116 protein-coding genes, 1 pseudogene, 1 riboswitch and 1 other annotated feature (2 of these 119 cut by a window edge) are annotated in these 115,343 nt (G+C 54.8%); of the genes and pseudogenes, 32 read left to right on the top strand and 85 right to left on the bottom strand.

Features of this window, described 5'->3' with window-relative positions:
* The 4 genes from YWK_RS0107110 to speB form a co-directional block, all read right to left on the bottom strand.
* Nucleotides 1-367 carry the beginning of an aldehyde dehydrogenase family protein gene (locus YWK_RS0107110; protein ID WP_035466391.1) on the bottom strand. It extends 1,088 nt beyond the left edge of the window, so only the first 367 of its 1,455 coding nucleotides appear in the window; the start codon lies at nt 365-367; its stop codon lies off the left edge, out of view.
* 73 nt (nt 368-440) lie between these two features.
* Complete coding sequence (locus YWK_RS0107105) at nt 441-1,865, bottom strand: APC family permease (RefSeq protein WP_026964256.1); 1,425 nt, start codon at nt 1,863-1,865, stop codon at nt 441-443.
* An 86-nt stretch (nt 1,866-1,951) separates the two neighbouring features.
* Complete coding sequence (locus YWK_RS18750; RefSeq protein WP_035466305.1) at nt 1,952-3,307, bottom strand: putrescine aminotransferase; 1,356 nt, start codon at nt 3,305-3,307, stop codon at nt 1,952-1,954.
* A 23-nt stretch (nt 3,308-3,330) separates the two neighbouring features.
* Entirely contained in the window at nt 3,331-4,236 is a 906-nt protein-coding gene (gene speB / locus YWK_RS18745; protein WP_245578538.1) for an agmatinase, read from the bottom strand.
* Between the two features lie 160 nt (nt 4,237-4,396).
* Between speB and YWK_RS0107090 the strand changes: the two genes are divergently transcribed.
* The gene (locus tag YWK_RS0107090; RefSeq protein ID WP_051375299.1) at nt 4,397-6,517 is read left to right on the top strand and encodes a sigma 54-interacting transcriptional regulator; all 2,121 of its coding nucleotides are present in this window, start codon (nt 4,397-4,399) and stop codon (nt 6,515-6,517) included.
* 278 nt (nt 6,518-6,795) lie between these two features.
* Here the strand turns inward: YWK_RS0107090 and cysK are convergent, their stop codons facing one another.
* From cysK to YWK_RS0107075, 3 genes are all read right to left on the bottom strand, one after another.
* A complete protein-coding gene (gene cysK, locus YWK_RS0107085) occupies nt 6,796-7,719 on the bottom strand; it encodes a cysteine synthase A (protein ID WP_026964254.1) in 924 nt (307 codons plus the stop codon).
* Nucleotides 7,720-7,750: 31 nt separating this feature from the next.
* The gene (locus YWK_RS0107080) at nt 7,751-8,920 is read right to left on the bottom strand and encodes a M20 metallopeptidase family protein (protein ID WP_051375297.1); all 1,170 of its coding nucleotides are present in this window, start codon (nt 8,918-8,920) and stop codon (nt 7,751-7,753) included.
* A gap of 61 nt (nt 8,921-8,981) precedes the next feature.
* A complete protein-coding gene (locus tag YWK_RS0107075) occupies nt 8,982-9,539 on the bottom strand; it encodes a helix-turn-helix domain-containing protein (protein ID WP_026964252.1) in 558 nt (185 codons plus the stop codon).
* A 76-nt stretch (nt 9,540-9,615) separates the two neighbouring features.
* Here YWK_RS0107075 and YWK_RS18740 point away from each other — a divergent pair, with 76 nt between their 5' ends.
* Together YWK_RS18740 and YWK_RS22115 are read left to right on the top strand one after the other, a co-directional pair.
* On the top strand, nt 9,616-10,371 hold the full coding sequence (locus YWK_RS18740; RefSeq protein ID WP_051375295.1) for an AzlC family ABC transporter permease: 756 nt from the start codon (nt 9,616-9,618) through the stop codon (nt 10,369-10,371).
* A complete protein-coding gene (locus YWK_RS22115) occupies nt 10,368-10,685 on the top strand; it encodes an AzlD domain-containing protein (protein ID WP_026964251.1) in 318 nt (105 codons plus the stop codon). The genes YWK_RS18740 and YWK_RS22115 overlap by 4 nt, the downstream gene beginning before the upstream one ends.
* Before the next feature lie 115 nt (nt 10,686-10,800).
* Here the strand turns inward: YWK_RS22115 and YWK_RS0107060 are convergent, their stop codons facing one another.
* The 6 genes from YWK_RS0107060 to YWK_RS20880 form a co-directional block, all read right to left on the bottom strand.
* Nucleotides 10,801-11,565 (bottom strand): amino acid ABC transporter ATP-binding protein, encoded by a 765-nt coding sequence (locus YWK_RS0107060; RefSeq protein WP_281172236.1) that lies wholly within the window; start codon nt 11,563-11,565, stop codon nt 10,801-10,803.
* Nucleotides 11,565-12,218 (bottom strand): amino acid ABC transporter permease, encoded by a 654-nt coding sequence (locus tag YWK_RS0107055; RefSeq protein WP_035466303.1) that lies wholly within the window; start codon nt 12,216-12,218, stop codon nt 11,565-11,567. The genes YWK_RS0107060 and YWK_RS0107055 overlap by 1 nt, the downstream gene beginning before the upstream one ends.
* Nucleotides 12,219-12,235: 17 nt before the next feature.
* Complete coding sequence (locus tag YWK_RS0107050; RefSeq protein WP_051375293.1) at nt 12,236-13,102, bottom strand: basic amino acid ABC transporter substrate-binding protein; 867 nt, start codon at nt 13,100-13,102, stop codon at nt 12,236-12,238.
* Nucleotides 13,103-13,239: 137 nt separating this feature from the next.
* Nucleotides 13,240-13,686, bottom strand: coding sequence for an arginine repressor (argR, locus tag YWK_RS0107045; RefSeq protein ID WP_026964247.1), 447 nt, complete (start codon nt 13,684-13,686; stop codon nt 13,240-13,242).
* A 14-nt stretch (nt 13,687-13,700) separates the two neighbouring features.
* Entirely contained in the window at nt 13,701-14,240 is a 540-nt protein-coding gene (gene lepB / locus YWK_RS0107040; RefSeq protein ID WP_026964246.1) for a signal peptidase I, read from the bottom strand.
* Nucleotides 14,241-14,284: 44 nt separating this feature from the next.
* Complete coding sequence (locus YWK_RS20880) at nt 14,285-15,373, bottom strand: phosphatase PAP2 family protein (protein ID WP_026964245.1); 1,089 nt, start codon at nt 15,371-15,373, stop codon at nt 14,285-14,287.
* Between the two features lie 175 nt (nt 15,374-15,548).
* Between YWK_RS20880 and YWK_RS0107030 the strand changes: the two genes are divergently transcribed.
* Nucleotides 15,549-16,841, top strand: a complete 1,293-nt coding sequence (locus YWK_RS0107030; protein ID WP_026964244.1) for a DNA polymerase IV — start codon at nt 15,549-15,551, stop codon at nt 16,839-16,841.
* Nucleotides 16,842-17,041: 200 nt separating this feature from the next.
* Here YWK_RS0107030 and YWK_RS18730 read toward each other — a convergent pair whose 3' ends face one another.
* Nucleotides 17,042-17,341, bottom strand: coding sequence for a hypothetical protein (locus tag YWK_RS18730; protein ID WP_245578537.1), 300 nt, complete (start codon nt 17,339-17,341; stop codon nt 17,042-17,044).
* A gap of 161 nt (nt 17,342-17,502) precedes the next feature.
* On the opposite strand from YWK_RS18730, the gene YWK_RS0107015 reads away from it, so the two are divergent.
* Nucleotides 17,503-17,754: a DUF3243 domain-containing protein gene (locus tag YWK_RS0107015; protein ID WP_026964243.1), complete on the top strand. Its 252-nt coding sequence runs from the start codon at nt 17,503-17,505 to the stop codon at nt 17,752-17,754.
* A gap of 102 nt (nt 17,755-17,856) precedes the next feature.
* On the opposite strand, the gene YWK_RS0107010 is transcribed toward YWK_RS0107015, so the two are convergent.
* Nucleotides 17,857-18,543, bottom strand: coding sequence for a metal-dependent hydrolase (locus YWK_RS0107010; protein WP_026964242.1), 687 nt, complete (start codon nt 18,541-18,543; stop codon nt 17,857-17,859).
* Between the two features lie 213 nt (nt 18,544-18,756).
* Here YWK_RS0107010 and YWK_RS18725 point away from each other — a divergent pair, with 213 nt between their 5' ends.
* Nucleotides 18,757-19,230, top strand: a complete 474-nt coding sequence (locus YWK_RS18725) for a globin domain-containing protein (protein ID WP_245578536.1) — start codon at nt 18,757-18,759, stop codon at nt 19,228-19,230.
* Nucleotides 19,217-19,654, top strand: a complete 438-nt coding sequence (locus YWK_RS0107000; RefSeq protein WP_035466300.1) for a helix-turn-helix domain-containing protein — start codon at nt 19,217-19,219, stop codon at nt 19,652-19,654. The genes YWK_RS18725 and YWK_RS0107000 overlap by 14 nt, the downstream gene beginning before the upstream one ends.
* Before the next feature lie 83 nt (nt 19,655-19,737).
* Here the strand turns inward: YWK_RS0107000 and YWK_RS18720 are convergent, their stop codons facing one another.
* The gene (locus tag YWK_RS18720) at nt 19,738-22,299 is read right to left on the bottom strand and encodes a transglycosylase domain-containing protein (RefSeq protein WP_051375290.1); all 2,562 of its coding nucleotides are present in this window, start codon (nt 22,297-22,299) and stop codon (nt 19,738-19,740) included.
* 300 nt (nt 22,300-22,599) lie between these two features.
* Nucleotides 22,600-22,895: a binding site (T-box leader), on the top strand.
* Between the two features lie 171 nt (nt 22,896-23,066).
* Here YWK_RS18720 and ileS point away from each other — a divergent pair.
* On the top strand, nt 23,067-26,186 hold the full coding sequence (gene ileS / locus YWK_RS0106990) for an isoleucine--tRNA ligase (protein WP_026964240.1): 3,120 nt from the start codon (nt 23,067-23,069) through the stop codon (nt 26,184-26,186).
* A 145-nt stretch (nt 26,187-26,331) separates the two neighbouring features.
* On the opposite strand, the gene YWK_RS18715 is transcribed toward ileS, so the two are convergent.
* Nucleotides 26,332-27,960, bottom strand: a complete 1,629-nt coding sequence (locus tag YWK_RS18715; protein WP_415782790.1) for a purine-cytosine permease family protein — start codon at nt 27,958-27,960, stop codon at nt 26,332-26,334.
* A 305-nt stretch (nt 27,961-28,265) separates the two neighbouring features.
* On the opposite strand from YWK_RS18715, the pseudogene YWK_RS22385 reads away from it, so the two are divergent.
* Nucleotides 28,266-28,377 (top strand): annotated as a pseudogene (locus YWK_RS22385) (acetamidase/formamidase family protein); the annotation flags it as partial.
* An 87-nt stretch (nt 28,378-28,464) separates the two neighbouring features.
* Here YWK_RS22385 and YWK_RS22845 read toward each other — a convergent pair.
* The 11 genes from YWK_RS22845 to ribD form a co-directional block, all read right to left on the bottom strand.
* Nucleotides 28,465-29,106: an urease accessory protein UreD gene (locus YWK_RS22845; RefSeq protein WP_415782789.1), complete on the bottom strand. Its 642-nt coding sequence runs from the start codon at nt 29,104-29,106 to the stop codon at nt 28,465-28,467.
* A gap of 163 nt (nt 29,107-29,269) precedes the next feature.
* Nucleotides 29,270-29,875, bottom strand: coding sequence for an urease accessory protein UreG (ureG, locus tag YWK_RS0106975; RefSeq protein ID WP_026964238.1), 606 nt, complete (start codon nt 29,873-29,875; stop codon nt 29,270-29,272).
* A 21-nt stretch (nt 29,876-29,896) separates the two neighbouring features.
* The gene (locus YWK_RS0106970; protein ID WP_084453538.1) at nt 29,897-30,661 is read right to left on the bottom strand and encodes an urease accessory protein UreF; all 765 of its coding nucleotides are present in this window, start codon (nt 30,659-30,661) and stop codon (nt 29,897-29,899) included.
* Nucleotides 30,662-30,673: 12 nt separating this feature from the next.
* Entirely contained in the window at nt 30,674-31,120 is a 447-nt protein-coding gene (locus YWK_RS0106965) for an urease accessory protein UreE (RefSeq protein WP_245578547.1), read from the bottom strand.
* A 19-nt stretch (nt 31,121-31,139) separates the two neighbouring features.
* Complete coding sequence (ureC, locus tag YWK_RS0106960) at nt 31,140-32,819, bottom strand: urease subunit alpha (protein ID WP_245578546.1); 1,680 nt, start codon at nt 32,817-32,819, stop codon at nt 31,140-31,142.
* A 16-nt stretch (nt 32,820-32,835) separates the two neighbouring features.
* The gene (gene ureA / locus YWK_RS18710; RefSeq protein WP_084453537.1) at nt 32,836-33,474 is read right to left on the bottom strand and encodes an urease subunit gamma; all 639 of its coding nucleotides are present in this window, start codon (nt 33,472-33,474) and stop codon (nt 32,836-32,838) included.
* Nucleotides 33,475-33,486: 12 nt separating this feature from the next.
* Entirely contained in the window at nt 33,487-34,230 is a 744-nt protein-coding gene (locus YWK_RS0106950; RefSeq protein ID WP_026964234.1) for a hypothetical protein, read from the bottom strand.
* Nucleotides 34,231-34,700: 470 nt separating this feature from the next.
* Complete coding sequence (ribH, locus tag YWK_RS0106945; protein ID WP_026964233.1) at nt 34,701-35,171, bottom strand: 6,7-dimethyl-8-ribityllumazine synthase; 471 nt, start codon at nt 35,169-35,171, stop codon at nt 34,701-34,703.
* Between the two features lie 59 nt (nt 35,172-35,230).
* Nucleotides 35,231-36,421 (bottom strand): bifunctional 3,4-dihydroxy-2-butanone-4-phosphate synthase/GTP cyclohydrolase II, encoded by a 1,191-nt coding sequence (locus YWK_RS0106940; RefSeq protein ID WP_026964232.1) that lies wholly within the window; start codon nt 36,419-36,421, stop codon nt 35,231-35,233.
* A 48-nt stretch (nt 36,422-36,469) separates the two neighbouring features.
* Nucleotides 36,470-37,120, bottom strand: coding sequence for a riboflavin synthase (locus YWK_RS0106935; RefSeq protein ID WP_026964231.1), 651 nt, complete (start codon nt 37,118-37,120; stop codon nt 36,470-36,472).
* Between the two features lie 4 nt (nt 37,121-37,124).
* Nucleotides 37,125-38,276, bottom strand: coding sequence for a bifunctional diaminohydroxyphosphoribosylaminopyrimidine deaminase/5-amino-6-(5-phosphoribosylamino)uracil reductase RibD (ribD, locus tag YWK_RS0106930; RefSeq protein ID WP_026964230.1), 1,152 nt, complete (start codon nt 38,274-38,276; stop codon nt 37,125-37,127).
* Between the two features lie 156 nt (nt 38,277-38,432).
* A riboswitch (FMN riboswitch) is annotated at nt 38,433-38,578 on the bottom strand.
* Between the two features lie 500 nt (nt 38,579-39,078).
* On the opposite strand from ribD, the gene YWK_RS0106920 reads away from it, so the two are divergent.
* Nucleotides 39,079-40,986 carry an APC family permease gene (locus YWK_RS0106920; protein WP_026964228.1) on the top strand — a complete coding sequence of 636 codons (1,908 nt, stop codon included), beginning with the start codon at nt 39,079-39,081 and terminating at the stop codon, nt 40,984-40,986.
* A 139-nt stretch (nt 40,987-41,125) separates the two neighbouring features.
* Here the strand turns inward: YWK_RS0106920 and epsC are convergent, their stop codons facing one another.
* On the bottom strand, nt 41,126-42,004 hold the full coding sequence (gene epsC, locus YWK_RS0106915; RefSeq protein ID WP_026964227.1) for a serine O-acetyltransferase EpsC: 879 nt from the start codon (nt 42,002-42,004) through the stop codon (nt 41,126-41,128).
* Between the two features lie 122 nt (nt 42,005-42,126).
* Here epsC and YWK_RS0106910 point away from each other — a divergent pair, with 122 nt between their 5' ends.
* A complete protein-coding gene (locus YWK_RS0106910) occupies nt 42,127-42,555 on the top strand; it encodes a Fur family transcriptional regulator (RefSeq protein WP_026964226.1) in 429 nt (142 codons plus the stop codon).
* An 84-nt stretch (nt 42,556-42,639) separates the two neighbouring features.
* Here the strand turns inward: YWK_RS0106910 and YWK_RS0106905 are convergent, their stop codons facing one another.
* The gene (locus tag YWK_RS0106905; RefSeq protein ID WP_026964225.1) at nt 42,640-43,932 is read right to left on the bottom strand and encodes an Nramp family divalent metal transporter; all 1,293 of its coding nucleotides are present in this window, start codon (nt 43,930-43,932) and stop codon (nt 42,640-42,642) included.
* Between the two features lie 237 nt (nt 43,933-44,169).
* Between YWK_RS0106905 and YWK_RS0106900 the strand changes: the two genes are divergently transcribed.
* Together YWK_RS0106900 and YWK_RS0106895 are read left to right on the top strand one after the other, a co-directional pair.
* A complete protein-coding gene (locus YWK_RS0106900; RefSeq protein ID WP_035466297.1) occupies nt 44,170-45,567 on the top strand; it encodes a dipeptidase in 1,398 nt (465 codons plus the stop codon).
* A 32-nt stretch (nt 45,568-45,599) separates the two neighbouring features.
* Nucleotides 45,600-45,908 carry a hypothetical protein gene (locus YWK_RS0106895; protein ID WP_026964223.1) on the top strand — a complete coding sequence of 103 codons (309 nt, stop codon included), beginning with the start codon at nt 45,600-45,602 and terminating at the stop codon, nt 45,906-45,908.
* Nucleotides 45,909-46,076: 168 nt separating this feature from the next.
* On the opposite strand, the gene codY is transcribed toward YWK_RS0106895, so the two are convergent.
* Entirely contained in the window at nt 46,077-46,859 is a 783-nt protein-coding gene (gene codY, locus YWK_RS0106890) for a GTP-sensing pleiotropic transcriptional regulator CodY (RefSeq protein WP_026964222.1), read from the bottom strand.
* A 265-nt stretch (nt 46,860-47,124) separates the two neighbouring features.
* Entirely contained in the window at nt 47,125-47,772 is a 648-nt protein-coding gene (locus YWK_RS20875) for a class I SAM-dependent methyltransferase (protein WP_051375287.1), read from the bottom strand.
* Nucleotides 47,773-47,918: 146 nt separating this feature from the next.
* On the opposite strand from YWK_RS20875, the gene YWK_RS0106880 reads away from it, so the two are divergent.
* Nucleotides 47,919-49,088: a cation:proton antiporter gene (locus tag YWK_RS0106880; protein ID WP_026964221.1), complete on the top strand. Its 1,170-nt coding sequence runs from the start codon at nt 47,919-47,921 to the stop codon at nt 49,086-49,088.
* A gap of 40 nt (nt 49,089-49,128) precedes the next feature.
* Here the strand turns inward: YWK_RS0106880 and YWK_RS0106875 are convergent, their stop codons facing one another.
* From YWK_RS0106875 to YWK_RS0106820, 12 genes are all read right to left on the bottom strand, one after another.
* Entirely contained in the window at nt 49,129-49,419 is a 291-nt protein-coding gene (locus YWK_RS0106875; RefSeq protein WP_026964220.1) for a YerC/YecD family TrpR-related protein, read from the bottom strand.
* A 161-nt stretch (nt 49,420-49,580) separates the two neighbouring features.
* Complete coding sequence (locus tag YWK_RS0106870) at nt 49,581-50,900, bottom strand: dihydrolipoamide acetyltransferase family protein (protein ID WP_026964219.1); 1,320 nt, start codon at nt 50,898-50,900, stop codon at nt 49,581-49,583.
* Between the two features lie 18 nt (nt 50,901-50,918).
* Nucleotides 50,919-51,899 (bottom strand): alpha-ketoacid dehydrogenase subunit beta, encoded by a 981-nt coding sequence (locus tag YWK_RS0106865; protein ID WP_026964218.1) that lies wholly within the window; start codon nt 51,897-51,899, stop codon nt 50,919-50,921.
* On the bottom strand, nt 51,892-52,989 hold the full coding sequence (gene pdhA, locus YWK_RS0106860; protein ID WP_084453535.1) for a pyruvate dehydrogenase (acetyl-transferring) E1 component subunit alpha: 1,098 nt from the start codon (nt 52,987-52,989) through the stop codon (nt 51,892-51,894). Before pdhA ends, YWK_RS0106865 begins: the two co-directional genes overlap by 8 nt.
* Nucleotides 52,990-53,036: 47 nt before the next feature.
* Nucleotides 53,037-54,107 carry a Leu/Phe/Val dehydrogenase gene (locus YWK_RS18700; protein WP_245578535.1) on the bottom strand — a complete coding sequence of 357 codons (1,071 nt, stop codon included), beginning with the start codon at nt 54,105-54,107 and terminating at the stop codon, nt 53,037-53,039.
* Nucleotides 54,086-55,858: a 3-hydroxyacyl-CoA dehydrogenase NAD-binding domain-containing protein gene (locus YWK_RS22755; protein ID WP_051375285.1), complete on the bottom strand. Its 1,773-nt coding sequence runs from the start codon at nt 55,856-55,858 to the stop codon at nt 54,086-54,088. Before YWK_RS22755 ends, YWK_RS18700 begins: the two co-directional genes overlap by 22 nt.
* A gap of 52 nt (nt 55,859-55,910) precedes the next feature.
* Nucleotides 55,911-56,693: an enoyl-CoA hydratase/isomerase family protein gene (locus YWK_RS0106845; protein ID WP_026964216.1), complete on the bottom strand. Its 783-nt coding sequence runs from the start codon at nt 56,691-56,693 to the stop codon at nt 55,911-55,913.
* A 1-nt stretch (nt 56,694) separates the two neighbouring features.
* The gene (locus YWK_RS0106840; protein ID WP_026964215.1) at nt 56,695-57,006 is read right to left on the bottom strand and encodes an EthD family reductase; all 312 of its coding nucleotides are present in this window, start codon (nt 57,004-57,006) and stop codon (nt 56,695-56,697) included.
* A 116-nt stretch (nt 57,007-57,122) separates the two neighbouring features.
* Nucleotides 57,123-58,421 (bottom strand): phenylacetate--CoA ligase family protein, encoded by a 1,299-nt coding sequence (locus YWK_RS0106835; RefSeq protein WP_026964214.1) that lies wholly within the window; start codon nt 58,419-58,421, stop codon nt 57,123-57,125.
* 321 nt (nt 58,422-58,742) lie between these two features.
* Nucleotides 58,743-58,931, bottom strand: a complete 189-nt coding sequence (locus tag YWK_RS0106830; protein ID WP_026964213.1) for a hypothetical protein — start codon at nt 58,929-58,931, stop codon at nt 58,743-58,745.
* Between the two features lie 45 nt (nt 58,932-58,976).
* The gene (locus tag YWK_RS0106825; protein ID WP_156909061.1) at nt 58,977-59,606 is read right to left on the bottom strand and encodes a helix-turn-helix domain-containing protein; all 630 of its coding nucleotides are present in this window, start codon (nt 59,604-59,606) and stop codon (nt 58,977-58,979) included.
* The gene (locus tag YWK_RS0106820; protein ID WP_026964211.1) at nt 59,603-59,812 is read right to left on the bottom strand and encodes a helix-turn-helix domain-containing protein; all 210 of its coding nucleotides are present in this window, start codon (nt 59,810-59,812) and stop codon (nt 59,603-59,605) included. Before YWK_RS0106820 ends, YWK_RS0106825 begins: the two co-directional genes overlap by 4 nt.
* A gap of 152 nt (nt 59,813-59,964) precedes the next feature.
* On the opposite strand from YWK_RS0106820, the gene YWK_RS0106815 reads away from it, so the two are divergent.
* Complete coding sequence (locus YWK_RS0106815; RefSeq protein ID WP_026964210.1) at nt 59,965-60,516, top strand: GNAT family N-acetyltransferase; 552 nt, start codon at nt 59,965-59,967, stop codon at nt 60,514-60,516.
* Here YWK_RS0106815 and YWK_RS0106810 read toward each other — a convergent pair.
* Nucleotides 60,513-61,217: a cytochrome c biogenesis CcdA family protein gene (locus tag YWK_RS0106810; protein ID WP_026964209.1), complete on the bottom strand. Its 705-nt coding sequence runs from the start codon at nt 61,215-61,217 to the stop codon at nt 60,513-60,515. The two genes, YWK_RS0106815 and YWK_RS0106810, sit on opposite strands and share 4 nt — an antisense overlap.
* A 151-nt stretch (nt 61,218-61,368) precedes the next feature.
* Here YWK_RS0106810 and YWK_RS20870 point away from each other — a divergent pair, with 151 nt between their 5' ends.
* Entirely contained in the window at nt 61,369-61,839 is a 471-nt protein-coding gene (locus tag YWK_RS20870; RefSeq protein ID WP_051375283.1) for a helix-turn-helix domain-containing protein, read from the top strand.
* A gap of 52 nt (nt 61,840-61,891) precedes the next feature.
* On the opposite strand, the gene YWK_RS0106800 is transcribed toward YWK_RS20870, so the two are convergent.
* Together YWK_RS0106800 and YWK_RS0106795 are read right to left on the bottom strand one after the other, a co-directional pair.
* Nucleotides 61,892-62,206: a hypothetical protein gene (locus tag YWK_RS0106800; protein WP_026964208.1), complete on the bottom strand. Its 315-nt coding sequence runs from the start codon at nt 62,204-62,206 to the stop codon at nt 61,892-61,894.
* A gap of 93 nt (nt 62,207-62,299) precedes the next feature.
* Nucleotides 62,300-62,821 (bottom strand): transcription repressor NadR, encoded by a 522-nt coding sequence (locus YWK_RS0106795; RefSeq protein ID WP_026964207.1) that lies wholly within the window; start codon nt 62,819-62,821, stop codon nt 62,300-62,302.
* 232 nt (nt 62,822-63,053) lie between these two features.
* On the opposite strand from YWK_RS0106795, the gene proS reads away from it, so the two are divergent.
* Entirely contained in the window at nt 63,054-64,505 is a 1,452-nt protein-coding gene (gene proS / locus YWK_RS0106790) for a proline--tRNA ligase (RefSeq protein WP_026964206.1), read from the top strand.
* 150 nt (nt 64,506-64,655) lie between these two features.
* Here the strand turns inward: proS and YWK_RS0106785 are convergent, their stop codons facing one another.
* On the bottom strand, nt 64,656-65,051 hold the full coding sequence (locus YWK_RS0106785) for an ATP-binding cassette domain-containing protein (RefSeq protein ID WP_026964205.1): 396 nt from the start codon (nt 65,049-65,051) through the stop codon (nt 64,656-64,658).
* 156 nt (nt 65,052-65,207) lie between these two features.
* On the opposite strand from YWK_RS0106785, the gene YWK_RS0106780 reads away from it, so the two are divergent.
* On the top strand, nt 65,208-68,642 hold the full coding sequence (locus tag YWK_RS0106780; protein WP_026964204.1) for a pyruvate carboxylase: 3,435 nt from the start codon (nt 65,208-65,210) through the stop codon (nt 68,640-68,642).
* Nucleotides 68,643-68,738: 96 nt separating this feature from the next.
* Here the strand turns inward: YWK_RS0106780 and YWK_RS0106775 are convergent, their stop codons facing one another.
* Both YWK_RS0106775 and YWK_RS18685 read right to left on the bottom strand, forming a co-directional pair.
* Nucleotides 68,739-69,218: a glutathione peroxidase gene (locus tag YWK_RS0106775; RefSeq protein ID WP_026964203.1), complete on the bottom strand. Its 480-nt coding sequence runs from the start codon at nt 69,216-69,218 to the stop codon at nt 68,739-68,741.
* On the bottom strand, nt 69,205-70,077 hold the full coding sequence (locus YWK_RS18685; protein WP_051375279.1) for an SPL family radical SAM protein: 873 nt from the start codon (nt 70,075-70,077) through the stop codon (nt 69,205-69,207). Before YWK_RS18685 ends, YWK_RS0106775 begins: the two co-directional genes overlap by 14 nt.
* Before the next feature lie 200 nt (nt 70,078-70,277).
* Here YWK_RS18685 and YWK_RS0106765 point away from each other — a divergent pair, with 200 nt between their 5' ends.
* Nucleotides 70,278-70,721 carry an ACT domain-containing protein gene (locus YWK_RS0106765; RefSeq protein ID WP_026964202.1) on the top strand — a complete coding sequence of 148 codons (444 nt, stop codon included), beginning with the start codon at nt 70,278-70,280 and terminating at the stop codon, nt 70,719-70,721.
* 53 nt (nt 70,722-70,774) lie between these two features.
* Nucleotides 70,775-72,058, top strand: coding sequence for a homoserine dehydrogenase (locus YWK_RS0106760; protein WP_035466295.1), 1,284 nt, complete (start codon nt 70,775-70,777; stop codon nt 72,056-72,058).
* 70 nt (nt 72,059-72,128) lie between these two features.
* Here YWK_RS0106760 and YWK_RS0106755 read toward each other — a convergent pair whose 3' ends face one another.
* From YWK_RS0106755 to YWK_RS0106740, 4 genes are all read right to left on the bottom strand, one after another.
* Complete coding sequence (locus tag YWK_RS0106755) at nt 72,129-72,707, bottom strand: hydrolase (protein WP_026964200.1); 579 nt, start codon at nt 72,705-72,707, stop codon at nt 72,129-72,131.
* Between the two features lie 91 nt (nt 72,708-72,798).
* Nucleotides 72,799-73,620: an ABC transporter permease gene (locus YWK_RS0106750; protein ID WP_026964199.1), complete on the bottom strand. Its 822-nt coding sequence runs from the start codon at nt 73,618-73,620 to the stop codon at nt 72,799-72,801.
* Nucleotides 73,580-74,383 (bottom strand): ATP-binding cassette domain-containing protein, encoded by an 804-nt coding sequence (locus YWK_RS0106745; protein WP_026964198.1) that lies wholly within the window; start codon nt 74,381-74,383, stop codon nt 73,580-73,582. Before YWK_RS0106745 ends, YWK_RS0106750 begins: the two co-directional genes overlap by 41 nt.
* A gap of 1 nt (nt 74,384) precedes the next feature.
* Entirely contained in the window at nt 74,385-74,819 is a 435-nt protein-coding gene (locus tag YWK_RS0106740) for a MarR family winged helix-turn-helix transcriptional regulator (protein ID WP_051375278.1), read from the bottom strand.
* Nucleotides 74,820-75,042: 223 nt separating this feature from the next.
* Between YWK_RS0106740 and YWK_RS0106735 the strand changes: the two genes are divergently transcribed.
* From YWK_RS0106735 to YWK_RS18680, 3 genes are all read left to right on the top strand, one after another.
* Nucleotides 75,043-76,227: an LL-diaminopimelate aminotransferase gene (locus YWK_RS0106735; RefSeq protein ID WP_035466292.1), complete on the top strand. Its 1,185-nt coding sequence runs from the start codon at nt 75,043-75,045 to the stop codon at nt 76,225-76,227.
* 154 nt (nt 76,228-76,381) lie between these two features.
* The gene (locus tag YWK_RS0106730; protein ID WP_156909059.1) at nt 76,382-76,831 is read left to right on the top strand and encodes a hypothetical protein; all 450 of its coding nucleotides are present in this window, start codon (nt 76,382-76,384) and stop codon (nt 76,829-76,831) included.
* A gap of 109 nt (nt 76,832-76,940) precedes the next feature.
* The gene (locus YWK_RS18680; protein WP_051375276.1) at nt 76,941-77,264 is read left to right on the top strand and encodes a hypothetical protein; all 324 of its coding nucleotides are present in this window, start codon (nt 76,941-76,943) and stop codon (nt 77,262-77,264) included.
* A 220-nt stretch (nt 77,265-77,484) separates the two neighbouring features.
* On the opposite strand, the gene YWK_RS0106720 is transcribed toward YWK_RS18680, so the two are convergent.
* The gene (locus YWK_RS0106720; RefSeq protein ID WP_026964194.1) at nt 77,485-78,729 is read right to left on the bottom strand and encodes an aminopeptidase; all 1,245 of its coding nucleotides are present in this window, start codon (nt 78,727-78,729) and stop codon (nt 77,485-77,487) included.
* 94 nt (nt 78,730-78,823) lie between these two features.
* Nucleotides 78,824-79,687: a glycosyltransferase gene (locus YWK_RS18675; RefSeq protein WP_051375274.1), complete on the bottom strand. Its 864-nt coding sequence runs from the start codon at nt 79,685-79,687 to the stop codon at nt 78,824-78,826.
* Nucleotides 79,688-79,871: 184 nt separating this feature from the next.
* Between YWK_RS18675 and YWK_RS18670 the strand changes: the two genes are divergently transcribed.
* Nucleotides 79,872-80,666 carry a PIG-L deacetylase family protein gene (locus YWK_RS18670; RefSeq protein WP_051375272.1) on the top strand — a complete coding sequence of 265 codons (795 nt, stop codon included), beginning with the start codon at nt 79,872-79,874 and terminating at the stop codon, nt 80,664-80,666.
* On the opposite strand, the gene YWK_RS18665 is transcribed toward YWK_RS18670, so the two are convergent.
* From YWK_RS18665 to YWK_RS22640, 14 genes are all read right to left on the bottom strand, one after another.
* Nucleotides 80,606-81,361 (bottom strand): glycosyltransferase family 2 protein, encoded by a 756-nt coding sequence (locus tag YWK_RS18665; RefSeq protein WP_084453532.1) that lies wholly within the window; start codon nt 81,359-81,361, stop codon nt 80,606-80,608. The genes YWK_RS18670 and YWK_RS18665 overlap by 61 nt on opposite strands.
* Before the next feature lie 251 nt (nt 81,362-81,612).
* Nucleotides 81,613-81,810: a cold-shock protein gene (locus YWK_RS0106700; protein ID WP_026964193.1), complete on the bottom strand. Its 198-nt coding sequence runs from the start codon at nt 81,808-81,810 to the stop codon at nt 81,613-81,615.
* A gap of 248 nt (nt 81,811-82,058) precedes the next feature.
* A complete protein-coding gene (locus YWK_RS0106695; RefSeq protein ID WP_026964192.1) occupies nt 82,059-83,744 on the bottom strand; it encodes a glycoside hydrolase family 13 protein in 1,686 nt (561 codons plus the stop codon).
* A gap of 65 nt (nt 83,745-83,809) precedes the next feature.
* Nucleotides 83,810-84,640, bottom strand: coding sequence for a carbohydrate ABC transporter permease (locus YWK_RS0106690; protein ID WP_026964191.1), 831 nt, complete (start codon nt 84,638-84,640; stop codon nt 83,810-83,812).
* Nucleotides 84,637-85,575, bottom strand: a complete 939-nt coding sequence (locus YWK_RS0106685; protein WP_245578534.1) for a carbohydrate ABC transporter permease — start codon at nt 85,573-85,575, stop codon at nt 84,637-84,639. Before YWK_RS0106685 ends, YWK_RS0106690 begins: the two co-directional genes overlap by 4 nt.
* A gap of 96 nt (nt 85,576-85,671) precedes the next feature.
* The gene (locus YWK_RS0106680) at nt 85,672-87,030 is read right to left on the bottom strand and encodes an ABC transporter substrate-binding protein (RefSeq protein ID WP_026964189.1); all 1,359 of its coding nucleotides are present in this window, start codon (nt 87,028-87,030) and stop codon (nt 85,672-85,674) included.
* A gap of 33 nt (nt 87,031-87,063) precedes the next feature.
* Nucleotides 87,064-88,104 carry a LacI family DNA-binding transcriptional regulator gene (locus tag YWK_RS0106675; RefSeq protein WP_245578533.1) on the bottom strand — a complete coding sequence of 347 codons (1,041 nt, stop codon included), beginning with the start codon at nt 88,102-88,104 and terminating at the stop codon, nt 87,064-87,066.
* Between the two features lie 229 nt (nt 88,105-88,333).
* A complete protein-coding gene (locus tag YWK_RS0106670; RefSeq protein ID WP_026964187.1) occupies nt 88,334-89,263 on the bottom strand; it encodes an NADP-dependent oxidoreductase in 930 nt (309 codons plus the stop codon).
* Between the two features lie 94 nt (nt 89,264-89,357).
* Nucleotides 89,358-90,089 (bottom strand): peptidylprolyl isomerase, encoded by a 732-nt coding sequence (locus tag YWK_RS0106665; protein ID WP_026964186.1) that lies wholly within the window; start codon nt 90,087-90,089, stop codon nt 89,358-89,360.
* Between the two features lie 304 nt (nt 90,090-90,393).
* Nucleotides 90,394-90,732, bottom strand: coding sequence for a cytochrome o ubiquinol oxidase subunit IV (locus YWK_RS0106660; protein ID WP_035466289.1), 339 nt, complete (start codon nt 90,730-90,732; stop codon nt 90,394-90,396).
* A gap of 1 nt (nt 90,733) precedes the next feature.
* Nucleotides 90,734-91,360 (bottom strand): cytochrome o ubiquinol oxidase subunit III, encoded by a 627-nt coding sequence (gene cyoC / locus YWK_RS0106655; protein ID WP_245578532.1) that lies wholly within the window; start codon nt 91,358-91,360, stop codon nt 90,734-90,736.
* Nucleotides 91,361-91,363: 3 nt separating this feature from the next.
* Nucleotides 91,364-93,337, bottom strand: coding sequence for a cytochrome aa3 quinol oxidase subunit I (gene qoxB / locus YWK_RS0106650; protein WP_035466287.1), 1,974 nt, complete (start codon nt 93,335-93,337; stop codon nt 91,364-91,366).
* A gap of 26 nt (nt 93,338-93,363) precedes the next feature.
* The gene (locus tag YWK_RS18660) at nt 93,364-94,278 is read right to left on the bottom strand and encodes a cytochrome c oxidase subunit II (RefSeq protein WP_084453546.1); all 915 of its coding nucleotides are present in this window, start codon (nt 94,276-94,278) and stop codon (nt 93,364-93,366) included.
* Nucleotides 94,279-94,574: 296 nt separating this feature from the next.
* Nucleotides 94,575-94,697: a hypothetical protein gene (locus YWK_RS22640; RefSeq protein ID WP_281172234.1), complete on the bottom strand. Its 123-nt coding sequence runs from the start codon at nt 94,695-94,697 to the stop codon at nt 94,575-94,577.
* A gap of 238 nt (nt 94,698-94,935) precedes the next feature.
* On the opposite strand from YWK_RS22640, the gene YWK_RS0106630 reads away from it, so the two are divergent.
* Nucleotides 94,936-95,130 (top strand): hypothetical protein, encoded by a 195-nt coding sequence (locus YWK_RS0106630; protein WP_156909058.1) that lies wholly within the window; start codon nt 94,936-94,938, stop codon nt 95,128-95,130.
* A 90-nt stretch (nt 95,131-95,220) separates the two neighbouring features.
* Here YWK_RS0106630 and YWK_RS0106625 read toward each other — a convergent pair whose 3' ends face one another.
* The 5 genes from YWK_RS0106625 to YWK_RS0106605 form a co-directional block, all read right to left on the bottom strand.
* Complete coding sequence (locus YWK_RS0106625) at nt 95,221-96,747, bottom strand: MDR family MFS transporter (RefSeq protein ID WP_026964181.1); 1,527 nt, start codon at nt 96,745-96,747, stop codon at nt 95,221-95,223.
* 51 nt (nt 96,748-96,798) lie between these two features.
* Nucleotides 96,799-97,398, bottom strand: a complete 600-nt coding sequence (locus YWK_RS0106620) for a polymer-forming cytoskeletal protein (protein WP_245578531.1) — start codon at nt 97,396-97,398, stop codon at nt 96,799-96,801.
* Between the two features lie 17 nt (nt 97,399-97,415).
* Nucleotides 97,416-98,021 (bottom strand): polymer-forming cytoskeletal protein, encoded by a 606-nt coding sequence (locus YWK_RS0106615; protein ID WP_026964179.1) that lies wholly within the window; start codon nt 98,019-98,021, stop codon nt 97,416-97,418.
* 13 nt (nt 98,022-98,034) lie between these two features.
* On the bottom strand, nt 98,035-98,658 hold the full coding sequence (locus YWK_RS0106610) for a YhbD family protein (RefSeq protein ID WP_026964178.1): 624 nt from the start codon (nt 98,656-98,658) through the stop codon (nt 98,035-98,037).
* A gap of 221 nt (nt 98,659-98,879) precedes the next feature.
* The gene (locus YWK_RS0106605; protein WP_026964177.1) at nt 98,880-99,230 is read right to left on the bottom strand and encodes a phage holin family protein; all 351 of its coding nucleotides are present in this window, start codon (nt 99,228-99,230) and stop codon (nt 98,880-98,882) included.
* A gap of 150 nt (nt 99,231-99,380) precedes the next feature.
* Between YWK_RS0106605 and purU the strand changes: the two genes are divergently transcribed.
* Nucleotides 99,381-100,289, top strand: coding sequence for a formyltetrahydrofolate deformylase (purU, locus tag YWK_RS0106600; RefSeq protein ID WP_026964176.1), 909 nt, complete (start codon nt 99,381-99,383; stop codon nt 100,287-100,289).
* 120 nt (nt 100,290-100,409) lie between these two features.
* Here purU and YWK_RS18655 read toward each other — a convergent pair whose 3' ends face one another.
* From YWK_RS18655 to YWK_RS0106575, 5 genes are all read right to left on the bottom strand, one after another.
* Nucleotides 100,410-102,050: a phospholipase C gene (locus tag YWK_RS18655; RefSeq protein WP_051375268.1), complete on the bottom strand. Its 1,641-nt coding sequence runs from the start codon at nt 102,048-102,050 to the stop codon at nt 100,410-100,412.
* Nucleotides 102,051-102,180: 130 nt separating this feature from the next.
* Entirely contained in the window at nt 102,181-102,870 is a 690-nt protein-coding gene (locus YWK_RS0106590) for a L,D-transpeptidase family protein (RefSeq protein ID WP_026964175.1), read from the bottom strand.
* Nucleotides 102,871-103,067: 197 nt separating this feature from the next.
* Nucleotides 103,068-103,673: a 30S ribosomal protein S4 gene (gene rpsD, locus YWK_RS0106585; protein ID WP_026964174.1), complete on the bottom strand. Its 606-nt coding sequence runs from the start codon at nt 103,671-103,673 to the stop codon at nt 103,068-103,070.
* A 381-nt stretch (nt 103,674-104,054) separates the two neighbouring features.
* Entirely contained in the window at nt 104,055-105,260 is a 1,206-nt protein-coding gene (locus tag YWK_RS0106580) for a trans-sulfuration enzyme family protein (RefSeq protein ID WP_026964173.1), read from the bottom strand.
* Between the two features lie 202 nt (nt 105,261-105,462).
* On the bottom strand, nt 105,463-106,002 hold the full coding sequence (locus YWK_RS0106575; RefSeq protein WP_026964172.1) for a peroxiredoxin: 540 nt from the start codon (nt 106,000-106,002) through the stop codon (nt 105,463-105,465).
* Between the two features lie 200 nt (nt 106,003-106,202).
* Here YWK_RS0106575 and YWK_RS0106570 point away from each other — a divergent pair, with 200 nt between their 5' ends.
* On the top strand, nt 106,203-106,625 hold the full coding sequence (locus tag YWK_RS0106570; RefSeq protein ID WP_026964171.1) for a DUF1641 domain-containing protein: 423 nt from the start codon (nt 106,203-106,205) through the stop codon (nt 106,623-106,625).
* Nucleotides 106,626-106,703: 78 nt separating this feature from the next.
* Here the strand turns inward: YWK_RS0106570 and YWK_RS0106565 are convergent, their stop codons facing one another.
* Nucleotides 106,704-107,942, bottom strand: coding sequence for an acyl-CoA dehydrogenase family protein (locus tag YWK_RS0106565; RefSeq protein ID WP_051375267.1), 1,239 nt, complete (start codon nt 107,940-107,942; stop codon nt 106,704-106,706).
* Nucleotides 107,943-108,315: 373 nt separating this feature from the next.
* The gene (locus tag YWK_RS0106560; protein WP_026964169.1) at nt 108,316-108,765 is read right to left on the bottom strand and encodes a hypothetical protein; all 450 of its coding nucleotides are present in this window, start codon (nt 108,763-108,765) and stop codon (nt 108,316-108,318) included.
* Nucleotides 108,766-108,980: 215 nt separating this feature from the next.
* On the opposite strand from YWK_RS0106560, the gene YWK_RS0106555 reads away from it, so the two are divergent.
* The 4 genes from YWK_RS0106555 (at nt 108,981) to YWK_RS0106540 (ending at nt 112,484) form a co-directional block, all read left to right on the top strand.
* Entirely contained in the window at nt 108,981-109,826 is an 846-nt protein-coding gene (locus YWK_RS0106555; RefSeq protein ID WP_026964168.1) for a pirin family protein, read from the top strand.
* Nucleotides 109,827-109,865: 39 nt separating this feature from the next.
* Nucleotides 109,866-110,879, top strand: a complete 1,014-nt coding sequence (locus YWK_RS0106550) for an LLM class flavin-dependent oxidoreductase (RefSeq protein WP_026964167.1) — start codon at nt 109,866-109,868, stop codon at nt 110,877-110,879.
* A 48-nt stretch (nt 110,880-110,927) separates the two neighbouring features.
* Nucleotides 110,928-111,365, top strand: coding sequence for a peptide-methionine (R)-S-oxide reductase MsrB (msrB, locus tag YWK_RS0106545; RefSeq protein WP_026964166.1), 438 nt, complete (start codon nt 110,928-110,930; stop codon nt 111,363-111,365).
* A 141-nt stretch (nt 111,366-111,506) separates the two neighbouring features.
* Complete coding sequence (locus YWK_RS0106540) at nt 111,507-112,484, top strand: aldo/keto reductase (RefSeq protein ID WP_026964165.1); 978 nt, start codon at nt 111,507-111,509, stop codon at nt 112,482-112,484.
* Nucleotides 112,485-112,605: 121 nt separating this feature from the next.
* Here the strand turns inward: YWK_RS0106540 and dhaM are convergent, their stop codons facing one another.
* Genes dhaM through dhaK form a run of 3 tightly spaced genes read right to left on the bottom strand, consistent with a single transcriptional unit; the run spans nt 112,606 to nt 114,650 of the window.
* Nucleotides 112,606-113,010, bottom strand: a complete 405-nt coding sequence (gene dhaM / locus YWK_RS0106535) for a dihydroxyacetone kinase phosphoryl donor subunit DhaM (RefSeq protein ID WP_026964296.1) — start codon at nt 113,008-113,010, stop codon at nt 112,606-112,608.
* Nucleotides 112,989-113,648 carry a dihydroxyacetone kinase subunit DhaL gene (dhaL, locus tag YWK_RS18650; protein ID WP_035466282.1) on the bottom strand — a complete coding sequence of 220 codons (660 nt, stop codon included), beginning with the start codon at nt 113,646-113,648 and terminating at the stop codon, nt 112,989-112,991. The genes dhaM and dhaL overlap by 22 nt, the downstream gene beginning before the upstream one ends.
* A gap of 21 nt (nt 113,649-113,669) precedes the next feature.
* Entirely contained in the window at nt 113,670-114,650 is a 981-nt protein-coding gene (dhaK, locus tag YWK_RS0106525; protein WP_026964164.1) for a dihydroxyacetone kinase subunit DhaK, read from the bottom strand.
* 498 nt (nt 114,651-115,148) lie between these two features.
* Here dhaK and YWK_RS0106520 point away from each other — a divergent pair, with 498 nt between their 5' ends.
* Nucleotides 115,149-115,343, top strand: the beginning of a protein-coding gene (locus YWK_RS0106520; RefSeq protein WP_026964163.1) for a glycerol-3-phosphate responsive antiterminator. The gene runs 378 nt beyond the window's last position; 195 of the gene's 573 nt are visible here — the first part of the coding sequence; the start codon lies at nt 115,149-115,151; the stop codon falls past the right edge of the window.

The following is a 115,343-nucleotide window of genomic DNA, read 5'->3' as shown; positions in this document are numbered from 1 at the left end:
CGTCAAAAGCCTGACCAGTGGGTTTGGTGGCCAGTCCCGCGTAATAGCGGAAGCAGTTGGCGGCATCGGTGACATCCGCTTCTGACTCGCGCAGTGGCTTGCCGCAGGACAGGGTGTCCAGTGCTGCGAGTTCTGCCGCGTTGGCTTCGATGGCTTCTGCAGCGCGGAAGAGTATCCTCGCCCGGTCCTGCGCTGTCGTCTCCGCCCAGCCGCCTTCGTCGAACGCGCGGCGAGCGGCACGAATCGCCCTGTCCGCGTCCTGCATCGTACCTTCAGCCACGTACGCCACCACTTCACCGTTGGCTGGATTGACGACGGGGCGCCGTCCTCCGTCCCATGCTGACGTCCACTCTCCATTGATGTACATCAAGCAGGTTCCATCGTTTGCGCGTCTCAAATTCGCGAGATAATTATCCACTTGAATCCCTCCTGCAATGAATTTAAACCGGTGTCGTTGGCGCAGAAACCGTCTCAGCACTGCTGAATTCGAGTCCGGAAGAATAAAACGGGCTTCGGTATTTCAGCCGATAATACACCAATGGAACGAGGCCGATAATCAGCAGGCCAATTCCAATGGTGTCGGTCAAAAGCCCCAACTGCGGGATGTCGTACAACGCAACGCACCACAGGAACACGGAGGCGCCCACTGGCCACAGTCCCCGCATGAAAAAGGTTTTGATGTCACGCGTCAAGAGCCGTCGGTAGTACCAGGCACAGGAAAATCCAGTCAGGCCGTAGTAGAACGCTATCTGCAGTCCAATGGCGTTGATGGCATCGGTCATGAGCGTGTTGACCCCGGAACTGAAACTTGAGAGAACAAACATCATCAACGCAATAATTCCAATCACAATGCCGGCCAACCACGGGGTTTGGAAGCGTGGGTGAAGTTCTCCGAACTTTGCGCTAATCACCCGGTCACGTCCCATTGCAAACAGCGTCCGGCTCGCCTGTAACAACGAAGTTTCCAGCGTGGCAACCGTGCTGATGAGGACCGCCAAGATGGCGATATTTCCCCAAGGGCGCGGAAAAATCATGTCACCGACAACGGGCAACAGGTTTGTGCTCGCGCTGGTAATCTGATCCGCCGATAACCCCATTTGCATGGCCACTTGCATGAGTTCAAACAGCACAAAGATGCCTATCATGCCGAGTACACCGCCTAGCCCGGGAGCGCGAGTCCGGTCTTCTGTTTCTTCCGTTAGATTCGCCGTCACGTCCCAGCCCCAGTAATAAAAGACGGCCACAAGAGAACCCGCCATGAACGTGTTGAAGTTGAAGCCAGTTGGTGCAAACCAGGACCACGAGAAGGGCTGAACAGGGTGGGCGGAAAACCTGACAAAGGCTCCGACCGCAATCACCATCAGCGCGGCGACTTCGACAATCGTCATGACCTTCTGGAATTTTGCCGTGATTTGAATGCCAACCATGATGAGCACGTTCATGGCGAGAAACCATACTGCGCCGACCAAGGTCACGGCCATCACGTTGTCCTTCAGGGATGGCGCCAACAAATCCAGCGTTACGGAGCCAGCGGGGAGCGAACCAGCAATCATGAACAAACACGTCGCAACAATCAGTCCCCATCCGCTCATAAACCCAAGTGAGGGATTCATCGCGCGGCCTACCCACGCATAACTCGCCCCTGCGTCAGAGCGCCAGCGGTTGAGGTACATAAACGCAAAGGCAATGCCGAACATGACAATGGCTGCGTACAGGATGGACCCTGGCCCCATCAAGCCGACTGCACCAATCAGTGCCGCCGTACTCGCTGACAGTGAATAGGCCGGGGCAGTTCCCGCAATCCCCATAATGACTGAATCCGCTTTCGATAGGACGTTGTGCTTCAATTGATTCTTCCCGGACATGTCATGTATCGCCGCCCTTCCGAATCTTCAGAACGAGATGTCGGTGGGAAAGGCCGTAGCCATACCCCGTCCCACCGTCCTGTCACTCATACAGTCACTCGCGTGTTTTCCAATGCGTCAGCCAACACTTCAAACACCCGATCCGCCTGTTCGTGCAAAATGGTGAGCGGCGGCTCCACCCGAATCACCTTCGCGTTCACCAGTGTTCCTGCAACCAGCACGCCGTTTTCGAACATATGCTTCGCCACCTCGAATCCGATGGCATCGTCGACGAACTCCAACGCCATCAACAACCCTTTGCCACGGACATCGAGCACTTTATCTTCGTGCCCTTTGACCGCTTCGCGCAGACCGTCCAACATGTACCTCCCGAGTTCATCCGCGCGCGCGGGAAGGTTTTCTTCAATCAGTACGTGGATGTTCGCAATCGCAGCCGCACATGCCAGCGGGTTGCCCCCGAACGTTGTGGTGTGCAGGAACGGATTGTCAAACAGTCGAGAGAACACTTCCTCCGTCGCGACCGTCGCCCCCGCAGGCATGACACCTCCGCCAAACGACTTGGCGAGGCACAAAATGTCCGGAGCGACGTCGTAATGTTCGCTGCAGAACATCTTGCCCGTGCGCCCCATGCCCGTCTGGACTTCGTCCAGGATCAGCAAGGCGCCGTACTGGTTACACAGTTCCCGGACGGTCGGCAAGTAGTCGTCTTCCGGAATGTTCACGCCGCCTTCTCCCTGTATCGGCTCGAGCAACACGGCACCGACGTCTTCTCCGACCATCTTGCACGCATGCATCGTCTTGTGCAGCATGTCGATGTCGTTGAATGCAATGTGGCGGAAGCCAGGCATCATGGGCATGAAAGGGCGGCGAAACACTCCCTTGGCAGTTCCCGCCAAGGAACCGTAACTCTTCCCGTGGAACGCCTTCGTTGCAGCGAGAATCGTAGGCTTTGACGGATTGTACGCGCGGGCCAGTTTCAGCGCAGCTTCGACGGATTCCGTGCCGCTGTTCGTGAAGAAAGAGTACTTTAAGTCGCCAGGCGTGATGTCGGCGAGGATTTTTGCCAGCATGGCGCGGAGCGGATCGAGCAGATCCTGACTGTGCAAAGCTTGGCGATTCAACTGGTCTACCACGGCTTTGACGACTTTCGGATGGCGGTGCCCAACGTTATAAATTCCGAACCCGCCCAAGCAGTCGATGTATTCCTTGCCGTTGACGTCGCGAAAACCGTTGGGACCAGAGTCCGCCCACTCAACGGCTGCATCGAGCGTACCGAGCGTGACCGACTTCCGATATTCCAAAAACCCGGGGTTCACGTATTCGCGGAACCCATCCAACGTTTCCTTCGTGACCCACTTGGCCGCATCGCTGTCAATTTCGTCTTGCGAGATGAGAGACAACACCTTCTCTGTGTAGTTGCGTACGCTTTCGTAATTCGGCATGTTTGTTCTCCTCCATCTACTGTTTACGCCCGGTGCACGTGACTCGTAGATTCGGGCACGGCCGCGAAGTCCGTGGCCCATTCGAACAACGTGACCAGCATTTCGCGAACAATTTTTGCGCCGAGAACGGAAGTGCATCCTGTCGGATCCAACTGAGGCGCAACTTCCACCAAATCAGCACCGACGACGTTTCTGCCTCGGAGCAACCCGAACGCAGAGAACAGTTCTTGCGGTGTAATCCCCCCGGCTTCCGGCGTCCCCGTACCAGGGGCAAATGCCGGATCCAACACGTCGACATCGACGGACACGTACAACGGCGTTGCCGGATCCAAGTCAGACAGCACCTGTTCCAACGGTTTCACAACCTCCATTGGGAAGTGGCGAAGGTTCGCCGCAAACTCGACTTCAGGCAAATCGGCCGAGCGGATACCAAACTGGGCAAATTGGGAACTCGGCAGGAAGTCGAGGACCCTCCGCATGACCGTCGCATGAGTGACCGATTCCCCAAAGTAAACGTCAGCGAGGTCCGCGTGGGCGTCGAAGTGGAGTACGTGGACATCGGGGAACTGTTCATGCACCGCCCGGATGACGGGCAACGAGATGAGGTGCTCGCCTCCGAGTACAAAGGGAACCTTTCCACCTTTCATCAAAGTACGGACGTACGCTTCTGTACGGGACAGGCTTTCGTTGACGTTTCCGAACGGCAGAACCAAATCTCCGGCATCGTGGTATGAACGGTGCAACAACGTGTCGCCGAACTGAAGGCTGTAGTGCTCCAAACCGTAAGACGCCTGGCGAATCTGAGCCGGACCAAACCTCGCACCCGGTCGAAAACACACCGTATAGTCCATCGGAACCCCGAACAGCACGACCGCAGCAGCGTCGTAGTCCGGATTGCTGTAAAGAAACGTCGAACTGTCCTGCAGCAACTCTATCGCCTCCTCTCTGACCGTGCGTCTATTCGTCCATGCAAAATGTATGCCAATTCAGAATGATTGATAAAATAGGCACCCAGTGATATGTTGACAACAAACGGATACGTCACCGTTGCATAAGTGATGCACGGATGAATAAGGAGTGTTTTCGCGATTGAATTTGTCAACCTATCTTCGAGATCCCGTCGTCATTGACGAATCCACAAACCTCGACGAGGCATGCGAGCGCATTCGCGTGGAGGACCATACGGTTGTGTTCATGGCGCAGCAGGACAAACTCTTCCCTGTGAAGAGCTTCGCGCTATTGCTGGCGATGCAGGGACCGAGAGAAGAGTGGTCGCTGGAACCGCTCATCACCGGTCCGCCTCTGCGCGTTGTGTCCTTGGATGAACTGACCGCTCAGGCGCTCGACGTGTTGGCCGACGAAGTGACGTTGGTCAGCACCGACACCGGCCTGAAGTACATTCTGCGCGAAGATTTTCTCCTGACGATGGTGTCTGCCGAACCAAACAGCGACGTCGCCTGGCTTCGGAAGCTGTTTTCGTCCATCCCCCGCGGGCTTATGATTGTGGACCTGAACTATGCAGTGGTGAATAGCAACAAAGAAGCCCTGCGAATGCTTCGCATGACCGAATCCGATTTGGGCCGCATCCGCATGAACGACCTGCTCGGCTCACGATTCTTCCAGTATGTGCAAAACACACACAACGCGCTGCTCAACCAGGTGATAACGGCGAAAAACGGTCAACCTGCACTCCTGGTGGACTTTGTCCCTCTCGTCAACAACAATTCAATTTCGGGCGTTGCACTGGTTTTACAAGACCTCCCGTCTGTCGAATCCATGGCCCTGGAATTGGATTCCGTTCGTCAACTGAATCAAGACTTGGAGGCCATTTTGTCGACCATATACGACGAAATCATCGTGGTCGACGCCGAAGGTAAGTTGCTGCGGGCAAGCCAACACTACATCGCCGCGCATTGGAAACAACCTCCCCACGAACTGATTGGCGAGGAGATTTTGAAGTACAATGCGTGCGGAGCACTCGTCTGCCAGGTCATCCGCGAAGTGCAGAGCACACGACGGAAGGTCTCCCTCATGCACAACGAAAGCGAGTACCCCATGGTTTGTGCTGGAAATCCCATCTTCACGAAGAAGGGAAAACTGGAACGGATTGTGGTCGCTTCGCGGGATTTGACCGAAGTCTCAAGACTGCAAAGCGAGCTCGAGAGAACGCGCAAACAGAGTGAGGATTACCGCCGCGAACTGGAGGGACTCCGCCAGCGCGTCACGCAACGCACTGGCACGGTCCCCATCTACGTGAGCACCGCAATGCACGAAGTCATGCGAGAAGCTGAGCGAGTTGCACAGTTTTCCACCACGGTTCTACTGACCGGGGAATCGGGCGTGGGGAAAGAGATTATCGCCAACGCGATTCACTCGCTCAGTGAGCGCCGCCATCAGCCATTTGTGAAGATCAACTGTGCCGCCATCCCCGAAGCTTTGCTCGAGAGCGAACTCTTTGGATATGAAAGAGGCGCATTTTCCGGTGCGAAGCAAGATGGAAAAATCGGCCTGTTTGTGAAAGCTCACAAGGGTACCTTGTTCCTGGATGAAATTTCGGATCTCCCATTCGGGATTCAGAGCAAACTCCTACGAGCGATTCAGGAACGGGAAGTGTATCCGGTTGGCGGTACAACGCCCGTAAAATTCGACGTCCAAATCATCGCCGCAGCCAACCGGTCTCTTGTGGAGTTGGTCAACAAGGGAGAATTTCGCGCAGACTTGTATTATCGCATCAACGTATTCCCCATTGAAGTACCGCCCCTGAGAGAGCGCAAGGAAGACATTGCTGTCCTGGCGAACCACTTCCTGCACCAATTCAATCAGAGATATCAGCGAAACCTCCGATTTTCACGTTCCGCCATCGAGTTGCTGGAAGCGTATGAATTTCCGGGAAATGTACGTGAGCTTCAAAACGTGGTTCAGCGAATGGCGATTAAAAACGACGGGGAAGTGATTGACGCTCTGGTCGTCGAGAACGTCCTGATGAACAGCCAGAAGACACAGCGACACTCTAGCCACGGACGTACTCCTTCGCCATCGCGCTTTGAACAGGTCATCCCGCTCAAAGACGCGATTTCACAGGTGGAAGCGGAGCTGATTGCACTGGCTATGGCAAAATACGGTACTACCAGCAGGGCCGCCGAGGCTCTCGGCATCAGCCAGTCGTCGGTAAGCCGAAAGTACAGGAATATCGCGAAACAGAATCGATGACCATAGGGCTGCCCTAAGTGTTTTCGCACTTTTGGGACGGCCCCTTGTATACGTCTCTCCTCCGCACCCGCATCATCAAAAAAATATCCGCCCCTTTCATCGGGCGGTGCGTGAAAAACGCGAATATAGGGGTTATTGGTACAGTGTAGGTCGCTGCTACACACCAACAGTATAAGGCGACCAGCCGCGTCTTTGCATGGGCCTTTTGGCCTATCTTTTTTTAAGTACAACGTAAGCATTCTCTATTTTTAAAATACATATTTTAGCAGACGGAGAAGTCATCTCGGAAACAGGTCTGAAGACAAGTACCGCTCTCCCGTGTCCGGCGCCATGCACAGAACACGCGCTTCTTTCGGCAGTGTTCTCGCAATTTCCACGGCGAAGTGTGCCGAGGCCGCACTTGAGGTACCGACCAGAATGCCTTCTTCTGCCGCCAACCGCCGAGCCATCGTTTCAGCATCCTCGTCCTGAATCAACAAAATGTCGTCGTAAATGTCCCGATTCAGCACCTTGGGAATGAACCCTGGCCCTGTCCCCGGAATCTTGTGAGGCCCTGGTTTACCTCCCGACAACACGGGCGATCCCGCCGGCTCCACCACGAAAATCTTCAGCCCTGGGATTCTCTCCTTCAAGACTTCACCGGTTCCTGTGACCGTTCCGCCCGTTCCTGCTGTCAAGCAGAACACGTCCAGCTGACCATCAAACGCGTCGATGATCTCGAGCGCTGTCGTCCCGCGGTGCGCATCGGGATTCGCCGGATTTTCAAATTGCATCGGAATGAAACTGTCCTCTATCGACTCCGAGATGCGGATGGCCTCGTCGATGGCGCCTTGCATGCGCAGGGCAGCCGGTGTTAAGTACACCTCCGCCCCGTAGGCCTTGAGGATCTTCACCCGCTCTTCTGTTGCGTTGTCCGGCATGGTGATGATGCAGCGATAACCGCGCGCCGCACACACCATGGCGAGACCGATGCCTGTATTGCCAGACGTCGGTTCGATGACAGTGGTTTGTCCCGGCCGCAGCTTCCCCTCTTGTTCCGCTTGTAGAATCATCTGATAGGCTGCTCTGTCCTTTACACTGCCCCCTGGGTTAAACGATTCCAACTTCATATAGACAGAGGCTCCGTTCGGATCTGGAATCCGATTGAGCCTGACAATCGGCGTATTTCCAATCAAATCAAGCACTGACGACGCAATTTTCATGGTCTATCTCTCCACATCAAAAGGAATTCTCTTACGCGTTACGCCGTAACCACTCCAGCGCTGCTTCCACAAACAGCTGACTGGTAGTGGAAATCATGCGTTCATCCACGTCGAAGGAAGGATGGTGCCAACCGTACCGCTTGCCTGTCCCAACCCAGAAGAAACAACCCGGCAGGTGTTGCTGATACTGTGCGAAATCCTCGCCTCCCAGCGTAGGGGTAGCCACCACCACGTTGTCGGCGCCAACTACCTTCACTGCGCTGTCCCAAACCACGGAGGCGACCGCTTCATCGTTGACGACAACGGGGAGCTGACGTTCGTATTCCACCTCCGCCTTGGCCCCGTACGCTTTGGCTGTGTCGTGCACAAACTCCGTAAAGCGCCGTTCAACCAAGTCTTGAACCTCTGGCTGGAGACAACGCACTGTACCTTCCAGAACCGCGTGCGGCGGAATGACGTTGCGGGCGGTTCCCGCATTGAACTGCCCGACGGTGACAACCACCGAATCGAGCGGAGACACGGCTCGACTCACAACGTGTTGGAGGCCGGCGACAATGTTTGCGCCGACGAGAATCGGATCCACCGCCAGATGCGGTATCGCAGCATGTCCGCCAACGCCCTTGATGACAATCCGGAACTCGTCGACACTCCCCATCAACGGGCCCGATTTCACGCCAATTTTCCCGAACTCGAGGTGCGGGTTGTTGTGCTCTCCGATGATGGCGCCCACCTGGAAGTCCTGGAACACACCTGTATCATACACCATGTTCGCACCGACCCCGGCTTCTTCTGCCGGTTGAAAGACAAACAGGATGGAACCGACAAACGATGCGTCACTGTCGGCGACTGTCTTGGCCAGCACAGCAGCCCCCAGCGCACAAGCGGTGTGAAAGTCGTGTCCACACGCATGCATCTTTCCGGCCACTTGGGACGCGTACGGCAGGCCTGTTTCTTCGTGAATCGGGAGTGCGTCGATGTCCGCTCGCACGGCGACACAAGGACCGGGTTGCTTGCCACGCACGACGGCCAGCACGCCAGTCTCCAGCGGATAATCGAGTTGCTCAATGCCGTGCTTGTCCAGGAACGCCCGAATTCGCCGGGTCGTTTCGTACTCCTCCAGGCTGAGTTCTGGATGCTGATGCAACGTCCGTCGAAACAGAGTCAGTTCCTCTGTCAGCGTGCTCGTCAAGGTCACGGCCATCTCTCCTTCTCCTTCCTACCTCTTACACATGTGACAGAACGAACGAGCATTCCAAAGTGGCTCACGGAACCGCGTAAAAAATCGCCATGTTCGCTTCGCAGGTTTCAGTTCCTGCGTTGCGGTAGGAATGGGTGACGTCTGCCTGAAAGTGCAGGGCGTCTCCTTTGTTCAAGCAGTAGTCGACGCCGGAGACGCGAACCAGAAGACAGCCGCGCGTCACCGTTAAACTCTCCGTCACTCCTGTGGGATGCGCCTCTGCATCCCGGGACGCGCCAGGCAGCAACGTCAATCGAAACAGCTCCACTTGTCCATCCGGGGACGCGTACGTGCTAAAGACCTGGAAGCGGCCGTTGTCTTCGTAAAACGCAGTTTGCTCGTGCGCCCGAACCAGTCGCGCGGTCTGATGGTCTGCGACAAATGCAGTAAATGGCACGTTTAAACCGGCCGCTACCTTCCACAATGTCGCGACGGTCGGATTGGATGCCCCTCGTTCGATTTGCGCTAACATCGGCTTGCTTACGCCGGTGAGTTGCGCCAATGCGTCGAGGCTAAGGCTTCGGCGTTGACGCAGTTGTTTCAGGCGTTCGCCAATACGTAAGGAAATTTCATCTCGATCCATCTTGTGCCTCTCTACGTGTTCAATATATGATACAGATAGATGTTATAATATACAGAAAAGAAAGGAAAGTGACCGCATGGAATTCGGCGCGACAGGGTCTCCCACAAGCGTATCACACCAACGGGGATTGCAGAAGGACTTTGTTGCTGCTTTGGCGGATGGGTTTCCCCTGTCTGTCAGCGTCTTCGTCTATGGTGTGGCGTACGGCGCGTTGGCCCACACCACAAACCACCTATCCATCGTGCAGACTCTTTCCTTGTCGGTCTTCTTGTTTGCTGGTGCGTCGCAATTCACGGTGCTTGCCCTGCTCCAGCAAGGCGCTGTTCTCGCAGTCATTGTCAGTAGTGTGTTCCTGTTAAACGCGCGACAAATCCTGTACGGACTGTCACTGGGCCCCTACTTGCGCCACATCTCCTGGCGGCCACTGGTCTTCCTGTCACATGGTTTGACGGACGAGTGCTACAGTATCTCAATTGTTGCCGCCAGAGCGCGGACGATTTCCTCCTGGTATTTCGCTGGCGCTGGATGTGCCGTCTTCATCCCGTGGTTCGTGAGCTCCGCCCTCGGCTACCTGCTCGGTGGATTTATCAACCACCCAGAAACGTTTGGCCTGGACTTCGCGTACATCGGCGCGTTTACCGGCTTGTTCATCGCACAGTGGACCTGCCCACGCCGGGTCTCAGCTGGCGTCGTCGCATTGCTCGGCGCAATCGCCGCCGGCAACTGGTACGGAACTACCGGAGCAGTGCTGGTCGGCGCCATCATCGCGTTTACATTTGGCGTGACGGCGCCCATCACCAGCACGAAATCCGCGGAGGAGGTGAGTGCATGACCCACGGATCGTTTCTGTGGCTGGTCGCTCTCGTCTCGCTCGCTACCTATGCAACGCGGTTTCCGTTCATCGTGCTGGGTCGACGCATCAAGCTCACTCCACGGTTAAAGCAAGGCCTGGATTATATACCGGTTGGCGTGTTTGCCGCCATGATTGGTCCCGCCATCTTCTCGCACGTGAATCCAGCCCACGGCATTGACGTCGCGTTCCTCGTCGCGACAGTGCTGGCCTTTGTGGTGGCATTTTTCACAAAAAATCCCCTGTGGACCATGATTGTGGGTGTCTTGGCGGCTGCCGGTGTCCGCTTGCTGTGATGGAATAGGTAGCTTCCTATCGGGGAGATTTTCGAGATTCCTCCGGAATGGTCCAGCACGACGTGATGTTGTGATGAAACAAACGAGCGGGTTTCGTAGACCCGCTCGGGCATCGTCACACATCTTCTTTTGCATGCAACTCTCTGAGGAAGCGACGCGTTCGGTCAGACTGTGGATGGTCAAACAACTGTTCAGGTGGACCCTGCTCCACGATTTTTCCATCCTCCATGAAGATCACTCTATCTGCCACGCGCTTGGCAAACGCCATTTCGTGCGTGACGAGAACCATCGTCATCCCTTCCTGCGCCAGCTTCTGAATGACTTGCAATACTTCCCCGACCAGCTCCGGATCTAGCGCAGACGTCGGTTCGTCCAGCAACAAGACCTCCGGTTGCATCGCCAGGGCCCGCGCGATGGCCACTCGCTGTTGCTGCCCTCCGGACAGTTTGGAGGGGTACACGTCCGCTTTGTCCCGCAAACCAATTTTATCCAACAACTCGTAGGCCATCTTCAATGCTTCCTGTTTCTTCAATCCTTTCACGTGAATCGGCGCCTCAATGATGTTTTCGAGCGCCGTCAGGTGCGGAAAGAGGTGAAACCGTTGGAACACCATACCGAGCCGTTCACGTTGCTTCGCCAACTCTTTCTTGTTGCGGCTGATTGGCTGCCCGAGTAGTTCAATGGTACCGCCAGTCGCTGTCTCCAGTCCATTGAAGCAACGTAGTAACGTGGATTTCCCAGATCCGCTCGGACCAATCACCGCGAGCACCTCACCGCGGTGCACGTCGACGTCGACGCCCTGCAGCACCTTGAGGGTGCCAAACGCCTTCTCCACGCCAATACCCCGCAACACCAACTCGTTCGTCACGCGTGTTGCCATTAGCTCCGCACCTCCAGTCTCCGCTCAATCCGGCTGGAGATGAAGACAATGATGGATGTCATCATCAAGTAGAACAAACCCACCGTGATGTACGTCTGCATAGGTTTGAATGTCGCAGCAGAAACCTGTTGGCCAACCCGGAGCAGCTCGGTCAGGGCCATCGTGGAAACCAGCGATGAGTCCTTCAGCAAGGCCACAAATTCATTGACCAACGGCGGCAGCAACCGGCGATATGCCTGCGGAAAAATGATGCGTCGCATGGCTAACCCATACCGCATACCGAGCGACTCAGCGGCTTCCATTTGCCCGGGATCAATGGAAAGAATACCTGCACGGACAATCTCGGCGATGTAGGCCCCTGCGTTGATTCCCAGTGCCAATACACCAGACACAAATGCATTCATGTTAATCCCAATTTGGGGAAGTCCAGCGTATATAATCAGGATTTGAACCAGCAATGGCGTACCGCGAATGGCCCACGTATACAGCCGAGCGATCCAGGGCAGTACTGGAAGCTTGGATATGTTCATCAGCGCAGCAACCACGCCGAGCACAAGACCAAGTAACAGTCCACAGATGGTGACCTGTACTGTCACCACAGTCCCCTGGAGAAAGAGCGAGAAAAACTGCATCACAAAGTGAATGTAGCTCATGGAGGCGCTCCCCTAGGCTATTTAGACCCGAACCAGTACGCGTAGATCTTGTTGTACGTACCATCTGCCTTCATTTCATTCAGTGCTTTCTTGATATCTGACTCGAGTTGCGTCTCGTCCTTCCTGAGGCCGATACCGACAGGGAGAGACATGAACGTCTGACCCACGATTTTGTATTTACCAGACTGAATGTTCACGTAGTACCGAGCAACGGATTCGTCGACGACCGCAGCGTCCAGTCGTCCGTTCGCCAAGTCCTGAAACGCATCTGGGAACGTGTTGTATTCCTTAATGGTTACGCCGCCTTCCTTTTTCAGCGCTTCATCGCTGGTTGTGGCAATCTGTACCCCAACGGTCTTACCCTTCAGGTCGTTTATCGTGTGAATGGAATCGTTGCTATCTGCTTTCACAACGATGGCTTGCCCCCAGTTGCCATAGTCCACAAAATCAATGGTCTTTCGACGTTCTTCCGTGTCGTTCATGGAAGAGATAATCAGGTCGTATTTATCCGACGTCAACCCAGGGATGATGCCGTCCCACTGTGTTGGCTTCCAGACAATCTCCTTGTGCAAATACTTGGAAAGTGCGTCGCCAAGATCAACATCAAATCCAATCAGCTTGCTCGGATCATTCGGATCCATATATTCCATTGGGGGATACGTGTTGTCCGTGCCTACGACAATCTTATCGGGGCTCGGCGTCGCGTTGGTATCCACTTTCGCCGTTACCCCGATGGCACTCGTCTTGTCTCCACTGGTGCTGTTGCCCGACGTACTGTTCTCCGCACCCGCACTGTTGCCGGTGCTGTTGGATGTGCCGCAACCGACGACTGCGGCCAGCGCCAACGTACTCATGGTCATAATGGCGAGAAATGATTTCTTCACAGATGTCACTCCATCTCTTCGAATTTACGAATTCAACTGAATTATCACATATAACTCATAATATCAGAAAATAATAAAAGCAGGTCGACGACCTGCTTGGAGAATATATTTCCATCGATTTAGACCAAAGCAATGGCTCACTGTGCTTGCGACAACATGCGTTCGACAACCATCGCGGCGTCTTCGTGAGGCGCGATGAGCAGCAGCGTATCGTCGCCTGCAATCGTGCCCAGAATCTCTTTCAGCGACATCGCGTCCAACATGGCCGCGACCGCATGCGCGTTCCCCGGCATCACCTTTAACACCAGTAAGTTGCCGGCCCGCGCCAGCGACACATAGACTTCGGACAACTTTCGGCGGAACGTATCCATGTTCATGGTGGTGGATGTGGCGGGAATGGCGTACTTGTACCGCCCGTCCGCGCCAACGACTTTAATCAGCTGCAGTTCCTTGATGTCCCGAGAAATCGTCGCCTGCGTGACCGCAAATCCCTCTTCTTCGAGCGCCTGAACGAGTTCTTCCTGTGTCTCGATGTCGCGGTGGCTGATGATTTCCTTAATCTTGATGTGTCTTCGTTCCTTCAATCAACCGCCTCCTGTCAGTGAATCGGCCCCGCCTTGCCGATGGGCCAAACAACGAAGTCGGCGCGGCCCAGAATACTCTTTTCCGGAACGTATTTATGCGTCCAGTAGCGACTGTCCTCCGACACAGACCGATTGTCCCCCAGCATGAAATAGCAGCCCGCTGGTACGTGATAGGACGACTGTGGTCCACTATCCGTCGGCTGAGTGATGTATGGCTCATTCAATTCCTTGCCGTTGATGTACACCTTGCCATTCTTAAACGTTATCGTATCACCCGGAAGGCCAATAATACGCTTGACAAAAATACGGCTTGGATCATCCGGGAACTTGAACAGAACCACTTCACCCCGGTACGGCTTCTCGAACTCTGTCTCCAAGTGATTGACAAAGATATAGCAAGGATTCGGAATGGTGGGATACATCGACGACGACGGAACGACGGCGAAACTCACGACCCAGTGCATGATGCCCCAGGCGATAAGACATCCGACAGCAATCGGCCAAATCCAGCCCCATAAACCTTTGAGCAACGAATTTCGTTGAGTATCGTCCATGAATTACCTCCACTGTGTATTGGCCGTGCTGATCCTCTCCATGTTCAGTATGCCGAAACAGCTTCAGAATTTCCAGCGTCGGTGGACTGGCACATCCTTGTGGCACGTCGCACCCGCCAGCGCAACCAAGCATTGTGCAGTTTAGGTGCCATCACCGAAATCGCCACGCCCAACACAGCCCCTGCGATGTCGTCGCTTCCATAGTGAAAGCGCAGGTACAGCGTAGCAAAGATGATTAAGCCAGCTAGCGGAATGTACAACACTGCCCATGGGCGGCGGTACCGCCACACATAGACGACCATCAATACAGATAAAGCGGTGTGTAGACTTGGAAAACAGTCCCGCGCGACCGTCAATCGATTCAGCGTGAATTGCGGCGCGATGTCTCCTACAGGCACTGCAAAGTGATAGGTGTACCCCGGCCCAATGACGGGGACCATCACGTAACAGACGTAGCCGATGTAGAACGTGAGCAGCGAAGCAAACACGTATTCCGAGACAGCCCGCTTACTCGCCGTAATCAACAGCGCGACCGTCGCAAATAGTAGCCAGAACCAGCTCACGTACGCCCCGGTTAAGAGGTGAGTAAGCCAAGGGTGAACTAGGGGTTGAAGCCACTCTCCGACCTGTCGGCCTCCAAACAACGTGCTGTCCATCCTCTGCAACACCGGATCTTGAATCCCGGGATGCAACACCGGAACGTAAAAGTTGACAATGCGAAAGACAATCAGCAATAGGCAGTAGGCAAAAAAGACGCGCACCACAAACAAATAGCTGGTCAAACGCTTCCCCTGTTGCGCCCCACTCAACTTCCACCACGCGACAAGCAGCACGGTCCCGACCAGCAGTGCCCATGGCACAAAGTGCAGGTAAATGCCGCTGATCATCCAAACCACTTGCCAGTGATAATGAGGGACGCCAACCAGTTCGTCCAACCGTCTTCCGTAAACAAAAAAGATCCATGCGGCCGCGACAGAAGCTGCGATACCAATCCATTCAAACAGTTCAACGTTGGCCAACAAGCCTCGGGCACGAATCTCTTCCGCCCCAGCTGGCAAGCCGAACACCGATGGACTACCGGCATCATCAGTCCCTGTCCGCCTCGGTATATCCTGTCCAACCAGTGGTGCCATGCGGATTTCTCCTTCAAAGGCGCTGGCTGTATATGTTCACGATTCACCATGTGCACGACCACTCGACCGTGAATTTGCCAACGTCCTAACTGTGTATCATACCATACGCGTTCAAGTGTGCACAGCCAGTCCACAGCGGAGTGGTAAAATGACAGAGAGGGCGAGGAGGGAGACTATGGGTGCGCGTCAACGGCACATTTTGCACATCGACATGAATGCGTTCTACTGTTCCTGTCATGCTGCAGCAGAACCGCACAAGTACAGAGGACGCCCAACTGCCGTCGCCGGCAGCCCGGAGTCGAGGCATGGCGTGGTCGTAACGGCCAGTTACGAAGCCCGCAAGTACGGCGTGCGTGCCACCATGACGGTGACCGAGGCTTTGCGACAGTATCCATCGCTCATCCTCATTCATCCTGACTTTGATTTGTACCGCACGTACTCCAGGAAGGTGTTTGCGCTCATCCGAGAGTACACGCCGCAGGTGCAAATTTTCAGCATTGACGAGTGCTGGGCGGACGTCACCGGAAGCCGCCAATTCGGGACACCGAGAGATATTGCGGAACAGATCCAACACCGTCTCCGTACGGAATTGGGTTTGCCTTGTTCCATCGGCATTGCCCCAAACAAGTTCCTGGCGAAGATGGCCAGTGACTTTGAGAAACCGATGGGGATTACGGAGCTTTGGCATGATCAACTTCCCAAACTGCTCTGGCCTCTGCCTGTCGAGCAAATGTTTGGTGTCGGCCGAAAGACAGCGGAACGGTTGCACCGACTCGGCATTCGCACCATTTCGGACCTAGCGCACGCGAATCCTGAGTCCCTCCAGCGGTATTTCGGCAAGCGCGCGTTCGACATGGTGCAGCGCGCCAACGGGATAGATCACAGTGAGGTCAATCCGGTACCTGAACCACTGAAGAGCATCGGTCACTCCATCACGATGGCAGAGGACGTGGTGTCTGTAGACGAGCTATGTACGGTGCTCCTCAACCTGTCCGACCAAGTCGGTCGCAGAGTGCGCAAGCACGGCCTTGTCGGTCGAACGGTACAAATCACCATTCGCTACGCCAACCGCGAGACCATCACGCGCGCCAAAACACTGCCCGCGGCCACCTGCGTGACGGAACGGATTTATGAGACCGCTCGAGAATTGTTACTGAAACACCGCCGTGCAAACCGGCCTGTCCGATTACTCGGCGTCAGCCTCGGTCAACTCACAGAACCAGAGGCCGACGCGGCAAAGCCTGTCCAGCTGCAGCTATTCTCGGATGAACCCGCTGCGGATCCTTTGTTGGAGCGTGAACACAGGCTGAAAAAACTGAACGAGGTCACCGACGTGTTGCGAAACAAGTACGGTGAAGATATCGTAGTCCGTGGTCGGATGTTGACAGGACACGAAAGCAGCCAGATCCGCAACCACAAGATCCGAGGTACGTCCCTGCAAAAAGACAACTTACACGATGAGCTGTAACCTGGAGGTATGGTCAATGACTTTACATGGGGAATTTTTGAATGGAGCGCTGGATCCCATTGGCGCGATTTTGCTTTGCGTCCTCTGTTCCATCGCCGTACTCGTTTGGTCTGTAAAGCAGTCCGAATGAACCAGAGGAACGAGATTGCCATGCGGGCTCCATCGGCCAACGCTTTGGCCTTGAGCCCGCTCCTCGTACACTACAGAGCGCGGCGGCGCAGCGGCACGTCACGGCCACGTTGGGAAAGCGCCTGCCCAGACTCTGCCTCTTGGCGCTCCAATTGCTGGCTTCGCTCCTTGTCTGCGCCGACGAGAAAGTACAAGTTGGCCGCGACAGCCAGTGCGGCAAACAAAATCCAAACGGTTGAAAACGTTCCGTCTAAACCCGGATGCAGCCTGGGAATTCGTGGAATACCATACACGCTGAGGGCCACAATCGCACACGTGTTCGCAAAGGCCCTGCGCTTGGCATGGTGTACCATCCTCGTTTTTCGCCTCAATCCACTTCGCCTCCCTGCGTACCTGTCCACAGTTCACTGTATGCCGAACGACCATGCCCTATGCGAACGGGCACACGCCTGCCAATGAATAGTCGCCCATGCAGTGAGGCATTTTAAGTACGAAGTTACGAAGTCACATAGTCCAGCAAGGGGGGAAGGTCATGGACGTCCTCAACAACTGGGAACGATGGAAAGAGTTCCTCGGGAATCAAGTGGACAAAGCGCAGGCGATGGGGATCTCTCAAGAACGAATTACGGAAGTCGCCACGAAAATGGGCGATTATCTGGCCAGCAAGATTGATCCGAAAAACGAGCAAGAGCGCCTGCTTAAAGACCTGTGGGATAACGCGAATGAGGAAGAACAGCACACGCTGGCGTCTCTCATGGTAAAAATGACGGAGAAAGCACACTGACCGCGTGAATACGGCGAAGGGGCTGTCCCAAAAGTGCCAAGCGCACTTAAGGGCAGCCCCTTCTTGTTTTCCATGCGCGTTCCATCCATCTCAACACGCGTTTCAGATTTCGAGCGATTCACCTGGAGAAAGGACCTTGCCCTTCAGGTTCCGCTGCTCCAACGCTGCAACGAACGCGTGCGGATCTTGTTTGATGAGGTCAAACGTGTTGTAGTGCATGGGAATGACCAGATTCGCGCGCAGCCACTCTGCGGCGTACAGCGCGTCATCTGGGCCCATGGTAAAGTTGTCACCTATCGGCAGCAGGGCGAGGTCGATGTGATTCATGTCGCCAATCAGTTTCATGTCTCCGAACAAGGCCGTGTCCCCTGCGTGGTACAAGGTCTTACCTTCCATGGTCAAGAGAAAGCCACATGGATTCCCAGCATTTCCGACACTTCCGTCCGGCAAATCCAGTCCGCTACCGTGGAAGGCCAACGTCAGCTTCACCGTACCGAAGTCAAAACTCCGTTTCCCACCAAGGTGCATCGGATGTACTTTACAACCCCGGGTGCCAAAATACATGGCCAATTCGTTCGGGGCCACAATCACCGCGTCGTTTGCTTTTGCAATGGCTTCCGCATCCGCGATATGGTCACCGTGCCCATGTGTGAGGAGCACGGCCTCGACGCGAATCTCTTCGGGCTTCGCAACCGCCAGTGGGTTGCCGCTGAGAAACGGATCAATCACAACGCGATGCTCCCCGTTCTCGACGACAAAGCAGGACTGTCCGTGATACGTCACTTTCATGAATGCTCCACCCTTTCCGTAAGAAACTGCCACATCCTATTATAGAGCGAGTTGCAAAATTCCAATAGCGCAGTTCAGTAAGGGAGATGTGGTCAGTTTTAGCAAATCGCTGATGATAACACGCGCATCGATTCTTTTTGCCGATAAACGAGGCCTTTCGTATACTACAATTTAAGTGCGATGAAAATTGCTGGTTGAAAGAAGGGACGCACTTTGGACCGCACCGCCCCAACGTTGTACGACCTGGCTGGTGGCGCAAGCGCAATGCAGGCGCTCGTAAACGTATTTTACGACAAAGTTCAACAAAACAAGGTGTTGCGCCCGCTGTTCCCTGACGACTTCGATGACGTCAAAAAGCGACAATACATGTTTCTCACACAGTTTTTCGGCGGACCACCGCTGTTCTCACAGACGTACGGCGCACCGATGATGCGCGCTCGCCATATGAAAGCGGCGATTGCACCTAGGCATGCCAAAGAATGGCTGGCGTGCATGTCCGAATCCCTGCAGGAAGTCGGAATCCAGGGGCCCCTGTTCGACGTGATGATGGATCGGTTCACGAAAGCTGGGTATCAGATGGTCAACCACACGGACGAAGGAGCGCCGCTTGTGGCCCCTCAGGCTGCCATCACCGGTCATCTGCCACAGTTCCGCCGCAATCGGGAGGATGGAGATGAACCTCGGTGACCGCATTGCATCCCTGCGTAAAGCCAGGGGGTGGACCCAGGTGAAACTGGCGGAGGCAGCCGGGCTGTCTGCCAGCGCCATCGCGATGTACGAAACCAATCGTCGGCACCCAGATGGCCAGGCGTTGCACAAGCTGGCGCAAGCATTCGGCACCTCCGTCGGTGCTTTGACCCAACCGGAGCCGAAGAATGAAGTGGCTGTCACGTCTCACCTGAATTCTGCAAGGCCGTTGTCACCCTCAAGCCATCCCGCGGACCGTGGACTGACCACGCTCACTTTGTCCCGTGACGAAGCGCGGTTTATCCTGTTTTTGCGCATGAATCCACGAGCCAAGTCGTTTCTGGAGTCGTACATGTTCGCTGAAGATGCGAAGCGAGAACAATTGGAGAAGACCTGGAGATTGATTCACGATTTCCAAGTTTGAGAGATGTACAACATGCCACACGTCCGTAGCATTCCGCATAGAAAAGGGCTGGCCCGGAGTAAGCCAGCCTTTTTCCATACACGTCATTGCGTTGCGTTCCCCACGAGACCGGTGGCATTTCCACCAGTCCCTCCGTTTCCGGAGTTGTTTCCACTTCCGGATCCAGAACCGGTTCCGCTACCATTGCCAGATATATTTCCACCTCTGTGACCATGGGCATTTCCATTCCCGTTACCGGGCGGCGTCGAAGGACTCGGATTTTGCCCTGTCCCTTCGGTTGAGTTGCCAGGTGTCGGAGAATTGCCTACACCAGGCACGTTCCCCGGGGTTGTGGGTGAATTACTTGGAGACGACGGTGTCCCCGGACTCGTTGAATTGTCCACGTTGTTACTCGGCGCCTGACCCGAATTTCCGCCTGCCTGCGAACCGCCCTGGATGGTGATGGTTCGAGAGACCGCCGGTGTCAGCGGCTGGCCCGTCGAATTATCCACCGCCTGTACCACATAGGTGTACGTCATGCCCGGCTGCACGCTGCTGTCTTCCAGCGAAAGCTGGCTGGTCTGACCAATGACCGATGTCGTTCCCTGCGCGTCCGTTCGTTTCACCACGAAGCTCACCTGTCCTTGCAGCGGTGAACTCCAGCTCAGTTGCAACGCGTGGTTGGCTGCATCCCATTGGAAGCTCAGACCGCTCACCGGGGCCTGTTGTTGCTGGGTAGGCTGACTCGACGGCAAAGCCGTGAAGTTGAAGTGCTGCGGCGTCTGTCCAGCGGTAGCCAACTTCACAATGTCGCCGAAAATCCGTGCGCAGTACCACGAAGACGCGTATGGAATATCGGTCATGTGGTGCTCAGCATCAGGATTGTCATAGCCAATGTAGATGGATCCCAACATCGTGGGCGTATATCCATCAAACCAAGCATTGCGAATCCAACTCTGATGCACCCCGTTCAACGATGCGTCATACTGTACCGTCCCGGTCTTCCCTGCGACGTCCCATCCGGGAACTTGGGCCTGCGTTCCAGTTCCGTATTGGACGACGCCTTCGAGCAACTGCGTCATGATCTGAGCCGTCTGTGCAGAGACCACGCGCTTCGCAGCAGGTTGAAAACTGTATATGGTCTCGCCTGACGGGTTAGTGATTTTCGAGATGAGGTGCAGAGCCTCCTGTACGCCATTATTTGCATACGCCTCGTACGCGTAAGCCATCTGCATTGTGTTCACGCCATGGGCAAGGTTCCCGATGGCGACGCCAAGATGCTGGCGGTCGCTACTGGTAAATGGAATGCCGAGACGTTCGGCAAACGCAATACCATTGTCAAGGCCAATTTGCTTCAACAACCAGACCGAAGCAACGTTCTGCGACGTCGCGAGCGCGTCCTTCAGCGTAATGCTCGCCGGTGCATTGGCCTCGTCGTTTTGCGGAATATACCCACCGCCAAAATCTTGCGGGCGGTTATCGAGAATCGAGTTCGGGCCCCACTGTCCACTGTCAATCGCGGCGCCGTACTCGAGCAACGGCTTAATGGAGGAACCAGGCTGCTGCGGCGCGTAAATGCGGTCATAGCCGCGGTTGACAAACCCTTGCTTGCGCGACCCGGCGCCCCCCAGAATCCCACCTGTCTTAGGATCCACAAACAGGGCAGCACCTTGCACCACGGTTCCCGTTGTCGGTCCCGGGAAGTCGTTGTTGTAATTGGTGCTCCAGAAGACCTGGTCAATCGCTGATTGGACCGTCGGATCCAAGGTAGTGTAGATTTTCAATCCGCCTTGCAGCAATTCCTCGGTGCTAATGCCGGCCCGTTCGGCATAGTCAAACAGAAAATTGGTGAACAACGGATGCGTGTCCCAAGCATTATCCGGCAGCGAGTGGTATTCCAGTTTCCCAATCGGCTGCTGTTCCGCTGCTTTCGCCTGCGATTCCGTGATGTAGCCGTACTTCGCCATGGCTTCGAGCACCTGGTTGCGGCGTTGCAGGGCTGCAGCCGGATGCTGAATGGGATCATAGGCGCTGGGCGCTTGCGGAAGCCCTGCGAGCAGCGCTGCCTGATCCAGCGTCAACGCGTTGGGATTTTTCTTCAAATCAACGCCGAAGTAACGGTACGCCGCCTCTTCCACGCCAACGCTATTTTCCCCGAGAAATACTCGGTTCAAATACATGGCGAGAATTTCTTCCTTCGTGAAGTAGCGGTCAATTTGCACGCCCAGCACAATCTGCTGGAACTTTCGGTTCAGCGTCTTTTTGTCCGTCAGATACACAATTTTCGCCAGCTGCTCCTGAATCGTACTGGCGCCCTGTGCGTAGCTCTTCGTCCACAAGTCGACAAACGCGGATCGTAAAAGACCCTTTAAATCAATGCTTGAGCCAGTCCAGAAATTGTGATCCTCAATCGCCACCACGGCATCCCGCAGATTCTTCGGAATCTGGTTGTACGTCAGATCATCCGCTCCTTTTGAAGCGATGGTCATGTAGACTGACCCATTGCGGTCATATACAACCGTCGGTTGATTGGAGCGCGTCAGTTTCGAGGCGTCGAACGGTGTCAGTTCGACCGCCGCTATAAATATGATCACAAACAGCACAATCGCTGCGATGATCAATAGAAACACGCGAAGAAAGAGCTTGCGCCACAAAGTTTTCGTCATGTTTTTGTCACCTCATGTCTGAGACGTGAACCGAAGGCGCGAAATTGGCCACCATGGACATAGTACGTGTTGTCGACCATGATATGTAGGGGTACTTTCCGAACGTTTCCTGACAATTTCATGGAGATTGGCCGAAAGAGAAGGAATATATTTACCATTTTTGAATATACATACCTGTCAATCCATCGTGTTGGCTGCGCACGGTGGTTGGGTTCTCCCCCGTTCGGCCACCTGTGAGACGAGCCCGTCCCTCTTGAGCACAGGTCAAGTTTTTGATACACTGATTGGCATATATCGTGGCATAAACCGTTGAAAAGGTCGAGTAGTTTCCGGTGACCTGTCACAGAGAGTGGGGACAGGTGGAAACCCACACAGGTTCGGTAACGAATATCCCCTTGGAGGTGCCTGTACAACCCCGGTCTTGCACGAAACGTGTGGACTGGGCAGTAATGCAGGACGGTACTCTCCCGTTATAGAGAGGCGGATTCACTGGTGACCGCTTGGTTCAAGGAGCACCTTTGGATCCGGCAGATGGAGCGCGCCAGCGATGGACGCGCTAAGTTGGGTGGTACAGCGGGATCAAACTCGCCCCTTCACATGGGGGCGAGTTTTTTTAATTTCCTTAGCGGTTTGCAAAAATGGCGAACGACATCTCGTCGTGAAGTACGCTCGTGGATTTTGTGAATCGCTCACTTTCCATTCAGAGTGCGCAAGAAACATCATCGGGCGCAGCGTAAAGCAACCAGAGTGTCAGGAGGAGAGAAATTGTGCTAAAGCGAGTGGACGCCAAGGAGTCCGCAAGAGACAGGGAACAGCGAGTCCTTGAATTCTGGCAGAAACACGACGTGTTCAAAGAAAGTGAACGGTCCCGGGAGGGAAAACCGGAGTGGGTATTCTACGAGGGGCCTCCGACAGCCAATGGCAAGCCGCACCCGGGGCACGTGTTGACGCGCGTCATTAAGGACGTGTATCCGCGCTACCGGACCATGAAGGGATACCACGTTCAACGCAAGGCAGGTTGGGATACGCACGGCCTCCCTGTGGAAATTGAAATCGAAAAGAAATACGGCATCAGCGGAAAAAAACAAATCCAGGACTTTGGCGTGGAGCGGTTTATTCAGGAATGCCGTAACAGCGTGTTTACGTATGAAGAGACCTGGCGAAAGATGTCCGAGCGCTTAGGCTACTGGGTAGACCTGGACAATCCCTACATGACGCTCTCCGACGATTACATTGAATCTGTCTGGCATCTGCTGAAGCAGATTTTCGACAAAGGATACCTGTACAAAGGTCACCGCGTGAGCCCGTACTGCCCGCACTGTGAAACGACGCTGTCCAGCCACGAAGTGGCGCAAGGGTACGCCGATGTGAAAGACCTGTCGGTGACCGCAAAGTTCCGCCTGCTCGACAGCTCGCACGATGTACCGACGTACATTCTGGCGTGGACCACGACGCCGTGGACCCTGCCATCCAACGTCGCTTTGGCCGTCCATCCGGACTTGAAGTACGTGCTCATCCGTTCCGCAGAGCACGGTGAGAACTACTGGGTAGCTGAAGCACTGCAGCACAAGTTTTTGAAAGACGGCGACACCATCCTGGATATCAAAACCGGCCAGGAACTGCTCGGACTTCGTTACGAGCCAGTGTTCCCGTACGTCAACAAACTGGAAGGCAAGAAGCACGTGGTGGTTACTTCCGACCACGTCACTGCGGAGTCAGGTACCGGTATCGTGCACATGGCGCCCGCGTTCGGCGAAGACGACTACCGCGTTTGTCGGGAACACGGCCTGGTATTCTGCAACTTTGTAGATCTGACAGGCCGTTTCACAGACGACGTGACCGACTTCGCCGGTGCGTTCGTCAAGGACGAAGAAGTGAACGTGGAGATTGTGAAGTACCTGGCCAAACACGGCACGCTGTATGAGAAGCACAAGCACGAGCACTCGTATCCGCACTGCTGGCGGTGCGACACGCCACTTCTGTACTACGCGATTGACAGCTGGTTCATCAAGACGACCGCGGTCAAAGACCAAATGATTGCGAACTCGCGGAGCGTCAACTGGATCCCGGAACATATCAAGGAAGGGCGCATGGGGAACTTCCTCGAGAACATGATTGACTGGAACCTGTCGCGCAGCCGTTACTGGGGAACACCGTTGCCGGTGTGGGAATGTGATAGCTGCGGGCATCAGCATTGCGTCGGGTCCAAGGCAGAATTGAAATCTCTGGCAGGCACGCTGCCACCTGAGTTGCACAAACCGTACATCGATGAATTGACCTGGCCGTGCTCCTGCGGCGGCACGATGAAGCGTGCATCTGAAGTCATTGACGCCTGGTTCGACTCGGGCAGCATGCCGTTCGCACAACTGCACTACCCCTTCGAAAACCAGGAGGAGTTTCAGCGGCGCTATCCAGCGGACTATATCTCTGAAGCCATCGACCAGACGCGCGGCTGGTTCTACAGCCTGCTGGCCATCTCCACGCTGGTCACGGGTCGGGCACCGTACAAAAACGTGGTGGTCATGGGTCACGTGTTGGACGAAGAAGGAAAGAAGATGTCGAAGTCCAAAGGCAACGTGATAGATCCGTTTGAAGCCCTGGACATGCACGGTGCCGACGCGGTTCGGTTCTACTTCCTGTCCAACACGCAGCCGTGGAACTCGCAGCGCTTCTATCACAAGGCCGTGGCGGAAAGCAAGAGCAAGTACATCGACCTGTTGCAGAACGTGCACGCATTCTACGCACTGTACGCCAGCATCGACGGGTTCAATCCGAGCGAACACCACGTGCCTGTGAAAGACAGGCCGCTGATGGACCGCTGGATGATCTCGCGCTTGAACGACACCATTGGGAAAGTCGACGCATCCATCGAAAAGTACGACGCCACAGCGGCAGCGCGTATGCTGCAAGATTTGGTCAACGACCTGTCGACCTGGTACGTGCGCCGCAACCGCGATAGGTTCTGGGCATCAGGCATGGACACAGACAAGGTGGCTGCGTTCCTGACACTGTACGAATGTCTCGAAACCATTGCCAAGCTGACAGCTCCGCTGACGCCGTTCATCGCTGAAGAGCTGTACCAGAACGTCGTCCGATCCGCCAACCCGAATGCTCCGGCCAGCGTCCACCTGTGCGACTATCCAGTGGCGGATCCCTCGCTCATTGACAAGGACCTGTTGGCCGAAATGGACGAAGTGCTGCACGTGGTCGAGGCCGGCCGGCATCTGCGCAACGAAGCCAAGATCAAGACGCGGCAGCCGCTGTCCACTCTGTATGTATCGGAAGACAAGCGGTCGGTATTGGCCAAGTTTGCAGACGTGATTGAAGACGAGTTGAACGTCAAGGAGATTTCGTTCGTCCGTTTGGAAGACGTGGCGACGCCGGAACTCTACCTGAATCTGAAGGCCGTTGGGCAGGCCTACGGCAAGCTCGTCCCAGTCCTGAATCAAGCGGCCAAACAGGCGACGCCGGAACAGATTCAGACGTTCCAATCCACCGGTGAGGTGTTGCTCGAAGGACACGCCATCACGCGCGAACACGCGGAACTCCGGTACCATCCAAAGTTCACGGGTCTGATGACCGTGTCTGGACGTGGATTTGTCGGACTGAACACGGAGCTGACGGAACAGCTGGTGGAAGAAGGCTACGTCCGAGAATTGATTTCCAAGATGCAGATGATGCGCAAAGAAGTGAACTACAACGTGACGGACCACGTCGCTTTCTTCGCCGACGGCGACGCAGACCTTCTCAATATCCTCAAGCGCAACGAGGATCAGATCCGAAACACGGTTTTGGTTCGCGAGTTCATCTTCGGCAAAGGCCAAGGAGACCTGACCAAAGACTGGGATGTCAATGGCAAATCGCTGACGCTGACAGTGAAAAAGTAAACATGTATACAGATGTACACAGGCCGCAGATACGCTGCGGCCTGTGTTTTGTTCGCAACGGTCAGAGGTCGTTGTATAAACAGGGACAGACAACGACTCCGCCCTACCTTTATCAGTGGTTCACCAGTATGCACCGCGGAAGTGGTTACGCGTGAATATGGTGTGCATGTGCCGTATCAGTGGATTTACACATGTCATGGCAGGCCCTCTCCAGACTACAGCACAGAGAGCAAATGGGAGCATTTTGGAATGGGCAGTGTAACATGTCTTCTACCTCATACTCATAACCACAATTGGCGCACAACATGGTCTTCGCTACCACGTCAACTTCAGCTACCGCAGACCCTCGGAAGTCTGACGGTGCGGCGGAAGTACGCATCGTGTTCTCCCGTGCAATGTAGTACTTGCCTCGTGTAATAAGTGCGATGATGGGTGCCAGGACAAATGCGAGGACGATAGACACGAATGGCGAGAAGGCTTGCATCGTCGGGCCAAATACATTAAAGAAGGCGGCGACGGAGATTCCGGATGCGATAATCATGGAACCGAATCCAACGGGGTTAAAATTGTACAAATGCCCACGTTTGTATTCAATGTACGATGGACTGATCTTGAGCAACCTTTTATTAATGACCAAGTCAGACACCAATGCACCAATCCACGCCACGGCGACGTTTGAATAGAAGCCGAGAACCGTATTGAGGAATCCGAAGACTCCGCCCTCCATTAAGGCTAGCGCAATGCCGACGTTTAAGAACAGCCACACCACGCGACCAGGATGCCAGTGAAAAACCCGTGAGAAAAAGTTCGACCACGACAAAGAACCGGAATACGCATTCGTGACGTTAATCTTAATCTGCGACAGAAGGACGAACAAGGTCGCGACAAGCGATGCCGCAAAGACACCCGGAATCACGGTGTGAAATGCCTGCGTGTACATGTTGATGGGTTCATCTGCCTGCACAGCGCCCATCGTCGGTTCGATGTACGAAGCGAGTAACGACCCGCCAAGCTGCTTAATGGCGCCGAGAATGACCCAGCCAGGACCAGCCAGCAGCACAGCCCACCACCACTTGGACCGGTTCGCACGCGTTTGGTTCGGCATGAATCGGAGGTAGTCGACTTGCTCTCCAATTTGCGCGATGAGGGACAGAGTGACGCCGGCAGCAAGACCGAATTCCACGAGATTAAAGCGGGGTCCAGATGCAGACGATCCGCCAAATTGCGTCCAGCTGACAAATGCCGTGGGATCTTTAATGGCAAGTGCCACAAAGGGGCCCAGCATCATAATGAGCCAAACCGGTTGAGTGATGACTTGTAACTTTGACAGAGCAGTCATCCCGTACATCACCAGTGGAATCACGACAAGAGAGCAGATGAGGTATCCGACTCCTAGTGGAATATGGAAGAACTCTTTCAGTGCTTGAGCCATCACTGAACCTTCCAAAGAAAAGTAGATAAACGTAAACGACGCGTACACCAACGATGTCAATGTAGAACCGTAGTACCCGAAGCCAGCTCCGCGTGTGAGAAGATCCATGTCAATGTTGTACTTTGCCGCATAGTAGGAAATGGGAATCCCCGTCAAAAAGATGACGGCAGCCACCACCAGAATGGCTACCAGTGCGTTCATAAACCCGTACGTCAGCGCGACTGAACCGCCTATCGCAAAATCAGCCATGTAGGCAATGCCTCCGAGAGCCGAGTTCATGACAGTGAATTCAGTCCATTTGCGAAACGACTTTGGGGCATACCGAAGCGCATAGTCCTCCATGACAGGATTGTTTACCCATCTGTTGAACGACCGCTTGGGTTGTAACACTTGCCCACGAGGTTCGAGAACAGACACTCTCCACCACTCCCATCTGTTTATTTAGAAAATTTAAATATGCATTCACAATCTAACATGACCCCTCATTTGAAGCAAGGTTTTTTGTTAATAAACCTTACATAAAACCAAAATAATATGCCTATTTAGAGTTTTTTCTGTTATTTGTGCAAGAATACCTAACATATATTTTACAGGTCTCTTTTCACTCTGAGGTTTGCAGATCCAACTCATGCATCGAAGGCCACAATCACGTACTCAATGGCCCCATTTATGTCAACGGTGCCAAGCCAGGCAGTCGAAATCCTCGATATCGGCGCCCTGCCGAACTCTGAATGGGGATTCAATGGAATTTTTGCGCGATAGAACGGAGGCGGCTTTCGCGTATATCCTAGAGCTCTTACATTGTAAGGGTGATGCGATGGAAAATAACTAGGCGGCAAGCCAAACTTAGGCAAAGGTTTCAAAACAATACCGCGCTTTGTCGATGACACGTTGGACGTCCTGGACAGTTGAACCCACTACTCTCATGGCGATCCCGACTCCGTCAATTGCGGATACACCAGCTCGCAGCCCCGGTCCTGTGACTTCGCGGCACAGACGTTGCAATCGGGGTTCTTCACCGTCTGGCAGCCCTAAAAGATAAACACTTCCTAGCGCCACAAATCTCGTTGACCATCCTCTACCACACGTGAGACTATCCAAGCCAACATCGATACAGTCTCTCATTACAACTTCGCCTGAACGGAATACCCGAAAAGTCGATTGAAACCGAATGAAATCGAGTGTCTCTTCCAGTGAGTTCTGCCGCGTTAGCAAAATTTCCGGAATGAAGGCACGTGCACCATTTCCGAAGTGGACATCGACGTGGGAAATATACTTGGATTGCGCAAATGGGATAATAATGTTGGGGCCCATCCTCAGAGTACTGTGCGACTTGAGGTGGATGTTGAGAGCATGTGTAGACCCTGCTCCCCCTGGCATGACTCTTGTGAAGGATTGATACGCTACATCTGCCTCGGCGCTCTCTCCAACATATATTTGCTGTTCATACCTATCTCCATCCATACAGCCTGGACCAAGGTGAATCATCTGCACTTCCGGGCAATACGCCGTCCTTCGATATACAGGACGGCTCGCGCGAAGAAGCCCGGAGAATCGATGGTGTTCCAGTCTACTAACCCCGTTCTTCGCCAAGAAGAATATATCTAATGTGCTCACTTTTGTGCTCCCTTTCCCCATCTGCTCCGTATCGTCAGTCCACAAGCATGGCATTGTATTCAATCCAAGCCACCACCTCACTGAGTCCTTCACCCGTCTTCAGATTTGTAAACTGAAACGGGAGGTCACCGCGCATCCGTTTTGTGTCTTCCTCCATAACGGCAAGGTTGGCCCCGACCAGAGGTGCAAGATCGGTCTTATTAATGATTAAGAGATCCGACCTGCAAATCCCCGGACCTCCCTTTCTCGGGATCTTCTCACCCTGGGCCACATCGATGATGTAAATGGTGATATCCGCCAACTCAGGACTGAATGTAGCCGCGAGATTATCTCCGCCGCTTTCCACGAAAACCACATCCAGATTCGGAAACCTTCGCTCTAACATTTCAATGGCCTGTAAATTCATCGTTGCATCTTCCCGAATTGCAGTATGCGGACAACCTCCGGTCTCAACACCGATGATCCGCTCTTTCTCCAGAACACCATGCTTCATGAGGAACTCAGCGTCCTCCTGAGTGTATATATCGTTGGTGACAACCGCCATCTCATACCGTCCGGACATCGTGCGTGTCAGCTGCTCCACCAAAGCTGTTTTTCCAGCGCCGACGGGACCACCCACACCAATACGAACTGCAGTCATCTTGTCTCCTCCCCCAATCTCCTAAGACATGAACAAGCGTCCACTTAACTGTTTGTGGTTCATCTGGGCAATTTCCCAGACTACACTCGTGGACGACAAGTCATCGACGGTCCTACCACTGTAGGACGGAATCTTCTCCATCCACTTTCGACAATGCGCCAAAACGCGTTGCCCAGCCGTTTGCCCAAGCGGTACGGCGCGAACAGCCGCGGACACGATACAACATACATTGTTGTAAAGAACCGCTGTGACTGTATCCGTTTGCCCGATACCAAGGTCAGCAGCAGCGACGGCGAGCGCCACTGAGTGTGTGGAAGCTGCAATTCCTGCGCAAACGGCCTCCCAATACCGCTCTGCCATCCCACCACGTACCATCCGGCTTAGTTCCTGCAGTGACCGCTTCCCGATGCCCAGCACTCCGCTCCTGGTCTCCTCCGGAAGAATGGAAACGGACATCGTGTTTGCAATGTCACAGATTCCCGACAAATCTCCTCGGATGGCACACTCCCATGCCAGATGTGAAGCCAATCCATCGAACGGGACAACTTGAAGATAAAACCATTCTTCGAGCATGATTTGAAACGTTTCTACGTCCTTGACCATTCCGTCTACAATCAAGGTTTCTAATCCAAAAGAATGCGAAAATGCTCCATTCGGGAAATTACTGTCGCACGCTTGGAGAAGAAAGGTGAGTTGTCCGGAATACACGTTCACTGCCCCTTTTCTCAAAGTCGGGTTTGGCCTGGGGCGTTCGTTCACCCCAACGGATGGACCCACTAGTCTCATGCACGTGAAACCTCAGAAACCCAAGTGTGAATGGGGGGCATAGATATGAAGGAAGGGTCTATCCAGTTCTCGAAAGACTTTCTCGTTTGCAATGTTGAGACTGTTGAACAGGTTTTCGAGCACTGGATGATACGGAACCAGAATCTCAGGCTCACAGATTTGAAGGGGAACATGTCGATTTCCCAATTGGTGTCCCACCTCGGCGATTTGAGAAAACGTGATTGGACGAATGGCCAGGACCCATTCTGGCAATACCCTGACCACCACAACCGAATCTCCATGGACAAACAACACGTCTCCGGGGCGAAGGATGGTGCCCCTCGGCAAGGAAGCCTTCACTTCAACACCAGATTTTGTCCTCCGCCGAAATACCCTCCGTGCCAGATCAGAACTCGGCAGATATAGTTCGTCACGCTGGAAGTTCGGAAAGTCTCCTTCTCTGCCAAGGACCGCTGTCACTTTCAACAAACTCGGCCTCCTAAAATAGAAAGTATCGTTGCGCTAAAGGCAAAACTTCCGCTGGTTCGCAGGTCAGCAGTTCACCGTCTGCGATTACCTTGTAAGTCATGGGATCGACCTCAATGTTCGGCATGGCATCGTTATGCACCATGGAGTGCTTATTAATTGAACGACAATTCCGAACAGGAAGAACGCGCTTTTGTAAAGCGTACTGAGACACCGTACCCAACGCTAGAGCAGCCTGGGACGTGAACATGATGGCATTGGTGAATCGAGCGCTCCCTTGTTGCCCAAACATCGGACGGTAGAACATCGGCTGAGGGGTTGGAATGGACGCGTTCGGATCGCCCATGTTTGCAAGGGCGATGGCACCGCCCTTCAGCACAAGCTCCGGTTTCACGCCGAAGAATGCCGGTTTCCATAAGACAAGATCCGCTAGCTTACCCACCTCAATGGAACCGACGTACTCAGCAATGCCATGCGCGACGGCCGGGTTAATGGTATATTTCGCCACATATCGCTTCACACGGAAATTGTCTACGGGTTCCTGTGAAGCCAAGATCCCCCGTTGCCGTTTCATCTTGTCGGCGGTCTGCCAAGTGCGAATAATGACCTCGCCAACGCGGCCCATGGCTTGCGAATCTGAACTCATCATACTGAACACGCCCATGTCGTGAAGAATGTCCTCCGCACCAATGGTTTCAGGTCGGATTCTCGAATCTGCGAAGGCAATGTCCTCCGGAATTTTGGGGTCTAGGTGATGACACACCATCAGCATATCCAGATGTTCATCTACCGTGTTGACGGTATATGGCCTGGTTGGATTCGTAGAAGAAGGCAATACATTCGGCATCGATGCGATTTTGATAATGTCAGGCGCGTGCCCTCCTCCCGCCCCTTCCGTGTGGTACGTATGGATGGTACGACCGTTGATGGCACGGATGGTATCTTGCACGAACCCACCCTCGTTCAGAGTGTCGGTGTGAATGGCTACCTGCACATCATAGTCGTCTGCGACTCTGAGACAGGTGTCAATTGCGTGGGGCGTACTTCCCCAGTCCTCATGTAACTTCAATCCAATGGCTCCCGCCTCAATCTGTTCAGACAAGGCATGAGGCCCAGAGGAGTTTCCTTTGCCAAGAAAGCCCACATTTACAGGAAGAGCCTCCGCGGCTTCCATCATCTGTCGAATGTGCCATGATCCCGGTGTACACGTTGTGGCCAATGTCCCGGTAGCCGGGCCGGTGCCTCCCCCTAGCATCGTGGTCACGCCGCTTTGCAGTGCCACTTCCGCTTGTTGTGGCGAGATAAAGTGAATGTGTGAATCCACGCCACCCGCCGTCACAATCATGTTTTCCCCTGCAATCACCTCTGTGCTGGCGCCAATGACCATTCCAGGTGTGACGCCATCCATCGTCAGAGGATTTCCCGCTTTGCCGATACCTGAGATGATTCCGTTCTTAATCCCAATGTCCGCTTTCACAATGCCCCAGGTATCGATAATGACAGCATTCGTGATGACCGTATCCAACACATCGTCCGCACGAACCGCATAAGGATGTTGCCCCATTCCGTCACGAACGGTTTTTCCACCACCGAATTTGCATTCGTCTCCGTACACCGTAAAATCCCGCTCAATTTCAATCCACAGTTCCGTGTCCGCCAATCGAATTCTGTCTCCGACGGTCGGCCCGTACATCCCTGCGTATGCTGACCTATGAATCCTCAGCTTCGCCACCCCCTCCATTGACGGCCCCTGAAAACCCATGAACAACTTTCAGTCCACCGAATTCCACCAACGTCACTGTCCGCATATCCCCCGGCTCAAATCGGACCGCCGTACCAGATGGGATGTCGAGCCGATACCCAATCGTACCTTCCCGTTCAAACTCCAGCGCACTGTTTACTTCATAGAAGTGGTAATGCGATCCTACTTGAATCGGTCTGTCCCCCATGTTACAAACAGTTCTGATAATTCGTTTCCTGTTTGGCAGCAAATCAATTTCGTTGTCCAGGACCTTGTATTCCCCAGGATTGATATCACTCCGGCTCGGACGAATGGGAGTATGTACAGTGACCAGTTTTGTTCCATCCGGGAATGTGGCTTCCACTTGAACTTCATGGATCATTTCCGCGACACCTGGCATAACATCGTCTTCGGATAACACATGCCTGGCATCTTCCATCAGATCCGCCACCGATTTTCCTGCACGCGCCTCCTCTGTAACATAGGATGAAAGCAGCGCGACGGCTTCTGGATAATTCAATTTCAAACCCCGCTCAAGCCGCTTTCGTGCTAATTCAGCAGCGACGAATATCAGCAATTTATCACGTTCCTGGAGAGTTAAATGCATAGAAATCCCTCCCTATAGTAGAGTCGGCAAAACGGATGCATAACCCAGCGTGAAAATACCCCCTATACACAGGCTGTATGCCGCGGTTGCAATGCCAATCCCACGGATAACTCGCCGGTGTCTCATCGCGCTCAGATAACCCACAATCGTTGTGAAAGCCAACAGCATGTGTGAACAAAGTAAACCAACCACGAACGATAGAACGATGGTACATCCCTGCAGAGGAGATCCGAGTCCAGAAACGGTGGCAAACATCATCAATTGTGTCGGCGTTTCTGCTCCTATCCCGTGGATAACACCTATAAAAAATGCACTGATTCGGTTGATTCGTACATTCGGGAAGACGTTGAATTGATTACGGCCGCCTCCAAGACGCCTTGCGACCCAGCCGAGTACGTAATTGAAACTCGTAAAGAGTAAACGCCAACGACTCATCGGTACATATTCTCCACCTCGGAGGAGTGAAATCACCAAAAACGCAGCAAGAATCAGGAGAGTCATTCCCACAAAACGCTCCATCACTGCGTCTACCCAGTGTGGAAGGGTGCGTCCCAGTAGAATGGCCAATGCTCCAAAAATGACGATGACCACTTCGTGGCCCACGGCGTACCACAGCGTCAACATGAAACCTTTCTTTCTGTCTTCTTCACCCCCGACCAGATCTGCTATTGCCGTGACATGATCCCAATCAATTCCATGCCGGAAGCCTAACATCAGCGCCAGCCCACTGAGGCCGACTATGGTGGTGAAACCCATGCATACATCCTCCCGTCTTGGCCATCCCTGAAGCTTACATGACGACAAGAACCAGATGGAAAGACTCGGTGATAACTTGGTCCCGGAATATGGCAGCACTCGGCGATTCCTTCCCTCCTCACTCCCGAATCAGCTTTTGGTGACAATCTAACACAGTGAATACCATTGTCAAGATTTTATGTAAGGTTATTTAACATTCGACTCTCTTTTTCATGTCCATAATTCCGGGGCAGGCTTGTACCGAAAACAGAGGGTTCTCACTGCAATGTAGTTTTGAGCCGGAACTACCTCCCAGCGCACATGTAATATGTAACCAAACTTTACGCGAAATGATGACATGCTGACAGGGGCCACGAGATTCCGCCCACAGGCATCAGTTCGAACGATACCCGAACCGGCGTACGCAAAAAACGTCCAGAGGCGGATGGTGAACCCCGTCTCTGGACGTACTCCGTTAGGCAATCCGGTCTTCAGTTCATGGATCGAACAAGATTGGCCATTTCAATCGCTGTTGTTGCAGCGTCCCAACCTTTGTTCCCGGCCTTTGTGCCCGCGCGTTCAATTGCCTGTTCAATGGTATCTGTGGTGAGCACACCAAAGATGGTTGGCGTATTCGTGGTCAGCGAGATGTTGGCAATACCTTTGGCCACCTCGCTCGCCACGTAGTCAAAATGCGGGGTCGATCCACGAATCACCGCCCCCAGCGCTATCACCGCGTCATACGCCCCCGACACGGCCATCTGTTTCGCCGCAAACGGAATCTCAAACGCGCCCGGGACCCAGGCCACGGTGACGTTGTCCTCCTCCACACCGTGCCGCTTTAACGCGTCCAGCGCACCCGACAACAGTTGCGACGTGATGAACTCGTTGAATCGGCCGACCACAATCCCTACCTTTAATCCCTGACCAATGAGATGCCCTTCCAGCACGCGAATGCCCATATCCCATCCACTCCTTATTCAACGCGATTCAGGTGCGCACACCCGTCCCTGCCGCCGTTTTACAGATGCAGGATGTGCCCCATCTTTTCTTTCTTGGTCTGCAAGTAATGCTCGTTGTACGGGTTTCGGTCCACTTCCAAAGGCACCCGCTCGACAACGGATAACCCGTGGCCCTCAATCCCTTTGACCTTGCGCGGGTTGTTGGTCAACAGACGCATTTTCCGAACCCCGAGGTCGTACAGGATTTGCGCGCCGACGCCGTAGTCGCGCAAGTCCGGCGCAAACCCTAGCTTCACGTTCGCCTCCACCGTATCGGCACCCTGATCCTGCAACGCGTACGCCCGGATCTTGTTGAGCAATCCAATGCCTCGCCCCTCCTGACGAAGGTACAGCAGCACGCCCTTTCCTGCTTCGTGAATCTGTCGAAGCGCTGCGTGGAGTTGCGGGCCGCAGTCGCACCGGAGAGATCCGAAAGCGTCCCCAGTCAGACATTCGGAGTGAACGCGAACCAACGTCGGCTCACCATCCATCTCGCCCTTCACGAGCGCGATATGCTCCTTGTCGTCCAGGAGGTTGGTATACACAACCGCGCGAAAGTTTCCGTACGCCGTCGGCAGTTCCGCCTCGGCCTGACGACGGACAAGCACCTCCGACGCCTTTCGGAACGCAATCAAGTCCGCAATCGAAATCAGCTTCAGCCCGTGCGTATTCGCAATCTCGCGCAACTGCGGCAACCGTGCCATCGTCCCGTCCTCGTTCAGTATCTCACAAATGACGCCGACTTCTGGTTCGCCCGCCAGGCGCGCGAGATCCACCGCCGCTTCCGTGTGGCCAGCGCGGCGAAGGACGCCGCCCCGCTTGGCGACTAAGGGGAAGATGTGTCCCGGTTTGCGAAATTCGTCTGGCGCGCTGTCGTCCCGTACAAGCGCTGCAATGGTCTGCGCGCGTTCGAAGGCTGAAATGCCTGTGTGTGTGGATACGTGATCCACAGAGACCGTAAACGCGGTTCCATAGCTGTCCGTGTTCCGTTGTACCATGGAGTTCAACGCCAGCCGCTCGGCCCGGTCCTCCGCAATGGGTACGCACAGCAGGCCGCGTCCGTATGTAATCATGAAGTTCACAACAGACGCTGTGGCTTTACTTCCGAGCGCCACAAAGTCACCTTCGTTCTCCCGGTCTTCGTCATCCACCACGATGACGACCTTGCCTTGTTTCAAATCTTCAATGGCGTCCTGGATGTTGTCCAACATGTAAAGCCCTCCTTTGGCTCGCACCGCGTCCTCTTGTTCCCTGTTCCGTCAGGCAAACCCGTGCCTTTGCAGGAACTCGAGGTCCAACCCTGGCCGGACAGGTGCTGCTTCGCGCCCCGCCAACATCTTCTCCACGTACTTCGCGAGCAGGTCGCACTCGAGGTTCACCCACTGACCGACGCGAGCATATTGCAGCGCGGTATGCTCGCCTGTATGCGGAATGATAGAAAGTCGAAACGTGGTCTCACGCGTATCCATGACAGTGAGACTGACGCCGTCCACGCAAATTGAGCCCTTCTCCACCACGTAACGCATGACATCTGCGGGCGCTTCGATGGTAAACACCGTTGCAATCCCTTCCCGCGTGATATCTCGCACAACACCAACGCCGTCGACGTGTCCTGACACAATATGCCCACCCAGCCTGTCACCGAGGCGCAACGCGCGTTCCAGGTTGACCCGCGCCCCTGACTGCAGTCGCCCGAGGTTGGTGCGGCGCATGGTCTCCGGGACAGCGTCTGCAACAAATTCTCCGCCGGCAAAGGAAACCACGGTCAGACAAGCTCCATTGACGGCAATGCTGTCCCCCAACTTGACGTCATCCAGGACGCGGTCAGCGGCAATTCGGATCTGCGCACTGTGGTGCGTATGGTCAATCCGGCGCACGACGCCAACTTCCTCAATCAGTCCCGTGAACACACTTTCACCCCTCTTTGGTGGATGGATCCTGCTTGTACACAGGGTACCCTTCCACCCGGATATCGGACCCAACCTGTGTCCAGGTGACGTCGCAGAGGTCAATCGCCTCCGCCATGCTGTCCGGAACAGGCCCGTTCAAAGCAGGGATGCCACGTCCCAGTAATTTGGGCGCCACGTAGTACACCACCTTGTCCACCAAGCGCTCTTCCAACAACGCTGACGAAAGCTGGCATCCACCCTCGACCAACACACTGATGTACCCGCGCTGCCCGAGGTCTTTCAGTGCCGCTCGCAGCGACACTCTTCCATCCGGACCTTCAACCACAGGAACGACATCAACGTTGCTGCGGCTCAAGGCCTGGGCCCGATCCGTCCTTCGCTCGATGGCCTCTCCCGTGCAGTAGATGATGGTGCGCCCTGGCTGGTCGAGCAAAGCGGCCGTAGGTGGGGTGCGCAGCTGGGAGTCGAACACAACCCGAACTGGTTGAAAAGCGGACACCTCATTTGGATGGCCCTGCTCACGGACCGTGAGCCGCGGGTCGTCCGCCAGCACCGTTCCCACGCCGACGGCAATGGCCGAGAGGCTTCTCCGAAGCATCTGAACCTCCTGACGGGCCACTTCGCCGGTCACGTACGTGCTGTGGCCGTTCGGCGCGGCGATGTAACCGTCGAGTGTGGCGGCACACTTCCAGAGTACGAAAGGCCGCGCTTTGCGACGCCAGGTGAGGTAGGCTTCATTTTGACGTGCGGCCTCGTTTGCGCACACGCCGACCTCCACCAGAATGCCCGCTTCTCGGAGCCGCCGAATGCCTTCACCAGAGACCACTGGATTCGGGTCTGTCAGCGCTACCACAACGCGCTGTACCTTGGCTGCTATCAATGCGTCGCAACATGGGGGCGTACGGCCGTGGTGGCTGCAAGGCTCGAGGGTTACGTAGACGGTTGCGCCCTCTGCCCGGTCGCCGGCCATTCTCAGCGCATGCACTTCGGCGTGCGGCGTCCCTGCTTTCAGGTGTGCTCCCACGCCCACCACTTCGCCATCCCGGACAATGACAGCGCCCACGAGCGGATTCGGTGACGTCTGTCCCCGTCCCGCTTCTGCGGCTTGCAACGCCATCTGCATGAACCGTTTGTCGTTCGTCCTGCGTCCCTCCAAACAAAAATCCCCTGAGAGATTCTCCCAGGGGCGTAGTTCGGCATGATCTACCCGAACACAGTATATTCCTACTGTGTTTGGTCGTTCGATTTGGTCGTGCGCGGCAGGTGAACGCATGTGCTCATCCGCACGCGGATCCCCATCATACCGCGCGATTGGCTCCTTCTTTCATCCGGACTATACCGTCGGCACTGGATTTGCACCAGTTCGTGCCGCCAAAAGCGGCTCGTGGGCTTCGCGTGATGCGTTACCACCGGTCGGGAATTGACGGTCTCCCGTCTCACCCTGCCCCGAAGGATGGTGATGAAATTGTCGCATTCATCATAGTCCATTCCACCAGACCGGCGCAAGTTATAATCCACACTGAATCCGCACACACTCATGGTGGAAAGAGGCATCCTCGTGTCTCCAGGACGCCAAATGGCAGGTGCAGACGCGAGGAAGGCCTCTTTACTTTGGACCGAGCGGACTGTCTCAGGGACAACCTGGTAGATATGTATGAAAGACCTATGGCCTCACAGCGAAAACCGGAGAGAATGCAAGCTACGCGTATCCCCGTTTCGATTCATAGCGACCATTGCATGTTGCAGCCACCCATCTGCGTGTGCAGCGGTTGTCGGGTGAAAAATAGGTTTGCACCACAGGGGCGAGTACGCTACAGTTTTCCCGTTATGAAGCGTTTTGCAAAGTAACAAGTGACGAAGCACATCACGGCGTGTCGCTTGTGTTTTGCAAATCGCCGGATATAGAAGTAAACGGGCGAACGAATGCCCACGATGCTAGGACTGGGGATTGAGACACCGTGAATACCATCAAGCGTTGGATTTTAGGCCGGCCCCTGAAGACACGCGAAAACCAACAGGTGAAAATCGGCGTTTTCCGCGGCATGGCCATCATGACTCCAGATGCGCTGTCCAGCGTGGCGTACGCCACGGATCAAATGGAGATGATTTTGGCGGTTCTCATCGGAACCTCGGCAGCCAAGTCGTACATCACAAACGTCCTCGGGTACTCGATGCTCGGCACACTGCTGATTGTGGGATTGGCGTTTTTGCTCTTTCTCGCGTATCGCAACATCATCCGACACTACCCCATGGGCGGCGGTGCCTACTCGATTGGATTGAACGACCTCGGCAAAGTCTGGGGACTGTCTGCAGCAGCCACCCTCATTGTAGGGTATACGTTGACCGTTGCCGTATCCATCGCTGCAGGGGTCGATGCAGTGGGGCCGGTACTGCCGTTTGTTGGCCATCACAAACTGCTCTTCAACGTGCTGTTGACGTTAGTCATCATGATTCTCAATTTGCGCGGCACAGGCGAATCCGCGACCATCCTGGTTCCGTTCACCTACTTGTTTATCGCCAGCATCGTGTTCATTGGCGTTACTGCCATCGTGCAAGCTATGCTGCATCCCGCAAGCATACACGTTCCCACTTCGGCCGGTATGCAGGCGGTCAAAGGAATGACTTTGTTTCTGTTTCTCAAAATGTTTGCCAACGGATGCAGCGCCTTGACCGGTATTGAGGCGGTTTCGAACTCTGTGCCAGTGTTCAAGGAGCCCTCCGTAAAGCGCGCGCAAGGCACGCTGTTGGCCTTAGTTTGTACTTTGTCGGTGTTGTTTTTCGTGGTATCTGGCGTTGCCCTGGTGCACGGCTTGACGTACAACCCGGAAGTTCCGCTCATCAACCAGGAAGCGATGCAGGTGTTTGGGCGGCAAGGTCTCGGCTACGTCCTGACAGTCATTGTGTCCTTGACCACCATGTGTATCTTGGTGATTGCCGCGAACACCGCCTTCGCCGGCTGCCCAGCACTCTGGTCGACCATGGCCCGGGATGGCTACATGCCGCGCTGGATGCTGCAAAAAGGCGACAGGTTGGTATACAGCAACGGCATTGTCTTCTTAACCATCATGTCGCTGTTGCTCACCATTGCGTTTGACGCCAAAGTCAGTCGCCTCATTCCGCTGTACTCCGTATGCGTGTTCTACACGTTCACCGTCTCTCAACTCGGCATGCTGGTTCGAGTGGTGCGGGAAAAGGGAAAGAACTGGGTATTCCGCGCGCTCATCAGCCTTTTCGGTCTCGTGATGACTGGTGCGGCGTGCATTATTTTTGGCGTCACTCGATTCCTGGACGGCGCCTGGCTTGTACTGGTGCTGATCCCGCTGATGGTGATCATGTTCCAGAAAATTCATCAGCATTACGAAGAAGTTCGCGCGCAGTTGAAATACGACTTCTCCGAGCCGTTTGAGACCGAAGAATCGGGCATCACCATCGTGCCCATCGCCTCCGTCAACAAGGCGTCGGTGAACGCGCTTCGCTACGCAGCAAGCAACTTCAAGAACGTCATCGCCGTGACGGTAGTGACGAGCGATTCGGAAGAAGAGATGCAGCGCATGACAGACAAAATTGAAAGCGACTGGGAGCGCCTGAACACGCCCATCCGGCTGTTGGTCATTCATTCCCAGTATCGAGCGGTGGCCAAACGACTGCAGCGATTCGTTCAGTACGAGTTGCAAAAATACCGTCCGGAAAACATCACGATTGTCATCCCGCAGTTTATTACGTACAAGTGGTGGCACAAGCTGTTGCACAACAAAACAGGCGGTCTATTAATGGCGTGGCTCTTGCTGAATAAGTCGGTCAAAGTCGTCACTGTACCCTACCGGCTGCGCAAGACCTCGACAAAGTCCACAGAACGAAAAAAATAAGACGTATACCGGACTTTCCCGGTGTACGTCCCGCGAGGTGAAGTGTTCTCTCACCTGACCACGTTGTCCCATGCAGCGCATGGGACTTGTTTTTTGTCGCACCTCTTATCCCCAATGACTTATGCGTAGTACTGATTTCCTACGCTTGACCTGACGTCGATTTCTTCGTGGTTACCACGGTTTCCGTCTTGTAGATCACCTTAGAGTACGGCGGAACGCTCTCCGTCACCCATGCGTTGCTTCCAATCACACTGTCGTGGCCAATCACGGTGTCTCCACCCAGCACGGTGGCGTTGGAGTAGAGAATCACGTTGTCTTCGACAGTCGGGTGGCGCTTCGTCTTCCGCACCATGAAGCCGGCCTCGTCTCGAGGAAAGTACAGTGCCCCTAGCGTCACGCCCTGATAAATCTTGACATTGTCACCGACGACGGCCGTCTCGCCAATCACGATACCCGTCCCGTGGTCAATCATGATGCCGCGTCCCAATGTCGCTCCGGGGTGAATTTCGATGCCTGTCAAACGGTGCGCGTATTCCGTCATCATTCTCGGCAACAACGGGATATCCAACTCATGGATGACGTGCGCAATGCGGTACACCATCAGAGCGAGTAATCCTGGATACGTCAGAATGATTTCGTCGTATCCCGTCGCCGCCGGATCTCCGTTGTACGTCGCGACAATATCCTCGTACATCATCTGCTGCAGCGTCGGAAGCGTCTGAATCACCGCGTCCGCCTTGCTCTTGGCGAACTCCGCCGACTCCGGTGTCACTTCTTTCTCAATACACCTCTGATACACGGCGCGGTGAATCTGACCCGCTATGACCTCATGGAGCTTGTCGATGCAGTCAATGACAGTGGACTGCTTCTTGGGTTGAAAGTAGTTCGGGAACAACACCCACTGTATGGCTTCAATCATGCGTTGAATCTGCTCAGGCTCCGGGTGACACGCTCTTCCCGTAAACCAGCCATTACTTTGTTCCCTCAACTGACGGGCAATATGTTCCCGACTTTGCATGGACTGCTCTCCCCTTTCGGAGACTTCTGGCGACGCGATTCCATTGACACGCCGCATTTTGGGAGTGTAGATTTCAGTTGGGGCCTTGTGGTTGCCTATTCGCGTGAAGGGGGCATAAGTCAATGAATAAGCGCGACATCGTCGAGTTGCTTCATCAACAAAAATTCCGCTTGACGCGCGAGCGGGAAGCCTTGCTCGACCTGTTTGTGCGGACTGACAAGATGTACACCCCCGCCCAATGGCACGAAGTGGCTCAGCGCGAAAACGTGCGCATCGGACTAACCACAGTATACCGACTGCTCGAAGTGCTGACAAAAGTAGGTCTCGCATCCCCTTTTCTTGTCGAGGGTAACATCTACTACGCGTTTTGTGAAGAGCACCATCATCACCATTTCGTCTGTCTGCAATGTCACAGCGTCGAAGACCTCTACGAGTGTCCGTCCATCCCGGCTGCACCGAGAGGATGCCGAATTGAACACCACAAGGTAGATCTGTTTGGAACCTGCGAGCGTTGCCAACACAACTCGCAACGCGGTGCAAAGCATCAATAAGGTGCCGAATCTCCGAAGAGATCGGCACCTTCTTACATCCGAACGATTTGAACGTGCGATGTAAACCACTCTATTCACAGAGCCTCACAAACTCATCCACAAATACATGACGTTCAACACGATGATGCAGGTTGCTATCACGCTGGCGAGACAAGTGACCCAACGCCGATTCACCAGCGCACCCATCAGCCGTTTGTTGCTGGTGAACAGAATCAGTGATATGACCGGCGCCGGCAACGCCAGGCTGAGCACAACCTGACTCATCACCAACGTCTGCATGGGATTCAGCCCCATTGCTGCAACAACCACTGCCGGTAACATGGTCACCACTCGGCGCACCCAGATGGGAATATGGAATCCCACAAATCCCTGCATAATCACTTGCCCAGCCATCGTCCCTACCGCAGAGCTGGAGATACCGGACGCCAGAAGCGAGACCAGGAAGACGGCGGCAGCCGCTGGTCCAAGCAGAGGATCCAGCATGTGGTACGCTTGTGCAATGTCGACCACCCCGGTATGACCCTTCGCGTAGAAAGCGGCGGCAGCCATGTACATCATGGCCATGTTGACGAGGCCCGCCACAGACATGGCGCTGATGACATCCAAACGCTGGAAGCGGTAGATGCGTACAGCCTCATCCTGCGACGTCGGCACAATGCGCCGTTGCGTGAGGCCGGAGTGAAGATACACCGCGTGTGGCATCACGGTAGCGCCGATGATACCGACAACAAGCATTAAACTGTCGGACCCGCCAATCCATGGAGTGACCGTATGTGCAGCGACAGCGGCCCAGTCTGGTCGGGAGAACACCGTTTCCAACAGGTAGCAGAGCGCGATGACGCCAAGCAACGCCCCGATAAACATTTCTATGGGGCGAAATCCGAGCCTGTCCATCGCGAGAACCGCCATCGTTGCAACGGCCGTCACCAGTGTTGCTGCCAGAAGCGGAATGTGACAAAGCAAGTTCAGCGCAAGGCTCGCGCCGAGAAACTCTGCGAGGTCGGTCGCCATCGCGGCGACTTCGGAGACCACCCAGAGGCAGTACGTGAGCCACGTCGGGAAATGTTCTCGACAGAGTTCCGGCAGGTTTCGACCCGTGGCGATGCCCAATTTGGAGGACAAATTTTGCAACACCATCGCCATCACGTTCGCCAACAGGACCACCCATAGAAGCTTGTACCCAAACTGGGAACCACTTTGGATGTTGGTCGCGAAGTTGCCCGGGTCCACGTAGGCGATGGCAGCAATCAGCGACGGTCCAAGAAACGGCAGAACCGCCTTCCACCCACGGCGCTTCCCTGCCAGTACGTTGCGTGCGCTCACAACAGCGCGCACATCCGAGTTTGATGCCCGCGGCGTCATTGCGACATGACTCATCCCCAGTTCCCCTCCTTTCTTGCAAAGCATTCCGTTGTTGTCCGAACCGCGAGAGCCACCGCAGTTCGCTTGTTTATGTCTCGGCAATGGTTTACCCTTGCGCAAAAATGTTTCACAAATGACAATATGTTTCCTTAGGGAAACTTTCTAGACACATTATAGGACCTTTTGCCTGAAATGTGAATGGCTGATGGAAATCCTCCAGGACTCGTGGTGGTATAATGGTGAAGAACAGCCATGAAAGGGGACTCCGGGTTGACTGAGTTTGAAAAATACCTGTCTGAACACCGCAATGAACACATCGAAACGCTGCAGAAATTTCTGCGCTTCCAAAGTATTAGTACACTGCCCGAACACCGAGACGACGTCCGAAAGTGCGCCGAATTTCTGGCAGACGAACTGCGCCAGCTCGGTTTTGAACACGTCGAGTTGATGACTACACCGGGACACCCTGTGGTCTACGCAGATTGGATGCACGCGCCGGGCAAACCGACCGTCCTCGTGTACGGCCACTACGACGTGCAACCTGTGGATCCACTCGAACTTTGGGACACGCCCCCGTTTGAGCCGACGGTGCGCAACAACCAAATCTATGCGCGCGGATCCAGCGACGATAAGGGGCAGGTGTGGATGCACCTGAAAGCGTTCGAAGCGTTGCTGAAAACCACAGGTACGCTCCCGGTGAACGTAAAGTTCTGCATCGAAGGCGAAGAGGAAATTGGTAGCCGACACTTACCGGCCCTGCTTGAACAGAACGCGGACAAGCTTGCAGCTGACGTCATTGTCATCTCGGATACCACGATGCTTGGCTCGGACCGTCCGAGCGTCTGTTACGGTCTACGCGGCCTCACAAGCCTCCAGATAGATGTCAAGGGCGCCAACAGCGATTTGCATTCCGGGTTGTACGGAGGCGGTGTGCAAAACGCCGTACACGCACTGGTTCAACTGCTGAACTCGCTCCGCGACGAAAACGGGAAGATTCTCGTCGAGGGGTTTTACGACGACGTGCAACCGCTGACGGAGGATGAGAAAAAGGCGTATCAAGCACTCTCGTTTGACGAAGAACAAGTGCGCAAGGATCTCGGCGTTCCTGAATTGTTCGGCGAAGCGGGCTATTCCTACCTGGAGCGTGTATGGGCTCGCCCGACGCTCGAAATCAACGGCATTTACGGAGGATTTCAGGGAGAAGGCACGAAAACGGTCATCCCCAACGAAGCACACGCGAAAATCACGTGCCGACTGGTGCCAGACCAAGATCCCGTGAAAATCCAGGACCTGATTGAACAGCATGTCCAAAAGCACCGTCCACCCGGCGTGACCGTCTCCGTGCAGCGGTTTGACGCGGGGCGCCCGTACGTGACGCCGTTCCATCACCCGGCCATTCAGTGGGCGTCCAAGGCCTACGAAAAAGCGTACGGAGTGTCGGCGGCATTTACGCGGATGGGTGGATCCATCGGCGTCGTGGAAGCGTTCGACCGCATATTGAAGGCTCCCGTCGTTCTCATGGGATTTGCGTTGAGTGACGAAAACTTCCATGCGCCGAACGAACACTTCTCATTGGACAACTTCGATAAAGGAATGCGCGTCCTGTGCCACTACTGGGTCGGTCTCGACGCTGCCTTGCGAGGACAGTGACGAGTGCTGCTGCGGACGAGAGGGAGTGAGCCATGGACACCGTACTGACGATTGTACTGGTGGCCTCGTGGGCGGTCATCTTACTGGGCCTGTTTCTCTACGAGCGCCTGGACAGACGCGTCGCTGCACTGCACGTACAGGTAGAACAGTTACTGCGGCTTCAGCGCACGCTGATGACGCACGTGAATGCAGACGCCGCCGATACGGAAATGGTCCAACTGCTGAGGAACTTGCTCAGTGAAGGCAAGACGTACGAAGCGATTGTGTCTTACCGCGCGTACGCAGGTGTCAGTTATAAGGAAGCAAAGGCATTCATCGATGCGTTGCGAACTGGCGCTTAGATCTCGCGCCCATTGCGGACAAGCTCCTCTCGACTCAGACGCGAGCGATTGGCAAGACGCCTGGTGTATGACGTAAAAACGCCCGCATGAATACTGCGGGCGTTTTTACGTAACAAGTTTTTCATACTCGGCGCTGGTGTTCAGCCAGCTGTGGCTCAGACGAGATATCTACCGATCAAACTGGCGTTGAATTTCCTCTTCAACGTACGGGTTAAGCACGCGCAAGTGAGTACCTTTCATACCCAGAGAGCGGCTTTCAATGGTACCTGCGCTTTCCAGTTTACGGATGCTGTTCACAATCACCGACCGCGTAACGCCGTGTTCATCCGCAATCTGACTGCTGACCACGATGCCATCCGGCGACTCTTTGACTGCATCCATTAAGTACTTGGCTGCCTGAAGCTCGGAGAAGCTGAGCGATTCGACTGCGAGATGTGCCAGCGACCGCAAACGGCCTTCTTCCTCTTTGTGTTGTTGGCGCGCGTGTACAATTTCCAGAGCGACGATGGTCGCACTGTATTCCACCAAAACCATGTCCTCTTCGTCAAACGGCTTGGTCGTGCGCGCAAAGACTAACGTGCCTTGACGCTCACGTCCCGCAATGACGGGAGCGATGGTGATGTTTTTCGACCGGAACGACTCGTTTTCTTCCGGTGAAAAGACGTAGAACTGCTCTTTGTCCTGAAGATTAGCCACCGTCTGCTCAATGCGCAACAAGTGTTTGTTGAAGTCCCCCGGGAAGCGTTGATCTTCGGTCAAAATCTGTACCCACTCTTCTGTCAACGCGTGTTCATGGACACCGTAACCCAGGATCTTCCCTTTGCGCCCGACGATGTATACATTAGACGACATCACCTTGCTCAGAAACTGTGCGATGTCCTGAAAGTCAACATGATGATGGGAAGTCCTCAAGATTTGTCCGAGTTCCTGAACCTTCTGCAACAGTTTCACATCATCTACTCCTAACCTGACGAATTAATGGTTGTCCAACGCCGAGTCGAGGAAATGCCGCTGTGCCCGTGTCATACTGTATCACATTCCACAGGCAGCACTCACACGGGAATTTTAACATTTTATAACTTCTGTATTATAGTGTACCCCATTTCCCAATGCAAACGTACAAGCAGCAGACCAAGACAGATCCAAATTTTTCATTTGATTCCAGGCATTCTTCTTTGTATGTACCAGGGTGATTTGCAACATAACGACGAACGGGTTACGATGCCGATTTCACAATCCTCGACACCAATGCCATACCATCCAACAGTTTGAGTGATTCCGTCACCGTACCTCCAAATGAGGTCACTCGTTTCGCCAATCCAGTTTCGCTCACAGTGCCGTAGCGAGCCGCAGCAGTCGCCCACGACAACAGACTGTCCCGCTCAAAATCGCAGAGGCGGTTGGCTTCGCAAAACGACTGTGCCGACCATGGGTTCATCGACGTCGATGGATTCAACAGTACGACTTCCCCGCCCGGTTTTGTCACGCGTAACAATTCGGCCAGCGGACCATCGGGATGTTCAAACATGAAGAGGAGATTCATGCAAATGACCCGGTCAAACTGATGTTCAGGGAACGGCAAGTGGCGGACGTCACCCAACACGAAATTCGCGTTATCGAGTTCGTGGTCTTCCGCATTCCGTTGTGCGCGCTTCAACATGGATTCCACCGCATCCAGCCCGGTAATCCAGCGCACCCGCTGAGCTAGCTGCAGAACGAAGTGTCCCGCACCGCACCCGGCCTCAAGGACAACGTCGGCATCTCGCAATCCCATCCAGTGGATGAGCGTTCGCTGGATGTCTCGATGCCACCCCGTCTGACCGACCATATCAAAGAAGTCGACGGCGTCCTTCACCCCGTACACTTGCGGATACCTCCTCGAAACGCATACGCATGTCCACAGGGCCATACACATAGATGTAGCGGCGATGGACCGACACCCGGAGCAACCCGGCATGCGCGAACAATGCAGGTCCCAGCGTAATCGCTTCGCCGCTGGAGGTCTTTGAAATGAGTGCCACTGTAGACATGTTTCTCATCATATTGAGTGTGTCATTTGTGTTCACTGCCATCGTCAGTAAACTTCCGCTACTCCGCGTCCCATCTGCAGTAGCCTATCTTATCTTCGGCATCATCCTACACGTCAGCCTTGTGCCTCTCGGCAAGGAAGAAGTCCGCTGGATTACGAATATCGGCAGCATCGGATTGTTTTTTCTCATGTTTCTGTCCGGCCTGGAAGTGGACATATCCTTGCTGCAACCACGGTCCTGGCGACACCGAGCCGTCAATCCGATGTATCTGGCCATGTTCTTGTTTTGTGGCACACTGCTGCTTAGTTACGTTTCATCGGTGGTCATTGTACACTTGATGAATGAGAATGCCAACCCATGGATGGTGACACTTCTGTTCGCCACCACATCACTGGGCATCATCCTGCCCATTCTTGAGGAATCCGAGGTCCTGCACACAGAATTGGGACAAGTGCTGCTGCTCAGCGCCCTGCTCGCTGACCTGTTCACCATGCTCCTCATCTCTCTGTTCATCAGTGCACAGGCGACTGGAGGACTTTCAAATTTCCTGCTGACCCTCATCATATTGCCACTGGGTGGGGCAACGTATCTCGCCTTCCGGTGGCTGCGAAAGTGGAAGTGCGCCCGACTCCTCGCTGGCGACATGCAGAATCGCATGCGCGCTATCGTCGCCTTGGTGGCACTGTTTTGCGCTGTTGCAGAATGTACCGGCGGCGAACCCATCCTGGGGAGTTTCCTGGTTGGACTGCTGGTTTCGTCCATCCCGTTTGCGTTCAAGCAAAGATTGCGCGACCACTGTCACGGCATCGGGTACGGTTTTCTCATCCCCGTCTTCTTCACGTCGGTGGGACTGCACTTCGATGTGCGCGTCCTTGCCACACCGTCTTCGTGGATTTGGGTTCCCGTGTGCTTGTTGATTGCGTTTATCGTCAAAGTCATTCCGGCCTGGCACCTGCGCAAGCACTTTGGAAGGCGCGCCGCATTGGCCGGGGGGCTGCTGATGTCTTCTCGCCTCAGTTTAATCGTGGCAGCTGCAGACATCGGTGTCCGCATCGGGGCACTCCCGGTGATCTTGTCGGAGGCAATTGTTGTCGTCGCCGTTCTCACGTGCCTGATTGCACCCATCGCATTTCTTGCCACACTCGGCTAAGTACGAGCCGCGTGCCTTGTCTCCGAAGACACTGGGATACTCATTCCTTCAAACGGTCCAAAACCATGGAGTACCCGTCCGATCCGTAGTGAAGGCACCGCTTCACACGACTGATGGTCGCCGTGCTCGCTCCCGTGTCTGCTTCAATCTGGTGATACGTACAACCTTTGCGCAACATGCGCGCCACTTCCAGCCTTTGAGCCAGCGACTTGATTTCGCCAACCGTGCATAAGTCGTCAAAGAACCGGTAGCACTCCTCCACGCTCTGCAGTGTCAACACAGCCTCAAACAGACGGTCCAACGACCGATCACGCAACTTGTCTAGCTGCATACTTTCACCCTTTACAGTATTACAGTCTATACATGTTATCGTATCACAGGCCATTCGTGTTGCATACTCTCACGTTGCTGTCGATGGAACAACTTCTGATCTGCGCCTTCGTGCCCTGTCGCAACAAGGCGACCGCCTTCGCGATCGCCCCCTGACTTGCACTATCGAAGTTCCAACATCAACGATTCTGGATTCTCAATCAAGTGCTTCAAGTGATTGAGGAATCGGACCGACGTCGCACCGTCAATCACTCGGTGATCAAACGACAGGGACAAGCTCAGCACGTCCCGAATCACAACCTGCTCGTCACGCGCCACAGGCTTTCTTTGGATTTGATGGACTGCCAGAATCCCGACTTCCGGGTAATTCAGAATGGGTGTTGCAAACAGTCCGCCAATCGGGCCCATGTTGGTAATGGTAAACGTGCTGCCTCGCAGCTCGTCTTGACTCAACGTGCGCTGCCGCACACCTTCGGTTAAACGAGTGATTTCGTCTGCAATGTCCTTCACAGTCAGTTGATCAGCGTTCCGAATCACAGGAACAAACAGCCCTTCGCTGGAATCCACCGCAATGCCAATGTGGTACTCTGGCAGCAGTTCAATTTCCTGTGCAGATTCATCCAATCTCGCGTTGAAGAACGGGAATGCCTTGAGTGCGGAAACGGTAGCCTTGATGAGAAATGGGAGGTAGCTGACGCGCTTCCCTTCCGCTTCGAGCAGTGCATTCCAACGTGTCCGCAGGCGGACCAATTCCGTCGCGTCACACTCATCGAAGGCCGTGACGTGTGGGGCCGTGAACGCGGATCGCTTAACGTGTTCGGCTGTCGCCCGGCGAATGCCCCGGAAAGGAACCCGGATGGGGGTGTGCGTCACCTCCGTGTCTTGCCGGTCATCGTCCTTTCGCAACCTCGACTTTGGCGCTGACGCGGGCCCTTCAGACCGCTTGACCGCAGCCCACAGCAGTGAGTCCCCTCCGTCTTCTGGTACAATCCTTTCTGCAGATTTGCGAGTGTGATGGTAGCGCTCGACATCCTGCTTCGTGATTCGACCTGCAGGTCCGGTACCCTCCACAGCCTCCAAGGGAACGCCAAGTGCCCGCGCGTAGTGGCGAACGCCTGGCGTTGCTTTCGGGCGAATTGCGCTGGTCCCGTGGCCCGCGGAGGCAACCACTGAAAGCGAATCTTCTGCGGCCCATCCGCTCACAGCGCCGACAGCCTTCGCCGCCAATCCGGTCGATACTTTCTGTGTCTCAATTCGCACCAAGACGTCTCCGACTTTCGCGATGGTACCAGGTGTCGCTAGGATTTCACCGATGTAACCAGAGGTCGGCGCCGGGAGTTCAACCAAGGCCTTGTCCGTCTGCACCTCGACCATGGGATCGAACTCCTGTACGCGCTCCCCTTCCTGGACCAGCCATTTGACAATCTCCGCCTCGTGAATGCCTTCGCCGACGTCCGGCAGGCGAAACTCTACAACAGACATGTCACGCCCCCTCCCTGCTCAAAATGCGAATACTTTTTCGATACCAGCACTTATGCGCTGTGGTGTCGGCGCATGCAAATCTTCCAGTTGAAACAGCGGCGGCGGCACATCGAAGCTCGCCACACGTGCAACCGGTGCCTCTAATTGCAAGATGCACTCCTCGTGAATCCGGGCCGAGATTTCCGCGCCGAGCCCTAAGTGCGCGACTGCTTCATGCACAACCACGGCGCGCCCCGTCTTGTTGACCGACGTCATGACGGTGTCTTCGTCCCAGGGAGAGAGCGTACGAAGGTCTATCAACTCCACCGATACGCCTCTCTCCTGTTCCAACCTCTGAATGACGGTCCATGTTTCGCGAACCATGGTCCCCCACGAAATCACCGTCACGTCTGTACCTTCCTTCACCACGGTGGCCTTGCGCAGCGGAACTGTGTAGTATTCGTCAGGCACTTCCTCACGAAACGCTCGGTAAATTCGCATCGGCTCCAGAAAGATGACGGGATCTTCCGACTCTACCGAAGCCAGTAGCAAACCTTTGGCGTCATACGGGTTAGAGGGCACGACCACCGTCAGCCCTGGGGTGTGTGCGAAATACGTCTCGGTTGAGTCGGAGTGAATTTCCGGTGCCCGGATGCGGCCTCCAAACGGAACGCGCACCACCATGGGCAACGTAAAGCGCCCGCGCGAGCGCATGCGCAAACGAGCCACATGCGACACCAGCTGCTCAAAGCCAGGGTAGATGAATCCCATAAACTGGATTTCAGGAATGGGGCGCATCCCGTTGGCTGCGAGGCCGACAGACGTGCCGAGAATCCCTGATTCCGCCAGCGGCGTATCGATGACTCTTTCCTCTCCAAACTGTTCCAGCAGACCCTCTGTCACGCGAAATACGCCGCCATTGACGCCCACGTCCTCGCCGAGGAGGATCACGCGTGGATCTCGTGCCATCGCGCAGCGGAGACCGTCGTTGATGGCCTGAACCAGTGTTTTGCTACTCATGCTGCCTGCCTCCTGGCCGCCCCAGACTAGCCAGAAATTCCTCGCGTTGACGAAGGAGGCGTGGGCTGGGTTCGGCATAGATGTGCAAAAACATGTCCTCTGGATTGGGTGGCGGAGCCGATTCCATCCGCCCAATCGCTTCCGAAACCATGTGCTGCATGCGTTCTTGCAGCTCAGTCTCGAGAGCATCGTTCCAAATGCCCCATGCACGCAACTGCTCGCCGAGCGTAGCAATCGGGTCCCGCGCCTTCCACGCATCCGTTTCCTCCGCTGGACGGTACTTGGTGGGATCGTCCGACGTCGTGTGCGGCCCATAGCGATAGGTTAGGGCTTCTATCAAAGTCGGCCCTCCACCGGACGCTGCTTTTTCAACAGCGGCGTGGACGGCTCGGTACACCTGGATGGCATCCCACCCGTTCACACGCACCCCTTCCACACCGTACGCCGCGGCTTTCTCGGCGATGGTTGCAGTAGCTGTCTGTCTGTGAAATGGAACGCTGATGGCGTACTGGTTGTTTTGGCAGAAATAGATCACGGGCAGTTGAAACACACCGGCAAAGTTCATGGCCTCATGAAAATCCCCTTCAGAACTGGCACCGTCGCCGAAGAAGCCGAGTGCAACCTGATCCAGTTTCCTCAGCTTTGCCGCCCATGCGATACCCGCAGCGTGCGGCAACTGCGTGGCAATGGGCACGGCAATGGGAAAGACGTTGACACCATCCGGGATGACGCATCCTTCGGCGCGGCCGTTCCAGTACAACAGGATGTTTTCCATCGGCACGCCGTGCAGTATCATCGCACCGTAATCGCGGTACGTGGGCACCACGAAGTCTTGCGGACGAAGCGCGAGCGTAGCCCCCACCTGACAAGCTTCTTGCCCTTCCAAAGGTGGGTATGTGCCAATTCGTCCTGCGCGTTGCAGGCTGACGGCTCTTCTATCAAACAGGCGCAACTTCCACATTTCCTCGTACATACGTATGAGCAAGGTGTCTTCGATGTCTGCCGGTTTGTCTCCGAATTCCGCAAGTGCTGGATGGGATACAGCAGCGCCTTGCAGTTCGCGTTCGGCCTCAGCCGAAGATTTGAACATGGGTTTTCACGCTCCCGCCGATAAATGAATGACGGCAAACGGCACCGTCAGGAACAGATGGACTTCAAATCGGCGACGGTCGCCAGCCGCTCCTCGACAATGCGGTTGGCTGCGAGGCTCGTCGGCAACTGATGTTGTTCTGCATAGTCGTACACGCGCAGCAAAATGTCATAAATAGCCATGGTCTTCGCCGTCACGCGGTCGGGGTTCACACCGAGTAACTCGTCAGCGACCTGAATTAACCCGCCTGCGTTGACCAGGTAGTCCGGGGCGTACAAAATGCCTCGTTGCTGAAGCATCGCGCCGTGCTTCTCCTCGTCCAACAATTGGTTGTTGGCTGAACCCACCACCGCTTTGCAGCGCAAACGTGGGATGGTCTGGTCGTTCAAAATGGCGCCTAAGGCGCACGGGACAAACATGTCGCAATGCACCTCAAAGATGGCGTCGGGGGTTGCGACCGTCGCTTCCGGTACCGCCTGTTGCAGCCGTTCGATGTTTTCCATGACAACGTCCGACACAATCAAGTGAGCGCCTTGCTCCGCCAGTGAAACGGCAACTTTGTAGCCCACCTTGCCGAGTCCCTGGACAGCGAACGTCTTGCCAGAGAGGTCCGTGCTGTTCCACAACTTCATGGCTGTGGCGCGAATGCCCTGTATCACACCGAGCGCTGTCGGTACCGACGAGTCTCCGCTTCCGCCGTACTCAACAGGGACTCCGACAATGTAAGGGGTTTCACGTTTGGCATGCACAAAATCCTGTGGATAGGTTCCGACATCTGTCCCCGTGTAGAAGCGACCGCCAAGACCGTCCACGAAGCGGCCCAATGCGCGAAACATTTCCGCGGTTTTGTCTTTATGTGGATTGCCCCAGATGACACATTTGCCTCCGCCATTATCCACATCTACGATGCCGCACTTGTACGTCATGCCTCGGGACAGCCGGAGGACGTCCAACAACATCTCCTCTTCGGATTCGTAGGGACGCATGCGGCACCCGCCCAGCGCCGGGCCAGCCGTCGTGTCGTGAATGGCGATGATGGACTTCAGCCCTGTGCGTCGGTGTTGCAAGAAAATGACCTGTTCATGACCGTACTTTCTCATTTCGTCAAAGATGCCCACTGGACCGAACCTCCTTCCCGGTTTCCGTGCCGCACGGCGGTCACCATTTGTCGCAGCAGCGGAGAGGGGCGATACCTGTCATCCCCGAATTCCCGCGACAAGGCACATAGCGTGTTCCACACCACAGGAATTCCGAGGTCATCCATCCACTCAACGGGTCCGCGCGGATAATTCGTACCGAGTTTCATGCCGGTGTCAATGTCCTCTGCAGTGGCGACGCCCTCGCGCATGACCTCCGCGGCTTCGTTAAAAAGCATGGCGAGAATGCGCATGACAACACCACCTGCTCCATCACGTACCTGCCTCGGCACACACCCGAGGGACAGAGCCAGCGCCTCCGTGCGACGATTCCATCGTTCCTCGGCTTCGGCATCGGACGTTTGAGCCTGAAACGGAACGGTCCATTCGAACGCTGGGTGCGCCTCCTTCACGAACCCGTTGTCTCCTAGAATCACGTGAAATCCGCGAACTCTGTCCCCCCGCCGCAACCATCCGGCTTGCTCAGTGGCCGATGGTCCTGCCACCGACGTCAGAATCAGTACATCTTCGCCAACGGCGCGTTCTACCGCCTGCAGCAACGGCCGATGGTACGCTTCCTCCCCAGCCACACCCACCAGTACGATATCGGGCCGACACCTCCGCAAGAATGCCTCCACTTCGTCTGCGCGCCACTGAATACCAACCGTATCCCAATCGGCGAGCGCTCCATCGTAAGCCACCCCTGCGTTGGCCAGTGACTTCCCTGCCCGCTCTGCGACGCGACGCAACAAGGAAGAGGCAAGCGGCGTATCTCCAATCACCACGACGTTGCCGACCTGAGTCGTCGCCTGTTCCGCACAAGCGTTTCGGTCAAGTTGAGCAGGCACCTCGGTCGCTGCAGCATCGGCCGTATCGTACGAGTAAAAACCTCTTCCCGTCTTTCGTCCAAGCCGCCCAGCCGCCACCATACGCGCCTGTAAGGCATGGGGGCGAAATCTCGGTTCTTCGTGATAGGCGTGGTAGACCGCTTTCGTAACGTCCAGGTTGACGTCGATTCCAATCAGGTCCATGAGTGCAAAAGGCCCCATGCGAAACCCCGCGCCGTTTTCCATCAGCCAGTCCACATCCGCGGGATCCGCCGTCCCTTCGCCCACGATGCGCAGCGCTTCACCGTAGAAGTTACGCGCCACCCGGTTCACGATGAATCCCGGCGTGTCCTTGCACACGATGGGGTGTTTACCGAACGACCGGGCCAGCCGAACCACAGCGTCCACCACTTCCGAAGTGGTATCATCGCCAACCACCACTTCAACCAGCTTCATCACGGGTGCGGGATTGAAGAAATGCATACCGACCACTCGGCCTGGGTACTGGCACCCGGCTCCTATCACCGTGACGGACAAGGATGACGTGTTGGTCGCGAGGATGGTGTCTTTGCTGCAAACCTGTTCAAGCTGTCTAAAAATGTCCCTTTTGATGTTCAGCCGCTCAGGGACGGCCTCAATCACCAGTTGCGCCTGCGCAAGATGCGCGATGTCTTGACTCGCCGCCAGGCGAGCCACCGCCCCATCCGCCGCTTCGCGCGTCAGTTTTCCTTTGTCAACCAAGCGGTTGATTTTTTTATGGATGTCGGAAACGGCACGCTGCAGAACGTCGGCCTGGATATCAAACAACACGACCGAGTACCCCGACTGCAGGGCGACTTGCGCAATGCCTTCGCCCATCGTGCCTGCACCGACAACGCCAATGACCCCTGCGGGCGAGTTGTTCATGTGTGCGTCCTCCCCGGCTGAATTGTGACTGTGGTCTTGAACGACGCCTGCCTCAGCGCCCTTGGAACGACGGTGGGCGCTTTTCGGAAAAGGCGCGAACGCCCTCCCGGAAGTCCTGGCTTGCACCCGCGACATCCTGGTACCGCGCTTCACGCTCGAGCGCTTCCGGTAACGACGACGTAAAGTTTTGCACAATCAGTTCCTTGGTTAAGCGATATGCCAGTCTCGGACCGTTCGCCAGTTTTTCGGCAAATGCCATCGTCTCTTCCACCAGCGACTCGGCCGGGAACACGCGGTTGACAATACTCAAGCGCTCGGCCTCGGCTGCGTCGAACACGTCCCCGGTCCACGCCAGCTCGAGTGCCTTCCCCACGCCCACGAGCTGAGGCAAAAAGTAGCTTGTTCCAGAATCCGGTACCAGTCCAATTTTGCTGAACGCCATGGTGAACTTGGCGTCCGTGGCCGCAAACCGCAGGTCGCAAGCCAGCGCCAAACCAAATCCTGCCCCCGCGCATGCGCCGTTCACCGCCGCAATGACTGGAATCGGCAGTGCGCGCATTTTGGAGATCAGCAGGTTGTACCGTTCACGTACGCTGTCCGCGAGGCGCAAAGACTCGTCAACGGCAAGCCTATCCGTCAAATCCTGCCCAGAACAAAACCCCCTGCCTGCTCCAGTGAGGACGACCGCACCGATGTTGCCGTCGTTTTCGACGCGCTTGAACGCGTCGTACAGTTCCTGTCCGAGTTGCGTATTGATGGCGTTGTACACTTTTGGCCGATTCAGAGAGATTTTTGCAACGCGGCCGACCACTTCAAAAAGTAAGGTTTCGTACATGTCAAAACTCCTCCACTTCGACATCAGCAAACATTACTTGCACGTACTTACCAAAGAACTCCTGAGCATCCTTGCCACTTTCCTTTCCAGCAGGTGACTTTAGCGCGGCCAACAAGGCGTCTCTGCTCTCGAAGTACATTTCCGCAAGCAGGAACGGATTGGCCTCCCCACCTCGCAGGTCAAAGAACTTGTTCAGTTCCACTTTCAGCAATCCAGGCAACTGTCGGACAATCGGCATATGAACGTTTTCATAGTGATCCATGAAAGCCTGAATGTCCTCCGGTCGCTGATACAGTGCAATCATCTTTACCATGTGTGAATCCCCTCTCCCAACCTGTTTCCTGCGAGAGCCTCTCGCGTGGTATCGTTTTGGTTGCCTTTCACGGACCCTCTCCCCGCAAAGGCACGTCACTCCCGAAAGCTTGCAGATTATGATACTGGCGCCGTTCGCCGGTCTAGAACCCGCACCGCTTTGCCTTCACTGCGCGGCAGGCTCCCCGGAGGATGAATCACGACGCGCGGCCTGATCTGGATGCGCTCCTGCAGGTTCTGCGCCACCATCTCTACCATGTTTCCATCTGCATCGTCGACCACTTGCCTTGACTCCACATGGACTTCCATGGTGTCCAGTGCACCTTCTTTGTCAATCACAATTTGATAATGCGGTGCGAGCCATTCTACAGCCAACAGCTCCGCTTCCACTTCCCGAGGAAACACGTTCACGCCACGGATGATAAGCATGTCGTCGACGCGGCCTTTGATTCGCGTCATCCGCCGGTGCGTTCGGCCGCAAGAACAGGGTTCATCCACCATCGCGGCGAGGTCTCCAGTGCGATAGCGAATGACTGGAAAAGCCTGTTTCGTGAGCGACGTGAAGACGACCTCTCCCACCTCACCCGGCGGTAGAGGTTGCCCGCTGTCCGGGTGGACGACTTCGAACAAGAAATGGTCTTCCCAAATGTGTAAACCATTCTTTTCCACAGCGCATTCAATCCCCACCCCAGGGCCCATGACTTCGCTCAGGCCGTAGATATCGACGGCGTCGAGGCCAAGCATTTGCTCGAGTCGAGCGCGCATGTGCTCCGTCCAAGGCTCCGCGCCGAATATGCCGTAGCGAAGGCTCAACGAGCTCGTGTCAATGCCCATTTCATCCATGGTCTCGGCGATGTTCAACGCGTAGGACGGGGTACAGCAAATCCCTTGTGGTCGAAAATCCTGGATAAGGGTGATTTGTCGCTTCGTAAACCCACCTGAGGCCGGAACCACTGTCACCCCCATTTTTTCCGCGCCCGTGTGCAGGCCCAGACCGCCGGTGAACAGGCCGTACCCGTAAGCGTTGTGCAGAATGTCTCCAGGCTGCCCACCGGCGGCAGCAATACAGCGCGCAATCAGTTCCGCCCACACGTCCAAGTCTTGGCGCGTGTACCCCACTACGGTCGGCTTTCCCTTTGTCCCGGAAGATCCGTGAATGCGCGCGACCTCTTTCAGCGGTACTGCAAACATGCCAAACGGATACGTGTCTCGCAGATCCTTCTTGAATGTGAACGGAAACTTGGATAAATCATCCAGACTGTGCAGCGATTCTGGACGTACGCCGTGTGTTTCGAAGCGCTGTCGGTACAACGGAACTTTCTCATACACATGTGTCAAGGTCTCACGCAACCGCCGCAATTGCAGGGCTTCTAGTTCGCCCCGTGGCATCGTTTCTGCAGACACGTTCCACAACACGGATTTCTCCCCCTCGGGTATGAATGCGCTTTCAATCGAGCGCATGATTCGATGCGTGAAGAAAATCGCTCCCGTGTCGATTCTCTAAGCGATTTGCAAAATTCCGCGAGATGGGTCGTCACTATTTCGCAAATCGTTGACTTAATAGACTGCTGATTCTAGGTTAACTGAAAACTCTTTCAAAAACAACGATTCTTCATATCAGATGTTCTTCCGGCTACGGTACGTTGAACCTTAAAAAACCGCCGGGCATATACCCTTGGCGGCAGTGGACGAAAGGCATGTATTCGACATGTGTCGTGCGGCGCTCCTTGTCACGCCTTAGCGGCGAAGCGATTCAACGACCTGAATGATGTGCCGTACCTCTGCCATCCGTGCTCGCAGCTCCACTTGTTTCTCTGCCGGAGCGCCATCGTACTCGTCCTGCAAAGTTTTCAGGCGGCGCTGCAAACTCCTTTGCACTTGCCGCATGGCATCTGCGTACCCGACCTCTTCACCGGTCATGGACATCCAGCGCACCTCCACGTCTTGACGTTCGTGATGGGGCCAATTATATCACGGAGTCGTGCTCGTGGAGACTAGATTATGCTCTTCCTTGCGTGTTCGTTCTCGGAACTTTTCCCGCCAGCACGCGGCGGCCGCTGTGCGTCCTACCGCTAGACAAATTCTTTCCTGTGTGCAAGCTTCGATGGCCTGAATGCGCCAGTATTCAACCTGTGTGCACGGAGAAGAGTCAAGTTGGGACTTCCAGGCACCCGCAGGGGATTCCACAGCGCCCAAAGAATCCAGCCACGCATGTTGTAGCGCGTGTTCCGAGGCCAGAACACTCCCTTCTGCCACTTGTACCCACGCGCGATACACCCATCGCTCGTAATGCGTGAATACGCTGTCGTACTGCTCGGCCAGCGTTTGCACGTCACTCCGTCGGTTGTCAATCACAGCCTTCCAAATAAGTCGGCGCACGGCGCTGCGTTTGCGCCAGCGTCTCCATTCGGATACGAAGAACGGGCCGTCCATGCCCACTTTGTCGGCCAGCTTGAGAATCACCGCTTCACTGGGCATGATACGCCCTTGCTCGATGTGCGATATCATGCTTTGCGACACAATGCCGTGCGCGAGTTCCGCCTGAGTCATACCACGCTCCCTGCGCAAACGCCGCAGAATGGCCCATGGGGGTAGTGTCACGGACGATGGTCCTCTCCCCAGAGCGTGCTCAGGGAAACGCCGAGGGCCTTGGCAATCCGCTCCAACTTCACGATGTTGTGACCGCGGCTGCCCGATTCAATGGCATACACGTAACTGACGGACACGTTGGCACGTTTCGCCAGGTCTCGGACGCTCAACTGTTGCTGCAGGCGATAGTATTTGACCCGCTCGGCAAGGCTGCCCATGGCAAACCCTCCTATCCAATTCCTCTATTGAGGAATTATACCGAAAGTGACTAGACCAGTACTAGCTGAATTTATGCAATTGTGGAATTTTAGAGATTCGAAGTGTCGTCACAGATACGGTACAATGTGGAGAAAACGGGAGCGAATCGTCTGTGAAAGACCTGACGTTGCAACCGATTCGAGAAACGGATGCCTCGCTCCTGTGGGAGGCATCTAAAGGCGACGCATCCGGTGTTTTGCCTCGCCGTGACGAAGAGGGATGGATGTCCTTGATTCGACATCAGGAGATGGCGGAGACCCTGGGTGAGGGCCTGATCAGGGCGGTTTGCATCGACGGAGCTGCCGCCGGCTTTGTGATTCTGAACAAAATCCCGCCTGAGTACTTGATAGACGATGCGGTGGCCGTGGAATGTGGCACATACCTGCTGCCTGCGTTCCGGGGCCGTGGGATCAATCCACATGTAAAGCGAGCGATGGTGGCCCTGGCGCGAGAGACATTTGACGCCGAGTGGTGCGTCTTCGTCGTTCCGCTTGCCAACTGTCGCGCACTCAGCGCAATGCACAAACTCCCGTGGCCCCTGGAAACCCAGACTGTGGACTCAACCGGTCGATTTCGTACCTACTTGCGGAGAAAAGTTTGGGAAACGAGTGTGGACTGCGTATTGTACGCCGTACGCACGTCCGCAGTGCCTGAGTCTGACTAAAAACCCGTGTAGCCCGTGGCGTTTTGAAGCCAAATGGAAATCCAGGTCATTTTGTCTGATATCAATAGTACACCCATCAACACGAGTAACCATCCGCCCACTTGGGCAATGCGGTGGGTGTATTTCAGAAGTGGTCGTACCGATGTGAGTGTCACTGCGAGCACCAGGAATGGAAGACAGAACCCGATGGCGTACACCACCATGTAAGTGGTTCCCAATGTGGGATTGGCCATCACGAGCGCGAGCACCGAGCCGAGAATGGGCCCAATACACGGTGTCCACCCTGCTGCGAACGCCACCCCGACAAGAAATGACCCCAAGTATCCTACCGGTTTCTTCGCAGGCAGAAAACGACGTTCTTTCATCAACCAATCATTCTTCAACACGCCCGCCAAAAACAACCCCATGCATATCACCAGCGCCCCCCCAACCAGCCGGACGATGGGCAGATAATGCCGAAGCAAACTTCCAAAGGCAGTCGCCCCCATACCGAGCAAGACAAAGAGAACAGAGAGACCCAAGCAGAAGCACAAGGCATGCAAGGACGCGCGCACGCGAGCACCCCGTTCGCCGGTACGCAGGTTGGTATAGGACACCCCGGATATGTACCCGAGATAGGATGGGAACAACGGCAACGTGCACGGAGACACAAAAGACAAAACGCCAGCGCCGAACGCCAACCAAAGCGACAGGTGGTACATGGCTCGCCCTCCTCTCTGCCTTCACCTTACATCAGCCCCAGATGAACATCAAATGCTTCGTGAAACCTCTCCCGTACGGAGATTCACCGTTCTACGTTTGTGTACATTGTATGTCCACTTCGTTCTATAATGGGGACTGGAGGTGTCGGTTGTGCCGTCGATTGGAGAAAAATTGGCCAAGTTGCGCAGAGACAAAGGATGGACCCTGAAACAACTGTCGGAAGCATCTGGCGTCTCCGTGAGCCACATCAGTGCCATTGAAAACCACACGCGGCCGAATCCCTCGCTCCAGCAAATTGCAAAACTGGCACGAGCACTGGGCACCCCGCTGACATACTTTGACGATGACGCGTCGACTTCGACACCAGACGCGCACACTGTGACGGAATCAACGTTGTCGGCCGAGCCAATCCCCTCCATGAAGGACGACCTTTTCGAACAGTTTGTCAACCTGTACGACGAGGAAACCCGCCGATTCATCGTGTCAGAAAGCTCCAAGCCGTACGTCGCACTCGCCATGCGTCTCGCCCAACAGGACGGCGGTGTGGACGCTTCGTCGTTGCTGCAAATCATCGCTCAGTTCATGCGGGAACGACAACAAGACTACAAGCCAAAAGGGTGACCGAACAGAAAAAAGGACCCCACGTAAACGGAGTCCTCCGTAGTGCACCAACTCAGTTCGTGTAACGGCGCACGACATCCTGGATCTCTTCAATGGCCTCCAGCGGCAGTGACTTGATGGTCTCTGCCAATCGCACAATTTCCGAGAGCTGTTCCGACGTGATTTGCCCATGTATCAGGTTCATCTTACGCCGTTTTTCGTGGACCTTGTTGGCGGTGACTCCATACATGGTTGCGATGTCTGCGTCGCTATGCCCCTCGTCCCAGGCCAGACGCTTGAGTTCTTCGCGCGAGATGAGATCAAAGGGCGCAAAGGGCGCATTTGGCTGCGCTTGTCCGATGGCATTCCCGGAATGTTTTATATTCACGGGTCTCCCTCCTTTCATCCTGTACCACACAGGATTCCCATGACACAGCAACATCATCCACATCGACCAAGGACTTCCACCGAATGCTCGGAATTACGTGTCTTCTACGTGAATGCCGGCTTTCTTCAATTTAGTAACCGCCTCCTGCAATCGCACGGAGTCTTCGCACTCCACCGTGTGATAGTGGAAGCCATCTGTCAAGGACGACAGCAAAGGCGCCTTTGCGCGTTGGACACTGTTGAGGAAGAGGTCCACATCTCTCCGCGAAGCCAGGTGCAATGTCCCCCGCAATTCACCGTAAACCGGGTGCTCCACAAACACGTCTTTCACCGTTACACCGTGATCCACCAAAATATAGAGTTCCATTTGTGTCAACTCCGCCTGGTGTTTGACGGCGAGCACGTATTCTCGCGTTTGCACAACCTGCTCCGGCAACCAATAACCGCGCGGAGTGGAGTGTATTGAAATCCCTTTTGCACGCAACAACGCAATGTCGTGTACGACAACTTGTCGCGTGACATTGCACAGTTGCGCCAACTCCGCTCCGGTACGCGGTTCGCGACTCGCCGCGAGCACCTCCAGAAGGCGGCGTTGTCGCTCCGTTCGTTCACCCATACTTGCCACTCCTCCACTCCGACGACATTTTACTCTAGAGTATACTCGTTTGGGATCCGTTCGTCCGTCTTGTACTGTAAGCGATTTGCAATTCGCTGACTTTATCATGCGGACCGAAAAGGATGCTGATGGTGCAAATTCAAGTTTTGGTACGATGTCTGGTATACTGCTGTTATTTCAATGAATTGACACGTTTCAACGCTGCTGTCGACGAAGTACAGGAGGGTGCCGAATGGCGAAGCAAAAAAAGGAATTTGTAACAGAAATTACTCCACAGCAGGAAGATTTCTCCCGTTGGTACATTGACGTCATCAAGAAAGCCGACTTAATGGATTACGCGCCTGTACGCGGTTGTATCGTTTTCAAACCGGAAGGATACGAACTGTGGGAGGCGTGTCAGCGGGAATTGGACAAGCGGTTCAAAGCCACTGGCCACCGCAACGCGTATTTTCCTCTGTTCATCCCGGAAAGTTTCTTTCAAAAGGAAAAAGAACATGTGGAAGGGTTTAACCCCGAACTGCCATGGGTCACCGAAGCCGGTGGCGAGAAATTGGAGGAACGGCTTGCCATCCGTCCAACGTCCGAAACCATCATCGGCCACATGTACTCACAGTGGATTCAGTCCTACCGCGATTTGCCCGTGTTGATCAATCAATGGGCGAACGTCGTACGCTGGGAAAAGCGGACTCTGCCGTTCCTGCGGACGAGCGAGTTCCTCTGGCAGGAAGGCCATACGGCGCACGCCAGCGAAGCCGAAGCACGCGAAGAAACCATGAAAATTCTCGATTTGTACACCGATTTCGTGGAAACGGAACTGGCGATTCCCGTGTTCCGCGGGCAGAAGACCCCTTCCGAAAAGTTCGCTGGAGCGGTCGATACATACTCCATCGAGGCCATGATGAAGGACGGAAAAGCGGTTCAAGCGGGCACGTCTCACTATATGGGTCAGAACTTCGCACAGGCGTTCGACATCAAGTTTTTGGACAAGGACAATCAATTAAAGTACGCCTATACAACCTCGTGGGGTGTCAGCACACGTCTTTTGGGAGCCCTTATCATGGTTCACGGGGATGACAGAGGATTGGCATTGCCGCCGCGGGTGGCACCGACGCAAGTCATCATCATTCCCATCGGCCCTCAGAAGGAACGCGAGCGGGTCGTAAATCATGCGGAAGATCTGCGTCAGCGTTTGTTGGCCGCCAACATCCGCGTCCGCATGGACGCCCGGGAAGACTTGAGTCCGGGTTGGAAATTCAACGAATATGAGATGCGTGGAATCCCTGTACGGTTGGAAGTCGGCCCGCGCGACATGGACAATGGCCAGGTGGTGCTTGTCCGCCGCGACACAGGTGAAAAAACGCCGGTATCCACGGACAGCCTGCTGTCCGCGCTGCCACAGCTCTTGGACGATATCCAGGCGAACATGTACGCAAAGGCCAAAGCGTTCCGGGACGAGCACTCCTACACAGCGGACACATTGCCTGAACTCGCGGACATCATCCGAGAAAAACGCGGGTTCGTCCTGGCCGGCTGGTGCGGCGACGAAGCTTGCGAAAAAGCTGTCAAAGACGAGTGCAGCGCCACCAGTCGGAACATCCCGTTCCAGCCGCCGCAGGAGATGAAACATTGCATCAACTGCGGAAAACCTGCTCAGCATACCGTGTGGTTTGCAAGATCGTACTGAGCCGAAAGACACGAATCGACACACCGCTGGCGTCCAGAATTTTTCTGGGCGCCAATTTCATGCGCATCGCGCGCCCTACGCCATCAAAACGTAATCCAACCGCTCTCATTGATATTCAGTGCACCCACGCGCCCAATTTACCACCAATGATCATCGCGTAAGTGCGAGGAGTACCGGTATCTGACATTTCCCGGGGAATTGCGACAGCAAACACGACATGGATCTCCACGGACCATCACACCATGCATGCGCCGAGTTTGAGATGAAGAAAGCTGCCACAGGATAGTGTGACAGCTTTTCACATCCCCTCTCTTCCGGCAAATACCCGAAACGGTGGTGCGCACCCTCAGCTGGGCGTCCATTCCAGGCTACAGTGCCTTCATCTGGCTGCAGGATGTTCAGGATGATTCGGATGGTCGTGGACTTTCCTGCTCCGTTCAGGCCGAGCAGTCCAAACACTTGTCCGCGTTCGACCTTGAAGTTGAGATCTTGCACTGCGATTTTGTCGCCAAACCGCTTGGTGACGTTGTTGACTTCCAATGCCACGTAACCCCTCACCTCACTTGATGCGAGTGTACAATGAAATTGAATGAAGTTCCAATAATTTCTTCCATTGATTCATCTACCATTCTTCATAAAACTCCCACTTTTAAGTGCGAATCGCGGATTGTACAATGAGGTGGGAGAGGTGAGATGAAAATTATGGGGAGTAAGCCGTTTCAGAGGGTCTTAGTCGCGAACCGCGGGGAGATTGCCATCCGCATCTGCCGTGCGTGCACAGAGCTGGGCATTCAAACCGTTGCAGTGTATTCGGAAGAAGACAAGTTGTCCTTGCATCGTTACAAGGCGGACGAGGCGTATTTGATTGGGCAAGGAAAGAGCCCAGTCGGCGCCTACTTGGACGTGGACAGCATCATCGACGTCGCCCTCCGCACGAACTGCGATGCCATCCATCCGGGTTATGGATTCTTGTCAGAGAGCGAAGAATTGGCACTCGCCTGCGAGCGGTCAGGGATTACCTTCATCGGCCCACGCCCCGAACACCTGCGCATGTTCGGCGACAAGGCAGCAGCCCGCAAAGCCGCTATGGCAGCCGGAGTGCCGGTGGTACCTGGAACCGAGGGGGCTGTCGACGTCGACGGAGCCATGGCTTTCGCGGAATCGGTCGGCTTCCCTGTCATTGTCAAAGCCATCAGCGGCGGTGGTGGCCGCGGCATGCGCGTGGTACAAACCCGTGAAGAGTTGGTGGAAGCGTTCGAGCGCGCCAGCAGCGAGGCACAGGCCGCGTTTGGATCCGCCGGCGTATACGTAGAAAAGTACATTGATCATCCGAAGCACATCGAAGTCCAAATCCTCGGCGACGCCTTCGGCAACCTCGTGCACCTCTACGAACGGGACTGCTCGATTCAGCGGCGGCACCAGAAGGTAGTGGAAATCGCCCCGAGCCTGATTGCATCGGACCTGCGCGAATCCATCTGCAACACAGCCGTCCGTCTGATGCAACACGTGGGATACCAAAACGCCGGGACCGTGGAGTTCCTGTTGACAGAAGATGGTGACTATTACTTCATCGAAGTGAATCCTCGCATTCAGGTAGAGCATACCATCACCGAGCTCATCACGGGGATTGATCTGGTACAGGCGCAGATCCGAGTGGCCGAAGGGTACGCGCTCAGCGCTCCGGAGATTGGCATCAAGTCGCAGGAAGACGTGCGCACGCGAGGATACGCCATTCAGTGTCGCGTCACTACAGAAGATCCCCAAAACGGGTTTCTGCCCGACACGGGTCGTATTGCCACGTACCGATCCGCAGCTGGCTTCGGCATCCGCCTAGACACGGGCAACGGATACAACGGAGCTCGCGTGCTCCCGTACTACGATTCCCTGCTGGTCAAAATCAGCGCACATGGACTGACCTTCCACCAAGCGGCCCAAAAGATGCACCGGGCCCTGCAGGAGTTCCGAATTCGCGGCGTCAAAACGAACATCCCCTTCCTGGTCAACGTCGTCAACCATCCGAAATTTCTGGAGGGGCGTTGCGACGTCCACTACATTGACTCGCACCCGGAATTGTTCCTGTTCCCACAGCGCAAAGACCGCGGGACAAAGCTATTGACCTACATCGCCGACGTCACCGTCAACGGACCGGAAGGACTTGGCCCCGAACCGAAACCGCAAGTACCGAAGCCAAACATCCCGCACTTCCGCTACGAAGAGCAACGGCCTCGCGGTACGCGCGACCTCCTGCACGAACAGGGCGTCGATGGACTGCTGCAACATATTCGACAGCAGCGCCGCGTTTGGCTGACCGATACCACCTTTCGAGACGCACACCAATCGCTCCTCGCCACGCGAGTGCGCACACGTGACCTGGCTGCCATTGCCGAGGCCACCTCGCACATCGGACACAACCTGTTCTCCATGGAAGTGTGGGGCGGTGCCACGTTTGACGCCAGTATGCGCTTTCTAAAGGAAGATCCGTGGGAGCGGCTCGCAATGCTCCGCCAAGCGATTCCCAACGTGCTGTTTCAGATGTTGCTGCGCGGCGCCAACGCCGTTGGTTACAAAAACTATCCCGACAACGTGGTGCAAGCGTTTACTCGAAAAGCTGCGGAGAACGGGATTGACGTCTTTCGCATCTTCGACAGTCTAAACTGGGTTCCCAACATGCGCGTCGCCATCGAAGAAGTCCGCGCAAGCGGAAAGATTGCAGAAGCAGCCATCTGTTACACAGGGGATATCCTGGATCCGACCCGTACGAAGTACACTCTGTCCTACTACGTGAAACTGGCCGAAGAGTTGGAGAAGTGCGGGGCCAACATCCTCGCCATCAAAGACATGGCCGGGTTGTTAAAGCCGTACGCTGCCAAGCAGCTGATCAAAGCGCTGCGGGACCACGTGGGCATTCCGATTCACCTGCATACACACGACACGAGCGGCAACGGGATTGCCACCCTGCTGGCCGCTGCGGAAGCCGGTGTGGACATCGTCGATGTGGCCATCAGTTCCCTGGCCGGACAGACGTCGCAGCCAAGCTGGAACGCGTTTGTGGCGGCACTGCACGGATCTGGTAGAGAAGTGCCGGACGACCTCGAACAACTTCAAGTCCTGGCCGACTACTGGGAGACGGTGCGCGCCTACTACGGAAAGTTTGAGAGTGGTATGAAGACGTCGTCGGCCGAAGTATACCGGCACGAGATGCCGGGCGGACAGTACACCAATCTGCGTGAACAAGCCATTGCGCTTGGCCTCGGCGACAAATTTGAAGACGTTAAGCGCGCGTACATCGAGGTCAATCAACTGCTCGGCGACATTGTCAAAGTCACGCCGTCGTCGAAAATGGTCGGCGACTTCGCCATCTTCCTGGTACAGAATGGGCTGACCGCGAAAACTCTGATGGAACGCGCAGAGGAGCTGGATTTCCCAGCCTCCGTCGTCGATTACTTCATGGGCTACATGGGGAAACCCTACGGCGGATTCCCGGAACAGCTCCAAAAGGCAGTGCTGAAAGGTCGCACGCCGCTGTCCTCTAGACCTGGAGAGCTGCTGCCTCCTGTGGATTTTGCAGCCGAGAAGAAAGCGCTGGCTGACCGCGTAGGCCATGAACCGACCGATGAACAGGTGCTCTCCTACGTCCTGTATCCGAAGGTCACCGAGGAACTCTTGTTGCATCGCGAGCGCTTTGGCAACTTGACGCCTCTGGACACGCTGACCTTCTTCTACGGTATGCGGCCTGGAGAAGAGACCTGTGTCACGATTGAGCCAGGCAAAACGCTCATCGTGAAGCTGTTGTCCATTGGCGATTTGCAACCGGATGGCCGACGCACCGTGTTCTTCGAGCTGAATGGCCAACCCCGCGAAGTGGAGGTTGTCGACAGAACGGTTCCTGCGGATGTCAGCGAACGCCGGAAAGTCAGTGGACAGCCTGGAGAAGTCGGCGCTGTGATGCCAGGTACCGTGGTCTCCGTGCTGTTCCGTGAAGGAGACCGAGTTGAGAAGGGCAGCGTGTTACTGGTCACGGAGTCTATGAAAATGGAGATACAGGTGCAAGCACCGAAGAACGGTGTGGTCAAGGAAGTTTTCTGCAAGCCGGGCGACAGCGTCCAACCCGGAGATTTGCTTGTCTTGTTGGAATAGAGCCTTCGGCGTCGCTGATAGGCTGTAGGCTCGCGCAAGGGTACGGTGACTGCGCGTCATCGTACCCTTGTCGCGTATACGCTGCATGGGAGAGGTTCATCGGGATAGAAGCTGTTCTACCGCAGGTTCTAGCTTTTCTGGAGGGGTGGTCGGCGCGAACCGGCGAACGGGTTGTCCATCGCCATCCACGAGGAACTTCGTAAAATTCCATTTTATCGTCCGCGAGAGGACGCCTGGACACGCCTGTGTCAGGAACTGAAACAGCGGATGCGCTGTGTCACCTTTCACGTCCACCTTTGCAAACATTGGGAACGACACATTGTAATTCAAGCTGCAAAACGTCTGAATCTCCTCATTGTCGCCCGGCTCCTGATGGCCGAACTGATTGCAAGGAAAGCCGAGCACGACAAAGCCCTGGTCCCGGTACTTCTCATACAACGCCTGCAACCCCTGGTACTGCGGAGTAAATCCGCACCGACTGGCGGTATTGACGATGAGCAGTACCTTGCCCCGGTACGCCTCCAATGACTGTACCCGCCCGTCAATGGTCGTGGCATGGAAGTCATACACAGTCATCTCTACACCCCCCTATATCATTAAATCCGTCCTGGCTGAACACGACCCTGTCTTCACCAAGGCGTTCACGCAGCGCGCGCAACAGCGGCACATGTGCTGCTGGGTGATACCATGCTCCGTAGCCAAGTCGTTCGAACAGCGAGCGCATCCCAAGGGCCTCGGAGCGTTTGCCGTGTGCTCCATCCCCCTCAAACAAGGTGTCTACCACCGCCCTCGTGCAGCGGCTGTTCAACGCCTCCGCAAACGGTTCAGGCACGTTTGGCAGCATCGGACTGATGGCGGCCTGGACCTGTATCCCCGCATCGTAAAGGGTCTGCAGCGCACGCAAGCGACTGGCCACTGTCGGTGACGTCGGCGTGAACCGCCTGCGTACTTCCTCGTCATTGGTCTCAATCGTGAGGCTCACCCACACGTGGCGGCCGAGGTGTTGCAGGAGGTCCACGTCACGGAGGACGAGTGGAGATCTGGTTTGAACCACAAGCAGCCCCGGGGGATAGTCTACGAACGCTTCCAAGCAGGCTCGGGTCAACTTGAACCTGGACTCGGCCCCTTGGTATGGGTCTGTGGCGGAACTCATGAAGATCCGCAACGTACCGAGCGTCCCCTGCTGTGCATGCCTTTGCAGCTCGCGCCGCAGGACCAACGCTACGTTCTCTTTGGCTTCCACCCATTCCCCCCACGGCTGTGCCTTGAACAGTGCCACGGGCAGCCTGCGAACGTAGCAATAAGGACACCCTTGCCCCGTGCCGATGGTCTTGCCGAACGCACACCCTGTGTACGGCTGGAGAGTGTGTGTGAATGTGTGGAGATACCCCCCGGACTGCCGGTTGAGTGCAGTTTTCACCGTCTTCGTGTTCAATGTATTCACCTCCTGCCACGCACTGCCCAAACGTTTTGGCCGCGCGTATCCTCTCGGTCGTGCGGTACCTCTGTTCTCCCGTTTTACGACATTGTACGATGTGAGGCAAATTGCCTCTTGCCAACCGAAGCGTACACACGTAAAATGTACGCAATACAAAAACAAATGTTTCTGCTGTGTAGACACCGAGAGGTGATTCCATGCCGGAAGATCCCTACTACCTCATTCGGCGTTCCCACTTGCCGGAAGTGATTCGGAAAACGGTAGAAGTGACGGAATTGCTGCAGCGGCACCCGGACTGGAGTGTTTCAGAAGCGGTGCAGCAAGTCGGGATTTCCAGAAGCTCCTACTACAAGTACAAAGACGTCGTTCGGCCGTTTTACAGCGCGGTTCAAGGACACATTGTGACACTGGCCCTGACCTTGCGGCACACCCCAGGCGTGTTGTCCGAAGTGCTCAACACGTTGGCGGGTCGGCACGTGAACATCCTGACCATCAATCAATCGCTGCCTTTGCAAGGTGCCGCTACGGTGATTGTCTCGGTAGAGACGAGGCAGATGTCTGGGGACCTGGACAGTGCCCTGGACGACTTGCGCCGCGTGGGTGGCGTCGAAAACGTCGTCGTGGTTGGGCAAAGTGCGTAGAACAGCGGTTTGCAAAACGGTCAAAGAGACAGGGAGACGAGGAGAGGATGACGATGAACATCTACATCGGGTTGCTCGGCTGTGGAACAGTCGGATCTGGCGTGGTGGAACTGCTGCACCGCAGGCAAGGGAAAATTGCCGATTTGACGGGCATTCGGCCGGTCATTAAACGGATTCTTGTTCGCGACGTGACGAAACCGCGAGACGTCCCGCTGGACCCATCCTGGCTGACCGCGTCCGCCCAGGATGTCCTGGCAGATCCGGACGTATCCGTGATTGTGGAAACCATCGGTGGGATTGAGCCTGCGCGTGAATATATCCTGGCAGCGCTGCGCGCTGGGAAGCACGTCGTAACAGCCAACAAAGATTTGATGGCCCTCCACGGCCCAGACATTTACGCAGCGGCCGAAGAAGCGGGCGTCCACGTGATGTACGAGGCGGCGGTCGGAGGCGCCATTCCGCTCATCCGGCCGCTCAAGGAATGCTTAGCCGGCAACGACATCACGGACGTCAAGGGAATTGTCAATGGCACGTCCAACTACATTCTGTCGAAAATGACGGAGACAGGCGCCGACTTCGACGACGTCTTGCGTGAGGCGCAGGCGCTCGGATATGCCGAGGCGGATCCTTCGAGCGACGTCGACGGCTTGGACGCCGCGCGCAAGCTTGTGATTCTAGCATCTCTCGCATTCAACACAAACGTGCGCCTGAGTGATGTCATCGTGCGTGGCATTCGCAGCGTGAGTGCCACAGACGTTGAATACGCACGTGAGCTCGGCGCGGTGATTAAGCTGATTGCACAAGGCATGGACAGGGATGGTAAATTGGTCCTCCGCGTGCATCCAACGCTGATTCCGAAGGAACACCCACTTGCTCATGTGTCGGACGCGAACAACGCGCTGTACGTACGCGGAGATGCGGCCGGAGACTTGATGTTCTACGGTCGAGGCGCGGGATCGTTGCCGACAGCCAGTGCGGTCGTCGGCGATATTATCGAAATTTTGCGGAACGTAAAGTCAGGCGTGCGCTGTCCAGTACCTCACGTCTGCCTCTCCCAGAAGCCAGTAGAACAAAACCAGGCGCCCCCGCAACGGCATTACGTTCGATTGTTCGCCGTAGACCGGCCCGGCGTATTCGCAGAAATTGCGGGGATCTTCGGGGAAGCCTGCGTGAGCATGGAAACCGTGTTGCAAAAGCCCATCGAAAGTGGGCGGGCGGAGATTGTCATTGTCACGCACCACGTCTCCTCGGCCTCGCTGCAACAGGTGTTGGACGCCCTGGCAGCTTCCGAGCACGTGCAGACCATCTGTTGCGTCCTGCCGGTGGAAGCATCCTAGGCCGCAACCCCCAATGATGAAATCAAACGGCCTACCGTAATCCATACGGTAGGCCGTTCCTCATGCTATCCTACTTCAGCGCCGCAATGATCTCGTCCGTCCGCCGCACGCGCCCCATCCGTGGGAAGATGTACTTCACAGTGTGCTCGTGTTCCACTGCGGACAGCGCGGTCATGGCGTCTTCCGCAAATACCTGCTGGTAGTTGTGCTGGAACGCCTCGCGGGCCGTGGTTTCGACCCCAATGTTGGTGGCAATGCCGCACAGGACGATGGTCTGGATGCCCCGCCTGCGCAACTGCAAATCTAGGTCGGTCCCATAAAACGCGCCCCACTGGTGCTTTGTCACGAGATGGTCTGTTTCCTTGGGGCCGAGTGCAGGGACAATCTGTGCGTAGTCCTTGGGTCGCTCACCGGAAACCACCGGGGGTGCATCGGTGATGGGGTGAAGCATGTCCTTGCCGTCGCGCGAGCCGACGTTCACGAGTACGACAAATGCACCGGCTGCCCGAAACGCGTCGGCCAATTTGACCGTCTGCTGGAGAACTTGTTCCGTACTATGCGGTTGACACGGAAGCTGCACAATGCCTTTCTGCATGTCAATCACAACGAGTGCGGTCGTTTTCGGATCCAGTTGCAACGTTTGTGCCACAAATCTCGACCTCCATCTGTAACCACGTATACTGAACCGTTTCACACGCCAGTGATTTGCAAAATCACGACCAACGCTCCCCAAAGGTTGCTCAACCGGAAAGAATACGCGGGTACAGCACCGTATTCAATCCAAGCACGACAAGGCCCGCGGCCACCAGCACAAGGACATCGAGGCCAAAGTGGGCATCTGGCGTGGCAATCAGCAATCCGCGGAGACCGTCGACAAGGTAACTCATGGGATTGATGGTCGCAATCACTTTCAGCCACACGGGCATCACCGACATTGGGTACAGCGCGTTCGACGAGAAAAACAAGGGCATGGTAATCAGCTGCCCAATGCCCATCATCCGCTCCCGCGTCCGTACAATCGCTGCAATGACCATGGACAATCCGGAGAAAAACGCCCCTCCGAGAATCACCATCAGCAACACGCCGGCGACAGCGCCAACGCCGAAATTCATATGGATGCCGAGAATCAGCGCCAACAGGATGATGATGATGGCCTGCCCTAGCGAGCGGACCGAAGCGGATAACATTTTCCCCAGAGCAAGTGCCGACTTGCGAATGGGCGTGGTTGCGACTTTTTGCAGGAGGCCCATATCCCGCTCCCAGATGATAGAGATCCCATAAAAGATGGAAATGAACGTAACGGATTGCGCCAAGATACCGGGGGTCAAAAACGCCTTGTAGCTGACGTTTCCACTAGGCAGAACACGAAACCGGCTGAACGCCTGCCCAAACACCAGCAGCCACAACGCGGGCTGAATCCCCCGCATGATCAACTCAGAAGGATCTTTGCGCAACTTCCACACTTCCATCTCCAGGATGGTGAACACGTGGCTGAAGTACAACCACACCCGGGAGCGGCCCTTAGCCCAGGCGTTTTGCGGTTCGGCGACTCCGGAAGACACTCTTCATCCCCCCCTCTTGGTTGTCGAACTTACCTGCGTAATGCGTGAACACGTCATCCATCGTGGCATCCGGGTTGCCCATTTGCTCGCGCAATTCAGCGGCGGTACCCAGCGCTGCAATCTGTCCGCGGCTCATGATGGCAATGCGCGTGCACAGTGACTCCGCCTCTTCCATGTAATGTGTCGTCAGGAGAATGGTCATGTTTTGCTCGTGCTGCAGTCGCTCGATATGTTCCCATACGCCTTTGCGCGCCACCGGGTCTAGCCCCACCGTCGGTTCGTCAAGGAACAATACTTTTGGGTGATGAAGGATGGCTTGCCCGATTTCGAGCTTGCGGATCATGCCGCCGGAATATGTCTTCACAAGCCTGTCGGCCGCTTCCTCCAACCCAGTCATCTCTAAAATCTCGATAATCCGCTCCTCGCGCTCCCGGCGCCGAAGCCCATACAGCTTGGCGAAAATCAGCAAATTCTCGTACCCGGTGAGGTTTCCATCGACCGACAGCATCTGTGGCACATAACCGATGCACTCGCGGATCCGCGTCGGCTCCTTTGCAAGAGCGCGTCCGGCAATCTCAATCTCGCCCTCGTCCGACCGCAGCAAGGTGGTCAGCATCTTCAAGGTGGTGGACTTGCCCGCACCGTTGGGTCCCAACAGGCCGAAACATTCACCCGCAGACACTTCAAAACTCACATCCCGCACGGCGTGCACGTCGCCAAACCGCTTCGATACATGGCTCACCCGGACGGTTACCTCGCTCATGTCAGTCCCCCCGTTTCGGTAGAAAGCTGGCGAGCTTCGCCATCAATTCGACCAGAGTCGCCTGTTCGTCTTCGTCCAGTTGTTGAAATGGTTCGGCCAACAACTGTGTCCGCATGTCCTTCAGGCGTTGAATTCGCTCTTTCCCCGAGTCCGTCAACCGAACAATTCGCGTGCGCGCATCGTGGACGTCCTGACACCGATAGACTAGGCCAGCCAACTCCAAGCGGTCTATCATTTGCGACATCGTGCTCGGGCGCACGTCCAGCTTTTCCGCCAACTCTCCAATCGTGCGCTTCTCGTGCCGCCACAAGTCCCAGAGGATGAGCCACTGCACACGCGTGATTCCGTCGCGCCCCGTGTCTCCGTTCCGCCTCAGATATCGGTGAACTGCCTGCAATGACTGAGAAAACAGCTCAAGACTGTCCCGATGGCTCACCTTTCAACACCTCACACCACTATTTTATGTAGCGAAACTAAATAAGTAAAGTGTGGCCTGTCCGATTCGCGTGTTGTTTGTTCGTCGTCATTTTGCAAATCGACGAATGGTAAACTGAAGTCGAATAATATCGAATGTCGTGAAACGTTCAGAAACATATCGAACAGACAACGCTTCCCGTGATACCATAGGAGAAAATCGTTCGAAGGGGGGAATGGGTGCAATGTCCATGGTTCGGTCAGACAAACTGGACAAGGTGACAACATCCATCTTTACTGAACTTGTTTTGGAGAAGCGAGCTGCCATGGCACGAGGCGTAGATGTCATTGATCTGAGCATTGGCAGCCCAGATTTACCTCCACCCCCTGTTGTCATGGACGTGCTTCGCGAAGGCGTATCCGATCCAACCATGTACGGATATACGGTCACTGGAATTCCCGAATTCCATGATGCTGTCGCGCACTTTTATCAGCATCGTTATAACGTGAAGCTGGACCCGAAGTGTGAAGTCTTACAGCTCATGGGCTCTCAGGACGGTCTCGTGCATTTGGGCATGGCTGTTCTGAACCCAGGCGACATTGTCCTGTCTCCAGATCCCGGGTACACCGTCTATGAATCGAGCATCCGGCTCTCTGGCGCAGAACTGTTTCCAATGCCATTGCTCGCAGAAAATGACTTTTTGCCCGACTTGACAGCCATTCCTGAGGAAGTCGCCCGTCGAGCAAAAATGATGATTATCAATTATCCAGGGAACCCTGTTGCGGCGCTCGCCCCGGCGTCGTTCTTCGCAGATGTCATCGCGTTTGCAAAGCGGTACAACATTCTCGTGGTCCACGACTTTGCCTATTCGGAGCTCGTCTTCGACGGCATCCGCCCATGCAGTTTTCTCTCGTTACCCGGGGCAAAAGAGGTGGGCGTAGAATTCAATTCCTTGTCAAAGACATTCAATATGGCAGGATGCCGCGTTGGATACGTCGTCGGCAACCCGGACGTCATCCACACACTATCGGTCTTCAAGTCCCATGTGGACTTCGGTGTGTTTCTACCGATTCAAAAGGCGGCTATCGCTGCACTGACATCTGACTACACCTCGCTCGACACGCTGGTGACAGAGTACACAGTGCGGCGGGACGCGCTCTGCGAAGGGTTGACGAAGGCAGGCTGGACTGTGTCCAAACCACCTGCCACCATGTTTGTTTGGGCGAAGATTCCGGAGGGTTGGACCTCCCACAAGTTTGCCTTTGACGTCTTGAACTACGCGGGTGTGGCCGTCACGCCCGGACATGCGTTCGGTCGCCACGGTGAAGGATACGTGCGGTTGGCGCTTGTACACCCGCCAGAGATTCTGCGCAAAGCAGCCGATAGAATCGAGCAATTCCTGCATACACCAGAGCTCGCCAGAGCGTAGCGTTCACCGCCCAACTTTCTATGACACGCGATGTAAGGCCCCACAGCTTCTCCGGCTGGTGGTGGCCTTTTTTGTGCGATGGGTGTGTCAACTTTGGCGAGATGGTACATTCTTGTACAATGAAGAAGCTTCAGCATGGTTGTGGGGTGAGATGATGAAAATTGAACTAACCAATGAACAATATCGCCGCCTCCTGGCTCTACTTTTTCTTGGTGAATGGGTCGCAAATGGCCCGACACCGTATGAAGATAGGCGAAAAGATTTGCAAGAAGTCGTGGACTACATCTTCTCGTTCGCCCGTGAGTTCGACGCTGAGGACTGGGTTGAGTACTGCGAAGATTGCGGTGCATATCACCCAAGCCAAGCAATGGAAGAGGCATTACTTCCCATCCTGGACGAATACGATGAAGACGTATTCTGGGACGTGCTCTCGCATCACCTGGCGTACCGGGACGTCATGGTGACCGCGGGCCCAACCAAGGAAATGTCGAAGGAAATGGAAATGCGGTTGTGGAGGCGCAAGGAACAGTATGACCAGGAGTTCCAAAAGCACGGATTAGAACATGTTCGACTGGTCTTTCACGGCGGCAAGAAGGCGCGATAGTGGCGTCACATCGGTACAATCCCCCATCACATCGGTATGCTGGTATGAACGCCTGTACAGGGCTGCACAAAAGGGCATACGGTGTAGAAAAGGAAGGGAGGGTATTGCTATGTGTCATCCACTGTACCCCGTCGCGAGTCGGATGGTTGGGCGGTCAGTCATTGCGCATCACGTGAGCGGTCGCACATATCCAGGGTATTTGCAATCCGTTCAACACCACGGGATTTACTTGCTCCCCCATGCTAGGCGGGTGGGCTACGAAACAAGTGATCCGTCCCGCTTGGAAACTCAGCACGCCATCGCGAACCAGAGCCACTTGGAGTTGGAGCAGGTTTTTGCCCCGACAGCGTTCTTCGGATTCGGCGCGCTGACGGGACTGACGCTTGGTGCGCTCGCGTTTGGTGGGGGCTATGGATATCCAGGATATTATTGATAAATCAAGAACCTCAAACGCAGTGCAAAGGGATGTGCCTTCTCAGGTGCATCCCTTTTTGTTGACTCAGGACCTTCCCATCCAAATTCCCCATGCCTATCTATCGATGCCTCATGACGCTGATGCCAATGCCCCCCCATAAGAACCAGGTACACAAAAAGGGACCTGCCCACCAGTCGTCACTTGTGGGACAGGCCCCATCCACCGTAGAGCATGGTGATCACTGGATGTCCATTGCCCAGTTGCCCGCGCGGAAAATCGGCACGACTTCGCCGGACTGCGTAGTTGCGTCAATATCCAATTCCGGAGAACCAATCATGAAGTCCACGTGCATCATGCTCTCGTTCAGGCCGTGCTTGTCCCATTCACTGCGGGGCAATTCGCGGCCTCCTTCAATCAGCGGATACGCTTCACCAATGGCTAGGTGGCAAGACGCGTTTTCGTCAAATAGCGTGTTGTAGAACAAGCGCCCCATCTTCGCAATCGGCGAATTTACCGGAACCAGCGCCACTTCGCCCAGGTAATGGCTGCCTTCGTCCGCCTCGATGATGTTCTTCAAGGCTTCCCGTCCCGATTTGGCAGAGTATTCGACAATCCGTCCGTTTTCGAAGCGCAGCGTCAATTCCTCAATCAGTGCACCATTGTGATTGAGTGGAAGCGTGCTGGTCACCGTGCCGTTCACCCCGGTCTTCAGAGGTGTAGCAAACACTTCTTCGGTTGGAATGTTGGGGACAAACGGGACACCCTGCGGTGTGTCTTTCGACGCGCTTGTCCAGAAGTAGCCATTGGGCATTTCAATCGTCAAATCGGTACCCGGCGAGCGATAGTGGAGTTTGCGGATGCCAAGGCTGTTCAACCAGTCACTCCGCCGTTTCAGGTTCTTCAAATGTTCACGCCAATCTGCAATCGGGTCGTCACCGGCTGCGCGGGCGCATTTCAGAATGTCCCGCCACAGCGCGGGCACGCGTTCACTCTCTGGCAACTCGGGATAGACTTTGTCTGCCCAAGCCTGCGTTGGCGCCGACAACAACGACCAGCTGTACTCGTCGTTCGTCCGCCTCTTGTTGAACTCGCGCAGCGAGGCTTGGATGGAGCGAGTGGCCTTCGCGACGCGAACCGGATCCAGTCCAGCGTACAAATCCGGATTGGTGGCAGGAAGTGCGATGTACGCAGCGCCCTCTTTCGCCAGCTGCTCCACCCATTGAGCCTGCCAGCGCGCGCGAGCTTCCAGGGTTTCGAGCGATCCGCGCTTCACCGTTTCGCGCATCCACCACTCGTCGCCCCAGTCCACTTGCACGAACTTTGCGCCGGAATCGTAACCGGCTTCAATCAACAATCGAACAAACTCGACGTGCTCCGGGAGCACCTGCCGTTGTCCGTAACCAATGACGAGATGCTGACCTGGCTGCAGGTTGACACCGACCTTAATGGCTAATTCGGCGTACTTTCTCAATGACTCGTTCACGACTTGCTGCAACTCCCCTCGAGGTGAAGTGACCGAAACTTCTTCCATGATAACAAAAACAGGCCTATCAAAAAAAAAAACGGCCAAGCTGGATTCACTCGTACTTGTCGGTGACTTCTCTCTCGTCTTGGCCGCTGAGCAACTCGTTCCCTGGCCGTACATCCACCTCGCCTTGGCCGCTCGGCGCCTCGTTTCCCGGCGATGCATCCACTTGTTCCGCTTGATCCGGTTCGGGCCACCGCACCAGGCGCCTGTAGTTCTTGGTCCGGGCAACGATTTCCACGCTGGGCAGTGACAGCAGTCGGCGGGCCGTAATCTTCCAAGTGTGGGTATCCGTGTCCTTTTGCCGAATCCCCACGAAGTTGTATCGACTGGTGGAGTAAATGCGAAATCCTTTGCGTCTACAATCCTCGCAAAACCGGTCGTCTTCTCCAACCCACAGATCCCGAAACCGCACCTTGTTGAACACGGCTTTCCGAGCCACCAGTGTTGCACCAGAAACCGACTTCACAAAGCGGTGCTCCCCTTTTGGAAAGCGAATCACGAGCAGTTTTTTGCCTGTCAGGTACAGATAGTGCGCATGCTTTCCGACCACATCCGCCTTGTTTTCACGCAGTGCCATCACACTTTCGTGAAGGTAGTCGCGAGCGTAGTAGTCATCGTCATCCAATTTCGCAATATAGGGATAGCGTGCCTTCGTAATGGCAAAGTTCAAGCACAGGCCCAGAGATGTGTCCTCCGACAATTGGAAAACAGATACGTTCTCGTACGCCTCAGCCCGCTGCTGGTACATTCGGATATCCAATGCGTCGTTGTTGAGAACAACGATGAGTTCCTTTGGATCTACCGTTTGCCGCTTGAAGTTGCGCAAAATGGTATCGATATTCCCCGGTCGCTTTGTACACGTGACCACGGTGATACCCCGGAACCGTCTTGTTCGGTCGTCGCGCTGGGCCATGAACCCACCCTCTCCGTCTCACCGACCTCATCTATACACCGTATGCTGGGACAAGGCCCCCTGATGTGGGCAAGTACTCGGGTGGGCAAATTCACTAGACAGCGGTGTGGCTCGCCGAATACCGTGTACAGAGCATGGCGGCACGAGGAGGGCGACGCTGTAGAACGTGTGGGGTGGGTGCACAATGTTTTCAACCATACATGGATCTCGGCTGACTTCTCCCTTATTGGTCGTGGCGCCGCACCCCGACGATGAGGTGCTGGCAGCGGCAGGACTCATCCAACAAGCACTTCGCGCAGGGCACGATGTGTATGTGGTGTTCATGACGGTTGGGGATGGATTTGCGGACGCGGTGCGGGAATCCCTCCACCTGCCAGAAAGCAAGGCGTCATTTGTTCAGCTTGGGAAACTGCGGTTCAATGAAGCTTCGCAGGCGATGCGCTGTTTGGGCGTACCCCCGAGCCACCTGTTTTTCCTTGGATTCCCAGACGGGAAACTGCATGTGCTCGAGGCGAGCAAGAAGACCCATCGCACCATTCAGTCGCCCTTCACAAAGAAGGTACGCGCAAACTACGCATTCGCGTTTGAGCGTGGAGCCGCGTACTCGTATCGGGGTGTACTAAAAACCCTGACATCGGTCGTGACGAACGTGAAGCCAGGTACGGTCGTGTTGCCGCATCGTAGTGACACGCACCCAGATCACAGGGCAACGCGCAGATTCGCGTTGGCCGCCATTCGTAGCACGAAAATCCAGCCAACGGTGTTGAGTTACCTCATTCACTATCCTCATTATCCAAGTCAGCGAGGTCCCCTCATCCCCCCAGTCGCGTTGCAATCGAAGCGGGTGCGGGAACTCACCCTATCCAAGTCAGAAGTGGAGCAAAAACGCGCGGCGTTCCGTCTTCATCGGTCCCAGTATCACCTCTCCCCGTCGATACTACGTTTCATTCGGCCGACCGAATGGTTTTGGAAGGAATGATGGACGTACTTTCGGACACTGTGCACGTTGGGGATGACGATGGCATTGTTGAGCGACAACAAGTGGCGATACGTCGCTTTCCAAGTGTGCGTTTTCAAGTGCTTCCTGCGAATGCCGACAAAGTCATACCGATCCCCGGAGTATATCTTGAACCCTTTCGCAACACACGCTCGACAAAAGTGCACATCTTCACCGACGGTCCTGTCCGGAAAAGCAACCTTGCTGAAGACCCTTTTTCTGACGACCAAAGTGGCTCCGGCCACGCTGCGCACAAATTTGTTTTCCGCCTTTGGAAACCGGAGCAAAAGCGTCCGAAGCCCTTGCAAGTACAAGAAGTGTGCGCGCTTCCCCACCACGTCCGCCCCAGTTTTCCGCAACGTGCGGATACAGCGATGGAGGTACTTTGGGCCATAGTAATCATCGTCGTCAAACTTCGCAATCAATGGGTACCGCGCTTTGCCCACTGCAAAATTTAAGCACGTTCCGAGAGAAACCGCCTCTGGTAGCTGGTACACGACAACGTTCTTGTACGATTTGGCTCTTTCCTCATACTTCCGCTTGGCAGCCCCGTCCTTGTTGACCACGATAATCAGCTCTATGGGTGTAACGCGCTGACGAACGTAGTTTTGCAATAAGTTGTCGATGCAGTCGGATCGCTTGCTACAAGTGATGATGGACACTCCGTGCGTAGTCATCCGGTTCTCCCCCGTTCCCACTCACGCCTATACAATGCCACTAACTCATCACTGACAAAGGGCAAACGCACACGTCTGTGCCCAAAATTGCGCGTGTCCCACAAAAAAATACCGCCACATGAGCACTGGGTCTCACGTGGCGGTAGAGTGGTTAGCTTCCGCTGCCCAAACCGTGTTCACTTCCATACGGCCAGGGATCACTCGACTTGAATCTGTTCCACTGTTTTACGTAAGCTTGGATGACGGGTCAATCAGATGGTTACGTTTGCCGCTTGGGGGCCTTTCGGACCTTGCACTACTTCAAACGTCACGCGTTGTCCCTCTTCCAGGGCTCTGTAGCCGTTTCCGAGGATAGCGCTGTAATGTACAAACACGTCGTCGCCATTTTCCCGAGAAATGAAACCGAATCCCTTGTCTGCATTAAACCACTTGACGATACCTTCTTGCATGTAATTGTCCTCCTCGTGCATGTTTCAGCACATCACTTGTTCATTTGCTCGTGCATCGTGCGGGAAATATAACAAACCGCCTTCCCTGACCTCACTATGAGGCGCAGAAAAGACGGCTCATAAGTTTGGCTATAGCTACGAATGGCTCCTGAACAATGTCATTATACACACAGGTATGACAAAAGTAAAGCAAAAAGCCGTGCCATCCTCAGTTCTGTTCCAGCACTCGCTTGCGCGTGGAGTGGCCGTTATGACAGGCGATAGACGCGGCTTTCGTACGGACGAAGCTGGATGCGCCGAATGTCGTCGTTCTCTGGGACTTCATAGTTCGAAATCATCAATTGTGGTGCCTCGGACGGAAGGTGGTCCGGCAATTCAAACACCGGTGTGCCTGAAAAGAAGTTGTTGATGACCAGCCAACACTCATCGCCCAGGGTCCGTGTAAACGCGTAAATTTCAGGATGATCTTCCAGGATGAGATCATACCTTCCGTAAACGACCACAGGATGTTCATGGCGCAGTCGGATGAGCGATTGGTAGTAGTAGAATATCGACTGAGGATCCGCCAACGCGTTCTTCACATTGATTTCCTTGTAGTTCGGATTGACCTTGATCCACGGCGTCCCAGTGGTGAAGCCCGCGTTCTCGCTGTCATCCCACTGCATGGGCGTACGGGCATTATCGCGACCCTTGGCGTGAATGGCGCGCATGACGACGTCCGGGTCTTGCCCACCCCGAACGACCCTATCTTGCCAAAGATTGTGGATCTCCACGTCGCGGTAGTCCTCAATGGAATCAAACTGAACGTTCGTCATTCCAATTTCTTCGCCTTGGTAGATGAACGGTGTACCTTGCTGCATGTGCAGGAACGTTGCCAACATCTTGGCCGATTCTACCCTGTAGCGCTTGTCGTCGCCCCACCGGGATACGGACCGCGGTTGGTCATGGTTGTTTAGGTACAGGCTGTTCCAGGCCTTCCCATGCAAGTCGTACTGCCAACGGCTCATAATGGCTTTGAGATCAGTGAGCTTCCAAGGTCGAATATCCCACTTGCCGCCAGGACCGGAATCGAGCTTCTCGGTGTGCTCGAACTGAAACACCATGTTCAGCTCGCGTCGCTCTTCCCCGGCGTACAGGAGCGCATCCTGTGTCGTGACACCTCCCGTTTCGCCGACGGTCATGATGTCGTATTTTGACAGGACGCGTTCATGCATCTCCTGAAGGTAGTCGTGCACTTTCGGCCCGTTGAGGAAGTACTGTCCGCCCCAGACGTATTTCTCGCCGTTCGGATTCGGCGCATCGGGCAGACCTTCCACTTTCGAAATCGCATTAATGACGTCCATCCGGAATCCGTCAATCCCCTTGTCCAGCCAGAACGTCATCATGTCGTAAATTTCGTCCCGTACCTTGGGGTTTTCCCAATTCAAGTCCGGTTGCCGCTTGCTGAACAAGTGAAGGTAATACTCGCCGGTCGTCTCATCGTACTGCCAGGCGGAACCACCGAAATAGGAGAGCCAGTTGTTCGGTTCCGCGCCATCTTTGCCAGGGCGCCAAATGTAGTAGTCGCGGTATGGATTGTCTTTGGACTTTCGCGATTCGATAAACCACGGATGTTCATCGGACGTGTGATTGGCGACGAGATCCATGACGAGTTTGATTCCGCGCGCATGCATGGCTTCGAGCATTTCATCGAAGTCTTCCATGGTCCCAAACTCGTCCATGATGGTGCGGTAGTCACTGATATCATAGCCGTTGTCGTCGTTCGGAGACTTGTACACCGGGCTCAGCCAGACCACGTCCACGCCGAGCTGTTTCAGGTAATCCAACTTTGACGTGATTCCCTTCAAGTCACCGATGCCGTCTCCATTGCTGTCCATAAAACTGCGCGGGTAAATCTGGTACACCACGGCTTCTTTCCACCATGCACGCTTCACAGAGTTGTCCCCCCACTGCTTGTCAAATATCTAGATGTTTTGTCAGTGCCATGTTCCATCTCCACTTATCCCTTTACGGCGCCAGACGTGAGCCCCGAAACAATCCACTTGCGGAAGATGACAACCAAAATAACGATGGGAACAATGGAAATCACGGACCCGGCGAATATTTCCCCGTATGGGACGTTGAACTGCCCACTGAACAACGCGATTCCAACCGGGATGGTCCGCATCTGATTGGCCGAGTTGAACACGAGCGCCATGAAAAATTCGGTCCAGGCTGCCACAAACGTGAAGACGGCAGCCGCAAACAGCCCCGGCTTCGTGAGCGGGACGAAGATCCGGTAAAACGTCTGAAACACGGTGGCTCCGTCTATTTTGGCGGCTTCAAACAGCGCGCCAGGAACTTGCAAGAAATAGTTGCGCAAAATCCAAATCGCAAACGGCAAGTTGAACGCCGTATACGGCACAATCAACGCCTGATAGGAGTTCAGCCAGCCAATGGTCCGCAACAACATGTACAGCGGAGTGATGACTGCAATCGGTGGGAACACCGAAATGATGAGCAAGGCAATGAGCATCGGCGTCTTGGCACGTATCGGCAAGCGGGCGATGGCAAACCCCGCCATGCTGGCAAACAGCAGCACGAAGAACGTCGTAGAGACCGCAACAATGACGCTGTTGCGAATGTACATGCCAAAGCTGAAGTGTCCGAACGCCGTGGCGTAGTGAATCAATGTCCAGTGCTTCGGAACGAGCGAAGGCGGATACGCGGTAATGTCCGTATTCGGTTTGAACGACGTAACCACCATCCAGTAAAACGGCAGAATGATGGCAACAAGGAACAGGATGAGAACGACATAACCGATGACGCGCTGTGTCTTGGTCTGGATCACGCCGTTTCCCCCTTCACCATCGACTTAAACGCGGAGAGGAACACCAAGCAGACTGCGAGAACGAGGATGACCGTGCTCACCGCAATGGCGGACCCTGTCCCGAAGTGAAGGCGCCCAAAGAGTACCTGCTCGCCGAGCATGGCAAGGGATTCGGTAGCTGTTCCAGGCCCACCGCTGGTGAGGACGAATGGCAGGTCAAACACACCGAACGCCTGAAGGATGCGGAACAAACCGGCCAAGGCAATACTTCCGCGCAGCAGCGGGAAGGTGACATTCCAGAACGTCTGCCAACGATTTGCACCGTCGATGTAAGCGGCTTCGTAATACTCCTGCGAAATCATCTGCAGACCGCTCAGCAGAATGATGACGACAAACGGCGTGGTCTTCCAGATGTCCGCGACCATCATGGCGATGACGGCACTGGTCGGGGAACCGAGCCACGTCACCGGCGCACCAATCACGTGCAACGCCTGCAAGAGATAGTTGAGTACACCGTACACGCCGTTGTAGATGTAATCCCACATTTGGGCAGAGACGACTGTAATGAGGGACCACGGGATGAGCATGATGACCAAAGAAACGTTTTTTAAGCGTTCCACATTGTTGATGGCAAGGGCAATGAGCATGCCGAGCACTAATTCAACAAGGACGGTGACGACTGCGTAGTACACTGTGAACCAGACACTGTGCCAGAACTCCCCACTCTTCACCAAGATGCCGTAGTTGGCGAGCCCGACAAATTGCTCGGTGAACCCATTCGTCGTTAGACTGATATTGTTCAAACTCATGAATATGGAATAGACAATTGGGAACAGCGTGACGGCTGCAATCACGATGGCAGCGGGCAACAACATCCGGTACCCCGCGTTCCTATCGGTTTTTTCCAGAGACTGGCGTCGTGCGATGGATGCCGACTGTGCAGGAACCGTCTGCACGCGTATCACCTCCAGTGAAACGGCGGAGGGTGCAGCTGCATGCAGCCTCCGCCTTGTCTCAAATCCGCCCTTGTACGGATGCCTGAACGATTTGGATTAGAGACCTCCACCCGCTGACGACTGGACGCTCTCAATCCGTTGCTGCGCTTTCTTCAGCGCATCACTGATGCTGTCACTTCCAGCGAGTGCAGCGTTTACATTCGTGTAGATGGCTTGGGAAATTTGCGCGTAGTTCGGGCTCTGACTTGGGCGGGACACGTAGTGTGTCTGGCTCGCCGCTTTAAACACCGGACTGGTCGACTGAATCGACGGATCTGCCGCGACAGACGCGTTGGCCGGGATTTCCGAGAACTGCTTCGCCATGATGCTCTGGGCTTCTGTCCCTGTCATCCAATTGATGAAGGCCAATGCAGCCGGCAAATTCTTCGTATGTGGGTTGACGTAGAGATCCCATCCGCCGATGGTGCTGTACCCTGCACCGCCGCCAAACTTCGGCAATACTGTCACACCGACCTTGCCCACGACTTTGGAGTTCGTCGCGCTCTGCGAGTCGTTCCAGGAGTACGACCAGTTGCGCATGAACGCTGCATTTCCCTGCACAAACACATCTTCAGCCTGTGGCTCCTGGAAGGTGTCCTCCGCAGCCGGCGATACGCCGCTCGTAATCAGCCCCCGCAAAAAGGCGAGGGCCTTGTTCGCCTGGGCCGAGTCCAACTGCGGCTTCCCGCTCGAATCCAACACTTGTCCGCCCGCATCGGCCAGGAATTCCGTAAAGTCACAGGTTAATCCTTCGTAGGAAGCCCCCTGCCAAACAAATCCGTATTTGACGAGTCCGGATTTTTGAAGTTGAGACGCCTCTTGTTGCACTTGCTCCCAACTGGTTGGTACGGGCAGACCCGCCTTTTTCAGCAAATCCTTTCTGTAGAACAGGAAGCTCGAGTCCACAAAGAATGGGGCTGCGTAGATTTGTCCTTTGTAGGTCGCGCCGCTCACCAGACCGTTGGAGAAGCGACTCCAGAAATCCTTCGGCAGAACGTTGTTCAGTGGCATCGCCAGTTGTGAATTTGCAAACTGAGCCGGCCATACGACGTCTCCCAAGTACACGTCTGGGGTGGCTGATCCACCGCCGATGGTCGTGGTCAAGCTGGCTTTGTTCGTATCGGTGTTACTGTTTTGACTTTGCAACTGCACGTGAATATTTGGGTATTCCTTTTCGAATTGTTTGATGAGTGCTGTCCGAAGGTCGGTCCCTGTTGTAATAGGCGGTGCGGCCCAGACGATGGTACCGCTTGCATGCGAAAAATCGACCACGCCACTACTCGATGTTTTCGTACTCGTTGTGTTCTGTGACGATGTTTGATTCCCGGTGCTGTTCCCGGATCCGCACCCCGCGACCAGTCCGCTGACCATCAGGACCGAACCGGCGATGGCCGCAGTTTTCTTGATTCCTCTCATACCTTTGCCCCCTCCTCAATGACACTTGAGAAACTAGTTGTCTGCATCCATGGCACGGACAGATTCGCGTTCGACCAAGGTGTGAGGCAAATAGTACGTGCCCGTCGGGCTGTACTCCCCGCGTGAGTGAATCATCTGTAGCAGGCAACGTACAACCTGTTCACCAATGGTGACGAACGGCTGAGCGACCGTGGTCAGGGACGGCATGACCATCCTTGCGACACTGAGGTCGTCAAAACCCACGACCGAAATATCGTCCGGCACGCGCAGACCATTATCATACAAGCAACGCATGGCTCCGATAGCCATTTCGTCACTGGCGGCGAAAATCGCGGTCAAGCGATTTTCTTCTTGGCGCTCCAGCAACTTGCGCATTGCTGTATAACCACCTTCAAAGCGATAATCCCCGGCTTCCACAATGCCTTCGCGGTAGGGAATTCCGTAATGTGAAAGTCCCGCCTTGAATCCCTGTAGCCGCAACTCACTGGTACGGTCACCGAGGAGTTCTCCACTAATCATGCCGATGCGCCGGTGTCCACGGGAAACCAGATAGGACACAGCGTCAAACACAGCCTTTACATCGTCGACCTTGTATGCAGGTAACGGCGTCTTTCCAGTCGCCTCCGTAAGCGCTAACACAATCGGAATACCAAGGCGGGAAATGACGGGATCATAGTTCTCGTCCACCAGCCTGCTCGTAAAGATGATGCCGCCTACTTGGTGCTGTTTCAAAAAGACGAATCCTTCTTGCGCCCGATGGCGGTCATGCTGCGTGTCAAACAGCAGGACTTTCATGTTGTTATGGCGCGTCTCCCGTTCAATTCCCCTGTACAGCTCATCGAAGAAAAGGTCGTTGATTCCGGGCACCACGACGCCAATCGTGTCCATCCGCTGCGAGCTGAGTCCCCTCGCAATCGCATTCGGTTGGAAATTCAGAGTCTCCATGGCTTGCCGGACACGCGCCTTCGTCTCCGGGTCTACCATATCGGGTTTGTTCAGCACGCGCGAAACCGTGGCCGCGGACACTCCGGCGTGTTTCGCTACATCGCGAATGGTGATCTTCACGTCAGACATCCTGCTCCTCCCGCTCGTTCCATGCCGAACGCAGGCATACCCCCTGTAAAGAAAACGCTTACTGATACATTTTCATGAAACGGTTTCATAAAATCGTACTATGAATTTACCCGAAGATTCCTCTCAAGTCAACTGATTCTTGTGATATGTCACCCTTGTTCTCAGCACATGCTTCGAAAGACAGAGAGGCCATCGCGGCGCTTCGCCACGGCGGCCTCTTGCCATGTTTTCATCGAATGGAGAGTACGATTTTACCTCGCGCATGATGGCTTTCACTCAGTTCGTGGGCCTTCGCTGCGTCCTGCAGTGGAAACACTGCACCAACCACCGGCCGAACCAGGCCACGTTCAATTAACTGACCGAGCTTCGCCAACTTCTCCCCGTCCGGCTGTAGGAAGAAATACGCCAAACGAACCCCAAGTTGCTTCGCTTTCTCTGCATTCGGCTGCGAAACGATGGACACGAGAAGCCCATCCTTTTTCAATACCTGAAAGCTTTTTTCCTGTACGTCCCCACCCATGGTGTCAAACACGACGTCGTATCCAGACAACTCTTTTGAAAAATCCCGTGCATTGTAATCTATCACTTCGTCGGCGCCCAGTGTCCGAACAAACTCGACATTCCGCTGACTGACCGTGGTTGCCACATGTGCCCCAAAGGCCTTTGCCAGTTGTATCGCATAGATGCCAACGCCTCCTGCCCCCGCGTGCACCAATACCTTCTGTCCCGGTTTCACATCGGCAATCTCTACCATCGCTTCCCAGGCAGTCAGTCCAGCCAATGGTACCGCAGCAGATTCTTCAAAAGAGAGGTTCTTTGGCTTTCGTGCGACGAGGCGCTCGTCAACGGCGATGTATTCGGCGTAACTGCCGTTTCGCTCGATGGCCGGGCGCGAGAACACCTCGTCTCCAACTCGGAACCGCGTTACTTTTGCGCCCACTGCAGCAACCACGCCCGCGACGTCCCAGCCCAAAATGAGCGGGAATTCGTAAGTCAGGAATTTCTGCAGGTACCCCTCGCGAATCTTCCAGTCCACTGGATTCACGGACGCAGCGTGCACTTCAATCAAGACATCGTTGTCTCCGACTTCCGGCTTTGGCAAATCGCCGTACATCAGTTGGTCTCTGCCGCCATAGTTTTGGATGTACACAGCTTTCATGCTTGAACCTCCTTGCTGCCCCAGAGATGACCACACCGACTCACAAGAGCAAGACCGTCAACCCAGACTTGGGTCGACGGCCTGATGGAGTCATTTACTGCGCTGAAGCAGGACTTTCTAACATCGTTTTGATGCTGGTGTATTTCGGATCGAGAATCGTGATGGGGTCTTCCTTGGCGAGGTTGGCTATCAGCTGAGTTGACGGAACGGCCTTCGATTGTTTGTAATCGTTTATCACCTGGTTGCGCACGGCACTCAGCGGCTGAGGCGTCTTCGAACCAGGCTTGGTGTAGTTCGCCTTGTGCGCGTTGTAGAAGTCCTGAATGTCCTTATCGGTCACTTTGACATCCTTGACAGCGAGTTTCTGCTCGAGCACTTGCGTCTTCATGATGTCTTGAAAATCGCTCATCGTCATGTGGTACTGTGCCAGCATCACATTGAGCTGATCCGGGCTGCTCACCCCATACTGGGATTCAAACTGTTGCGTGGCTTTGTTGATGTCGTCCTGCGTCGCCGTAATATGGTACTTTGCCGCGCCGTCCTTGATCAATTGCGTCGTAATCATCTGTTCCAACATTTGCAATCCGGAGTTGGCCTCCAATTTGCTGTAAAAGGCGTCCTGATCAATCGTGTTGTTTCCAACTTTCGCAATCACAACAGGCTTCGACTGCACATGTGCAACGGTTGCCCAAACGGCCCCCACAATGACAGCACCTCCGACCGCGCCAAGCAGCCAGGACCACACCTGGGCGGGGCGCTTCACTGCATCTGCCACGTCTTGTTTTGTCGTCAAATTGCCAGACTTCCCTTTTTCCGTGTCTCCCAAAACTGTACCCCTCTCGAATCAATCAGATTCATACTCTTGTCACGACATGGTCAACGCTGGCCAGTGTGGAAGAGCATGTACCTATGTTATCACATTCCTACTGTAACAATAGACTGTGGACTCGGGATGGACTGTGTGTGAAGGAAATGTGGAGGGCCCAGCACAACCTTCCGCGTTCGTCCTCGCACACGCAACACGTCCAGAAGGTTTATCCACGGCCGAAGGGTCACCTCCGCATGACCCGCGGTGTGACCCCATGAAATTGCGATGCAAATTGGAGTTCATCCAGTCCAAGCCATGGTCGTCAGTACGGCTGCGTGCCGCCAAACGTCATAATCCAGATGGATCCGGCGACGATGCAGAACGTAAACACAAACCCAAGTGCCAACGCGGAAACGTGATACCTTGGCCCAGCGCTTTCCGTAAAGTGCATGAAGAACGCCAGCTGCACCACAATTTGCAGCACCGCCAAGACCAGGATGACGGCCAGCAGCATGGCGTGTGACAGGGCGTGCGCCTGCACGACCCAGAGTGCAAGCAAAGTGAGTACAATCGACACGACCAGGCCCATCACGTGCCTCCACGGGAATCCCCGCTCGGCGCCGTGATAGCCTTTCATCTCTTCGTGATGGATGGACGACATGTTAATGCATCACCCCTTGCAAGTAGACAACTGTGAAGATAAACACCCACACGACGTCAAGGAAGTGCCAGTAGAGCCCGACAATGAACACCTTGCGCGCTGTGATGGCCTGAATGCCACGTCGTCCCAATTGATACAAAATGGACAGCATCCACAAGATGCCGAGCGAAACGTGACAGCCGTGCGTACCGACCAGTGTGAAGAACGACGACAAAAACGCGCTTCGCTGCATCGTGGCACCGCGCCCCACGTAGTCCACAAACTCGCGGACTTCGAGGAAGATAAACGACAGGCCGAGCAACACGGTCACAATCAGCCACGCCATCAGCGCGCCTCGGTGACCCTTGCGCATTTCCAGCGTCGCCAATCCGCACGTGAAACTGCTGACCAGCAGGATTAACGTTTCCGCCATAAATTCCGGAACATTGTACAGGTCTTGCTCCGTCGGACCGCCGGCCGTGTTCAAGTGTAAAATTTGGTACATGCTGAACAAACAAGCGAACAAAATCAAGTCAGTCGCCAGGAAAATCCAGAACCCAAAAATCTTCAGAACCCCGTCTTCCGTCGAGTACTCCAACGGAATATCGTGATCAGGGTGAGAAAGAACTTCCTCGTGCGCCAATGACACTGTCTACGACCTCCCCAACGCAGCTTCGGTCCGCTTGATTTCGCTCACTGGAATGTAGTGATCCATGTTGTACTCCAAGGACCTCAACAGTAAGCACACCATCACGCCAATGCCGCTGGGAATGGCGAGCCAGTACCATTCAAACACGAGTCCAAAGCCCCCCAGGAAGAAGAGCACGGAGAGGATGAAAGGCCGGCCCGAGTTGTTCGGCATGTGAATCGGTTCCAGCGGCTCCAGTTCGCGTTTCACTTCTCCTCGTTTTCTCTCCCCCTTCATCACCCACCAAGCATCGCGCGCTGTGACGGTGGGGATGCGGGCGAAGTTGTAGTGCGGCGCTGGCGACGGCAAAGACCACTCCAACGTCCGCCCGTCCCAAGGGTCTCCCGTCACATCCCGTTCACCGTAGCGAATGCTGTACAGAATGTCGACGACAATCAGGACGAAACCGACGGCCATGAGGTACGCGCCAATGGTCGAAATCAGATTGAGCGCCGTCCACCCCATACCAGCCGGATAGACGTAAATGCGGCGCGTCATCCCCATAAAACCAAGTTGATACTGTGGCAAGAAACACACGTAGAAACCGATGTTGAAGAACCAGAACGCCCAGCGGCCAATCCTCTCGTTCAAGATAAATCCGAACATTTTCGGCCACCAGTAATACAGCCCTGCGAACATGCCGTACACCACGCCGCCAATAAGAGTCTGGTGGAAGTGCGCAATCAGGAAGTAGCTGTTGTGGTACTGATAATCGGCGGGAGCCACCGCGAGCATGACACCCGTTGCGCCGCCAATTGCAAAGGTTGGAATAAACCCGATGGACCACAACATCGGCACAGTCATGCGTATTCGGCCTTGATACATCGTAAACAGCCAGTTAAACACTTTCACGCCGGTCGGGATGCCCACGCACATCGTCGATATCGCGAAAAATGTGTTGACGCCAGGCCCGGCACCCATGGTGAAAAAGTGGTGCAACCAAACCAGGTAGCTGATGACGGCGATGGCCAACATGGAGGCCACCATCGATGAATACCCGAACGTCCGTTTACGTGAAAATGTGGCAATCACTTCAGAAAAAATGCCGAACGCGGGCAGTACGACAATGTACACTTCGGGGTGTCCCCAAACCCAGAACAAGTTGATGTACATCATCGGGTTGCCACCTTGTAGCATTGTGAAGAAGTGCGCGTCAAACAGGCGGTCAATCAGTACGAGCGCGAGCGCAATGGTCAACGCTGGGAACGAAAAGATAATGAGAATGGACGTCGCTAAGATGGACCAGCAAAACAGCGGCATGCGCATCAGGGTCATCCCCGGTGCCCGCATCTTGAGAATGGTGACCAGGAAGTTGATCCCCGTGGCCATACTGCCGATTCCGGAAATCTGCAACGCGAGTAAATAAAAGTTCTCGCCTGGCCCAGGGTCAGTTGGGTTTTCTACCAGCGGAGGGTAACTCGTCCAGCCTCCATCCGGAGATCCGCCAATCACGAACGACAGATTCAGTAACAGCGCCCCGAAGAAAAACAACCAGAAACTAATGGCATTCAGATAAGGAAACGCCACATCTCGCGCACCAATTTGGAGCGGTACAGCGATGTTCATCATAGCGAAGACGAGTGGCATGGCCATGAACAAAATCATGATGGTACCGTGCGTAGTGAAGATCTGGTCGTAGTGTTCGGCCTCCAGGAAATGCATATTGGGCAACGCCAATTGCGTTCGCATCAATACCGCATCCGTGCCACCCCGGAACAGCATGAGTAAGGCCGCAATCAAATACATAATCCCAATCTTTTTGTGGTCGACCGTGGTCAGCCACTCCCGCCACAGCCATCCCCATTTCTTGTAGTACGTCAGCACAAACACAATCCCAATCACCGTCAACACAATCAGCACATCCGACGCGTAGATCATGGGATCGCCCGTGACGAAGAAAGACGTTGGTGCGTTCCCTACGTATCCAGGCAAAGCCATACTCTTCCCTCTTTCCACCGAGAAATTTATTTTTCGCCTTCGAGGACGGCCTTATCGTGTTTCATGTACATCCCGCCTTCTTTCATGATGACGTCGTGAAAAATGTTCGGCGGATAGGATGAGAACGACATTTTCCCGACGAGACCTGGATGGGCAAGGTTGGTATACCCAGCTTCCGTCAAGGCTGGAGCCGTCTTCTGAATCTGTTTGGCCCATGCATCAAACTGCGCCTGCGAGGTCGCTGTCACATCAAACGTCATGTGAGCAAATCCCTTTCCAGTAAACTGCGCCCCCCGCCCGTGGTAGACGCCGGGCTTATCTGCCTGTAGCCACAATTGCATCGCCATGCCTGGCATGGTGTACTCCTGCCCACCTAACTGCGGAACCCAAAAGGAGTTCATCGGCGCATTCGCTGTCAGAATGAATTGGATAGGCCGATTGGTCGGTATGTAGCAGTAATTCACTGTGGCAATCTTCTGACCCGGGTACTGGAACAGCCACTTCCAGTCGAGCGACGTCACTTGAACTGTCAGCGGTGGTGCCGACCTTTCGGGTGGTTTAGTCAGTGCGAATGTATCCCGCGCGGTAAAAACCGCGAGAATCCCAATAATCAAGATGGGCACACCCCACCAAACGATCTCAAGCGTCCTACTTTCGGAAAATTCAGGTCGATAGGGCGCATCATTCCCAGGAACGTCTCGGTATCGCCGGACGATATACCAGAGCAACACAAACACCGGAACGATGACGATGGTCACCAGTACAATCGACAGGATAATCAGACGTTCCTCGATGCGGCCGACAGGACCGACCGGGTGAAGCATCACCACCTGAGGGCTGCATCCGGTGGCGAGCAGAGGTATCAACATCAGTAGCGTCCCGCATCTCCAAACCGCACGGCTTCGATTCGTCGTTGGTCTTCTCAGGACTTGCTTGTTCATCACATCCACCTCACTTGGATCCGGCGTATCCTTCAGAAAACCTAGTGTGAAAACAGACGAACACAATTGCATAAGTAGACCGCTCCAACGTGACGAGCATTTAATGTGCCGAAAACAGGTGATACACGCGAAACTCCCACAGTACAATCAAAATGGCCACTAAGACGAGAATGGAGATACCAATTCGCAGATTGCGCGTATTGCGGCGCTTCGTCTTCATTGTCACATCCTCCGATTTCCCCTGATACTGAGTACATCGCGCTGTCATGAAAGCAAGGTATCCCGCCTCATGGAAACTACGACCGAATGACGTAGGCGTCGTACCACCACAAGATGGCGCCAAGCACCACGAGCGCTAGAATGCATACAACCGTGATCCAGTAAACCTTCGGAAGCCCTTTGTTCGCAGATTTCGGCATCCTGATGTCCCTCCAACGTGCCATCGTTCGAACCTTCGGTATTGAATCGCATTCAACCACCCAAAGCCACCTTTTTCCACGCCCTATATTGCGCAAGATGGCAGATTCTCATGCGCGCGTGGTTTCACAGGTGGTGATACGAGCACAGGTTTTTGTCTAATTTGTGAAAGAACGCGAGAGAGGTGGCGCATACTGTGATTGTTCGATTGAGTCTGTGAAAAAGGAGCGAGTCGAAAACATGCAAGAGCCCAGTGAACTGCGTGCATTCGGTGATGAAGCCTTGGTATCCGAGGGTGGCGCGACGCTGTCCATGACCGACGTGGTCTTACCTGCGGAGGAAGCGACAGCCCGCACAACAACCTACGATAGCCGCCACGTGACATTTCTGTTTTTGTTCTTGACGTTGGTCTGTCTGCTGTTGGCGGTACTTTGAGGTGGGTCATTCGTGAAGAACACAACGAGACCGGCGAAGTCCGCTGGGACTCGCCGGTCTGTGGGATTCGATGTGGACAGGGCTGAATCGTTAGTCGTGCACGGGGGCTTGAGAGGATTGACGAAATCCCTCCCACCGTTCCTTGCTCAACCAGAACACAAACAGCAGGGCGAGGACGGCAAGAATCATCGTCCATGCGAAGGTATGCGCAATGGAAGAAGCCAACGCGACCTTCAATTTGTCGAGGATGAAGGGAGGAATTTGGGTGCGTGTCTCCGGTGACAGCATCGCGTGCGGATCGGCCCCTTGCCAGCGCTGAACGACCTGCGACATGCCTCCGAAAGCAGTTTTCAAATCGTGCGTGAACAAGTTTCGCTGCATGATGCCGAATACGGTGATGCCAACGGTCATCCCGAGTTCCCGAATGAAGGACTGTGTAGCACCCGCAGCGCCCCGTTGACGCTCATCAAAATGGTGCATCCCCGCCATCCCCAGCACGGAAAACGATGGGCCAATGCCGAGTCCCACCAGCACCATGTACAGCGTCAGCATCCATCGCGACGTATCCGCGGTCAATGTGCTGAGCAGATAGATGCCCACTGCAAAGACCATACAGGACACAAACATAATTTTGCGATAGCCCATTTTGCTGACCAGGTTTCCGCCGAGTGGCGCAGACACGGAACTGCCGAGCATCATCGGAAGCAGAATCAATCCAGAGTTTGTTGCTGACCCTCCGAGCACGCCTTGCACGTAAATCGGGATGTACACGACAGCGATAATAAAGGCGGCACTGGAAAACAGTCCGACCCAGATGCTACCGGCAAACAGACGCTTGCGAAACATACTGTAGGAGACAATGGGATCTGCCGCCTTCGTCTCGATGTAAAGGAAAGCAGCAAACAGCACGGCAGCCGCAGTAAACAAGCTGATAATCGGGAACGAGTTCCACGCGTACTTGTTGCCCCCAAACTCCAGGCCGAACATCAGGCACACGATGGCCGGCACGAGGGTGGCTGCTCCGAGCCAGTCGATGCTCTGCTTCATATGGCGCCGAGACTCGTGGTAGCACAATAAGATGATGAAGAACGCGACAATGCCAATCGGTAAGTTGATGTAGAACACCCAGCGCCAATTGATGTGATCCGTGATGTAAGAGCCGAGCAGAGGACCGATGATGCTGGACATGCCGAACACGGCGCCAAACATACCGGAGAACTTCCCTGCCCTGTCCGGCGGAACTACGTCAAATATAATCGTGAACGCAATGGGTGCCAAGGCGCCGCCACCGAGACCTTGGATGGCCCGGTAGATTGCGAGCTGTACGATGTTGTGAGCGGTCCCGCAAAGCGCAGATCCGAGCAGGAACACAACCACCCCGAACATGAAAAACCGCTTTCGCCCATACATGTCGGAAAGCTTGCCGAAAATCGGCATCCCCGCCATTTCCGTGACCATGTAGGCCGATGTGACCCAGACAAATTTGTCGAGACCACCGAGTTGTGCGACGATGGTACCCATGGCCGTCGAGACAATCGTATTGTCCATCGCCGATACAAAAATACCAAGTAAGAGTCCCGTGATGATCCACCCAAGGCGTGTCTGCTGACCATTCATCGATTTTCATCTCCTCTCTTTCCGCAGACGGCGGTCACTCGCCTGACCATATCACACTTTGTTCGATTCCGTAACCTTCGCTTTCGGATACTGCTTGAATTCCTTTTGAAATTCAACCAAGGCAATGTCACAACCAGGCCCGATATAAACTGTGTTGCCGCGAACCACCTTCGCCGTGGTGTATTCCAGATGGATGTCATCGCCTTCCACGGTATCCACGGACAGCTCCTTGCCTCCGGAAAACATCCTTAAATGTGGCCTGACTCGAATGAAGCCGCCGCCGATTTCCTTGGCGTTCGCTGGACCGTACAACCGGATATCCACCGTACCTGCATTGAGCAGTCCGTCAATAGAAAAGGCGCCGCGAAGGTGAATGGATTCGGCACTGCAATCTCCCTTTACATTGAGTTCACCCGTGACTTTTACCTGTTCTGCCTCCAGTTTGCCGTCCACGTCGACTGTGCCAACGATGCGAACGCTACCAGCTCTCATGTTGCCGCGAACATTCGCCGTACCCATGGCCTTGAACTTGTCGCACTCGATGTCCCCGTCAATATCGCATTCCCCGAGGATGTTCACCTTGTCAAATACGCCCCCGGACGATGTCCCGGTACCGCTCATTTTGAGGTCTCGCCTCGTCTGTTTCTCCACAGAGAACACCCCCGTTTTCACAACTTCCGGCTTTCTGTGACTCGCGCTTCCGGAGCCTGTTGAAAATCCGTGCGATACTCGACGCATTCAATCTCGCACCCCGGACCGATTGTGACGCGATTTCCACGCACGACGTCGGCCTTGGTAAACTCCAGGTGAACGTCATCACCTTCGATGGTCTCTGCAGTCAACTTCTTGAAGCGGCTAAACAGCCCAAATTTGTGGTGCTTCACAACGCGGATATGTTCTCCGCCAATTTCTTTGACTTTGGCCGATCCGTGCAATCGAATGGACACTTGATCTGCATTGACGAGCCCGTCGACGCGAAACGCCCCCGCTGCGTGAAAGGTCTCTGCTTCACAATTGCCGTCAATCGTCGTGTCACCTTCGAGTCTGACTTCATCCCCAGAAACGCTGCCTTGTACGCGGGCCCTTCCTCGAATCTGGACGGTCGTGGCTTTGACGTTGCCGTAGATATCAGCGACGCCGTCCACCCGGCAATGGACACACTCCAAGTCCCCGTGCACCTTGCCGACGCCGTTGATTCTCACGTCGTGGTACGTGCCACCAGACGCCGAACCAACGCCAGACAGGCTTAGATCATGTCTCGCCTTGTGTTCCATGCTCATTTCCTCCTCAAGCTAGTTTCATCTTCAACTGTTCTACGTACGTCGGCATGTGAAGCCGAACGACAACGCGGGCCCCCCGCTCGACGTGGACTTCGTTTGGCGTCGAGACCAGCAGGCAAGTGGCGATACCGAGTTTCCGAATGAGCATCAGTTCGCAGTTCCGGTGTTGAAACTTGGCGTAGTGCTCCTCCAATGTTTGCAACAAGATCTTCCCTTCGTCCAAACTGATTTCTCCCGACTGCAACGCGGCGTCTAGTACGTAGACGTAAAGCAGGTTCTCAAAAGGGAATTCCTTGATGTCACCACGACCCTCCTGATACAGATCCAACGCGATTTTTGAAACAATGTTTCGTTCCACTACATCTTTGTATCGTACGGCGATTTCAGAAGGATTTGGCGAAAACATGTCTGCGAGCTCATCCAGAGACAAGTCTTCCTTCATATTCTTAATCTGGTGAATCCGAGCGAGGATTTTTTCTTTCGGAAAAAACGTCTCCTGGCCCGTAAACGTGGATTTACGAATAAACCACTCTTCCGGAATCAGGTTTTTCCGCTTCCAGCGATACAACTGCCCATAGGATATGCCTGTCAGTTCCAGCAGCTCCTTCTTGGAGATTAAGTCCTGCTCCATCACAGTGGCACCTCCTGCAAGCAACAATGTAACATAACAATGTTACATTGATCAATACAACATACGTTGTGATTTTGGTTTCTATGCGAAACCGATGTGTAACAGGGTGCCTGTCGCGGAATGCGAAGTACATAACAAAGGGCATGATGGCTGCCATCATGCCCTTCGAATTCCTATTGCGTCCACCGTTCTACGTGGACGCTTTTGTTCACACTGGGGTGTTAGGCCTCGCGTCGATTCACTCCGATGTCGACAGGAATGAACAGGTCGATGATACCCACGACCAACGCTGCCAGCAAAGCCCCCAAGATGGTGACTCGCATTCCTGGAACAATCCAGGAAGTCACGTAGATGACCACCGCAGTCGCAATGAATCCGACAACCCCTCTGCCCATGCGGTTGACGCGGCGGCCCATCATGGCTTCAACGGCCCAGCCCAGAAGTGCAATCACAATGGCTGCCATGATGGCAGTCCAAAAGTTCGCAATGGCGAATCCGGGCACGAGGAAGCCCACAAACATCAAAATCAATGCGGAAACAACGAAACGAATGATGGTTCCCATCCAGCTCATCATGTTCCTCCTTCCTGCTTCGCGTTTAGGATGTCCTACATCCGCACGCGTTATAACGATAGACAAACAGCACATTTCCCGTGTACGATGAGGAAAATCACGGCCGATGCCCCAGATTGCGTCACACTAGAGGAGGAGTCCATACCCATCATGACCAGTCATCACTCCATATCATCGAAATCGTCCACGGAACATCATGACCCGAACGACAACCGGGGGCGCTTGCGCATTGTCTGCCCGGACCGCCCTGGTATTGTAGCAACTGTTTCCCAGTATTTGTATGACAAAGGAGCAAACATCGTTCAATCGGATCAGTACAGTACGCACCCGGATACCGGGCTGTTTTTCATGCGTGTGGAGTTTGACCTCGAGGACTTGCCCCACCGCTTTCAGGAATTGCAATTCGGATTTGAACCATTGGCAAAGTCCTTTCACATGACATGTGAATTCACGCTGGCAAGTGTGAAAAAACGTGTGGCCATCTTCGTCTCCAAGGAGCTTCATTGCCTGAACGAACTGCTCTGGCAATGGCAAATGGGCGAGCTGCACGCAGACATCACGGCCATTGTCAGCAACCATCCAGACGCGGCAGACATCGCTGCGGCAGCTCACATTCCCTTTTACCACACGCCAGTGACACCAGACTCCAAGGCCGACGTGGAACGACAGCAAATCGCACTTGTGGACGAGTGTGCGGATGTCATCGTGCTGGCCCGGTACATGCAAATTCTCTCTCCCCAGTTTGTGCAGCACCGACCGAACCAAATCATCAACATCCATCACTCGTTCTTGCCCGCGTTTATCGGCAACAATCCGTATCAACAGGCGTATCGCCGCGGCGTCAAGCTCATTGGAGCAACCGCTCACTACGTCACGGAGGAACTGGACGAGGGCCCAATCATTGAACAGGACGTGCAACGCGTAAACCACCGGATGGATGTGAAGGACTTAAAGCGCATTGGTCGCCACATTGAACGGGTCGTACTGGCACGTGCGGTGAAATGGCACCTGGAAGATAGGATTCTCGTCCATAACAACAAAACGATTGTCTTTGCGTGACGCTCAGCCGTCGTAGGGAACGGATGAACAGCAACACCGCTGCCAACGTTGTGTGGGCAGCGGTGTGTCATGGACTTATTCATTGTGGGAAAACGTCACCATTGGATGATGCGTCTCATCTCAGTGCTTTGGAAGCGGTACCCCTGCGTCCGCGTACAGGGCCTTCAAATACGACGCTACCTGTGCCTCTGCGTCCTTCTTGCTTTCCGGTTCACCCGTGGATGGGTTCAGGAACAGCGGCTTGGTATCTGGTTTCTGTGAGAAATCAAACATGTTGTCGAGCGTACCGGCGATGGCATCAAACGATTGGTCTCCGATTCGGCCGAGGTTCCAATTGTCCTCAATGAAGCGCAGCACGGAAGATTGGTCGGTCAGCGTGCTGTCCACGTAGTTCTTCTTAGCATACGGCGATATGACGAGCAGCGGCAAGCGCGGACCATATCCCAACCTATCCAAATACGCGCCAGACTTCGGCGTGCCTGCCTTCCCTTGACCATCGAGCGCATCCGCGTTCGGGTCGTTCGAGGGATTTACAATCGGTGGCATGACGTGGTCATACCAGCCGTCCGAGTCGTCGTAGCAGATGACCACAGCTGTGCTGCTCCACGTGGGCAGCTGTTGCAGATGGTTTATGGTGTTGACCAGGAAGGTCTGCTCGTCGAGCGGATCGGAATAACCAGCATGCCCATCCTGGTAAGCCGGGGCCTTCAGGAAACTCACGGCGGGCAAGTTGCCACTGTCTGCAGCCGTCCAGAAGTCGGTCAAATCGTACTGGTGGTTGGCTTGATCTGTGTGGCCAATGGCCTTCGCCGAGGATGGCGGAAGGTGTTCTGGGTTTGCCGTCGACTTGTAGTATTGGAAGGGTTCGTGGTGCGGAATGTAGTCGGTCGACGCGCCGCCCGCGATGTTCTTGTGTTGCTCCGAAGCATTGTGGAAGCCGCCTTCGAACCAGCCCCACGTGATCCCCTTCTTGTTGAGCAGGTCGCCAACATTGGTGCCCGTCATCGCCACGGTCTTGCCTTTGGAGGTCTTGTCGTAGTAGGGGTCTGGATCTCCGTAGACAGTCCCGTTGCCTACTTCGCCCGACACGGACGCATTGGGAATCAACGTACCATTCTTGTCGACGTTGTCGGAGTACATCAACGCTCCATGCGTCTGTCCAGAGATCAGGTTGAGCGCACCAGGGGTGGACGGACCAAATACGGTGCCAAATGAGTTGTCGTTCAAAGCGCCGTGTTGCGCGTAGTTCCACATGGCAGTGACCGTGTTGCCGTCGTAGTAATCCATCACGAGACTCTGCCCGCGGCCGCCTTCCTTGACAAACTGGTCGACCAGTCCACCGTCATACGCTTTTTGCTCGTCCGTGTATCCGTGATCCATATCCGCCGTGACGGCCTGCGAACGGTCGAGCCGTTGGGGATTGACTCCATTGGGATTGTTGGTCAGCAACGGTCCGTTCAGCCCATTGACGCTTGGGGTGTTCGGAGCCGCAGTGAACTTCGGCTCGCCGGCAGGATTGGCCGCTTTCGGATACGTTCCAAAGTAGTGGTCAAACGAGACGTTCTCCTGGAAAATGACGACCAGGTGTTTAATCGGCGTCGTCGTCTTCGAGTCTGGCGAGTTCGGTGCAACGACGACCGTCTTGTGACTGCTGGAAAATGGCTTCGCAGAAGCCCATACCGGCACGCCTGCAGCAATGACTGATCCGAGTCCTGCCACACTGGCCAACACAGCCATCGGCTTGTGAAACCGTCGATTCATCAATAGTCCCCTCCGTATCCTTCGGATTCTTGATTCTCGCAATCCGAGTATACGAGGCTTGTGTATATATCCCGTGAAGGTTATGTGAAGGGTGTACAAAGGCCGAGTGAAGTTTTTTACGATGAGCGATTTACAAATGATAGTGTTTCTCGCTGGAAGCCAATCCGAGTGCTTGGTAATCGTCCGGCCCCACCTCTCCATCCATCGGCAATCCGCGCGACAACTGGTAGAACAGGAGCGCAAACTGCGTGCTTTGCTCAAACCGGCCGTTACAATCCCCGCGAAAGTATCCGGCGTGTCGGAGCCGCTGCTGTACCCATTGAACATCTGCGCCGATGTCCCCGAACTCCAGCGTTCTCTGGTGCTTCAGAGGATCCCCAGTGATGATGACCGGCGTTCCGAACGGCACCAGGTCGTACAACTGTTCCACGTCGGCGTTGTACATCCGAATGCATCCATGGCTGGCGTACTGGCCGATGGACCGTGGACGGTTGGTGCCGTGAATCCCGTAGGTCCCCCAAGGCACATTGAGACCTAGCCAACGAGAACCGAACCCAGAACCCCATTCCTTCTGTTTGTCAACAATCCGCCAGGAGCCGACAGGGGTTTGCGTATCCAGCTTTCCGAGCGCCACAGGGTACGTGCGGTAGAGATGCCCCCGTGCATACAACTTGAGTTCGGGATGATTCGTGTCAATCCGAATCTCATAAGGCCCCCCCTGCAATACACTCGCCTGCACCGGCTTTGCATTGAATCCCAGAGCCCAAAATGCCATCACCACCACGTATAACACCCGGGTCACGGATGTCCACCACCGCATTTGCCATCGCCTCCCATACATTGGTTTAACGGTGCACATACATGCACGCCTCCTGGTTACATTTTTTGCGTATCGGTAACCAGTCATCCAAATGACAGGATGCGACGCTTGCCGGATATGACAAAAGCTGCCGAGGAAATGCGCTCGGCAGCTTTTGTTGACGCTGACAGCGTATGGTCTGCTGGTGGAATGGGCTGTTAGCGCGAGTAGAATTCCACAACCAGCGTTTCGTTGACAGGAACCGGAATCTCATCCCGGGTCGGGTAGCGTTCCAGACGCCCTGTCTTCGACGACGCGTCAAATGACAAGTACGGCTCGAACGACGACTTGTTTTCCATGCTGGTTTGCACGACCGGCATTTGATATCCGCGTTCGGACAGCCCGATGACGTCTCCCGGCTTCACGTGATAGGAGGCGATATCCACTCGGTGGCCGTTGACCTGCACGTGTCCGTGATTCACCAACTGCCGTGCTGCGTCCAACGTCGGTGCAAAACCCAGCCGGTAGACGAGGTTGTCCAAGCGAGTTTCCAGCAATTGCAGTAGGTTGTCACCCGTGACGCCGGGGCGTCGGGCGGCTTCTTCGTAATAACGGCGGAACTGCTTTTCCTGTACGCCGTAGATGTAACGCAACTTCTGTTTCTCCAAGAGCTGCGTTCCGTATTCACTGCGCTTCACGCGCTTGTTCGGGCCGTGTTGCCCCGGAGGATAAGGACGTTTATGAACAGGGCACTTGGGTGATCCACACAGTGCCACTCCCACAGTTCGACATAATTTGTGCTTGGGTCCGGTTCTTCTGGACATTGATTCTTTACATCTCCTTGTCTATTCGTTCCCTTGCATTTCACGGGGTCACAATCAGTCGTGTTGCAAGTGGCGTCGCAATGTCGATTCCCTCTTGACGAGAGAACGCAGTTCCAGTTCTATTTCGTCAATCGGTGAACATGACAAGCTTACTACATCTCCTGCGCTCATGCATAAATGTTGACTAAATTAGTCATGTTTGATGCCTAATGAGTGTATCAATTCGTAACGGATAACGCAATACATCTTCAATGGAAAATGCGAAGGATGAAAAAGCGGCCTATCACACCTTTGGTGCGACGCCGCTTGTTGTCATGAGAACGAATCTGTCAAGACGATTTGTGCAAGAGGAGCACTGATACATTTTCTCGTTGTGAACGCTCAAACCACCTGCAGCGCTTGCAACAGATCCGCTTTGAGATCTTCGATATGCTCGAGGCCGACCGAGTAGCGCACAAAATTGGTCGGAATCCCAGCGGTCCGCATTTGCTCCTCGGTCATCACGCCTCCCCACATCGCTGCTGTGTGTACCACGAGCGAATCGACCCCGCCCAGACTGACAGCGTTTGGTGGCAATTTCAGGGCAGAAACGAAACGCTCCGTCTCCTCATAACCACCTTTGATGGCAAACGCAATCACCGCGCCAAAACCGCGCATCTGGCGTTTTGCTAACTCGTGTTGCGGATGGCTCGCAAGACCGGGGTAATACACCCGCTCGACTTGCGGCTGCGCCTCCAGAAATTCAGCCAAGGCGAGGGCATTGGCATTGATTCGCTCCATCCGAATTGGAAGCGTACGCAGACCTCGCAATAGCAACCACGCGTCCATCGGCGAGAGAACCGCGCCAATGGAGATGTGCGTGTGCCAAATCCGCTCGGCCAGCGCCTCGCTGGTGCAGATGACGCCAGCCGTCAAGTCGTGGTGACCGCCCAAGTATTTCGTTGCACTGTGAACAATGACATCGGCACCTAGATCATGGGGACGCTGGTTGATGGGCGACGCAAACGTGTTGTCAACCACGACGATGATGCCGCGCGAGCGGGCCATCTCCGCCACGGCGGCGATATCAGTCACCACCAGCGTTGGATTGGCTGGTGTCTCCAACATGATGAGCTTTGTGTTGGGCCGAATCGCTTCGGCAAAGGCTGTGACGTCAGCTTGCTCGACTAATGTCACTTCGACACCAAATCGCGGCAGCATCTCGTCCATGATCTTGGCGGTACTCATATAATGCCGCGTCTGTGCAATCACATGGTCACCTGCGCTGACCAACGCGAGAAGGGTCGTAGAAATGGCCCCCATCCCTGACCCAGTGACCAGGGCGGTTTCGGTTCCTTCAAGCTCAGCCATCACTTTCTCTACGCGCTCATGCACTGGATTGCCGTAACGCGTGTAATACTGAGGATGGTGAGGCGTTTTCGCCATGTCCGCGAATTCAGTGGCATTGTGTGCACGGAATGTAGCTGAGTAATAAATCGCTGGAGCCACCGTTCTGTCATTGGTCACCGCATCGTCGGCATGTATTACCAAGGTTTCATTTTGGAATGAATCGAGAATTCGCTCTTCATGATGACTACGTTTGTTCATACTCCCTCTCCTCGCAAACACGACCATTGCTTTCCAATAGCCAAGAATATATACCAATTATCTCATAACTGAGCGATTTGAAAAATTCCGCTAGATTTCGATATTCCATCTACCACGTGATGTCATGTCATGGGAATGAAGAAACAGCGGCATCTCACACCGCGGTGAGACGACGCCGCTGTTTGTCAGGTTGAACGCTTGCTCATACCTCGAGCAACTTTTGACCTGGCTTCCAGTTCGCAGGACAGAGGCCGCCAGCCTGGAGAGCCTCCAACACGCGCAGCGTTTCATCCACGCTGCGACCAATGTTCATGTCGTGCACCACCTGATAGCGCAGAACACCTTCGGGATCAATAATGAACAGCCCGCGCAGCGCTTGGCCCTCGCTCTCGACGAGCACATCGTATTTCCGCGCAACTTCCTTCGTGAAGTCAGCAGCGAGTGGATAGTCGAGACCACCTAAGCCGTTTTTCTCTCTCGGAGTTTCAATCCAAGCTTTGTGACTGTGGACGCTGTCGCAACTGACACCCAGCACTTCTGCATCTAGGTCTTTAAATTCTGCGAGCCGATCATTCATGGCGATAATTTCAGTTGGGCAAACAAATGTGAAATCTGCAGGGTAAAAGAACATGACCAACCACTTGCCACGGTAATCGCTCAGCTTGACGCGTTCCTCCAACGTTTTCAAATTCTTGGTCGAAAGCATGTCAAAATCCGGAGCTGGTTGTCCGACCAATGGCATTCTCTACGCACTCCCCTTCGCTCATGATGAATTAGACTAAATCTAATTCTAAAACGAGTATAGCACAGCGCGTCGTCCGAAATCTACAGTCGTCTCACATCAGATTTGTGAGTGCATTTCACAACATGTTTCCATTGCGTATTTCGCTTCTAATTGTGGTATCCTACTTGAGGATACTTGCTTGGAAGGGCGTGTATGCTATGCCGGAAACGACGACGTTGGACAAACCAACTGTTGATGTCACTGAACTTCTCATGCGAGCCGACGTTCAAAAGGCCCTCATTGACGTTCTGGAACAACTTCCGAAGTTTGCTCCTCTCTTGGTATTGGCAGGTAAAGGCGTTGAGGCGGCTCGCGAAGCCATCTCCGACCCAGATTTGATGGGTGGTCTCGAGGAGGTTGTCCTCGAAAAGGTGAAGCCACTGCAAGGAAAGGCTTCCGACCTTACATCCATGCTGCAAGAGGCAAAACAACGCGCAGAGCGCAGCAACCAGTACATTGGAATGTTCGGTTTGCTGAGACTGCTGAAGGATCCAACCGTACAGTATGCGCTTCGTTACGTCCAAGCGTTGGTCGACGTAGCCTCCGAACGTAGAAGTGCGGCTGCAAAGACAGAAAAATAACGATGTAGTGTGCAGAGCACTCCAACAAGACCGCCGTCGCAAGGGACTGGCGGTCTTTGTTGTTTCCTCGATGTACAATTATCCCTCCCACGCCGGCAGCATCCGATTCAGCGGCTTGTCGATACGGTACCCCAACGCATATTCCGCCTGCATGACCGTGTGGATCTCGCGCGTTCCTTCGTAGATGACCAGCGCTTTTGCGTTGCGCAAAAACCGCTCCACCGGATACTCGTTGGAATAGCCGTACGCACCGTGAATCTGTACCGCGTCGCAGGCACTGCGAAATGCGACGTCGCACGCAATCCACTTCGCCAATGACGTCTCACGCGTGTTTCTCACCCCTTGGTTCTTCAACCAGCCCGCGCGGTAGACCAACAATTGCGAACTCTGCAGTCCAGCTTCCATATTGGCAATCATCTGTTGCACGAGTTGATGCCGCCCAATTTCGACGCCGAACGTCTTGCGCGTGTGTGCGTATTCCACAGACGCATCGAGGCAAGCCCGCGTCAGCCCAACAGCTCCAGCCCCCACCGTAAAACGTCCGTTGTCCAGCGCCGACATCGCAATCTTGAACCCTTCTCCCTCTTCACCGAGCCGATTCCCCGCCGGAACTCGAACATCTTCGAGGATGACTTCCCCCGTGTCTCCGCCATGTATGCCCAGTTTGCCCTTGATGGGCCTCGTGGTCACGCCAGGGAAAGATCGTTCAACAATGAAGGCAGTGATACCCCTGTGTCCCTTGTCCGCATCCACCGTCGCAAAAACAAGCAGGTTATCGGCGTAGTCCGCCATAGAAATCCAAATTTTCGATCCATTTAGGATATAACTGTCCCCATCCCGCACGGCGCGAGTCCGCAAGGCCCCAGCGTCCGAACCGGCATCGGGTTCGGTTAAAGCAAACGCCGCAAGTTGTTCTCCTTTTGCCTGAGGTACCAGATACTTTTGCTTCTGCTCCTCTGTCCCCCACTGCAGCAACGTCATGCTGTTCAATCCTGTGTGCACGGACACTGCCGTACGATAGGCCGTGTCTGCGTATTCCAGTTCCTCACAGACAATGGCCAGTGCATTGTAGTCCATTCCCGCTCCACCGTATTGTTCCGGGATACAGACGCCCATCAGTCCGAGCGACGCCAGTTTCTTGACGACGCCTAATTCAAAATGGTGATCCTCGTCCCATTGCCGAATGTATGGAAGTATCTCAGATTTCGCGAACTTACGCACCAAGTCCTGAAGTTCCAACTGTTCCTGACTTAAAGAGAAATCGAGCACACCACTGTCTCCTTCCTGGTTTAAAACTGGGTCAATGAACAACTGCATCCTCCGAGCATGCGCTCCGGCTCCCATCCATTTGAAGAAAGCGTTTTCAATGCATCGGCATCAAGATTTCACCATGAGGTACCGAGACAACCCTCAGTGAATTCATATATGAAACTACGTTTCATCTCAAACCGATGCAAACTCGCTTCCTGGTTCAAAGGAGGTTTCACGACGACTCAATCCCATTATTGACCTGCCTCTGGATTGCCGTCAACGGGATTCCTCAAATCCATAGACGATCAATGCTTTCTACCTTCTCGAACACCCGACTCAAAGAGCAAAAAGAGGAGGGGGCTGCTGGCCCCTTCCTCTTCCGAATGATTGGCTAGACTCGTTGATTCCAAAACAGCAGCTTTGCATGGGGAATCCGACGTTATCGTTTGGCGCGTCGGCGTTTGCTCGTCGCTTTGCGCTTTGTGATTTTCATTTTGACTTCCCGCTCAATCGTTGTGTGCTTCGTAATCATAGCCGGCGTCAGCTTTCCTTGCGCCGTGAACATGGAGAAGTCAAAAGGGGTTTTCAGTTCATCTTTCGGCACTTGCATTTCATCAGCCAACGCTTCTTTGTCTAGAACTTCTTTTTCTCGGATTTGGGGAGACAACACAGCGTTTTCCCCGTTCGGCAATGGGATGACAATCTCCTCTTCTCCGCTCTCCTCAAACAATGCCTCAAGTTCTTCAAACAAGAGCTTGTTTTCCTCATTTCGCTCTTTTGCAATCTCTTTATTTTGGAAGTAACGCAAGACTTTCTCTTCCAGCTTCAGACGTAAGGTTTTCTCCTCTTCCGTTTCAGTGACGACGATACCGTGCTCCACCGTTGACATGATATACATTCCACCTCGTGTTGGGACTCGTATGTACACCCGTTGGATTGATGGGTGGCAACACCCCATGATACACGAAGGGCAGTGGATGTGTCCAAAGCGGGACAGACAAGGTACGCAACTGTCTCTTACTTATTTTTAGATACTAAGTTATAATAGCAAGAATAATGAAGCATTGTGCCAACTCACGTACACACAGAGAGAAGGATGGTTCTATGATGAGCCAACAAACCGTGCAACGGGACATCGAACGGGTTTGGACGGCAATACCGCAGAAACAAAGCTCCATTCACACAGCCGCCATGATTCTTGAACCTGGAAATTGGTCAGACTACGATCCGTTCCTATTTCTCGCAGAGGATTGGTTTCAACAGGGAACATTTGATGTTCATCCACACCGAGGCATTGAAACGGTCACATACGTGATTGAAGGACGGCTGAAGCACTACGACAACAAGGCTGGAGAAGGAGAGTTACTTCCAGGCGATGTTCAGTGGATGACTGCCGGTCACGGCGTGATTCACAAGGAGGACCCCGCCGCAGGCGAGACGGTGCATAGTCTGCAACTTTGGGTGAACCTGCCGCGCGAGCACAAAATGACGGAGCCACGATATCAAAATCTACGTGCCAAGGACATGCCTGTACGTCGAGAAGAGGGCGCGCTCATTCGCGTCTTTTCGGGATCTTCGGCGGGAACCCACGCCCCCACGCAAAATTACGTACCGGTCACCATGGTCGAGGTGAACTTGGAGCCTGGGGCGACGGTTTCTCAGGATCTCCCAGGTGATTACAACGGGTTTATCTATGTTCTCGAGGGGAAAGGAACGTTTGGAGCCAACCGAGTCGCAGGTCAAAAGGGACACGTACTGTGGCTGGGATCTGCGAACGGAAGCCCCCGCAGCGAGGTGGTCATTCAAAGCACCGAGAAGCTCCGTGCACTCCTCTATGCGGGTCGGCCGTTACGAGAGCCAGTTGCCGCGTACGGACCGTTTGTCATGAATACGATGGAAGAAATCAAACAAGCGTTTGAAGACTACCGGAACGGAAAGTTCACAGACTAGGCTCGACGTCTTCAGGACTGACTGGAAGCAGGTGACCAAATGAAACTCAGTGTTCTTGACCAATCCCCTATCGCACATGGGAGTAACGCGCGAGCGGCGCTGTTGCAAACCGTCCAAATCGCACAACTGGCAGAACGCCTGGGTTATCACCGTTTTTGGGTTTCGGAACACCACGATTCGTCGGCGTTGGCGGGATCCACACCGGAGATCCTGATCACCCACCTTGCAGCGAAGACAAACACCATCCGGGTAGGCTCGGGTGGCGTGATGCTGCCTCACTACAGTGCCTACAAGGTTGCCGAAAACTTTCGTATGTTAGAAGCGTTGTACCCAAACCGAATTGACGTTGGACTCGGGCGAGCCCCTGGGGGAATGCCGAGATCCACCATGGCGTTACAAGAGGGAAAACTTCGGGAACCCGACTATGCCCAACAAGTTGAAGACCTGATGGCGTATTTGACGGACACCCTCCCTGCTGACCATCGCTTTGCTGGATTGACGGCTGCCCCCGTGGTAGATACCGTGCCGGAGATGTGGCTACTTGGCTCCAGTGACTTCAGCGCCATCACGGCTGCAGACAAGGGAACAGCCTACATGTTTGCCCATTTTATCAACGGCGACGGCGGTGTCGAGGCAGTGGAGGCGTATCAACGCCGATTCAAGCCGTCTGTGCTATACGACAAGCCAAAGGCGAGTGTAGCCATCTTCGTGATTTGTGCAGACACAGACGCAGAGGCGGATCGCATTGCTTCGAGCCTGGATTTGGCCCTGGTCATGCTCGCCAACGGACAAAGGCGAGACGGTATCCCGACCATTGAGATGGCTCTGTCGTACCCCTACAGTAAGTACGAGCTGGCCTTGGTACGTGAGAACCGCAAGCGTATGATTGTAGGCAGTCCGTCGACGGTGAAACAGCAGATTGAAGAGCTTGCCCGTGCCTATCACACCGATGAGGTGATGATTGTCACGAACACGGCTCAGTTTGAACATCGACAGCGCTCGTTTGAACTCGTGGCAGAAGCGTTTGGCTTACCCAAAGGCCGTTCACACTGAAGTGCACATCGCCAATGGCCGCTGTGCGATAAGAAAGGAGACCACGCGTTGGATAAGGAAGAACTGAAGCAGAAGCTCACGCCACTGCAGTACGAGGTCACGCAGAACAACGCGACGGAGCCCCCGTTCCACAACGAGTACTGGGACAATCACAGGGATGGCATCTACGTCGACGTCGTATCCGGAGAGCCCCTCTTTTGCTCGTTGGATAAGTACGACGCCGGGTGCGGTTGGCCGAGTTTCACAAAGCCAATTGACAAGCAGCGCATTCTGGCAAAGCCCGACTACAGCCACGGCATGGTACGGACGGAAGTGCGAAGCAAAACAGCGGATTCCCATTTAGGGCACGTCTTCGACGATGGGCCGCTGGAAGCAGGAGGGCTCCGCTACTGTATCAACTCCGCTGCACTGCGCTTCATTCCGAAAGAAGACATGGAGCGAGAAGGATACGGCGAATACTTGCGATTGTTCGAAGAGAAGCGGTAATCGGCTCGAGAGAACCGCTGCGCATGCCGCACTTCGAACAACGAGGCGTTCCTTTGATCTGTCGCCGAATTCTCCACATAATAAAAAGAGACGCGCGCTGACCCAACGCGCGATACCATCCTGCGGTGAGAGGTGTTACAGATGGAGTTTACCTATTTAGGCAGAACAGGTCTAAAGGTGAGCCGACTGTGTCTGGGCACCATGAACTTTGGACCGGAAACCGAAGAAAAAGAAGCCTATCGCATCATGGATGCGGCACTCGATGCGGGCATCAACTTCTTTGACACGGCGAACGTGTACGGTGGCGAAGGCCATCGCGGATGGACGGAAGAAATTATCGGTCGCTGGTTCAAACTTGGCGGCGGCCGTCGCGAAAAGGTCGTGCTCGCAACCAAAGTCCACAATTCCATGGAAGATCCTTTGGATGGACCGAACAATGGGGAAGGCTTGTCAGCCTACAAAATTCGCAGACATCTGGAAGGGTCACTGCGGCGCTTGCAGACGGACCATATTGAGCTCTACCAAATGCACCACGTAGACCGGAACGCCCCGTGGGATGAATTGTGGGAGGCCTTCGAGGTCGCGGTTTACCAGGGGAAAATCGGCTATGTCGGGTCTAGCAACTTTGCTGGATGGCATATCGCAGTAGCCCAGGCAGCGGCAAAGGAACGGCATTTCCTCGGCCTCGTATCGGAGCAACACCTGTACAACCTGTTACGGCGCGAGGCGGAGTTGGAAGTGTTGCCATCCGCCCAGGCGCACGGGCTCGGCGTCATCCCTTGGAGCCCGTTGTATGGCGGTTTGTTGGGTCGAAATGCTCTGACGGGCGGCGGAGCCCGAAGTGCCCGCGCACACCGTGAAGTCGAGAAGTACCGCCCGCAGTTGGAGGCCTTTTCGAAGTTGGCCCAGGAATTGGGCGAGCCCCAGGATACGATTGCTCTGGCTTGGCTACTGGCCAACCCAGCGGTAACGGCACCCATCATCGGGCCGCGCACGGTCAAGCAATTGGAAGACAGCTTGCGGGTATTCGAAGTCAAGCTGACGGACGACGTGATGCAGCGACTCAATGAAATCTTTCCAGGCCCCGGGAAACCTGCGCCAGAAGCGTATGCTTGGTGACCGACACTCGTAGGGCATATACTTTTACATCACCCCAGCGATTTGCAAATCGCTTGAGCCATCAACACGGACGGCACCCAGAGAGGGTGCCGTCTTTCGTCATTTGCCGCCGTAACGCACCTCAGTGATTCACCTTGGCCAGTTGTTTCGCTTCCACGGCTCGGCGAATGACTTGGTCAACAGTACCTCCGATACTGGCCTCGACCGCAGCCGCAATAGCGCCTTCAACCAGCGGTGCATCCACAATGTGCACGCGCTGACGGCATCCTTCCGGAAGCATCTCAACTGCCATTTCGCAGCTCAACAGGGCACTTCCAAGGTCAAACAAGACGACAATGTCACTATCTGCGGGACAGTCTTCCAAGGTTCGCAGCACAAGCGTCGCATCCGTACCGAGCTCATCTCCCAAGCCCGAGGCGCTGACAATATGTATGGAAGAACCGCCAGCCAACTGCTTTAGCAACTCAATGAGGCCTTGCCCCAGCTTTGCGCTATGCGAGACAACTACAATGCTAACGTGTGCCACTGTATTCGCTCGGCTCCCTTCGGCAAGACTGCTGCAAACAGTTCTTCAAAGAACAAAGCACTGGAAAGGCTTCCGGGATCACACGTGCCTTGACTACGAGCGCCAAGGTAAGCAGCGCGCCCCTTTTTTGCAATCATGTCTTTTGTTCCAAGGACTGCTTCCTTGACGACAGCCATGAGGTCCGCCCCGTCCCACACGGACTCGGTTTCAGCGAGACGTCGCACGACAGGCGTCCATAGATCGACCATGGTCTTATCCCCAACACTGGCCTTGCCGCGCGCGATGAGTCCGTCAAGCGCCGCCTGCAACCCCTGTTGCAACTGGACCCTGTTGACCTCTGTGAGCCCTTTCCATTCGGCCATGAGCTTCATGAAAACCGTGCTGTACAAGGGACCGGAGGCCCCGCCGACGCTCCCCAGCAACGTCATGGCCACGAGCTGACATCCGACAGCGACGTCGGGCGGCGGGGTGGACTTCAATTTGTCTACAGCTGCGGAAAATCCTCGCGCCATGTTGGTGCCGTGGTCCCCATCTCCAATACGGTTATCCAGGTTGTTCAAAACATCTCTCATCTCCACCAAGCGGTTCGCATAGGCTTCGACGAACGAGACGAACGTGTCTGTCGATAGATGGTTCACGGAAATTCCACCTTTCCACTGTCACCACGCTGGAGCGGTTGTGGGCGCATCCAGCAGGGCAGTCAATTCGTCGTCCAGTTTCAGTATCGAAATGGAGAACCCAGCCATTTCAAGCGAGGTCATGTATTCTCCAATCAAGGTTCTAAGGACCTTGTACCCTTTTTCAGCCAAAATGCGCGAGACACTGCGATTTGCAATGTAAAGTTCACTCAGCGGTGTCGCGCCGAGCCCATTGACGAGCACAGCCACACTGTCCCCTGGGACAGCCGTTGTGTGAGCAAAAATTCGGTCGAGAAGCATAGAGACGATGCTGTCCGCATCCGTTAACGGGATTCTCTCAGTGCCTGGTTCGCCGTGAATGCCCAAACCAATTTCCATTTCGTGTTCCCCAATGTCGAAACTCGGTTGGCCGCTCGCAGGCACGGTGCAAGGCAGCAGTGCCATACCCATGGAGTGCACGTTGTCAATGACTTTTTGTGCAATTCGCTTTACTTCTTGGAGACTCTGGCCAGATTCCGCAGCAGCACCTGCAATCTTGTGCACAAAGACGGTTCCCGCAATGCCTCTTCGACCGACCGTGTAGGTGCTTCCCTCGACGGCGACGTCGTCGTTGACAATGACTTGCTCGACCTCGATGCCTTCGGCACGCGCAAGTTCGGCCGCCATCTCAAAGTTCATGACATCTCCAGTGTAGTTTTTAATGACCAAGAGTACACCCTTGCCACTGTCGACGGCCCTGATGGCTTCCAACACTTGATCTGGAGTAGGTGACGTGAACACTTCACCAGCTACGGCGCCGTCCAACATTCCTTGTCCGACAAATCCCGCGTGAGCCGGTTCATGCCCGCTCCCTCCCCCACTCACCAACGCGACCTTATCCCCTTTTTCTGTGCGAACAATGACTTGGGTACCTGGAATCCGCTTCAGGTGCGGGTGTGCGGTCACCAGCCCCTCCAGCATGTCGTCAACATACTGACTTACGTCGTTCAGGATTTTCTTCACAGCGAACACCTCCATGTAGGTCTCGGCGGATCAGTGAGACACGGGCTGGTCTCATCTGCTTATGCAAAGATGCATGTTCAGACTGCGTGTAACCGATTTCACGCGTGCAGAACAGAAAAACCACAGACCCTGTACGGATGACAGGGCAATCTGTGGTTCTCTACGTCTCCACCAAGCATGAACTTGTTTGTCTCATCTGCCTGATTATATAGTAAAGTACACTGGATTTTCACAAACTTCAAGAGTATCAGTATCAAATCATGGGGCGTCCCATGATGCAGACCTGAAAGACTATGCTTGCATTGTGACGGTTGTGTAGAGATAATAGAAAGTATTCTTTATATTGTAGTCTTTCGGAATACAATTCCCGTTTCTTTCATCACTAAGGGCACAAAACGCGTGCGGGTACTCGTTATGTCGAAATAAGCTCTTCTACCACTGACACCGTGAACCCTTGTCAGTGCGTAGGCAAGCATCGTAGGTGTGGAGGTAGTCAATATGCGTATGCACGACCAAACCGTCATCCCCGCTGCGAGATCAGTGAAAGACTTTGAATTTCTCATGAAGACCGATTTTGAATTCGTCGTGTTGTTGGACGTATACATCGCGCAACTGGTGTATCTTCGCAGAATGGCACGGGATCACGGGAAAAAACTCTTGTTACATGCGGACCTGGTGCAGGGATTGCGAAAT

This window comes from Alicyclobacillus pomorum DSM 14955 (assembly GCF_000472905.1).
GTDB lineage: Bacteria > Bacillota > Bacilli > Alicyclobacillales > Alicyclobacillaceae > Alicyclobacillus_A > Alicyclobacillus_A pomorum.
This window is presented reverse-complemented; position numbering and strand designations above follow the sequence as displayed.

Bases quoted from the DNA above. Each gene is read 5' to 3' on its own strand.
- YWK_RS18670 (WP_051375272.1), top strand. From the start codon at position 79,872: ATGTTTTCAACCATACATGGATCTCGGCTGACTTCTCCCTTATTGGTC.
- YWK_RS0106795 (WP_026964207.1), bottom strand. From the start codon at position 62,821: ATGGGTGAACGAACGGAGCGACAACGCCGCCTTCTGGAGGTGCTCGCG.
- YWK_RS0106865 (WP_026964218.1), bottom strand. From the start codon at position 51,899: ATGAGTAGCAAAACACTGGTTCAGGCCATCAACGACGGTCTCCGCTGC.
- ureC (WP_245578546.1), bottom strand. From the start codon at position 32,819: ATGTACGGGCCGACCGTCGGAGACAGAATTCGATTGGCGGACACGGAA.
- YWK_RS18660 (WP_084453546.1), bottom strand. From the start codon at position 94,278: ATGAACAAGCAAGTCCTGAGAAGACCAACGACGAATCGAAGCCGTGCG.
- YWK_RS18675 (WP_051375274.1), bottom strand. From the start codon at position 79,687: ATGGCCCAGCGCGACGACCGAACAAGACGGTTCCGGGGTATCACCGTG.
- purU (WP_026964176.1), top strand. From the start codon at position 99,381: ATGACCAGTCATCACTCCATATCATCGAAATCGTCCACGGAACATCAT.
- qoxB (WP_035466287.1), bottom strand. From the start codon at position 93,337: ATGGCTTTGCCTGGATACGTAGGGAACGCACCAACGTCTTTCTTCGTC.
- YWK_RS0106605 (WP_026964177.1), bottom strand. From the start codon at position 99,230: ATGAGCTGGATGGGAACCATCATTCGTTTCGTTGTTTCCGCATTGATT.
- pdhA (WP_084453535.1), bottom strand. From the start codon at position 52,989: ATGTTCAAATCTTCGGCTGAGGCCGAACGCGAACTGCAAGGCGCTGCT.
- YWK_RS0106675 (WP_245578533.1), bottom strand. From the start codon at position 88,104: ATGTCTGACGTGAAGATCACCATTCGCGATGTAGCGAAACACGCCGGA.
- YWK_RS0106630 (WP_156909058.1), top strand. From the start codon at position 94,936: ATGCAAGAGCCCAGTGAACTGCGTGCATTCGGTGATGAAGCCTTGGTA.
- YWK_RS0106560 (WP_026964169.1), bottom strand. From the start codon at position 108,765: ATGTCAACGGTGGAGCACGGTATCGTCGTCACTGAAACGGAAGAGGAG.
- epsC (WP_026964227.1), bottom strand. From the start codon at position 42,004: ATGCAAAGTCGGGAACATATTGCCCGTCAGTTGAGGGAACAAAGTAAT.
- YWK_RS0106745 (WP_026964198.1), bottom strand. From the start codon at position 74,383: ATGAGCGAGGTAACCGTCCGGGTGAGCCATGTATCGAAGCGGTTTGGC.
- ribH (WP_026964233.1), bottom strand. From the start codon at position 35,171: ATGGGCATTCGCGTGCTGGAAGGGCATCTCATTGGTCAGGGATTAAAG.
- YWK_RS0106615 (WP_026964179.1), bottom strand. From the start codon at position 98,021: ATGGAACACAAGGCGAGACATGATCTAAGCCTGTCTGGCGTTGGTTCG.
- YWK_RS0106760 (WP_035466295.1), top strand. From the start codon at position 70,775: ATGAACATCTACATCGGGTTGCTCGGCTGTGGAACAGTCGGATCTGGC.
- rpsD (WP_026964174.1), bottom strand. From the start codon at position 103,673: ATGTCCAGAAGAACCGGACCCAAGCACAAATTATGTCGAACTGTGGGA.
- YWK_RS0106700 (WP_026964193.1), bottom strand. From the start codon at position 81,810: ATGCAAGAAGGTATCGTCAAGTGGTTTAATGCAGACAAGGGATTCGGT.
- YWK_RS0107000 (WP_035466300.1), top strand. From the start codon at position 19,217: ATGAACCTCGGTGACCGCATTGCATCCCTGCGTAAAGCCAGGGGGTGG.
- YWK_RS0106940 (WP_026964232.1), bottom strand. From the start codon at position 36,421: ATGTTGGACAACATCCAGGACGCCATTGAAGATTTGAAACAAGGCAAG.
- lepB (WP_026964246.1), bottom strand. From the start codon at position 14,240: ATGGACGATACTCAACGAAATTCGTTGCTCAAAGGTTTATGGGGCTGG.
- YWK_RS18680 (WP_051375276.1), top strand. From the start codon at position 76,941: ATGTGTCATCCACTGTACCCCGTCGCGAGTCGGATGGTTGGGCGGTCA.
- YWK_RS0106780 (WP_026964204.1), top strand. From the start codon at position 65,208: ATGGGGAGTAAGCCGTTTCAGAGGGTCTTAGTCGCGAACCGCGGGGAG.
- ureA (WP_084453537.1), bottom strand. From the start codon at position 33,474: ATGCATTTAACTCTCCAGGAACGTGATAAATTGCTGATATTCGTCGCT.
- YWK_RS20880 (WP_026964245.1), bottom strand. From the start codon at position 15,373: ATGGCACCACTGGTTGGACAGGATATACCGAGGCGGACAGGGACTGAT.
- ureG (WP_026964238.1), bottom strand. From the start codon at position 29,875: ATGACTGCAGTTCGTATTGGTGTGGGTGGTCCCGTCGGCGCTGGAAAA.
- YWK_RS0106775 (WP_026964203.1), bottom strand. From the start codon at position 69,218: ATGACTGTGTATGACTTCCATGCCACGACCATTGACGGGCGGGTACAG.
- YWK_RS0106575 (WP_026964172.1), bottom strand. From the start codon at position 106,002: ATGCCATTGGTCGGACAACCAGCTCCGGATTTTGACATGCTTTCGACC.
- YWK_RS0106625 (WP_026964181.1), bottom strand. From the start codon at position 96,747: ATGAATGGTCAGCAGACACGCCTTGGGTGGATCATCACGGGACTCTTA.
- YWK_RS0107055 (WP_035466303.1), bottom strand. From the start codon at position 12,218: ATGAGCTACATTCACTTTGTGATGCAGTTTTTCTCGCTCTTTCTCCAG.
- YWK_RS0107015 (WP_026964243.1), top strand. From the start codon at position 17,503: ATGGACGTCCTCAACAACTGGGAACGATGGAAAGAGTTCCTCGGGAAT.
- cysK (WP_026964254.1), bottom strand. From the start codon at position 7,719: ATGAAAATTGCGTCGTCAGTGCTTGATTTGATTGGAAATACGCCGATT.
- YWK_RS0107105 (WP_026964256.1), bottom strand. From the start codon at position 1,865: ATGTCCGGGAAGAATCAATTGAAGCACAACGTCCTATCGAAAGCGGAT.
- YWK_RS0106870 (WP_026964219.1), bottom strand. From the start codon at position 50,900: ATGTCTGTTGTAGAGTTTCGCCTGCCGGACGTCGGCGAAGGCATTCAC.
- YWK_RS0106540 (WP_026964165.1), top strand. From the start codon at position 111,507: ATGGAGTTTACCTATTTAGGCAGAACAGGTCTAAAGGTGAGCCGACTG.
- YWK_RS18715 (WP_415782790.1), bottom strand. From the start codon at position 27,960: ATGGAGGACTATGCGCTTCGGTATGCCCCAAAGTCGTTTCGCAAATGG.
- YWK_RS0106840 (WP_026964215.1), bottom strand. From the start codon at position 57,006: ATGGTAAAGATGATTGCACTGTATCAGCGACCGGAGGACATTCAGGCT.
- YWK_RS22115 (WP_026964251.1), top strand. From the start codon at position 10,368: ATGACCCACGGATCGTTTCTGTGGCTGGTCGCTCTCGTCTCGCTCGCT.
- YWK_RS0106875 (WP_026964220.1), bottom strand. From the start codon at position 49,419: ATGCAGCTAGACAAGTTGCGTGATCGGTCGTTGGACCGTCTGTTTGAG.
- YWK_RS22755 (WP_051375285.1), bottom strand. From the start codon at position 55,858: ATGAACAACTCGCCCGCAGGGGTCATTGGCGTTGTCGGTGCAGGCACG.
- YWK_RS0107010 (WP_026964242.1), bottom strand. From the start codon at position 18,543: ATGAAAGTGACGTATCACGGACAGTCCTGCTTTGTCGTCGAGAACGGG.
- YWK_RS0106670 (WP_026964187.1), bottom strand. From the start codon at position 89,263: ATGAAAGCTGTGTACATCCAAAACTATGGCGGCAGAGACCAACTGATG.
- YWK_RS22845 (WP_415782789.1), bottom strand. From the start codon at position 29,106: ATGATTCACCTTGGTCCAGGCTGTATGGATGGAGATAGGTATGAACAG.
- YWK_RS18740 (WP_051375295.1), top strand. From the start codon at position 9,616: ATGGAATTCGGCGCGACAGGGTCTCCCACAAGCGTATCACACCAACGG.
- YWK_RS0106765 (WP_026964202.1), top strand. From the start codon at position 70,278: ATGCCGGAAGATCCCTACTACCTCATTCGGCGTTCCCACTTGCCGGAA.
- YWK_RS0107030 (WP_026964244.1), top strand. From the start codon at position 15,549: ATGGGTGCGCGTCAACGGCACATTTTGCACATCGACATGAATGCGTTC.
- YWK_RS18655 (WP_051375268.1), bottom strand. From the start codon at position 102,050: ATGAATCGACGGTTTCACAAGCCGATGGCTGTGTTGGCCAGTGTGGCA.
- YWK_RS0106900 (WP_035466297.1), top strand. From the start codon at position 44,170: ATGAAAGGGGACTCCGGGTTGACTGAGTTTGAAAAATACCTGTCTGAA.
- YWK_RS0106555 (WP_026964168.1), top strand. From the start codon at position 108,981: ATGATGAGCCAACAAACCGTGCAACGGGACATCGAACGGGTTTGGACG.
- YWK_RS0106820 (WP_026964211.1), bottom strand. From the start codon at position 59,812: ATGGGCAGCCTTGCCGAGCGGGTCAAATACTATCGCCTGCAGCAACAG.
- YWK_RS0106610 (WP_026964178.1), bottom strand. From the start codon at position 98,658: ATGGAGCAGGACTTAATCTCCAAGAAGGAGCTGCTGGAACTGACAGGC.
- YWK_RS0106570 (WP_026964171.1), top strand. From the start codon at position 106,203: ATGCCGGAAACGACGACGTTGGACAAACCAACTGTTGATGTCACTGAA.
- YWK_RS0107060 (WP_281172236.1), bottom strand. From the start codon at position 11,565: ATGGCAACACGCGTGACGAACGAGTTGGTGTTGCGGGGTATTGGCGTG.
- YWK_RS0106970 (WP_084453538.1), bottom strand. From the start codon at position 30,661: ATGAGACTAGTGGGTCCATCCGTTGGGGTGAACGAACGCCCCAGGCCA.
- YWK_RS0106845 (WP_026964216.1), bottom strand. From the start codon at position 56,693: ATGTACGAAACCTTACTTTTTGAAGTGGTCGGCCGCGTTGCAAAAATC.
- YWK_RS18665 (WP_084453532.1), bottom strand. From the start codon at position 81,361: ATGACTACGCACGGAGTGTCCATCATCACTTGTAGCAAGCGATCCGAC.
- YWK_RS0106895 (WP_026964223.1), top strand. From the start codon at position 45,600: ATGGACACCGTACTGACGATTGTACTGGTGGCCTCGTGGGCGGTCATC.
- YWK_RS0106830 (WP_026964213.1), bottom strand. From the start codon at position 58,931: ATGTCCATGACCGGTGAAGAGGTCGGGTACGCAGATGCCATGCGGCAA.
- YWK_RS0106680 (WP_026964189.1), bottom strand. From the start codon at position 87,030: ATGAGAGGAATCAAGAAAACTGCGGCCATCGCCGGTTCGGTCCTGATG.
- proS (WP_026964206.1), top strand. From the start codon at position 63,054: ATGGCGAAGCAAAAAAAGGAATTTGTAACAGAAATTACTCCACAGCAG.
- YWK_RS22640 (WP_281172234.1), bottom strand. From the start codon at position 94,697: ATGCCGAAATCTGCGAACAAAGGGCTTCCGAAGGTTTACTGGATCACG.
- YWK_RS0106580 (WP_026964173.1), bottom strand. From the start codon at position 105,260: ATGAACAAACGTAGTCATCATGAAGAGCGAATTCTCGATTCATTCCAA.
- YWK_RS0106810 (WP_026964209.1), bottom strand. From the start codon at position 61,217: ATGTACCACCTGTCGCTTTGGTTGGCGTTCGGCGCTGGCGTTTTGTCT.
- YWK_RS0106660 (WP_035466289.1), bottom strand. From the start codon at position 90,732: ATGTCGTCCATCCATCACGAAGAGATGAAAGGCTATCACGGCGCCGAG.
- YWK_RS0106950 (WP_026964234.1), bottom strand. From the start codon at position 34,230: ATGGGTTTCACCACCATAGTCGGCCTCAGTGGGCTGGCGCTGATGTTA.
- YWK_RS18720 (WP_051375290.1), bottom strand. From the start codon at position 22,299: ATGACGAAAACTTTGTGGCGCAAGCTCTTTCTTCGCGTGTTTCTATTG.
- YWK_RS0107080 (WP_051375297.1), bottom strand. From the start codon at position 8,920: ATGGCCGTGACCTTGACGAGCACGCTGACAGAGGAACTGACTCTGTTT.
- YWK_RS0106910 (WP_026964226.1), top strand. From the start codon at position 42,127: ATGAATAAGCGCGACATCGTCGAGTTGCTTCATCAACAAAAATTCCGC.
- YWK_RS0106565 (WP_051375267.1), bottom strand. From the start codon at position 107,942: ATGCAGTTGTTCATTGACCCAGTTTTAAACCAGGAAGGAGACAGTGGT.
- YWK_RS18750 (WP_035466305.1), bottom strand. From the start codon at position 3,307: ATGCCGAATTACGAAAGCGTACGCAACTACACAGAGAAGGTGTTGTCT.
- YWK_RS0107075 (WP_026964252.1), bottom strand. From the start codon at position 9,539: ATGGATCGAGATGAAATTTCCTTACGTATTGGCGAACGCCTGAAACAA.
- YWK_RS0106730 (WP_156909059.1), top strand. From the start codon at position 76,382: ATGAAAATTGAACTAACCAATGAACAATATCGCCGCCTCCTGGCTCTA.
- YWK_RS0106905 (WP_026964225.1), bottom strand. From the start codon at position 43,932: ATGAGTCATGTCGCAATGACGCCGCGGGCATCAAACTCGGATGTGCGC.
- YWK_RS0106880 (WP_026964221.1), top strand. From the start codon at position 47,919: ATGAGTGCCACTGTAGACATGTTTCTCATCATATTGAGTGTGTCATTT.
- YWK_RS0106590 (WP_026964175.1), bottom strand. From the start codon at position 102,870: ATGCGGTGGTGGACATCCGTGACCCGGGTGTTATACGTGGTGGTGATG.
- YWK_RS0106550 (WP_026964167.1), top strand. From the start codon at position 109,866: ATGAAACTCAGTGTTCTTGACCAATCCCCTATCGCACATGGGAGTAAC.
- YWK_RS0106735 (WP_035466292.1), top strand. From the start codon at position 75,043: ATGTCCATGGTTCGGTCAGACAAACTGGACAAGGTGACAACATCCATC.